At 67.0% G+C, this 109,769-nt stretch carries 115 protein-coding genes (2 of these 115 cut by a window edge); 46 read left to right on the forward strand and 69 right to left on the reverse strand.

What is annotated here, in order from left to right:
• From ACQY8B_RS16690 to orn, 4 genes are all read right to left on the reverse strand, one after another.
• Positions 1-139 carry the 5' end (the start) of a 3-hydroxybutyryl-CoA dehydrogenase gene (locus tag ACQY8B_RS16690; RefSeq protein WP_422087738.1) on the reverse strand. Its footprint begins 866 nt before the window's first position, so the window shows 139 of its 1,005 coding nt (coding positions 1-139); its start codon is at positions 137-139; its stop codon lies beyond the left edge, outside the window.
• On the reverse strand, positions 129-1,202 hold the full coding sequence (locus tag ACQY8B_RS16695; RefSeq protein WP_422087739.1) for an NAD/NADP octopine/nopaline dehydrogenase family protein: 1,074 nt from the start codon (positions 1,200-1,202) through the stop codon (positions 129-131). Before ACQY8B_RS16695 ends, ACQY8B_RS16690 begins: the two co-directional genes overlap by 11 nt.
• Positions 1,203-1,413: 211 nt before the next feature.
• Complete coding sequence (locus tag ACQY8B_RS16700) at positions 1,414-3,315, reverse strand: DEAD/DEAH box helicase (protein WP_422087740.1); 1,902 nt, start codon at positions 3,313-3,315, stop codon at positions 1,414-1,416.
• Positions 3,316-3,564: 249 nt separating this feature from the next.
• Positions 3,565-4,161, reverse strand: a complete 597-nt coding sequence (gene orn, locus ACQY8B_RS16705) for an oligoribonuclease (RefSeq protein ID WP_422087741.1) — start codon at positions 4,159-4,161, stop codon at positions 3,565-3,567.
• A 60-nt stretch (positions 4,162-4,221) separates the two neighbouring features.
• Between orn and ACQY8B_RS16710 the strand changes: the two genes are divergently transcribed.
• Genes ACQY8B_RS16710 through rsgA form a run of 3 tightly spaced genes read left to right on the forward strand, consistent with a single transcriptional unit; the run spans position 4,222 to position 6,843 of the window.
• Entirely contained in the window at positions 4,222-5,481 is a 1,260-nt protein-coding gene (locus ACQY8B_RS16710) for a M48 family metallopeptidase (protein ID WP_422087742.1), read from the forward strand.
• 30 nt (positions 5,482-5,511) lie between these two features.
• Positions 5,512-5,871 carry a 4a-hydroxytetrahydrobiopterin dehydratase gene (locus ACQY8B_RS16715; protein ID WP_422087743.1) on the forward strand — a complete coding sequence of 120 codons (360 nt, stop codon included), beginning with the start codon at positions 5,512-5,514 and terminating at the stop codon, positions 5,869-5,871.
• Positions 5,872-5,883: 12 nt separating this feature from the next.
• Positions 5,884-6,843, forward strand: a complete 960-nt coding sequence (rsgA, locus tag ACQY8B_RS16720) for a ribosome small subunit-dependent GTPase A (protein ID WP_422087744.1) — start codon at positions 5,884-5,886, stop codon at positions 6,841-6,843.
• Positions 6,844-6,852: 9 nt separating this feature from the next.
• On the opposite strand, the gene ACQY8B_RS16725 is transcribed toward rsgA, so the two are convergent.
• The 8 genes from ACQY8B_RS16725 to rpsP all read right to left on the reverse strand — a co-directional run bounded on the left by ACQY8B_RS16725 (position 6,853) and on the right by rpsP (position 13,007).
• Positions 6,853-7,878: a hypothetical protein gene (locus tag ACQY8B_RS16725; RefSeq protein WP_422087745.1), complete on the reverse strand. Its 1,026-nt coding sequence runs from the start codon at positions 7,876-7,878 to the stop codon at positions 6,853-6,855.
• Between the two features lie 14 nt (positions 7,879-7,892).
• The gene (gene hisC / locus ACQY8B_RS16730; RefSeq protein WP_422087746.1) at positions 7,893-8,987 is read right to left on the reverse strand and encodes a histidinol-phosphate transaminase; all 1,095 of its coding nucleotides are present in this window, start codon (positions 8,985-8,987) and stop codon (positions 7,893-7,895) included.
• 18 nt (positions 8,988-9,005) lie between these two features.
• Complete coding sequence (locus ACQY8B_RS16735; RefSeq protein WP_422087747.1) at positions 9,006-10,007, reverse strand: CobD/CbiB family protein; 1,002 nt, start codon at positions 10,005-10,007, stop codon at positions 9,006-9,008.
• Positions 10,008-10,037: 30 nt separating this feature from the next.
• A complete protein-coding gene (locus ACQY8B_RS16740) occupies positions 10,038-10,757 on the reverse strand; it encodes a CoA pyrophosphatase (RefSeq protein WP_422087748.1) in 720 nt (239 codons plus the stop codon).
• Positions 10,758-10,919: 162 nt separating this feature from the next.
• Positions 10,920-11,300: a 50S ribosomal protein L19 gene (rplS, locus tag ACQY8B_RS16745; protein WP_422087749.1), complete on the reverse strand. Its 381-nt coding sequence runs from the start codon at positions 11,298-11,300 to the stop codon at positions 10,920-10,922.
• 109 nt (positions 11,301-11,409) lie between these two features.
• Positions 11,410-12,156 carry a tRNA (guanosine(37)-N1)-methyltransferase TrmD gene (trmD, locus tag ACQY8B_RS16750; protein ID WP_422087750.1) on the reverse strand — a complete coding sequence of 249 codons (747 nt, stop codon included), beginning with the start codon at positions 12,154-12,156 and terminating at the stop codon, positions 11,410-11,412.
• Positions 12,157-12,172: 16 nt separating this feature from the next.
• Positions 12,173-12,727 (reverse strand): ribosome maturation factor RimM, encoded by a 555-nt coding sequence (rimM, locus tag ACQY8B_RS16755; protein WP_422087751.1) that lies wholly within the window; start codon positions 12,725-12,727, stop codon positions 12,173-12,175.
• 16 nt (positions 12,728-12,743) lie between these two features.
• A complete protein-coding gene (rpsP, locus tag ACQY8B_RS16760; protein WP_007831311.1) occupies positions 12,744-13,007 on the reverse strand; it encodes a 30S ribosomal protein S16 in 264 nt (87 codons plus the stop codon).
• A 179-nt stretch (positions 13,008-13,186) separates the two neighbouring features.
• On the opposite strand from rpsP, the gene ACQY8B_RS16765 reads away from it, so the two are divergent.
• Both ACQY8B_RS16765 and ACQY8B_RS16770 read left to right on the forward strand, forming a co-directional pair.
• Positions 13,187-13,711: a GNAT family N-acetyltransferase gene (locus ACQY8B_RS16765; RefSeq protein WP_422087752.1), complete on the forward strand. Its 525-nt coding sequence runs from the start codon at positions 13,187-13,189 to the stop codon at positions 13,709-13,711.
• A 7-nt stretch (positions 13,712-13,718) separates the two neighbouring features.
• A complete protein-coding gene (locus ACQY8B_RS16770; protein ID WP_422087753.1) occupies positions 13,719-14,165 on the forward strand; it encodes a hypothetical protein in 447 nt (148 codons plus the stop codon).
• A gap of 19 nt (positions 14,166-14,184) precedes the next feature.
• Here ACQY8B_RS16770 and ACQY8B_RS16775 read toward each other — a convergent pair whose 3' ends face one another.
• The 6 genes from ACQY8B_RS16775 to hda form a co-directional block, all read right to left on the reverse strand.
• Complete coding sequence (locus tag ACQY8B_RS16775) at positions 14,185-15,195, reverse strand: inorganic phosphate transporter (protein WP_422087754.1); 1,011 nt, start codon at positions 15,193-15,195, stop codon at positions 14,185-14,187.
• 14 nt (positions 15,196-15,209) lie between these two features.
• Entirely contained in the window at positions 15,210-15,854 is a 645-nt protein-coding gene (locus tag ACQY8B_RS16780) for a DUF47 domain-containing protein (protein ID WP_012746613.1), read from the reverse strand.
• A 126-nt stretch (positions 15,855-15,980) separates the two neighbouring features.
• Positions 15,981-16,589 carry a trimeric intracellular cation channel family protein gene (locus ACQY8B_RS16785; protein ID WP_422087755.1) on the reverse strand — a complete coding sequence of 203 codons (609 nt, stop codon included), beginning with the start codon at positions 16,587-16,589 and terminating at the stop codon, positions 15,981-15,983.
• 6 nt (positions 16,590-16,595) lie between these two features.
• On the reverse strand, positions 16,596-17,246 hold the full coding sequence (gene folK, locus ACQY8B_RS16790; protein ID WP_422087756.1) for a 2-amino-4-hydroxy-6-hydroxymethyldihydropteridine diphosphokinase: 651 nt from the start codon (positions 17,244-17,246) through the stop codon (positions 16,596-16,598).
• Complete coding sequence (gene pcnB / locus ACQY8B_RS16795; protein WP_422087757.1) at positions 17,243-18,877, reverse strand: polynucleotide adenylyltransferase PcnB; 1,635 nt, start codon at positions 18,875-18,877, stop codon at positions 17,243-17,245. Before pcnB ends, folK begins: the two co-directional genes overlap by 4 nt.
• Positions 18,878-18,905: 28 nt before the next feature.
• On the reverse strand, positions 18,906-19,592 hold the full coding sequence (gene hda / locus ACQY8B_RS16800; RefSeq protein WP_285412070.1) for a DnaA regulatory inactivator Hda: 687 nt from the start codon (positions 19,590-19,592) through the stop codon (positions 18,906-18,908).
• 139 nt (positions 19,593-19,731) lie between these two features.
• Here hda and purM point away from each other — a divergent pair, with 139 nt between their 5' ends.
• The 5 genes from purM to ACQY8B_RS16825 all read left to right on the forward strand — a co-directional run bounded on the left by purM (position 19,732) and on the right by ACQY8B_RS16825 (position 24,187).
• A complete protein-coding gene (gene purM, locus ACQY8B_RS16805) occupies positions 19,732-20,772 on the forward strand; it encodes a phosphoribosylformylglycinamidine cyclo-ligase (protein WP_285412071.1) in 1,041 nt (346 codons plus the stop codon).
• A gap of 51 nt (positions 20,773-20,823) precedes the next feature.
• Entirely contained in the window at positions 20,824-21,915 is a 1,092-nt protein-coding gene (locus ACQY8B_RS16810; protein WP_422087758.1) for an AI-2E family transporter, read from the forward strand.
• Positions 21,916-22,038: 123 nt separating this feature from the next.
• On the forward strand, positions 22,039-22,599 hold the full coding sequence (locus ACQY8B_RS16815; RefSeq protein ID WP_422087759.1) for an isochorismatase family protein: 561 nt from the start codon (positions 22,039-22,041) through the stop codon (positions 22,597-22,599).
• Complete coding sequence (locus ACQY8B_RS16820; RefSeq protein ID WP_422087760.1) at positions 22,596-23,222, forward strand: DJ-1/PfpI family protein; 627 nt, start codon at positions 22,596-22,598, stop codon at positions 23,220-23,222. The genes ACQY8B_RS16815 and ACQY8B_RS16820 overlap by 4 nt, the downstream gene beginning before the upstream one ends.
• On the forward strand, positions 23,183-24,187 hold the full coding sequence (locus ACQY8B_RS16825; protein ID WP_422087761.1) for a GlxA family transcriptional regulator: 1,005 nt from the start codon (positions 23,183-23,185) through the stop codon (positions 24,185-24,187). The genes ACQY8B_RS16820 and ACQY8B_RS16825 overlap by 40 nt, the downstream gene beginning before the upstream one ends.
• 24 nt (positions 24,188-24,211) lie before the next feature.
• Here ACQY8B_RS16825 and ACQY8B_RS16830 read toward each other — a convergent pair whose 3' ends face one another.
• The 5 genes from ACQY8B_RS16830 to murJ all read right to left on the reverse strand — a co-directional run bounded on the left by ACQY8B_RS16830 (position 24,212) and on the right by murJ (position 29,119).
• Positions 24,212-25,504: an RNA polymerase sigma factor gene (locus ACQY8B_RS16830; protein WP_422087762.1), complete on the reverse strand. Its 1,293-nt coding sequence runs from the start codon at positions 25,502-25,504 to the stop codon at positions 24,212-24,214.
• 28 nt (positions 25,505-25,532) lie between these two features.
• Entirely contained in the window at positions 25,533-25,964 is a 432-nt protein-coding gene (locus tag ACQY8B_RS16835) for a YciI family protein (protein ID WP_422087763.1), read from the reverse strand.
• 246 nt (positions 25,965-26,210) lie between these two features.
• Positions 26,211-26,636 (reverse strand): bleomycin resistance protein, encoded by a 426-nt coding sequence (locus ACQY8B_RS16840; protein WP_422087764.1) that lies wholly within the window; start codon positions 26,634-26,636, stop codon positions 26,211-26,213.
• Position 26,637: 1 nt separating this feature from the next.
• Positions 26,638-27,489, reverse strand: a complete 852-nt coding sequence (locus ACQY8B_RS16845) for a SirB1 family protein (RefSeq protein ID WP_422087765.1) — start codon at positions 27,487-27,489, stop codon at positions 26,638-26,640.
• 76 nt (positions 27,490-27,565) lie between these two features.
• A complete protein-coding gene (gene murJ / locus ACQY8B_RS16850) occupies positions 27,566-29,119 on the reverse strand; it encodes a murein biosynthesis integral membrane protein MurJ (protein WP_422087766.1) in 1,554 nt (517 codons plus the stop codon).
• A 129-nt stretch (positions 29,120-29,248) separates the two neighbouring features.
• Between murJ and rpsT the strand changes: the two genes are divergently transcribed.
• Positions 29,249-29,563, forward strand: a complete 315-nt coding sequence (gene rpsT / locus ACQY8B_RS16855) for a 30S ribosomal protein S20 (protein WP_007831346.1) — start codon at positions 29,249-29,251, stop codon at positions 29,561-29,563.
• A 136-nt stretch (positions 29,564-29,699) separates the two neighbouring features.
• Here rpsT and ACQY8B_RS16860 read toward each other — a convergent pair whose 3' ends face one another.
• The gene (locus tag ACQY8B_RS16860; RefSeq protein ID WP_081270633.1) at positions 29,700-30,029 is read right to left on the reverse strand and encodes a DUF3579 domain-containing protein; all 330 of its coding nucleotides are present in this window, start codon (positions 30,027-30,029) and stop codon (positions 29,700-29,702) included.
• 160 nt (positions 30,030-30,189) lie between these two features.
• Here ACQY8B_RS16860 and ACQY8B_RS16865 point away from each other — a divergent pair, with 160 nt between their 5' ends.
• From ACQY8B_RS16865 to ACQY8B_RS16895, 7 genes are all read left to right on the forward strand, one after another.
• Positions 30,190-31,398 carry an aspartate aminotransferase family protein gene (locus tag ACQY8B_RS16865; protein ID WP_422087767.1) on the forward strand — a complete coding sequence of 403 codons (1,209 nt, stop codon included), beginning with the start codon at positions 30,190-30,192 and terminating at the stop codon, positions 31,396-31,398.
• Positions 31,395-32,360 (forward strand): ornithine carbamoyltransferase, encoded by a 966-nt coding sequence (gene argF / locus ACQY8B_RS16870; protein ID WP_422087768.1) that lies wholly within the window; start codon positions 31,395-31,397, stop codon positions 32,358-32,360. The genes ACQY8B_RS16865 and argF overlap by 4 nt, the downstream gene beginning before the upstream one ends.
• Positions 32,361-32,393: 33 nt before the next feature.
• Complete coding sequence (locus ACQY8B_RS16875) at positions 32,394-32,708, forward strand: YkgJ family cysteine cluster protein (protein ID WP_422087769.1); 315 nt, start codon at positions 32,394-32,396, stop codon at positions 32,706-32,708.
• Between the two features lie 78 nt (positions 32,709-32,786).
• Positions 32,787-33,437, forward strand: coding sequence for an arylformamidase (kynB, locus tag ACQY8B_RS16880; protein WP_422087770.1), 651 nt, complete (start codon positions 32,787-32,789; stop codon positions 33,435-33,437).
• Between the two features lie 10 nt (positions 33,438-33,447).
• The gene (gene kynU, locus ACQY8B_RS16885; protein WP_422087771.1) at positions 33,448-34,725 is read left to right on the forward strand and encodes a kynureninase; all 1,278 of its coding nucleotides are present in this window, start codon (positions 33,448-33,450) and stop codon (positions 34,723-34,725) included.
• On the forward strand, positions 34,722-35,582 hold the full coding sequence (gene kynA, locus ACQY8B_RS16890; protein WP_422087772.1) for a tryptophan 2,3-dioxygenase: 861 nt from the start codon (positions 34,722-34,724) through the stop codon (positions 35,580-35,582). Before kynU ends, kynA begins: the two co-directional genes overlap by 4 nt.
• A gap of 102 nt (positions 35,583-35,684) precedes the next feature.
• Positions 35,685-36,935 carry an SMI1/KNR4 family protein gene (locus ACQY8B_RS16895; RefSeq protein ID WP_422087773.1) on the forward strand — a complete coding sequence of 417 codons (1,251 nt, stop codon included), beginning with the start codon at positions 35,685-35,687 and terminating at the stop codon, positions 36,933-36,935.
• Positions 36,936-36,937: 2 nt separating this feature from the next.
• Here the strand turns inward: ACQY8B_RS16895 and ACQY8B_RS16900 are convergent, their stop codons facing one another.
• From ACQY8B_RS16900 to ACQY8B_RS16940, 9 genes are all read right to left on the reverse strand, one after another.
• The gene (locus ACQY8B_RS16900) at positions 36,938-38,122 is read right to left on the reverse strand and encodes an FAD-dependent monooxygenase (RefSeq protein WP_422087774.1); all 1,185 of its coding nucleotides are present in this window, start codon (positions 38,120-38,122) and stop codon (positions 36,938-36,940) included.
• A 5-nt stretch (positions 38,123-38,127) separates the two neighbouring features.
• Positions 38,128-38,415 (reverse strand): DUF6587 family protein, encoded by a 288-nt coding sequence (locus ACQY8B_RS16905; protein WP_422087775.1) that lies wholly within the window; start codon positions 38,413-38,415, stop codon positions 38,128-38,130.
• 129 nt (positions 38,416-38,544) lie between these two features.
• Entirely contained in the window at positions 38,545-40,440 is a 1,896-nt protein-coding gene (feoB, locus tag ACQY8B_RS16910; protein ID WP_422087776.1) for a ferrous iron transporter B, read from the reverse strand.
• Positions 40,433-40,732, reverse strand: a complete 300-nt coding sequence (locus ACQY8B_RS16915) for a FeoA family protein (RefSeq protein ID WP_422087777.1) — start codon at positions 40,730-40,732, stop codon at positions 40,433-40,435. Before ACQY8B_RS16915 ends, feoB begins: the two co-directional genes overlap by 8 nt.
• A gap of 147 nt (positions 40,733-40,879) precedes the next feature.
• On the reverse strand, positions 40,880-41,716 hold the full coding sequence (efeO, locus tag ACQY8B_RS16920) for an iron uptake system protein EfeO (RefSeq protein WP_422087778.1): 837 nt from the start codon (positions 41,714-41,716) through the stop codon (positions 40,880-40,882).
• A gap of 52 nt (positions 41,717-41,768) precedes the next feature.
• A complete protein-coding gene (gene efeB, locus ACQY8B_RS16925; RefSeq protein ID WP_422087779.1) occupies positions 41,769-43,094 on the reverse strand; it encodes an iron uptake transporter deferrochelatase/peroxidase subunit in 1,326 nt (441 codons plus the stop codon).
• A 19-nt stretch (positions 43,095-43,113) separates the two neighbouring features.
• The gene (gene efeO, locus ACQY8B_RS16930; RefSeq protein ID WP_422087780.1) at positions 43,114-44,304 is read right to left on the reverse strand and encodes an iron uptake system protein EfeO; all 1,191 of its coding nucleotides are present in this window, start codon (positions 44,302-44,304) and stop codon (positions 43,114-43,116) included.
• 8 nt (positions 44,305-44,312) lie between these two features.
• The gene (gene efeU / locus ACQY8B_RS16935) at positions 44,313-45,149 is read right to left on the reverse strand and encodes an iron uptake transporter permease EfeU (RefSeq protein ID WP_422087781.1); all 837 of its coding nucleotides are present in this window, start codon (positions 45,147-45,149) and stop codon (positions 44,313-44,315) included.
• A gap of 113 nt (positions 45,150-45,262) precedes the next feature.
• Positions 45,263-45,724, reverse strand: a complete 462-nt coding sequence (locus tag ACQY8B_RS16940; RefSeq protein WP_422087782.1) for a metallophosphoesterase family protein — start codon at positions 45,722-45,724, stop codon at positions 45,263-45,265.
• An 83-nt stretch (positions 45,725-45,807) separates the two neighbouring features.
• Here ACQY8B_RS16940 and ACQY8B_RS16945 point away from each other — a divergent pair, with 83 nt between their 5' ends.
• Positions 45,808-47,256: a C13 family peptidase gene (locus ACQY8B_RS16945; RefSeq protein WP_422087783.1), complete on the forward strand. Its 1,449-nt coding sequence runs from the start codon at positions 45,808-45,810 to the stop codon at positions 47,254-47,256.
• Positions 47,257-47,290: 34 nt separating this feature from the next.
• Here ACQY8B_RS16945 and ACQY8B_RS16950 read toward each other — a convergent pair whose 3' ends face one another.
• Together ACQY8B_RS16950 and ACQY8B_RS16955 are read right to left on the reverse strand one after the other, a co-directional pair.
• Positions 47,291-50,155, reverse strand: coding sequence for an aconitate hydratase (locus ACQY8B_RS16950; protein WP_422087784.1), 2,865 nt, complete (start codon positions 50,153-50,155; stop codon positions 47,291-47,293).
• A gap of 114 nt (positions 50,156-50,269) precedes the next feature.
• Positions 50,270-50,683 carry a hypothetical protein gene (locus ACQY8B_RS16955; protein ID WP_422087785.1) on the reverse strand — a complete coding sequence of 138 codons (414 nt, stop codon included), beginning with the start codon at positions 50,681-50,683 and terminating at the stop codon, positions 50,270-50,272.
• Between the two features lie 120 nt (positions 50,684-50,803).
• Between ACQY8B_RS16955 and ACQY8B_RS16960 the strand changes: the two genes are divergently transcribed.
• Positions 50,804-51,667, forward strand: a complete 864-nt coding sequence (locus tag ACQY8B_RS16960; protein ID WP_422087786.1) for a helix-turn-helix domain-containing protein — start codon at positions 50,804-50,806, stop codon at positions 51,665-51,667.
• On the opposite strand, the gene ACQY8B_RS16965 is transcribed toward ACQY8B_RS16960, so the two are convergent.
• From ACQY8B_RS16965 to ACQY8B_RS16995, 7 genes are all read right to left on the reverse strand, one after another.
• Positions 51,555-53,831 carry an acyl-CoA dehydrogenase gene (locus ACQY8B_RS16965; protein WP_422087787.1) on the reverse strand — a complete coding sequence of 759 codons (2,277 nt, stop codon included), beginning with the start codon at positions 53,829-53,831 and terminating at the stop codon, positions 51,555-51,557. The genes ACQY8B_RS16960 and ACQY8B_RS16965 overlap by 113 nt on opposite strands.
• 110 nt (positions 53,832-53,941) lie before the next feature.
• The gene (locus ACQY8B_RS16970; protein WP_422087788.1) at positions 53,942-54,541 is read right to left on the reverse strand and encodes a hypothetical protein; all 600 of its coding nucleotides are present in this window, start codon (positions 54,539-54,541) and stop codon (positions 53,942-53,944) included.
• A gap of 178 nt (positions 54,542-54,719) precedes the next feature.
• Positions 54,720-57,305 carry a bifunctional aconitate hydratase 2/2-methylisocitrate dehydratase gene (locus tag ACQY8B_RS16975; protein WP_422087789.1) on the reverse strand — a complete coding sequence of 862 codons (2,586 nt, stop codon included), beginning with the start codon at positions 57,303-57,305 and terminating at the stop codon, positions 54,720-54,722.
• Positions 57,306-57,385: 80 nt separating this feature from the next.
• Positions 57,386-57,958, reverse strand: coding sequence for a hypothetical protein (locus ACQY8B_RS16980; protein ID WP_422087790.1), 573 nt, complete (start codon positions 57,956-57,958; stop codon positions 57,386-57,388).
• Positions 57,959-57,992: 34 nt separating this feature from the next.
• Positions 57,993-58,991, reverse strand: coding sequence for an HpcH/HpaI aldolase/citrate lyase family protein (locus ACQY8B_RS16985; RefSeq protein WP_422087791.1), 999 nt, complete (start codon positions 58,989-58,991; stop codon positions 57,993-57,995).
• Positions 58,988-59,779, reverse strand: a complete 792-nt coding sequence (tam, locus tag ACQY8B_RS16990) for a trans-aconitate 2-methyltransferase (RefSeq protein WP_422087792.1) — start codon at positions 59,777-59,779, stop codon at positions 58,988-58,990. The genes ACQY8B_RS16985 and tam overlap by 4 nt, the downstream gene beginning before the upstream one ends.
• A 12-nt stretch (positions 59,780-59,791) precedes the next feature.
• Entirely contained in the window at positions 59,792-60,778 is a 987-nt protein-coding gene (locus ACQY8B_RS16995) for a malate dehydrogenase (protein ID WP_301506779.1), read from the reverse strand.
• Positions 60,779-60,961: 183 nt separating this feature from the next.
• Between ACQY8B_RS16995 and ACQY8B_RS17000 the strand changes: the two genes are divergently transcribed.
• The 18 genes from ACQY8B_RS17000 to accD all read left to right on the forward strand — a co-directional run bounded on the left by ACQY8B_RS17000 (position 60,962) and on the right by accD (position 80,284).
• Entirely contained in the window at positions 60,962-61,720 is a 759-nt protein-coding gene (locus ACQY8B_RS17000; protein WP_422087793.1) for a GntR family transcriptional regulator, read from the forward strand.
• A 226-nt stretch (positions 61,721-61,946) separates the two neighbouring features.
• Complete coding sequence (gene sdhC / locus ACQY8B_RS17005; RefSeq protein ID WP_081270659.1) at positions 61,947-62,393, forward strand: succinate dehydrogenase, cytochrome b556 subunit; 447 nt, start codon at positions 61,947-61,949, stop codon at positions 62,391-62,393.
• A 13-nt stretch (positions 62,394-62,406) separates the two neighbouring features.
• Positions 62,407-62,772: a succinate dehydrogenase, hydrophobic membrane anchor protein gene (gene sdhD / locus ACQY8B_RS17010; RefSeq protein WP_081270660.1), complete on the forward strand. Its 366-nt coding sequence runs from the start codon at positions 62,407-62,409 to the stop codon at positions 62,770-62,772.
• Between the two features lie 6 nt (positions 62,773-62,778).
• Entirely contained in the window at positions 62,779-64,587 is a 1,809-nt protein-coding gene (sdhA, locus tag ACQY8B_RS17015; RefSeq protein WP_422087794.1) for a succinate dehydrogenase flavoprotein subunit, read from the forward strand.
• A 16-nt stretch (positions 64,588-64,603) separates the two neighbouring features.
• Positions 64,604-65,305, forward strand: a complete 702-nt coding sequence (locus tag ACQY8B_RS17020) for a succinate dehydrogenase iron-sulfur subunit (protein ID WP_081270662.1) — start codon at positions 64,604-64,606, stop codon at positions 65,303-65,305.
• A 29-nt stretch (positions 65,306-65,334) separates the two neighbouring features.
• Entirely contained in the window at positions 65,335-65,649 is a 315-nt protein-coding gene (locus ACQY8B_RS17025; protein WP_081270663.1) for a succinate dehydrogenase assembly factor 2, read from the forward strand.
• 24 nt (positions 65,650-65,673) lie between these two features.
• The gene (gene gltA / locus ACQY8B_RS17030) at positions 65,674-66,984 is read left to right on the forward strand and encodes a citrate synthase (RefSeq protein WP_081270664.1); all 1,311 of its coding nucleotides are present in this window, start codon (positions 65,674-65,676) and stop codon (positions 66,982-66,984) included.
• A 177-nt stretch (positions 66,985-67,161) separates the two neighbouring features.
• Positions 67,162-68,106: a LysR substrate-binding domain-containing protein gene (locus ACQY8B_RS17035; RefSeq protein WP_422087795.1), complete on the forward strand. Its 945-nt coding sequence runs from the start codon at positions 67,162-67,164 to the stop codon at positions 68,104-68,106.
• Positions 68,107-68,167: 61 nt separating this feature from the next.
• The gene (gene leuC / locus ACQY8B_RS17040) at positions 68,168-69,589 is read left to right on the forward strand and encodes a 3-isopropylmalate dehydratase large subunit (protein ID WP_422087796.1); all 1,422 of its coding nucleotides are present in this window, start codon (positions 68,168-68,170) and stop codon (positions 69,587-69,589) included.
• Positions 69,590-69,613: 24 nt separating this feature from the next.
• The gene (gene leuD / locus ACQY8B_RS17045; RefSeq protein ID WP_081270667.1) at positions 69,614-70,270 is read left to right on the forward strand and encodes a 3-isopropylmalate dehydratase small subunit; all 657 of its coding nucleotides are present in this window, start codon (positions 69,614-69,616) and stop codon (positions 70,268-70,270) included.
• 36 nt (positions 70,271-70,306) lie between these two features.
• Positions 70,307-71,395: a 3-isopropylmalate dehydrogenase gene (leuB, locus tag ACQY8B_RS17050; protein ID WP_422087797.1), complete on the forward strand. Its 1,089-nt coding sequence runs from the start codon at positions 70,307-70,309 to the stop codon at positions 71,393-71,395.
• A gap of 90 nt (positions 71,396-71,485) precedes the next feature.
• Positions 71,486-72,655 carry an aspartate-semialdehyde dehydrogenase gene (gene asd / locus ACQY8B_RS17055; RefSeq protein WP_422087798.1) on the forward strand — a complete coding sequence of 390 codons (1,170 nt, stop codon included), beginning with the start codon at positions 71,486-71,488 and terminating at the stop codon, positions 72,653-72,655.
• 268 nt (positions 72,656-72,923) lie between these two features.
• Positions 72,924-75,662 (forward strand): FimV/HubP family polar landmark protein, encoded by a 2,739-nt coding sequence (locus ACQY8B_RS17060; RefSeq protein ID WP_422087799.1) that lies wholly within the window; start codon positions 72,924-72,926, stop codon positions 75,660-75,662.
• Between the two features lie 30 nt (positions 75,663-75,692).
• Entirely contained in the window at positions 75,693-76,505 is an 813-nt protein-coding gene (gene truA, locus ACQY8B_RS17065) for a tRNA pseudouridine(38-40) synthase TruA (protein WP_422087800.1), read from the forward strand.
• Entirely contained in the window at positions 76,502-77,206 is a 705-nt protein-coding gene (locus tag ACQY8B_RS17070; RefSeq protein ID WP_422087801.1) for a phosphoribosylanthranilate isomerase, read from the forward strand. Before truA ends, ACQY8B_RS17070 begins: the two co-directional genes overlap by 4 nt.
• Positions 77,207-77,254: 48 nt before the next feature.
• Positions 77,255-78,541, forward strand: a complete 1,287-nt coding sequence (gene trpB / locus ACQY8B_RS17075) for a tryptophan synthase subunit beta (protein ID WP_422087802.1) — start codon at positions 77,255-77,257, stop codon at positions 78,539-78,541.
• A complete protein-coding gene (trpA, locus tag ACQY8B_RS17080; protein WP_422087803.1) occupies positions 78,541-79,386 on the forward strand; it encodes a tryptophan synthase subunit alpha in 846 nt (281 codons plus the stop codon). The genes trpB and trpA overlap by 1 nt, the downstream gene beginning before the upstream one ends.
• A 25-nt stretch (positions 79,387-79,411) precedes the next feature.
• On the forward strand, positions 79,412-80,284 hold the full coding sequence (gene accD, locus ACQY8B_RS17085) for an acetyl-CoA carboxylase, carboxyltransferase subunit beta (RefSeq protein WP_422087804.1): 873 nt from the start codon (positions 79,412-79,414) through the stop codon (positions 80,282-80,284).
• A gap of 69 nt (positions 80,285-80,353) precedes the next feature.
• On the opposite strand, the gene ACQY8B_RS17090 is transcribed toward accD, so the two are convergent.
• Entirely contained in the window at positions 80,354-80,914 is a 561-nt protein-coding gene (locus ACQY8B_RS17090) for a YggT family protein (protein WP_422089061.1), read from the reverse strand.
• A 49-nt stretch (positions 80,915-80,963) separates the two neighbouring features.
• Between ACQY8B_RS17090 and ACQY8B_RS17095 the strand changes: the two genes are divergently transcribed.
• The 4 genes from ACQY8B_RS17095 to ACQY8B_RS17110 all read left to right on the forward strand — a co-directional run bounded on the left by ACQY8B_RS17095 (position 80,964) and on the right by ACQY8B_RS17110 (position 85,100).
• The gene (locus tag ACQY8B_RS17095) at positions 80,964-81,608 is read left to right on the forward strand and encodes an LON peptidase substrate-binding domain-containing protein (protein WP_422087805.1); all 645 of its coding nucleotides are present in this window, start codon (positions 80,964-80,966) and stop codon (positions 81,606-81,608) included.
• A 137-nt stretch (positions 81,609-81,745) separates the two neighbouring features.
• A complete protein-coding gene (lysS, locus tag ACQY8B_RS17100; RefSeq protein WP_422087806.1) occupies positions 81,746-83,293 on the forward strand; it encodes a lysine--tRNA ligase in 1,548 nt (515 codons plus the stop codon).
• Between the two features lie 2 nt (positions 83,294-83,295).
• On the forward strand, positions 83,296-84,570 hold the full coding sequence (locus tag ACQY8B_RS17105) for an Hsp70 family protein (protein WP_422089062.1): 1,275 nt from the start codon (positions 83,296-83,298) through the stop codon (positions 84,568-84,570).
• Positions 84,570-85,100: a YgjP-like metallopeptidase domain-containing protein gene (locus ACQY8B_RS17110; protein WP_422087807.1), complete on the forward strand. Its 531-nt coding sequence runs from the start codon at positions 84,570-84,572 to the stop codon at positions 85,098-85,100. Before ACQY8B_RS17105 ends, ACQY8B_RS17110 begins: the two co-directional genes overlap by 1 nt.
• A gap of 30 nt (positions 85,101-85,130) precedes the next feature.
• Here ACQY8B_RS17110 and nagZ read toward each other — a convergent pair whose 3' ends face one another.
• From nagZ to ACQY8B_RS17165, 11 genes are all read right to left on the reverse strand, one after another.
• Complete coding sequence (gene nagZ, locus ACQY8B_RS17115; protein ID WP_422087808.1) at positions 85,131-86,213, reverse strand: beta-N-acetylhexosaminidase; 1,083 nt, start codon at positions 86,211-86,213, stop codon at positions 85,131-85,133.
• A complete protein-coding gene (gene acpS / locus ACQY8B_RS17120; RefSeq protein WP_081271189.1) occupies positions 86,210-86,602 on the reverse strand; it encodes a holo-ACP synthase in 393 nt (130 codons plus the stop codon). The genes nagZ and acpS overlap by 4 nt, the downstream gene beginning before the upstream one ends.
• A 13-nt stretch (positions 86,603-86,615) precedes the next feature.
• A complete protein-coding gene (locus ACQY8B_RS17125) occupies positions 86,616-87,377 on the reverse strand; it encodes a pyridoxine 5'-phosphate synthase (RefSeq protein WP_422087809.1) in 762 nt (253 codons plus the stop codon).
• Positions 87,374-88,144: a DNA repair protein RecO gene (gene recO, locus ACQY8B_RS17130; protein WP_422087810.1), complete on the reverse strand. Its 771-nt coding sequence runs from the start codon at positions 88,142-88,144 to the stop codon at positions 87,374-87,376. The genes ACQY8B_RS17125 and recO overlap by 4 nt, the downstream gene beginning before the upstream one ends.
• A gap of 136 nt (positions 88,145-88,280) precedes the next feature.
• Positions 88,281-89,246: a GTPase Era gene (gene era, locus ACQY8B_RS17135; RefSeq protein WP_081271192.1), complete on the reverse strand. Its 966-nt coding sequence runs from the start codon at positions 89,244-89,246 to the stop codon at positions 88,281-88,283.
• Between the two features lie 7 nt (positions 89,247-89,253).
• Complete coding sequence (rnc, locus tag ACQY8B_RS17140; protein ID WP_081271193.1) at positions 89,254-89,940, reverse strand: ribonuclease III; 687 nt, start codon at positions 89,938-89,940, stop codon at positions 89,254-89,256.
• 17 nt (positions 89,941-89,957) lie between these two features.
• A complete protein-coding gene (locus ACQY8B_RS17145) occupies positions 89,958-90,326 on the reverse strand; it encodes a DUF4845 domain-containing protein (protein ID WP_422087811.1) in 369 nt (122 codons plus the stop codon).
• Positions 90,327-90,360: 34 nt separating this feature from the next.
• Complete coding sequence (gene lepB / locus ACQY8B_RS17150; protein WP_422087812.1) at positions 90,361-91,326, reverse strand: signal peptidase I; 966 nt, start codon at positions 91,324-91,326, stop codon at positions 90,361-90,363.
• Between the two features lie 7 nt (positions 91,327-91,333).
• On the reverse strand, positions 91,334-93,145 hold the full coding sequence (lepA, locus tag ACQY8B_RS17155; RefSeq protein WP_422087813.1) for a translation elongation factor 4: 1,812 nt from the start codon (positions 93,143-93,145) through the stop codon (positions 91,334-91,336).
• Between the two features lie 522 nt (positions 93,146-93,667).
• Positions 93,668-95,149, reverse strand: coding sequence for a DegQ family serine endoprotease (locus ACQY8B_RS17160; RefSeq protein WP_422087814.1), 1,482 nt, complete (start codon positions 95,147-95,149; stop codon positions 93,668-93,670).
• Positions 95,150-95,252: 103 nt separating this feature from the next.
• Positions 95,253-96,200 carry a MucB/RseB C-terminal domain-containing protein gene (locus tag ACQY8B_RS17165; protein WP_422087815.1) on the reverse strand — a complete coding sequence of 316 codons (948 nt, stop codon included), beginning with the start codon at positions 96,198-96,200 and terminating at the stop codon, positions 95,253-95,255.
• Here ACQY8B_RS17165 and ACQY8B_RS17170 point away from each other — a divergent pair.
• Positions 96,190-96,339: a hypothetical protein gene (locus ACQY8B_RS17170; protein ID WP_422087816.1), complete on the forward strand. Its 150-nt coding sequence runs from the start codon at positions 96,190-96,192 to the stop codon at positions 96,337-96,339. The two genes, ACQY8B_RS17165 and ACQY8B_RS17170, sit on opposite strands and share 11 nt — an antisense overlap.
• A gap of 35 nt (positions 96,340-96,374) precedes the next feature.
• Here ACQY8B_RS17170 and ACQY8B_RS17175 read toward each other — a convergent pair whose 3' ends face one another.
• The 11 genes from ACQY8B_RS17175 to ACQY8B_RS17225 all read right to left on the reverse strand — a co-directional run bounded on the left by ACQY8B_RS17175 (position 96,375) and on the right by ACQY8B_RS17225 (position 104,751).
• Positions 96,375-97,052 carry a sigma-E factor negative regulatory protein gene (locus ACQY8B_RS17175; protein WP_422087817.1) on the reverse strand — a complete coding sequence of 226 codons (678 nt, stop codon included), beginning with the start codon at positions 97,050-97,052 and terminating at the stop codon, positions 96,375-96,377.
• A gap of 17 nt (positions 97,053-97,069) precedes the next feature.
• Positions 97,070-97,744, reverse strand: a complete 675-nt coding sequence (gene rpoE, locus ACQY8B_RS17180; protein ID WP_081271200.1) for an RNA polymerase sigma factor RpoE — start codon at positions 97,742-97,744, stop codon at positions 97,070-97,072.
• Positions 97,745-97,754: 10 nt separating this feature from the next.
• Positions 97,755-98,237: a hypothetical protein gene (locus tag ACQY8B_RS17185; RefSeq protein ID WP_422087818.1), complete on the reverse strand. Its 483-nt coding sequence runs from the start codon at positions 98,235-98,237 to the stop codon at positions 97,755-97,757.
• 13 nt (positions 98,238-98,250) lie between these two features.
• Entirely contained in the window at positions 98,251-99,495 is a 1,245-nt protein-coding gene (gene fabF / locus ACQY8B_RS17190; protein ID WP_422087819.1) for a beta-ketoacyl-ACP synthase II, read from the reverse strand.
• Positions 99,496-99,594: 99 nt separating this feature from the next.
• Positions 99,595-99,834, reverse strand: coding sequence for an acyl carrier protein (acpP, locus tag ACQY8B_RS17195; protein ID WP_007830471.1), 240 nt, complete (start codon positions 99,832-99,834; stop codon positions 99,595-99,597).
• A gap of 99 nt (positions 99,835-99,933) precedes the next feature.
• Positions 99,934-100,677, reverse strand: a complete 744-nt coding sequence (gene fabG, locus ACQY8B_RS17200) for a 3-oxoacyl-ACP reductase FabG (RefSeq protein ID WP_106935307.1) — start codon at positions 100,675-100,677, stop codon at positions 99,934-99,936.
• 28 nt (positions 100,678-100,705) lie between these two features.
• A complete protein-coding gene (fabD, locus tag ACQY8B_RS17205) occupies positions 100,706-101,659 on the reverse strand; it encodes an ACP S-malonyltransferase (RefSeq protein ID WP_422087820.1) in 954 nt (317 codons plus the stop codon).
• 54 nt (positions 101,660-101,713) lie between these two features.
• Positions 101,714-102,694 carry a beta-ketoacyl-ACP synthase III gene (locus ACQY8B_RS17210; protein ID WP_422087821.1) on the reverse strand — a complete coding sequence of 327 codons (981 nt, stop codon included), beginning with the start codon at positions 102,692-102,694 and terminating at the stop codon, positions 101,714-101,716.
• A complete protein-coding gene (gene plsX / locus ACQY8B_RS17215) occupies positions 102,694-103,791 on the reverse strand; it encodes a phosphate acyltransferase PlsX (protein WP_422087822.1) in 1,098 nt (365 codons plus the stop codon). Before plsX ends, ACQY8B_RS17210 begins: the two co-directional genes overlap by 1 nt.
• A gap of 61 nt (positions 103,792-103,852) precedes the next feature.
• Entirely contained in the window at positions 103,853-104,035 is a 183-nt protein-coding gene (gene rpmF, locus ACQY8B_RS17220) for a 50S ribosomal protein L32 (RefSeq protein ID WP_007830466.1), read from the reverse strand.
• A 146-nt stretch (positions 104,036-104,181) separates the two neighbouring features.
• Positions 104,182-104,751 (reverse strand): YceD family protein, encoded by a 570-nt coding sequence (locus tag ACQY8B_RS17225; protein ID WP_422087823.1) that lies wholly within the window; start codon positions 104,749-104,751, stop codon positions 104,182-104,184.
• A gap of 82 nt (positions 104,752-104,833) precedes the next feature.
• On the opposite strand from ACQY8B_RS17225, the gene ACQY8B_RS17230 reads away from it, so the two are divergent.
• The 3 genes from ACQY8B_RS17230 to ACQY8B_RS17240 are packed head-to-tail and all read left to right on the forward strand — an operon-like array spanning position 104,834 to position 107,327.
• Positions 104,834-105,415 carry a Maf family nucleotide pyrophosphatase gene (locus ACQY8B_RS17230; protein ID WP_422087824.1) on the forward strand — a complete coding sequence of 194 codons (582 nt, stop codon included), beginning with the start codon at positions 104,834-104,836 and terminating at the stop codon, positions 105,413-105,415.
• Positions 105,412-106,173 carry an SAM-dependent methyltransferase gene (locus ACQY8B_RS17235; RefSeq protein ID WP_422087825.1) on the forward strand — a complete coding sequence of 254 codons (762 nt, stop codon included), beginning with the start codon at positions 105,412-105,414 and terminating at the stop codon, positions 106,171-106,173. The genes ACQY8B_RS17230 and ACQY8B_RS17235 overlap by 4 nt, the downstream gene beginning before the upstream one ends.
• 2 nt (positions 106,174-106,175) lie before the next feature.
• On the forward strand, positions 106,176-107,327 hold the full coding sequence (locus ACQY8B_RS17240; RefSeq protein WP_422087826.1) for an MFS transporter: 1,152 nt from the start codon (positions 106,176-106,178) through the stop codon (positions 107,325-107,327).
• 10 nt (positions 107,328-107,337) lie between these two features.
• Here ACQY8B_RS17240 and ACQY8B_RS17245 read toward each other — a convergent pair whose 3' ends face one another.
• The 4 genes in view from ACQY8B_RS17245 to ACQY8B_RS17260 are tightly spaced (at most 21 nt apart) and all read right to left on the reverse strand, a layout consistent with a single transcriptional unit that may run on beyond the window.
• Complete coding sequence (locus tag ACQY8B_RS17245; protein WP_237679208.1) at positions 107,338-108,354, reverse strand: S49 family peptidase; 1,017 nt, start codon at positions 108,352-108,354, stop codon at positions 107,338-107,340.
• Between the two features lies 1 nt (position 108,355).
• Positions 108,356-108,724, reverse strand: a complete 369-nt coding sequence (locus ACQY8B_RS17250; protein WP_422087827.1) for a Rieske (2Fe-2S) protein — start codon at positions 108,722-108,724, stop codon at positions 108,356-108,358.
• 21 nt (positions 108,725-108,745) lie between these two features.
• Entirely contained in the window at positions 108,746-109,417 is a 672-nt protein-coding gene (locus ACQY8B_RS17255; protein ID WP_081271213.1) for an HAD family hydrolase, read from the reverse strand.
• Positions 109,410-109,769, reverse strand: the end of a protein-coding gene (locus tag ACQY8B_RS17260) for an RluA family pseudouridine synthase (protein ID WP_422087828.1). It continues 741 nt past the right edge of the window; the window shows 360 of its 1,101 coding nt (coding positions 742-1,101); its start codon lies beyond the right edge, outside the window; its stop codon occupies positions 109,410-109,412. The genes ACQY8B_RS17255 and ACQY8B_RS17260 overlap by 8 nt, the downstream gene beginning before the upstream one ends.

Below are 109,769 nucleotides of genomic sequence, written 5' to 3' on the forward strand. Positions count from 1 at the left end.
GCCAGGCTTCGTCGCTGCGCTGGCGCAGGTCGATCAGCGAAATGCGGTGGCCGGCATAGGCGAACGCGATCGCGATGCCGCGCCCCATGCGGCCTGCGCCGACGGCGGCGAATCGGGGCGGCGCGGCGTCATTCGCCATCGTGCAGCCTCTGCTTGAGCTGCGTCGCGCTCAGGCCGGCAAGGCCCAGGCTCTCGAAAGTGCGCGGGCCTTTGCGCAAGTCACGGCCGAGGAAGCCGCCGACGATGGCCAGCAGCCCGTGCGCAATGGGCGCATCGACACCCGCATGGCGCGCCGCCGAGGCCAGGAAGGCCAGCCCAAGCTCCGTGTCTTCGGTGACGTAGCGGTGCGTGTGCAGGTCGATGTTCTCGCGCCAGTCGCCCGACTTGACCAGTTGCCTGTGCGCATCGCCGTACATCCAGCGGTCGTTGTTGTAGTGGTCGGCCAGCGGATAGTGCGGCGCGCCCTGCCCGAAGGCTTCGCGCACGGCGATGCGTTCCTGGTCGAGCCGGTCGGTCACGTCGCGCACCGCGCGCTGCGTGCCTTCGTTGTGGATGTCCCAGCGCTCGAAGTGCTGCAGCGGCGCGGCGTTCATCACCATCAGCGGGGGATGGATGACGGGGCCTGCATTCATGAGTGCGCCCGAGAGCGCATCGCCACAGCCATGCACCGACGGGTAGGCGCGGCGGATCACCTCGATGGCCTGCGCCTCCTTGCGGGCCGGATAGACGCCCGTGGGCAGCCGGATCGCGCGGATGGTGACGTTGACCTCGCGCTCGCCGTGCTTGCGCGCCAGGTAGGGCAAGGTGCCGGTCTCGGCCCAGGCGACGTCGGCATGGCTGCCGGCGTCTTTCACCGCTCGCGCCATCACGTAGCTGCCGAAGGTGCCCGGCGGCAGGAACACCACCTGGCCGTCGACCAGGTGCGAAGCCATCGCCAGCGCGATGTCGTGCTGGGCGATGGCGGGCGTGGGGATGACGATGAGTTCGGCGTTCTTCAGCGCCGCACCGATGTCGGCAGTGGCGAGCGTGATCGGCACTTCGCGCACGCCTTCGGCGTCTTTCAGCGTGATCGCTCCGGCGCGGACGACGGGTTCCAGCGCCGCGGCGTCGCGGCGCCACAGGCGCACCTCGTGGCCGGTTTCAGACAGGTCGGCGGCGGCCGCATAGGCGCCGTGACCACCCCCAAGAATCGCAATTTTCATGTCGAAAGTCGAAAAGCAGGTGTCGATGAACCGGCGGCCGCAGGACGGACCCGGGGAAGCAATGCGCTATTACATTACTTTTCATCGATTCAGGTGTCAATCAAATTCGACGACACCGGGCTGCTCGGAAACCCGAAATGAAAAAGCCCGCGTTCGTGAGAAGCGCGGGCTTTCTTGGAGAGTCGGCCATCAGGCCGCTCGGCAAGCGGGATCAGCGGGTGGGCTTGAACGCGCGCTTTTGCGCGTCGCGGGGGACGAACACCTTGCCCGGGCCGCCGTGGCCGGCGCCATTGCCGCGGGGCGCAAAGCCCTCGCGCGGCGCGAAACCTTCGCGGGGAGCGAAGTCGCCACGGCCACCGCCGTTGCCGCCGCGCGGGGCGCTGTCGCCCCAGCCCGGCTTGCGGCCATAACCGCCGCCGCCGTTGCCTTCGTCACGGCCGCCGCCGAAACCGGCGTTCTGGCCGCCGAAGCCGCCGGTACGCGGGCTCGGAGCGCGCGAACCGCGGTCGTTGAAGCCGCTGGCACCGGCGTAGTTGCTGTTGCCGCCGCCGAAGCCGCCGGCATTGCCACCGCGATGGCCGCCACCGCCGCCACCGAACTTGCGGTCGCGCGAATGGTTGTCACGGCCGCGGCCGCCGAAGTCGCCTTGCGGGCGGGATTGCGGCATGCGCTGCTGCGGCTCCATGCCCGGCACCACTTCCGCCTTGAACTGCTGGCGGCTGTATTGCTCGATGTCCATGATCTTGCGGCGATCGCGGAACTCGGCAAACGTGATGGCCAGGCCATCGCGGCCGGCACGGCCGGTACGGCCGATACGGTGGGTGTAGTCCTCGGCCTTCATCGGCAGGCCGAAGTTGAAGACGTGGGTGATGGTCGGCACGTCGATGCCGCGGGCGGCAACGTCGGTGGCCACCAGGATCTGGACCTGGCCTTGGCGCAGCGCCATCAGGCGGCGGTTGCGCAGGCCCTGGCTCAGGGCGCCATGCAGCGCCACGGCGCTGAAGCCGTCTTGCTGCAGATCGTTGGCGAGGCCGTCGCACTCGACCTGCGTGCTCGCGAACACGATGGCCTGGTTGATGCTGGTGTCGCGCAGCCAGTGGTCGAGCAGCTTGCGCTTGTGCTGGGCGTTGTCGGCCCAGAACAGCACCTGCTTGATGTTGGCGTGCTTTTCCTGCGGGCTGTCGATGGTCACGCGCTGCGGTTCGCGCATCACGCGGGTGGCCAGTTGCTGGATGCGCGGCGCGAAGGTGGCGCTGAACATCATGGTCTGCTGGCGCTCGATGGTGAGCTGGTTGACTTCCGCCAGGTCGTCGGCAAAGCCGAGGTCGAGCATGCGGTCGGCTTCGTCGACCACCAGGAACTTGACCTGATCGAGCTTGATCTGCATCGAGCGCTGCAGGTCGAGCAGGCGACCCGGCGTGGCGACGACGAGGTCGGCGTTCTGCAGGCGGGCGATCTGGAGCTGGTAGGGCATGCCGCCCACCACGTTGGCGATGCGCAGGCCGCGGCAGTGGCGAACCAGTTCGATGGCGTCATGCGCGACCTGCTGCGCGAGTTCGCGCGTCGGGCACAGGATGAGGGCGCCGGGGGTGGCGGCCTTGAAATGACGGGCGTTGGTCGGGTCCTTGCGCTTCGGCTTCTTCGGCACGGTTTCACCGCGGGCGGCGGCTTCGGCGGCCTGGCGCTGGAATTCGGCCTTGGCTTCGGCTTCGGCTTCGGCCTGGCGCTTGATCAGCGTGTGCAGCACGGGCAGCAGGAAGGCGGCGGTCTTGCCCGAGCCGGTCTGGCTGGACACCATCAGGTCGACGAAGCGCGCCGATTGGGCGGTACCGGCCTGCTCGCCCATGGCGATCGGGATGACCTTTTCCTGGACGGTGGTGGGCTGGGTGAAGCCCATGTCGGCCACGGCGGCGATCAGTTCGGGCGCGAGGCCCAGCTTGATGAAGCCGTTGGGCTTGGCGGGCTCTTCGGCCACGGCCGCTTCGGGAGCGGCGGCGTCGAGCGCCTCGAGGATGGGAGCCTCGGAAACGGTGTCCACGACAGCGGTGAACTCGTTGTTGGTAGCGGATTGCACAGGCGCGAAGTCGCCCTGCGCTTCAAAAGCGTCGGTCATGTATATCAATCTCAAACGCGAGCGCTGCCGTGGGCGGCGCCCCGTTGGTGGTTAAAAACATCAACCATCCAACGACATTCAGCTTCAGGCTTTCGCCTGGGGCTGCGGCCCTTTTTGATCAGCGGATGCGATCGGGCGCGGTGTGCAAGATAGGGAGATGCAAGAGACGCTGGCCGGGCTTGAAACACTTGGGCCCGATCAGCGAAGCCCGCAATTATGGCACGAATCCGGGTTTTTACCTAATCGAAATCAATCTGCCAAACGCAGGAAGGTTTCGCGGTAGTGCGCCAGCTCCTCGATGGACTCGTGCACGTCGGCCAGCGCGGTATGCGCCTGCTGCTTCTTGAAGCTGCTGTAGGCCGTGGGCTTCCAGCGCTTGGCCAGTTCCTTCAGCGTGCTGACGTCAAGGTTGCGGTAGTGGAAATACGCCTCGAGCTTGGGCATGTACTTGACCAGGAAGCGCCGGTCCTGGCCAATGGTGTTGCCGCACATGGGCGAGCCGCTGCGCGGGATGTACCTGGCGATGAACTCCAGCAGTTGCTGCTCGGCGGCGGCCTCGTCGAGCGTCGAGGCCTTGACCTTGTCGATCAGGCCGCTGCGGCCATGGGTGCCCTTGTTCCAGGCGTCCATGCCGTCGAGCACGGCGTCGCTCTGGTGAATGACGAGCACGGGGCCGTCGATGCGGGGCGTAAGGTCGGGGCCGGTGAGGACCACCGCGATTTCGAGCAGGCGCTCTTTCTCGGGGTCGAGGCCGCTCATTTCGCAGTCGAGCCAGACCAGGTTCTGGTCGCTTTTCTTGAGGGTGGGCACGGCGGCCGGGAGCGTCGGGTCAAGTGATTCGGGCATCGCAGGATTGTCGTCGAAGGTCTGCGCCCCAAGATAGCGAGGGCTAAACTCGCCGCTCCCATGTCCTATTCGCTCATCTTCACCATTGCTTTCGCGGTCGCGCTGGTTGCGGGGCTCCTCGTGAAGTTCTGGCTCGCCTCCCGGCAGGTGCGCCATGTGGCGCAGCATCGCGGCACCGTGCCGGCCGCTTTCGCGCAAACCATCACGCTCGCCGCCCACCAGAAGGCGGCCGACTACACCATCGCCAAGGCGCGCTTCGGCCTGATCGAAATGGCCTGGGGCACCGCCCTGCTGCTCGGCTGGACGCTGCTCGGCGGGCTCGACATGCTCAACAAGCTGCTGCTGGCCTGGATAGGCGGCGGCATGGTGCAGCAACTGGCGCTGCTGGCGGCATTCGCGGCCATCGGCGGGCTGCTGGAGCTGCCTTTCACGCTCTGGCAGACCTTTCGGCTCGAAGAGCGATTCGGCTTCAACAAGATGACCTGGAAGCTCTGGCTGGCGGACACGGTCAAGTCGACGCTGCTGGGCGCGGTGATCGGGCTGCCGATTGCGGCGCTCATTCTCTGGCTCATGGGCGCCGCGGGCCAGCTGTGGTGGCTCTGGGCCTGGGGTGCGTGGATGGGCTTCAACCTGCTGCTGATGCTGATCTACCCGACCTTCATCGCCCCGCTGTTCAACAAGTTCAAGCCGCTCGACGACCCCACGCTGAAGGCGCGTGTCACTGCCCTCATGAAGCGCTGCGGCTTTGCCGCGAAGGGCCTGTTCGTGATGGACGGCAGCACGCGCAGCGCGCACGCCAACGCCTACTTCACCGGCTTCGGCGCCAGCAAGCGCGTGGTGTTCTACGACACGCTGCTGCGCCAGCTCAACGCGAGCGAGGTCGAGGCCGTGCTCGCGCATGAGCTCGGCCACTTCAAGCACCGTCATATCGTGAAGCGCCTGATCGCCATGTTTGCGCTGAGCCTGGCCGGTTTTGCGCTGCTGGGCTGGGTGTCGACGCAGGTCTGGTTCTACACCGGCCTGGGCGTGCAGCCCAACATGGCGGCGCCAAACAGCGCCCTCGCGCTGCTGCTGTTCATGCTCGCCGTGCCGGTGTTCGGCTTCTTCGTGGCGCCGCTGCCAGCGCGCCTGTCGCGCAAGCACGAATTCGAGGCCGACGCCTACGCCGTGGCGCAGACCAGCGGTGCCGACCTGTCGGCCGCGCTGCTCAAGCTCTACCAGGACAACGCATCGACGCTCACGCCCGACCCGGTGTTCGTCAGCTTCTACTACTCGCACCCGCCGGCCTCGGAGCGCCTTGCGCGCATGACGGCCGCCTGATCCCTTCACCTCATTCAGAAGAAGCCTCCCATGAGCAGCATGTTCAAGCCCAAAGACTGGAAGAATCTTCCTCCCCGCAAGGCGCTGAGCGCCACCGAGATCGTCGCCGGCCTCGCGCGCCTGGACGGCTGGAAGCTCACCGGCGACGGCGCCGACGTCGCCATCGAGAAGACTTTCACCTTCTCCAACTACTTCGAGACCATCGCCTTCGTGAACGCGCTGGCCATGGTGGCGCATACGCAAGACCATCACCCCGACCTGTCGGTGCACTACAACCGCTGCGTGGTGCGCTTCAACACGCACGACGTGAGCGGACTGTCCGCCACGGACTTCGACTGCGCGCGCCAGGCGGACGCGCTGGTGGCCGCTCCGGCCGCCGCTGCCGCATGACGGTACCTGCCCTTGGCTAAGCCGGGCCGCCGCGCCGCGCCAGCAGCAGCCGCAACTGCTGCAAAGGCCCTCCAGGACGGCCTCGTCGTCGCCAGCCACGGGCGTCACTGCCTGGTCGAGACACCCACGGGCGAGCGGCTGATCTGCCATCCGCGCGGCAAGAAGAGCCAGGCCGTGGTTGGCGACCGCGTGCATTGGCAGGCCAGCGAAGACGAAGGCACGATCGAGCAGGTGCTGCCGCGCCGCAACCTGTTCTACCGGCAGGACGAAATCCGCACCAAGTCTTTCGCGGCCAACCTCGACCAGGTGCTGATCCTGATCGCGGCCGAGCCGGAGTTTTCCGAACATCAGCTGGCCCGCGCGCTGATCGCGGCAGAGGCCGAGCGCATCACGCCGATCATCGCGCTCAACAAGAGCGACCTGGTCGAGCCCTTCGAGCGCGCCTGGACCAAGCTGGCGCCCTACCGGCGCATGCACCACGGCGTACTGCCGCTGTCGCTGAAGGCCTCGGGCGAAGCCGACTACGCCTCGCTGATGAAGCTGCTGTCGGGCAAGTCGACACTGGTGCTCGGTCCATCGGGCTCGGGAAAGAGCACGCTGACCAACCTGCTGGTGCCGGGCGCGAGCGTGCTGACCCAGGAGATTTCTCAGGCGCTGAATTCGGGCAAGCACACGACCACCAGCACCACCTGGTACTGGATCGACGAAGCGCGCACCACGGGCCTGATCGACTCTCCGGGTTTTCAGGAATTCGGCCTGAACCACATCGCGCCGATGCAGCTCGCGGGGCTCATGCCCGACATTGCCGAGCACGCGAACGACTGCAAGTTCTACAACTGCACCCATCTGCACGAGCCGGGCTGCGGCGTGATCGCGAATGTCGCCTCGGCCGATGGGCAAGGCGCCATCAGCGCGAGCCGCTACAAGATCTATGGCGAACTCTTCGCCGAACTGAGCCAGAAGCGGTACTGAAACCGCCCCTCAGTTGACCCAGGTCCGGTACGAATTCCAGGTCGGGTCGAAAGCCAGGTCGAGCGTCACCGGCAGCTCCGAGTTCTCCTGGATGGATTGCGCATGCGCAATTGCCGCCTCGGGGTGCGCCACATGGAAGTTGATGGTGCGCACGCCCTCCTCCAGCACGACGTGCGTGCAGCAGCCGTCCTCGTGCGTCTGCAGCAGTGCCGTCAGTTGGTCGCCGAAGAGGCGCGCTTCTTCCAGCTCCTCGCCAGACTCAACCGGCACCGCGGCCGAGAGCCGGTGGCACAGGTCGGCGCGCCCCACCAGCGCGGCGGCGGAGTCGTTGCGCATGACGATCAGCTCGACCTCGCCGCCGTCCTCGGTGTCTCGGGTGGCGCTCAGTGCGGACCATGCATGTTCGCCCACCGGAAACAAGCCGGTGTGACCGAGTTCCTCGCGCCAGCAGCTGTCGAAAAGCGGCACGAAATCATCGAGCGGCACGCCGTCGAAAGAAGCCTGCTCGCCGGCCTCGACATAGTCGACCGGCCCGACCTTGATGGCCGTGTCGTACTCGCCCAGGATGTGGTCGAGCATGATCAGGCTCATGTGGCGGGCGTGGTCCTGCATGTCCATGGGGATGGGCTTGGCAAAGCCGATCTCCAGCGCCACGAGGCCCTTGTAGCGCTCGTGCTTCACCAGCACGTCCGCGCTCGATAGCTCGAAGTCGTCCATGCGGATGCTGAAGCCCCTGCCCATGCGCTGCCGGAAGGCCTCGACCTCCACCTGAGGCAGCGCGGGGGCGCTCTGCACCAGCACCATCACGTCGTCGAAGTCTTCCACCGATCCATGCGCCGTGACCACGAACGTGAACGCGGGCGAATCACCCGCCACCTCCACTGCAAGCTTCGGAAAGGAGGGCTCCAGCAGCCCGTTCAGGGCCTCCATCAGCTCACGGCCAGGCAATGCGCGCAGGCTCTCGAGCTGGCCGCTCACGGCTTGCCAGAAGCTGGCGCAGGCTGTTGAGCGCGGGTCGGTGTCGAGGGTCGGCATCGCCGGGGCTTCCTTCATGGCGCGGGAGTGTGGAGGATGTCTTGCAGATGTTGGACGAGCAGGCTGCACTGCTCGCGCGTGCCGATGCTGATGCGCAGGTATTGCGCGATCCGCTGCTGCCTGAAATGCCGCACCAGCACCGCGCGCTCGCGCAGCAGTGCGGCCAACTCGGCCGCATCGCGCTGCGGATGGCGCGCGAAGACGAAATTGGCCTGCGAAGGCAGCACTTCGAAGCCCAGGTCCTCGAGCTGCAGCGTGAGGCCTTCGCGGGTGTGGATGACCTTGTCGCATGCGGTCCGAAATGCGGCCTCGTCCTCGAGTGACGCCACCGCGCCGGCCAACGCGAGCCGGTCGATCGGGTACGAATTGAAGCTGTCCTTCACGCGCACCAGCCCGTCGATCAGATGCGACTGGCCGCATGCGAAGCCGACCCGCAGGCCGGCCAGCGAGCGCGACTTGGACAGCGTCTGCACCACAAGCAGGTTCGGATACTTGCCGACCAGCGACAGCGCGCTCTCGCCGCCGAAATCGACATAGGCCTCGTCGACAAGCACCACGCGGTCAGGGCACGCCTGCAGCAATTGCTCGATGCGCGAGAGCGGCAGGCCGATGCCCGTGGGCGCGTTCGGGTTGGCGATGACGATGCCGCCACAGCCCTTGCGGGCACGCGCCGCGAGCGCGTCGATGTCGATTCGCAAGCCCTCGTCGACCGGCTGCAGCTCGCAGGCGATGCCGTAGATCTGCGCATAGACCTTGTAGAAGCTGTAGCTCACGTCGGGCATCAACAACGGCTCGGCTTGCTGGAAGAACGCGAAGAAGGCATGAGCCAGCACCTCGTCGGAGCCGTTGCCCGCGAACACCTGGTCGACGCGCAAGCCGTGGCGCCTCGCAACGGCCTCGCGCAGCGCCAGCGAGGTCGGGTCGGGGTAGAGCTCCAGGCCGTTCGCCGCGGCACGCTGGGTGGCCTCGACGACGCCCTGCGAAGGTGGATACGGGTTCTCGTTGGTGTTGAGCTTGACGAGGTTCGCGATGCGCGGCTGCTCGCCGGGCACGTAGGGTTCGAGCGCGCCGATGCGCGGGCTCCAGAAAGCCGGTACTTGGGTGGTCATGAAGGGTTCCTCGCCGGCTCAGCCGAGCAGGCGCGCAAGCGTGAGCAGTGCCAGCAGCACCATCCACATCACGACCGAACGCCAGACCAGGCCGACGACGCTGCGCAGGTGGCCGGGCTCGGGCTCGCGCCCGGGCGTGCTGCCGCTGTCCGGCGCGCGGCCGTCGGCGATGGTGTCGCCGGCCTGGGCTCGCGACAGCGGGTCGAGCGTGGGAATGGGCCGCAGCGAGCCGCCACCGAGCCGCACGTTGACCGCGCCGGAGGTGGCGGCCAGGATCACGCCGTCGTTCTCGCTCGGAAAGCGCTGCGCATCGTTGCGCCAGCAATCGATCGCTTCCTCGAAGCTGCCGACGACCGCAAAGCCGAGCGCCGTGATGCGCGCGGGCAGCCAGTCGACCGCATGCCAGGCGCGGTCGGCCGCCTCTTGCACCGCGACGCTCGAAGGCTGCACCGCGGCGCCGTTCTTGTGGGCCCAGTAGCGCGACACGAACTCGCTCATGCGATAGAACACAGCACCGGCCGGCCCGAGCCCGATGGCCGCGATGATCGAAAACCACGCGAGCACGCCGAACACATGGCGGTGCGCGGCGATTACCGAATGCTCGATGACGTGGCGCACGATTTCGCTGCGCGGCAGGTCCGCCGCATCGACGCCCTGCCAGTGCGCGAGCAGCGAACGCGCGAGCGGCTCATCGCCCTCGTCGAGCGCGTCGCGGATGTCGGTGAAATGGTGGCTGAACTGCCGGAAGCCCAGCGTGACGTAGAGCACAGCAATGCTCCAGAGCACCGCAAACGGCAGGCCCAGCGTGAGCACCAGCAGCCAGTGCACGCCCAGCGCGATGAGCGTGGGCACGAACACCGCAAGCCCCCATGCGATCCATCCGTGATGCGGCTTGCCCGCGTCGAAGTTGCGGCTGGTCCAGCGGGTCCACGCCAGAACGCTGCCGTACACGGGGTTGTGCGGGCCCAGCGGCCGCACCTGCTCGATCAGCAGCGCGCACAGGATGGCAAAGAAGCTCATCCTTCGATGATAGCGATCCAGCCTGAAGGTTCAGGCCGCAAGAAAACGATAGAGATTGCGCAGCATGCCGGCCGTCGCGCCCCAGACGAAGCGCTCGCCGGGCCCGTCCTGGTAGGGCATCGAATACCACTCGCGCTTGCGGCCGTCGGTTGCGCTCACGGCGTGGCGGCGGTGGTTGGCCGGGTCCATCAGCCACGCAAGCGGGACTTCGAAGGCCTGCGCCACTTCGTAGGGGTTGATGGTGAGTTCGAAGTCGGGCTGCACCAGCGCGACCACGGGCGTGACGATGAACGAGGTCACGGTCGTGTAGGTCGGCAGGCTGCCGAGCACTTCGATGAATTGCGCGGAGAGACCTACCTCTTCCCAGGCCTCGCGCAACGCGGCGGCGGAGATGTTGGCGTCTTCCGGATCGACACGGCCGCCTGGAAACGCGACTTGTCCCGAATGGTTCGACAGGTGCGTGGTGCGCTCGGTGAGCAGCACGGTCGCTCCCTCGGGACGCTGCACGATCGGCACCAGTACGGCGGCCTGCGCGGGTGCGCGGTCGATCATTGTTGGCTCGCGGCGCAGCTCGGGCGTCCATTCCGGCGGGTTGACGAAACGCGCGCGCAGGGCCTGCGCCGTCAGTTGCCCGGCCGACACGGCGGGCAAGCCATCACTGCCATCCACGAAAGGCGCCTCGCGCGGATCGAACTGCAGCAGCGTGGGCGGCACCACGGCATTGACGGGTTCGAGGGGCGCGGATTGCATGGGGACGGCGATGTTGGTCAAGAGATGAAGTGGCGGGGAACCGGCTGGAGGGAGTAGAGCGTAAAAACGCGGTGCTGTCTTTCGGGCCGTGTCCCGTGCGGAGCACCAACGCAAAAAGCCGCCAGAGCGGCGGCTTTTCTTGCACGGCAGGAAGGCAGCTGATTAAGCGGCCGACGCAGCCGTCGACTTGCTCGGCAGCTTTTCCTTGATACGTGCCGAACGGCCGCTGCGGTCGCGCAGGTAGTACAGCTTGGCGCGGCGCACATCGCCACGGCGCTTGACTTCGATGCCGGCGATCAGCGGGCTGTAGGTCTGGAACGTACGCTCCACGCCTTCGCCGCTGGAGATCTTGCGCACGGTGAAGCCGCTGTTGAGGCCACGGTTGCGCTTGGCGATCACGACGCCTTCGTAAGCCTGCACGCGCTTGCGGGTGCCTTCGACGACGTTCACGCTGACGATGACCGTGTCACCGGGCATGAAATCGGGGATGGTCTTGCCGAGACGGGCAATTTCTTCCTGCTCGAGGGTCTGGATGAGGTTCATGATTTCCTGATATTCGATCGTGTCGGGCTACACAAAAGGCGCTTTGGCTTTCACGGAAGAACCGTGAGAAGACCGGGCGCGGCCGGGCAGAGGATCGGGGAGCCGACGATTATAGCTTTTTTTTCAGCACGGCCTCATCGGCCTTCCCAAGGCGGCCGGCGGCGCGGGCCGCCTCGATCAGTTCGGGGCGCCGCTCGGCCGTGATGGCGAGGCGCTGGTCGCGTCGCCAGCGCTCGATCTGCGCATGGTGGCCGGAAAGCAACGGTGCCGGCACGCCCTGCCCGTTCCATTGCTCGGGACGGGTGTAGTGGGGACAGTCGAGCAGGCCGTCGAGCGCGGGGTTGAAGCTGTCCTGCACATGGCTTGCTTCGTCGCCCAGCACGCCCGGCTGCAGGCGGGCCACGGCGTCGAGCAACGCCATCGCCGCGATCTCGCCGCCGGAGAGGACGAAATCGCCGAGGCTGACCTGGTGTGTGATGCGCGCGTCTATGAAGCGCTGGTCGATGCCCTCGTAGCGGCCACAGACCAGCACCGCGCCTTCGCTGGCGGACCAGCGCTCGACGGCTTCGTGCCGCAAGGCCTCGCCGATGGGCGAGAACAGCACCACAGGCGCCTGCACCCCGCGCGCAGCCAAGGCCGCGTCGAGGCAGGCAGCCAGCGGCTCGGCCATCATCACCATGCCAGGGCCGCCGCCGAACGGACGGTCGTCCACGCGCTTGTAGTTGCCCTGCGCATAGTCGCGCGGATTCCAGAGCACCACCTCGACCTGCTTCGATTCGTAGGCGCGGCGCGTCACGCCGCTGGCCAGGAAAGGCGCGAACAGCTCGGGAAACAGAGTGATGACGTCGAAGCGCATGCCGCGCGAGCGCCGATCAGAACTCGGGCTGCCAGTCGACCGTGATGAGCCGGCCGGGCAAGTCGACCTTGTCGACGAAGACGGAAACGAAGGGCACCATGCGCTCGACGGCCTTGCCGTCTTCCTCGGCGGCAAGCACCAGCGTGGTCTGCGGGCCGGTGGCGAGCAGTTCGCGCACCGTGCCAAGCACCACGCCTTCGCGGTTGACCACGGACAGGCCGATCAGGTCGACCCAGTAGTACTCGTCCTCGCCGGCGGTGGGAAAGCTGGAGCGCGGCACGAAAACTCGTGCGCCTCGCAGGGCTTCGGCTGCAGTGCGGTCGGGCACGTCCTCGGACGTGGCGACGATGCAGTCGGAATGTTCTTTGGCTTCGCGGATCGCAAGCCGGAAAGCGGTGCTCGCAGAGGCTCCGGGAGCCTGCAGGAACCAGCGCTTGGAAGAAAAAAGCGCCTCGGGCTGGGCGCTATGGGGAAGGACCTTGAACCAGCCCTTGATTCCCCATGCATCGGCGATGCGCCCTACTTCGATCGCATCCGCCGGCAATTCGGCGGCTTCGAGTGTGGGCAGCATCGCCGTGCGGGGCGGCTTAGGCCGCCGCCTTGGGAGCTGCCGCGGCAGCTTGCTTGATCAGGCGCAGAACGGTGGGCGAAGCTTGTGCGCCGACGCTCTTCCAGTACGCCAGGCGGTCCTGGGCAATACGGATGCTTTCTTCGTTTTCCTTGGCGGTCGGGTTGTAGAAGCCCAGGCGCTCGATGAAGCGGCCATCGCGGCGAACGCGCTTGTCCGACACGACGATGTTGAAGAACGGACGGCCTTTGGAGCCGCCGCGGGAGAGTCGAATGACGACCATGATTTATCCTTGGGTGGTCAGCAAGCCTTGTGGATTAAGAAAAGGCCTGCTCACAATGTTCTTCCAGCGTCGAGACACGCGACATGGCCACCCGGCCAGCGACACGCTGAAAAGCCCGCGATTATAGCCCGACACGCGTTTTCCCCGAATTTCGGCCTCGCGCCATCCGTTTTTCTCCCATGCCCCTGACCATCCGCCCCAGCCGCGACGAAGACGTCGCAGCCATCACGGCCATCTACGCCCATCACGTGCTGCACGGCACCGGCACCTTCGAGACGGAGCCTCCCTCCCCTGCCGACATGGCCTCTCGTCGCGCCGACGTACTGGGCAAGAACCTGCCGTACCTGGTCGCGGAAGAAAACGGCGAAGTGTTGGGTTTTGCCTACTGCAACTGGTTCAAGCCACGCCCGGCCTACCGTTTTTCGGCCGAAGACTCGATCTACATGTCCGAGTCAGCACGCGGCAAGGGTCTGGGCGCCAAGCTGCTCGCCGCGCTGTCCCAGGCTGCCGAGGCGGCCGGCGTGCGCAAGCTGATTGCGGTGATCGGCGACTCGGCCAACGCGGGCTCCATCGGCGTACACCGCGGCCAGGGCTTCACGCACGTGGGCGTGCTGAAGGACTGCGGCTGGAAGTTCGGCGAATGGCGCGATGTCGTACTGATGGAAAAAGTGCTCGGCGAAGGCAGCACCACCCGACCCGAGTAAAACCCGCATGAAAAACAAGACCACCGCCGCCTGGCTCACCTTCCTCGGCGGCCCGCTCGGCCTGCACCGCTTCTACCTGCGCGGCATGGGCGACTGGCTCGGCTGGCTGCTGCCCATTCCCACGGCGCTGGGCATCTACGGCATCGAGCGTGTGCGCATGTACGGCGTGGACGATGGCGTCAGCTGGGCACTCATTCCGCTGCTGGGCTTCACCATCGCCGGCTGCGCGCTGACGGCCATCGTCTACGGCCTCATGACGCCGGAAAAGTGGAATGCCCGCTTCAACTCGAGCGCCGCAGCCGACGCAGCGCCCGGCCGCACGAACTGGTTCACCATCGGCGCGGTGGTGCTGTCGCTTTTCTTCGGCAGCACGATCCTGATGGCGAGCATCGTTTTCAGTTTCCAGCGTTACTTCGAGCACCAGGTCGAAGAGGGGCGAAAGATTTCGCAGTGACTGCAGTAACGGCAGCCGCTCAGAACAGCTGCATGCTGACCCAGTAGGCAATCGCCGCCACGAAGGCCGACGCCGGGATCGTGAAGATCCACGCCCACACGATGTTCCCTGCCACGCCCCAGCGCACCGCGCTCGCGCGCTGCGTGGAGCCCACGCCGACGATGGCACCGGTGATGGTGTGCGTGGTCGACACCGGAATGCCCAGCGCGGTGGCCAGGAACAGGGTCAGCGCCCCGCCGGTCTCGGCGCAGAAGCCGCCCACGGGCTTGAGCTTGGTGATCTTCTGGCCCATCGTCTTCACGATGCGCCAGCCGCCGAACATGGTGCCCAGCGCGATGGCGGCGTAGCAGCTCACGATGGTCCAGGTCGGCGGATTAGCGTCGCCGGCATTGGCGTAGCCGGTGGCGATCAGCAGCATCCAGATGATGCCGATGGTCTTCTGCGCGTCGTTGCCGCCGTGGCCCAGGCTGTAGGCACCGGCAGACACAAGCTGCAGCCGGCGGAACCAGCGGTCCACGCGCGACGGCGTGGCGCGCCGGAAGCCCCAGGCCACCACGACCATCATCATCGAACCGAGCAGGAAGCCCAGCAGCGGCGACACGAAGATGAAGGCCACCGTCTTCCAGATGCCCGAGGCCACCAGGCCGCCGGTGCCCGTCTTGGCGATCACGGCGCCCACGATGCCGCCGATCAGCGCATGCGACGAGCTGCTCGGAATGCCGTAGTACCAGGTGACGAGGTTCCAGCTGATGGCCCCCACGAGCGCACCGAACACCACGTGCACGTCGACGACGCCCGGCTGGGCGATGCCCTTGCCCACCGTGGCCGCCACGCTCAGGTGGAAGACGAAGATCGCGATCAGGTTGAAGAACGCCGCGAACACCACGGCCTGCCCCGGCTTGAGCACCCCGGTGGAAACCACCGTCGCAATCGAATTGGCGGCGTCGTGGAACCCGTTCATGAAGTCGAACAGGATCGCGAGCGCGACCAGCACTATCACCACCCAGAGGGCGACCTGAACCGTTGCCATCGGTCGCTACCCGCTCAGGAGTTCTCGAGGACGATGCCCTCGATCACGTTGGCCACGTCCTCGCACTTGTCGGTGATCGTCTCCAGCAGTTCGTAGATCGCCTTGAGCTTGATGACCTCGCGCACGTCCGGCTCCTCGCGAAACAGCTTGCTCATGGCGCTGCGCATGACGCGGTCGGCGTCCGACTCGAGGCGGTCGATTTCCTCGCAGGTCTTGAGCGTCGCCTCGGCCACGGCCGGGTCGGCGATCTTGCCGAGGAACTTGACGGCGTCCTTCAGGCGGTCGCAGCACTTCACGCTCAGGGCCGTGAGGCGCACGATCTCGTCGGTCATGTGGCGCACGTCGTACAGCGCCATGGTCTCGGCCGAGTCCTGGATCAGGTCGGCCACGTCGTCCATCGTGTTGATGAGCTTGTGGATCTGCTCGCGGTCGATGGGCGTGATGAAGGTCTTGTGGATCAGCCGGTTGACGTCGTGCGTCACGCGGTCGGCGGCGCGCTCGGCGTTGTCGACGTCGCGGTTGTACTGCTCGCGCAGGTGCACGTCGCTGTAGTTGGCGACCAGTTGCTCGAACGCCCTGGCCGCCTCCACGATGCGCTCGGCGTGCTGGTTGAACATCTCGAAGAAATTGCCCTCGCGGGGCAGCAGCTTGCCGAACATGGAAACTCCTGGGGTGCGCCAATCACAATTTCATGACGCCTTCATGAAAAAACCGGCGAAGTTTAACGGGCGCGCGAGTCCAATCCGGCCCGACAGGCTTTTCGAGGCCGACGGAACGCCGGAAATTCAGGTCGGCAAGCGCAGCACCGGCAGGTGCCAGCCGCCATAAATGCCGCCCATGCGGAGCGCCACGATCAGCAGCACGCCTGCATGAAAGGCCCAGCGGCGCGGCGTGCCGGCGGCCTGCAGCAGCAGGTAGGCCGCAATGCCCGCGATGGCGGCCGAGCCGTAGATGCCGCTGCTCAGCAGCAGCGGAATGCGGGCGGTGAACACGTCGCGCAGCAGGCCGCCGGCCGCGCCGGTCATGGTGCCGACAAGTATCACGATGACGGCCGGCAGGCGCCTTTCCTCGGCCACCTGCGCGCCGGTGATGGCAAACAGGCCGAGCCCCAGTGCGTCGGCAACGGCCAGCGAATGCTCGTGCAGGGGCATCCAGTGCACCCAGGCGATGGTGAACACCGCCGCGGCCAGGATCACGTAGACATGGCGGGTGTCGCGGATCCAGAACACCGGATGCCGGTCGAGCAGCAGGTCGCGCAGCGTGCCGCCGCCCACCGCGGTGACAGAAGCGATCACCACCACGCCCAGCCAGTCGAGGCCCGCGTGGCCGGCCGCCAATGCCCCACTGACCGCGAAAACCGCCACGCCGGCGAGATCGAGGACGTAGAGCAGCACGGCCGTCTAGACGATGCGCTTGACCACCTGGCCCGTGACGCGCGCCAGCGCCGCGCGCGGCACCTTGTCGGGCGCGATTTCGGCAAGCGGCTTCAGCACGAAGGCGCGTTCCCGCATGCGGGGATGCGGCAGGGTCAGGGTCGGCGTGTCGATCACCGAATTGCCGTGCATCAGCAAGTCGAGATCGAGCGTGCGCGGCGCATTGGGAAAGGGCCGCTCGCGGCCGGCCTGCGTCTCAAGGCGCTGCAATGCCACCAGGAGCTGCTCGGCATCCAGGCCGGTGCGCACGGCCACCACGGCATTGATGAAATCAGGGCCTTCGGCGTCCACCGGCTCGCTGCGATAGAGCGACGAACGGGCCGTCACCTGGGTTCGCTGCAGCGCGCCGATCGCGGCCATGGCCGCCTTCACTGCCGCTTCGGCATCGCCGAGGTTGGCGCCGATGGCGACGAAGGCCTGCACGGTCGGGTAGTCCTCGCGCGGACCGCGGGGGCTGCGCGAGGGGGCACGGCTGGGTGCGCGGCGTGCGGGCGGGCCGCTCCTGGCACCGGCTGCCGGCGGCTTGCCCGCGGCGCGCGCCGGCGCGGCCTTTGGCTTGCCTGCCTTGGCCGCAGGGCTTTTTTTCTTGCCGTCCTTCGGCTGGTCGGACGCGCTCATTCGGCTGCGGCGCTGCCGCCACCCTCGCCACCGCCCGCGGGACGCGGCTTGCGGCGGCGCCGGCGCTTGCGCGGCGCCGCGGCTTCGCCATCGGGCGGAACGGCGCCGGCCTCGACTTCGACCTCGTCGTCCGGCTCCGCATCCTGGCCGCGGCTCTGGTTCTGGGCCGGGTTCTGGCGAGGCGCGGGCTCGTTGCGCAGCTTGGCTGGCGCGGCGGTGTCGCGCACCCGCACGCGCTGGCGCACCTTCTGTTCTTCGCGCACCTGCTCCAGCAGGTCTTGCCGGCGCACGTCGTCGGCGATGCTGAATTCCTGCCACCACTCGGCAATCGCCTCGCTGACCTCGCCCACGTCGGCGCGCAGGCGCATGAAGTCGAAGGCCGCGCGAAAACGCGCCTGCTCGACCAGGCTGTAGGGCGTGGAGCCGGTGCGCTTGTCGAAGCGCGGCTGCATCATCCAGATCTCGCGCATGTCGGCGGCCAGCTTGCCGCGGCCCGACACGTCGCCGATGCGGGCGTTGAACACGTCGTCGATGGCGTCCTGCAGAGCCGGGAACGGCGCCTGCGGGCGCTGGCCGCGCTGGCCTTCCTGGCGCTGGGCCCAGCCGTCGCGCACGTCGGCCCACAGCACGCAGGCCAGCAGGAAGCTGGGCGCCACGGGCTTGCCTTCGCCCACGCGGCGGTCGGTGTCCTGCAGGGCGGCCTTCACGAAAGGCTGGTCGGCACGCTCGACCACCACGTCGAGCAGCGGATAGATGCCCCTGGCCAGCCCCAGCTTTTTCAGCTGCTCGACCGTGGCAATTGCATGGCCGGTCTGCAACAACTTGAGCATTTCGTCGAACAGGCGACTCTGCGGCACGTCGGCCAGCAGCTTGCTCGACTCGACCAGCGGGGCCGCGGTCTTGGCTTCCATCTTGAAGCCCAGGGCAGCAAGCTTGGCCGAGAAGCGGATGGCGCGAATGATGCGCACCGGGTCTTCGCGGTAGCGCGTGGCCGGGTCGCCGATCATGCGCAGCGTGAGCTTCTGGGCGTCCTTGATGCCGTTGTGATAGTCGACCACGACCTGGTTGGCCGGGTCGTAGTACATGGCGTTGACGGTGAAGTCGCGGCGCGCAGCGTCTTCTTCCTGCGGGCCCCAGACGTTGTCGCGCAGCACCCGGCCGCTGGCGTCCACCGCGTGCTTCATGCTCGCGAGTTCGCCCTTGCTGGTGCGCTCGTTGCCCGACACCTGCTCGGCGGCGGCGTTGTCCATGTAGGCGCGGAAGGTCGATACCTCGATCACCTCGTGCTCGCGCCCCCGGCCGTACACCACGTGCACGATGCGAAAGCGCCGCCCGATGATGAAGGCGCGGCGAAACAGCGACTTGACCTGCTCGGGCGTGGCGTTGGTGGCCACGTCGAAGTCCTTGGGGCGCAGTCCCAGCAGCAGGTCGCGCACCGCGCCGCCCACCACGTAGGCCTCGTAGCCGGCCTGCTGCAGCGTGGTGACCACGTTTTTCGCGCGTTCGTCGACCAGGGCCGGATCGATCTTGTGAACCTCTGCCGGCACCTCCTGGCGCTTGCCGAAGCGGCTCTTGCCCTGTGCGCCGCCGGCGGTCTTGCCGAGCAGCTTGTCGATGAATTTCTTGATCATTTGTTGGTTGAAAGCCTAGTTCGCTCTTTTATTCGTTCTCGAGCATGGAGCGGATCAGCGGAATGGTGATCGCGCGTTGCGTCTGCAGGGCATAGCCGTCGAGCTGCGAGAGCAGCTCCATCAGGCTGCCGAGGTCGCGGCTGAAGCGGTGCAGCATGTAGTCGAGCACGTCGTCGGACAGCATCACGCCGCGCGCATCGGCCGCCTGGCGCAGCACCGCGCGGCGTTCGCTTTCGCTCAGCACCTGCAGGTGGAACACATGGCCCCAGCCGAGGCGGGTGCGCAGGTCTTCGCGCAGCGGCAGGTCGGCCGGCGGCAAGGCGCCGGCGGCAACCACGCCGCGCTGCAGGGTCTGGGCGTTGACGAACCAGTTGAAGGCCGCGTGCTGCTGCACCGCGGTGTAGAGGTGGACGTCGTCGAGCAGGACGGCGCCCCAGCGCTCGTCGAACTCGGGCGGCTCCAGCAGGCCGGCATGCAGCCAGCCCACGCTGGCGCCCTGCTCGCGCAGTGCGACACGCACCGATTCGAGCAGGTGGGTCTTGCCGCTGCCGCCGTCGCCCCACAGATAGGTCGGCACCGGCGAGTGCAGCGCGGGGCCGCCGGCGCCGCCCACCCACACTTGCAGGTGCCGAAGCGCCGCCTCGTTGGGGCCGGCAAAAAAGGCGTCGAAGCTGGGGCCCGTCGCAATGCCGATATCGAGCGCGAGCTGTTTCATCCCGGGAAGGTTCATGGAGGGGGCCGCGAGGGCCCTTAAAATCGTGAGGAATTCTATCGGCCCGGCCAACATGGTTACCGGGGCCGCCTTCCGCTCCTACTCCTCGCATCCTTTCGCGTCCTTCCGACCTCGACCATCCATGACCTCCTCCACGCCCACCCCGCTCAGCTACAAGGACGCAGGTGTCGACATCGATGCCGGCGATGCACTGGTCGACCGCATCAAGCCCCTGGCCAAAAAGACCATGCGCGAAGGCGTGCTGGCCGGCATCGGCGGCTTCGGCGCCCTGTTCGAGGTGCCCAAGCGCTACAAGGAACCGGTGCTGGTCAGCGGCACCGACGGCGTGGGCACCAAGCTCAAGCTGGCCTTCGAATGGAACATGCACGACACGGTCGGCATCGACCTGGTGGCCATGAGCGTCAACGACGTGCTGGTGCAAGGCGCCGAACCGCTCTTTTTCCTCGACTATTTCGCCTGCGGCAAGCTCGACGTGGACACGGCCGCTGCCGTGGTCGGCGGCATCGCCCGCGGCTGCGAACTGTCGGGTTGCGCCCTCATCGGCGGCGAAACTGCTGAAATGCCCGGCATGTACCCGGCCGGCGAATACGACCTGGCGGGCTTCGCGGTCGGCGCGGTCGAAAAATCGAAGATCCTCACGGGCCAGAACGTCAAGCCCGGCGACGTGGTGCTGGGCCTGGCCTCGGCCGGCGTGCATTCCAACGGTTTCAGCCTTGTGCGCAAGGTGATCGAGCGCGCCGGCGCCGATCTGCCCGCAACCCTCGACGGCAAGCCCTTCCGCGAAGCCGTGATGGAGCCCACCCACCTCTACGTGAAGCCGGTGCTCGAAGCGCTGGGCAAGCACCCGATCAAGGCGCTGGCCCACATCACCGGCGGCGGCCTGCTGGAAAACATCCCGCGCGTGCTGCCCGAAGGCACGGCTGCCCACCTCAAGAAGGGCAGCTGGCCGCAGACCGAGCTGTTCGCCTGGCTGCAGAAGGTGGCCGGCATCGACGACATCGAGATGAACCGCACCTTCAACAACGGCATCGGCATGGTCGTGGTCATCGACGCGGCCGAAGCCGCCGCCTGTGCCGCCACCCTGCGCGCCGCCGGCGAGACGGTGCATGAAATCGGCGTGATCGCCCCGCGCGGCGAAGGCGCCCCGGTGGTCGTCGGCTGACCGCCGGCTGCTCCGTCCGATTCCCTGAGCAGAGCACGCGACACCCACCGGATGGCCAAGAAGCCGCAACCCATCACCCCCGCCGTTGCGACGGCCCCCATCCAACGCCCCCCGGCCTCGCGCGGGGTGACGATCGCGAGCTACCTGCTGATGCTCGCTGCGCTCCTGCTGGTGATGTGGGAGCACCTGCTGCCCGGATTGCTGTGCGTGTGCATCGGCTTCCTGGCCACGCGCTGGTTCGCTCGGGTGCTCACCGGCGGCCTGCAGCGCATTCCGCCGCTAGGCAGGCGCCCTGAACGGGCCGGCGGCTGGGCCAACGTGCTGGCGGTGATCCTGGTGCTGGTGGGGCCGATCGCGCTGCTCACGCTGCTGCTGTCGCAGGCCCGCGAATACATCGTCGACGCGCCCGACCAGTACCGCGAGCTGCTCGACTACACGGCGCGCACGGTGCTCGAACTGCGCTCCAAGCTGCCCGGCGAAATCGCGGCCTACCTGCCCGAGGGCGCGGCCGAAATCCAGCGCGTGATCGCCAACTACCTGCGCGCGCAGGCCGGTTCGCTGGCCATGGCAGGCCGCGCCTGGCTGCACGGGCTCCTCTTTTCCTATGTGGGGCTGATCGTGGGAGCACTGGCGGCCGTGGCACATGCGCCGCTGCGCCGCCTGCCGCTGGCCGACCAGCTGCACCAGCGCGTGCAGACCTTCGGCGAGGCCTTCGGCCAGATCGTCGCGGCCCAGTTCTGGATCGCCGCCTTCAACACGCTGCTCACGGCCATCTTCCTGCTGTTCATCATGCCGATGTGGGGCGCGCACCTGCCCTACACGCCGGCGCTCATCACCCTCACCTTTCTCGCGGGGCTGGTGCCGATCGTGGGCAACCTGGTGTGCAACTCGGTCATCACGCTGGTGGGGCTGTCGGTGTCGCCGGTCACGGCGGCGGCCTGCCTGATCTTCCTGATCGTGATCCACAAGGCCGAGTACGTCATCAACGCCAAGGTGGTCGGCGCACGCACGCAGATGAGCGTGTGGGAACTGCTGGCCGTGATGTTCGTGGCCGAGGCAGTGTTCGGCCCGGCCGGGCTGGTGGCGGCGCCGCTGTACTACGCGTACCTGAAGAAAGAGCTGCAGGCGGCTGCGCTGGTCTGACCGGCCGGCCGGACAGCGATGTCCGGATCTGATCGATTCTGGTCCGGCACCGAGCGGCCCTTCGACCGGCCGCGAGAAAGAATCGGGGGCATCATCCACTCCGCACCCTTGCGAGCCTCCGCCATGAAAACCTGTCTGATTGTGATCGACGCACAGGAGTCGTTCCGCCATCGCCCCTACTGGAACGAAAGCCTGGCCGCCGCCTATCTGGGCGCCCAGAACGCCCTGATCGAGGGCTGCACCGCCGCCGGCCTGTCGGTCGTGCGGGTCTTCCACACCGACGGGCCGTCGGATGCGAGCAACCCCTTCGCGGTCGAATCGAGCCATGTGCGTTCTATCACCGGGCTGGCGCACTTCGAAGCCGCCGCCACCTTCACCAAGCACCGCCACAGCGCGCTGGTCAACAGCGGGCTCGACGTGTGGCTCACGCAGAACGGCATCGGCCGGCTGATCGTGAGCGGCATCCGCACCGAGCAGTGCTGCGAAACCACCACCCGCCACGCCTCCGACCTGGGCTGGCAGGTCGACTACGTGACCGACGCTACCCTCACCTTCGACATGGTGCAGCCCGACGGCAAGCCGCTGTCGGCCGCCGACATCAAGGCCCGAACCGCCACCGTGCTGCACGGGCGCTTCGCCGCCGTCTGCACCGTGGCGCAGGCGCTGGAACGAGCCGTGGCATGAGCAGCCTGCGTGTAGTGATCCTGGCCTTCGACGGCGTGGAAGCGCTCGATTTCGCAGGCCCCTTCGAGGTGTTCACCACCGCAAGCCGCGTCAGCCAGCGGATGCGCCCCGGCACGGCTGCGCCCTTCGAGGTGGTCTCGGCCGCCGTGGACCAGCCGGTGCAGGCGCGCGCCGGCCTGCAACTGCTGGCCAGCCACACGCTGGCGGACAGCCCGCAAGCCGACGTACTGGTCGTCCCCGGCGGCGTGGTCGATGCGCCGCTGGCGAGCCCCGACACCCTGGGGTGGATCGCCCGCAACGCGACCGGCGCGCAGGTGGTCGCTTCGGTCTGTACCGGCGCCTTCCTGCTCGCGGCAAGCGGCGTGGTCACCAGCAACGCCGTCACCACGCACTGGGAAGACATCGCCGACCTGCGCGCGCAGTTCCCCGCGCTCGACGTGCGCGAAGACGTGCGCTGGGTCGACACCGGCCGCATCGTCAGTTCGGCCGGCATCAGCGCAGGCATCGACATGAGCCTGCACCTCGTGGAGCGGCTGGCCGGCCGCGAACTGGCCGAGCGCACCGCGCGCCAGATGGACTACGCATGGACCCGCAACCCCGCCAGCACCGGCCCATCCGCGTAGTCTTCGTCCTCCTGCCCGGCAGCCTCGTGCTCGACTGGGCCGGCCCGGCCGAGGCGCTGCGCATCGCCAACCAGCGGCTGCGCGCCCTGGGCCAGCCGGAGCGCTTCGCCATCGAGTTCGCGAGCCCCCGGCCGACCGCGATGGGCTCGGTCGGCGTCGCGCTTTCCGGGCTCGCGCCGCTGCCTGCGCAGTGGGACGGCCCTGGCTGGGTCGTGCTGGTCGGGCTGCCCGGCGACACCATCGCCGTCGACACCCCGGAGGCGCAAGACCTGCTGCACTGGCTGCGCGGCCAGCGCTTCGAGCGCGGCGGCCTGGAACTGGTGACGATCTGCGCCGGCGCAGTGCTGGCGGCGCATGCCGGCGCGCTCGCGGGCCGGCGCGCGACCACGCACCACCATCACCTCGGTGAACTGCGCACGGTGGAGCCGCGCTGCGACGTGGTCGCCAACCGGGTTTTCGTGATCGACCCGCCGGTCTACAGCAGCGCGGGCGTGACGACCGGCATCGACCTCGTGCTGCACCGCATCGGCGAACTCTGCGGCGAGGCGCTGGCGGCGCAGGTCGCCCAGACCATGGTGGTGGCGCTGCGGCGCGGCCCGCAAGACCCGGAGCTGTCGCCCTTCCTGGCCTATCGCAACCATCTGCATGCCGCGCTGCACCGCGTGCAGGACGCGGTCAGCGAACAGCCGCAGGCCGACTGGAGCGTGCCGCGCATGGCCGAGGTGGCGCACACCTCGGCGCGGCATCTCACGCGGCTGTTCATGGAGCATGCGGGCGTCGCGCCGCTGGCCTACCTGCGCAGGCTGCGGCTGGCGGCGGCGCAGCTCGCGCTGGCCTCGGGTGCAAGCGTCACGCGGGCGGCGGAGCAGTCGGGGTTCGGCTCCGACACGCAATTGCGCCGTGCGTGGCACCAGTTCGGGTTGCCGGGTTCGCCCTCGGAGGCCGGCCAGGCTTTCAAGACCTGACCGGCTGCGCTCGGCGCCAGGCGTTCACTCGGCCATGCAGGCCCGCGCACGCGCCAGCAGCAACGCACGTTCGCGCGTGTTGCGCGTGAGCGTGGCGGCGCGGTCGAACTCCCTGCGCGCCTCGTCGTGGCGGCCGAGCTTGAACAGCAGGTCGCCGCGCACCGTCGGCAGCAGGTGGTAGCCCTTGAGCGCGGGTTCGTCCATGAGTGCGTCGACCACCTCCAGCCCCGCCGCCGGTCCGAAGGCCATCGACAGCGCGACCGCCCGGTTGAGCTCAACGATGGGCGACGGCGCAAGCTCGGCCAGTGCGTCATAGAGCGCGGCAATGCGCGCCCAGTCGGTTTCATCGGCGGTGCGCGCACGGCCATGGCAGGCGGCAATGGCGGCCTGCAGGGCATAGGGGCCGAGCGCGCCGCCCAGCGACTCGGCGCGTGCGAGCGCGGCCAGGCCGCGGCGGATCAGCATGTGGTCCCAGCGCGCGCGGTTCTGCTTGAGCAGCAACACGGGCTCGCCCGAGGCGCCCACGCGCGCGGCGGTGCGCGAGGCCTGGATTTCCATCAGCGCGACGAGGCCGTGCACCTCCGCCTCCCTGGGCACCAACTCGGCCAGGATGCGGCCGAGGCGCAAGGCTTCGTCGCACAGCGCGGGGCGCATCCAGTCGTCCCCGGCGGTGGCCGAATAGCCTTCGTTGAAGATCAGGTAGATCACTTCGAGCACCGAAGCGAGCCGGCCTTCCAGCTCGCGGCGGCGCGGCACCTCGAAGGGCACGCGCGCCTCGGCCAGCGTGCGCTTGGCGCGAACGATGCGCTGCGCCACGGTGGCTTCGGGCACGAGAAACGCGCGGGCGATCTCGTCGGTCGTGAGGCCGCCCATGAGACGCAGCGTGAGCGCCACGCGCGCCTCGGTCGACAGCACCGGGTGGCAGGCGGTGAACACCAGCCGCAGCAGGTCGTCGCCGATGTCGTCGACCAGCGCCGCATCGACCGCGTCGGTGAAGTCGGCCTGCGCCATTTCGTGTTGCGCATCGAGTTCGCGGCCGATCTCGCCGGCCTTGTGCTCTGCCAGTTGCAGGTGGCGCAGGCGGTCGAGCGCGCGGCGCTTGGCCACGGCGGTGAGCCAGGCGGCGGGGTTGTCGGGCACGCCTTCGCCGGGCCACTGCTCGAGGGCCGAGACCAGCGCGTCCTGCGCCAGTTCCTCGGCCAGCCCCACGTCGCGCACCATGCGCGCGACGGTGGCGATGATCTTCGCGGACTCCATGCGCCACACCGCCTCGACGGTGCGGCGGATGGCGTCTTCGCGGCCCTCTTCTGCGGTCACGGCGACTCCCGCGATACGCCGGGAGGCGTCAGCCGCCGGTCTTGCCGCGGGCCTCGGTCTCGGCGCGCAGGCGGTCTTCCTGGGCGAGCAGCTCGGGCGTCATCGAATCGCCGAAGTCGGCGGCCTCGAACACCTGGCGGATCTCGATCTCGCCTTCCTGGAAGGGGCTGCGCTTGATCCACTCGATGGCTTCTTCCTTCGACTTGACCTGGAACAGCCAGAAGCCGGCCAGCAGTTCCTTGGTCTCGGCGAAGGGGCCGTCGATGACGGTGCGCTTGGTCGGGCCTTCGCAGCGCACGCGGGCGCCCTTGGAACTGGGGTGCAGGCCCTCGCCGGCCAACAGCACGCCGGCCTTGACCAGTTCTTCGTTGAACTTGCCCATGGCGGTGAGGATTTCGGTGCTGGGCATCACGCCGGCTTCGGAATCTGCATTGGCCTTGACCAGAATCATGAATCGCATGTCTTTTCTCCTGAAGTTGATGAGGCTGGGAGCTGCTGGAAACTGCCTGCTCCTGTTCACACGTCGGACGGGCGAAAGTCGGATCGACACGATCGCATCGATCTATTTGTAAATTCGTGTATCAATTCTGAGTCTGGCGCGACCAAGGCCAGAAGCACCGCGGAACCGGCTTCGCCGGGCCGCAGGTGCTGCCCCCTGCAAGGGGGTTGGCGCAGCGACACGAAGTGCGCGAAGCCTGGGGGTGGGTCATAAATAGCCGCAAAAGCGCAACACGTGCCCGTCGGGTTCCCGGATCGCGAATTCGCGCAGGCCCCAGGGCTGGGACACCGGCGGTTCGACAACCGTCACGCCGCGCTTCACGTAGGCTGCATGCAGGCCGTCGATGTCCTTGCCCACGTGGATCACGATTTCGCCGCGCCAGGGCACGGCTCCGCGGGTGTTGCACTGCCACAGCCGCAGGTAGACCGGGTCGCCGTAGCTGCGGTCGCCCTTCTTCACGCGGGCATAGCTGGGCGGCTCACCGGCGATGAAATCGAGCTCGAAGCCCAGCACGTCGCGAAACCAGCGCGCGGCCCGCGACACGTCCGACACCGGCAGCACCGGCTGCACGCCGTGGAACTCATGCAGGGTGCCCAGGTCGGGCGCCGGACTCACACCGGCCTTGGTGTCCATTTCAGTTGGCCATGCGGCGCAAGGCGGCGACGCGCTCGGCGATCGCGTCGATGTCCAGGGCGTCTTCGGCCTTTGCCAGGTAGGTCTCGAGGTCGCGCACGGCCTGCGTGGTGTTGCCCTGCTCCGCATGCGCGATGCCGCGGTCGCGGTATTCGCCCCAGGCGCCGGGCAGCAAGGCGATCAGCCGGTCCTGCACGGCGATGACGCGCAGCCAGTCTTCCTGCGCGTGGTGCACTTCCTTCAGGTTGCGCAGCATGCGGGCGATGATCTCGCGCGAACTGGCCGGCTGCAGGTACAGGCCCAGCGGCACGTCGAAGTCGCCCACCAGGCCGTTGCTGCGCTTGTAGGGCTCCAGCCGCTCGCCAAGTTCTTCGCGCGAGAGCGACTTGCCGGTGAACGGATCGATCACCACCTGACCTTTGGGCAGCGTCACCTTGAGCATGAAGTGGCCCGGAAAACCGATGCCCCGCGCCTGCAGTTCCAGGCCCTGCGCCAGTTCCATCCACAGCACCGCCAGCGAAATGGGAATGCCGCGGCGGGTGCGCAGCACGGCGTTCAGGTAGCTGTTGTCGGGGTCGTAGTAGTCGTTGAGGTTGCCGCCGAAGTTCAGGTCGTTGAAGAAGAACTGGTTCAGCGCGCGCAGCCTGGCCAGCGGGGCCGCGTCGGCGGGCAGGCGGCGCCTGAGGCGGGCAAGGAGCTGATCGACATCGCCCAGCACCTGCTGCACGTCGAGATCGGGGTACTCGTCCTGCGCCAGGCTGGCGGCGGCTTCGAGCAGCGGAAAGTGATCGTCGCTGCGGACCAGCGATTCGAAATATTCCAGCGCGGTGGGAACCTGAAAGCTGAACGTCATGTGTCTTTGTAGAGGAGCCCGCCGGGGGCGTCAAGGCGTGGCGTCAGGGTATTGCAGCCGCCCTCGGAGAGCGCTTTCAGCGGCGCAGGAAACTGCGCAAGCGAACGCCCACCGCCGCCAGAACGCCGAAGTACAGCACCATGGAAGCGGCGATCAGCGCGGCCAGCAGGCCGATGCGCAACAGGCGCTGCTCGCGCAGGCCGATCCAGTCGAAATGGGCCGAGCCCCACACCAGCAGCGCCGCCAGCACCAGCGTGCCGGCCAGCACCTGCAAAGCGAACTTGCCCCAGCCGGGCTCGGGCTTGTAGCTGCCGCGGCGGATCAGGCCGGCCAGCAGCCAGGCCGAATTGACCAGTGCCCCGATGGCGATGGTCAGCGTGAGCGCCGCGTGCTGCAGCACCGGCACCAGGAAGACATTGAGTACCTGCGTCAGCACCAGCACGCCCACGGCGATGAGCATCGGCGTGCGCGTGTCCTGCTTGGCGTAGTAGCCGGGCGCCAGCACCTTGACGGCCACGATGCCGATCAGACCCACGCCGTAGCCCGTCAGCGCGAGGGCGGTGCGCCGCACGGCGTCGTCGGGATAAGCGCCATTATGGAACAGGACGGCCACCAGCGGCTGCGCGAAGAGCAGCAGTGCGACGGCGCACGGCGCGGAGAGCAGCACCACGAGGCGCAGGCCCCAGTCGAGCAGCGACGAATAGCGCGCATCGTCCTTGGCGGCCCGGGCGCCGGCCAGTTGAGGCATCAGCACGACGCCGAGGGCTACGCCGAGCATGGCGGTCGGGAATTCCATCAGGCGGTCGGCGTTGGTCACCCAGGTCACGCTGCCCACCGCGAGGTGCGAGGCAATCTGCGTGTTGATGAGCAGCGATATCTGCGCCACGCTCACGCCCAGCAGCGCAGGCAGCATCAGCCTGAGCACCTTGCGCGTGTTCGGGTCGGTCCACGCGGTGCGCAGCGCCCGAAGGCTCACGCCGATGCGCGGCAGCAACCCGAGCCTGCGCAGCGCCGGGATCTGCAGGCCCAACTGCAGCGCGCCCCCCACCAGCACGCCCACGCATTGCGCGTAGATGGGCTCAATGCCATACCTGCGAAAAAGCGGTGCGCCGATCACGATCGACAGGATCAGCGCGATGTTCAAAAGCACCGGCGAAGCCGCCGGCACCGCGAACTTGCGCCAGGTATTGAGAATGCCCCCCGCCAGCGCCACCAGCGACATGAAGCCGATGTACGGAAACATCCAGCGCGTCATGACCACGGCCGAGTCGAAGCCCGGCAACCCGCTCGCCATGGCCCAGACCATCAGGGGCGCACCGACCACGCCGGCCACGCAGACAATCACCAGCGTCCAGGTCAGCAGCGTGGCGACATGGTCGATCAGTTGCCGCGCTCCTTCCTGGCCGTCTTCGGTCTTGCGCGCGGCCAGCACGGGCACGAAAGCCTGGCTGAAGGCGCCTTCGCCGAACACGCGGCGAAACAGGTTGGGAATGCGGAAGGCGACGTTGAAGGCGTCGGTCAGCGCGCTGACGCCGAAAACCGAGGCGAAAAGCACGTCGCGCACAAGGCCCGTGATCCGCGAAGCGAGAGTCAGCAGGGAGACGGTGGAGGCGGATTTGAGCAGGGACACGGGGGCCGAGTGTAGGCCCCGCCGGCCGCCGGAACGGGCGGATTCGGGCGCGAATTGGGCGAAAGGGCCAACCCGGCCTATAATGGAGGGCTTTGCTGCATCATCCTCAGACACCTAAGGAACTAAATCATGGCATCCGCCAAGCCCAAGAAAAAGAACCCGCGCCTCGCCTCCGGCCGTAAGCGCGTCCGCCAGGACACCAAGCTCAACGCTGCGAACACCTCGCTGCGCTCCAAATACCGTACCGCTGTCAAGAACGTCGAAAAGGCTGTCCTGGCTGGCGACAAGACCAAGGCAAGCGAACTCTTCGCGAAGGCCCAGAGCATCGTCGACACCGTCGCCGACAAGGGCATCTTCCACAAGAACAAGGCAGCCCGCGACAAGAGCCGCCTGTCGGCCAAGGTCAAGGCCCTCGCCCTGGCGCCTGAAAAGGCCGCCGCCTGACACCTGTCAGGCAAGCCCGGACCGGAATTCTCCGGTCCGCCGTTTGATCGGGGTGCGCTGCAGCAAAGTGTAAAAAACCGCCTTCGGGCGGTTTTTTCATGCCTGCTCGGCTCGCAAAAAGAAAAAGACCTGTCTGTCAGGCCTTCTTGGGGGGGATGGGTGTGTCGGGCACCAGGCAGGCCTCGGCTACCTGCAGGTCGTTGTCTTTCGCGAAGTTCACGCAGAAGTCCCAGGCCATGGGCTCGGCATCGCGCAGCGCGCGGTTCACGACCACGCACTTCACGCCGTTGATGGTCGTCGGCACGCACCAGGGGGAGTAGCTCAGGTAGCTGCCGGGAAAGGCGCCGCCGGGGCGGAAGGAGCTCATCACGCCGGCAAGGCGCTCGGCCCAATCGCTCGGGCGAAAGGTCCGTCCATCCTTGGTGATGCCCTGGATGAAGATTTCTTTGGCTGTGGGGGAAATCATCGTTGAATGAGGCGCCCGAGCAGGTGCTGCGGTGCAACACGAGATTCTATCTGCGCCACTTTTTGCATCCTGAACATGGGGCATTGCTGTAATGCGGAATCCTCAACGAAGGCGTCAAACCGCACGCCTAGAATCCGCGTTCCCTATCTGGAGAACCCGAATGAGCGCTACCGCCCAGCCCAACTCGCCCCACGTCATGAACACCTACGGTCGCCTGCCGATCGCACTGTCGCACGGCCAGGGCTGCCGAGTCTGGGACACCGCGGGCAAGGCCTACATCGACGGCCTCGGCGGCATTGCCGTCAACACCTTGGGACACAACCACCCCGAACTGGTGCCCGCGCTGCAGGACCAGCTGACCAAGCTGATCCACAGCTCCAACTACTACCACGTGCCCGGCCAGGAACAGCTCGCCACCAAGCTGACCGAACTGTCGGGCCTCACCAACGTCTTCTTCTGCTCCACCGGCCTCGAAGCCAACGAAGCCGCCCTGAAGCTGGCCCGCAAGTACGGCCACGACAAGGGCATCGAGCGCCCCGAGATCGTCGTCTACGAAGCCGCCTTCCACGGCCGCAGCATCGCCACCCTGTCGGCCACCGGCAATCCCAAGGTGCAGGCCGGCTTCGGCCCGCTGGTCGAGGGCTTCATCCGCGTGCCGCTGAACGACATCGAGGCGCTGAAGAAGGCCACCGAAGGCAACCCGAACGTGGTCGCCGTGTTCTTCGAAACCATCCAGGGCGAAGGCGGCATCCACCCGATGCGCGTCGAATATCTCAAGCAGGTGCGCGCACTGTGCGACGAGCGCGACTGGCTCATGATGATCGACGAAGTGCAGTGCGGCATGGGCCGCACCGGCAAGTGGTTCGCCCACCAGTGGGCGGGCATCAAGCCCGACGTGATGCCGCTGGCCAAGGGCCTGGGCTCGGGCGTGCCGATCGGCGCCGTGGTGGCCGGCCCCAAGGCCGCCAGCATCTTCGGCCCCGGCAACCACGGCACCACCTTCGGCGGCAACCCGCTGGCCATGCGCGCCGGTGTCGAGACCATCCGCATCATGGAAGAGCACAAGCTGCTCGAGAACGCCGCCACCGTGGGCGCCCACCTGAAGGCCGCGCTGGAGCGCGAAATCGGCGGCCTGCCGGGCGTGAAGGAAGTGCGCGGCCAGGGCCTGATGCTGGGCATCGAGCTCGACCGGCCCTGCGGCGTGATCCTGAACCGCGCCTGCGACGCCGGCCTGCTGCTGAGCGTGACGGCCGACAAGGTGATCCGCCTCGTGCCGCCGCTCATCCTGACCATCGCCGAGGCCGACGAGATCGTCGCCATCCTCGCGCCCATCGTCAAAGCCTTCCTGTCGGAGCCTGCACCCCAATGACGACCGCCACCGCGAACACCAACATCCGGCACTACCTGCAGTTCGCCGACTTCACGGCCGACGAATACACCTACCTCTTCGACCGCATGGCGGTCATCAAGAAGAAGTTCAAGACCTACGAGAAGCACCAGCCGCTGGTCGACCGCACGCTGGCCATGATCTTCGAGAAGGCCAGCACGCGCACCCGCGTGAGCTTCGAGGCCGGCATGTACCAGCTCGGCGGCAGCGTGGTCCACCTGACCACCGGCGACAGCCAGCTGGGCCGTGCCGAGCCCATCGAGGACAGCGCCAAGGTCATCAGCCGCATGGTCGACATCGTGATGATCCGCACCTACGAGCAGACCAAGATCGACGCCTTCGCGGCGCACTCGCGCGTGCCGGTCATCAACGGCCTGACGAACGAGTTCCACCCCTGCCAGATCCTGGCGGACATCTTCACGTACATCGAGCATCGCGGTTCACGCGGCGCCGGAGGCGACGCACTTTCCTGCCTGAAGGGCAAGACCGTGGCGTGGGTGGGCGACGGCAACAACATGGCCAACACCTGGCTGCAGGCGGCCGAGATCCTGGGCTTCACGGTGCACGTGAGCACGCCCAGCGGCTACGAGGTCGACCAGTCGATCGCCGGCATCCGCTCGGGCGACAGCTACAAGGTCTTCAAGGACCCGATGGAAGCCTGCCGCGGCGCCGACCTCGTCACCACCGACGTCTGGACCAGCATGGGCTACGAAGCCGAGAACGAGGCACGCCGCAAGGCCTTCGCCGACTGGTGCGTCGACGAGGACATGATGCGCGCCGCCCAGCCCGACGCCCTCTTCATGCACTGCCTGCCCGCCCACCGCGGCGAGGAAGTGCAGGCCGAGGTCATCGACGGACCGCAGTCGGTGGTGTGGGACGAGGCAGAGAACCGCCTTCACGCCCAGAAGGCGCTGATGGAGTTCCTGCTTCTGGGCAGGCTCTGACCATTCCCTGAAGCATAAGCAAGGCGCAGCCGCATGTCCGATTGCCAGAAATGCGGCGCCTGCTGCGCCAGCTACCGAGTCGACTTCAGCGTGCATGAACTCGACGACAACGGCGGCAAGGTGCCGTCCGGCCTTGCGGTCGAGGTGAATGACAGCCTCTGCCGCATGCGAGGCACCGATCACACACCCATGCGCTGCGCCGCCCTCACCGGCAAGATCGGCCAGTCCGTGAGCTGCGGCATCTACGAATGGCGGCCCAATCCCTGCCATGAACTGCAATCGGGCAGCGACGCCTGCGAGCGTGCGCGGGCCCGGCATGGGCTGCCGGCGCTGTCGTCGCCGCACTGAACCTTCGCTTCAACTCGTCACGCAGTGTGTTGGAAATAACCGACACCACGACCCCTCGCCCGGCGCTAACTTCGCGCCATGGCTCCATCACATCAGCATCGCATCTGGGACATTTCGCCGCCCGTGCATGAGGGCGCGCCGGTCTTTCCCGGCGACACGCCCTACCAGCAGCGCTGGGCCGCGACCATCTCGCCCGGCTGCCCGGTGAACGTCAGCGAGATCAAGCTCTCGCCCCACGTCGGCGCGCACGCCGACGCCCCGCTGCACTACGACCCCGAGGGCCAGACCATCGGCGACGTCGACCTCACGCCCTTCCTCGGCCCCTGCCGCGTGATCCATGCGATCGACAAGGGCCCGCTGATCGAGTGGGAGCACATCGCCCACGCCATCGACAGCCACCTGCCCCAGCGCGTGCTGGTGCGCACCTACGACAGCATGCCGGTCGGCCACTGGGACCCGCAGCTCGCGGCCTATGCGCCCGCCACCGTCGAGCGCCTCGCGGCCATGGGCGTGAAGCTCATCGGCATCGACACCGCCAGCATCGACCCGGCCGACAGCAAGACGCTGGAGAGCCACCAACGCATCCGCCGCCTCGACCTGCGCGTGCTCGAGAACCTCGTGCTCGACGACGTGCCCGAAGGCGACTACGAACTCATCGCGCTGCCGCTGAAGCTGGTCAGCGCCGATGCCTCCCCCGTTCGCGCCGTGCTGCGCGAACTTCCTCGCTGAAACCTCCACCATGACGACCCTTGCAGACTGCCGCGCGCTCGACGCGCAAGACCCGCTGCGCGCCCTGCGCGACCAATTCATCGTGCCCGAGGGCGTGCTCTACCTCGACGGCAACTCGCTCGGCGTGATGCCGAAGGCCGCACCGGCGCGCATCGCCGAAGTCGTGACCAAGGAATGGGGCGAAGGCCTCATCCGCTCCTGGAACACCGCGAGCTGGTTCGACCTGCCGCAGCGCCTGGGCGACAAGGTGGCCCGCCTGATCGGCGCCGCGCCCGGCGAAGTGGTGTGCACCGACAGCACCTCGGTCAATCTCTACAAGGTGCTGTTCGCCGCCTTGTCCCAGCAGAAGGACAGCGGACGCAAGCTGGTGGTGAGCGAGCGCAGCAACTTCCCGACCGACCTCTACATTGCCGAGTCGCTGTGCCGCGAGCGCGGCTTCACGCTCAAGCTGATCGACGCGAGCGAACTGCCCGGCGTGCTGACCGACGACGTGGCCGTGCTGATGCTCACGCACGTCAACTACCGCACCGGCGCCATGCACGACATGAAGGCCATCACCGCCGCCGCACATGCCGTGGGCGCGCTCACGGTATGGGACCTCGCGCACAGCGCGGGCGCCGTGCCGGTTGCGCTGAACGACAGCAACGCCGACTACGCCATCGGCTGCGGCTACAAGTATCTGAACGGCGGCCCCGGCGCGCCGGCGTTCGCATGGGTGAACACGAAGCACGCAGGGCAGTTCGAGCAGCCGCTGTCCGGCTGGTGGGGCCATGCGGCGCCCTTCGAGTTCACGCCGCACTACCGCCCTGCCCCAGGTGTCGGCCGCTATCTCTGCGGCACGCAGCCGATCATCGCGCTGGCCGGGCTCGAATGCGGGATCGACACCGTGCTCGCGGCCGAACCCTTCAACCGCGACCAAGGCGCGATGGCGGCGCTGCGCACCAAGTCGCTCGCGCTTACGGACATGTTCATCGCGCTGGTCGAAGAGCGCTGCGCCGGACAAGGCCTCTCGCTGGTCACGCCGCGCGATCACGCACAACGTGGCTCGCAGGTGTGCCTGAGCCGCGAAGAAGGTGCCTACGCCATCGTGCAGGCGCTGATCGCGCGCGGCGTGATCGGCGACTACCGCGCCGGCGACTCTCAGATGCCCGACATCCTGCGCTTCGGCTTCACGCCGCTGTACATCGGCTTCGAGGACGTGTGGAACTCGGTCGAGCATCTGGTGCAGGTGCTCGAGACCGGCGATTGGCGACGCGCTGAATTCAACCGCAAGAACGCAGTGACATGACCGCCGACAACAGCTCCTCGAAAAGCCCCGAGAACATCGTTCACGAAGAGAAGGCGCAGCTGGACTTCAGCAAGTCCATGAGCTACGGCGACTACCTGCACCTCGACGAGATACTCAACGCGCAGCATCCGCTCTCGCCCGCGCACGACGAGATGCTGTTCATCGTGCAGCACCAGACCGGCGAGCTCTGGATGAAGCTCATGCTGCACGAGCTGCGCGCCGCCACCGCCTGCATCGCCGAAGAAAAACTGGCGGACGCCTTCAAGATGCTGGCCCGCGTGAGCCGCATCATGGAACAGCTGGTGAGCGCCTGGACCGTGCTGTCGACCATGACGCCGCCCGAGTACACGGCGATGCGCCCATACCTTGCCAATTCCAGCGGCTTCCAGAGCGCGCAGTACCGCTGCATCGAGTTCGCGCTGGGCAACAAGAACGCCGCCATGCTCAAGCCGCACGCGCACCGCGCCGACCTGCTCGCGCAGGTAGAGGCGGCCTACCGCGCGCCTTCGCTGTACGACGAGTCGCTGCGCCTGCTCGCGCGCCACGGCCTGCCCGTGCCCGCCGACCGGCTGGAGCGCGACTGGACGCAGCCCTATGAATCGAGCGACGGTGTCGAAGCGGCATGGCTCACCGTCTACCGCAACCCGCACGACCACTGGGACCTGTACCAGCTCGGCGAGAAGCTCACCGACCTGGAAGACGCCTTCCGCCTCTGGCGCTTCCGCCATGTGACGACGGTCGAGCGCGTCATCGGCTTCAAGCGCGGCACCGGCGGCACCGGCGGCGTGAGCTATCTGCGCAAGATGCTCGACGTGGTGCTGTTCCCCGAGATCTGGAAGCTGCGCACCGACCTGTAGAACTCAGCCTCGCCGTGCAAACGCCCTCATGAGGCTGGGGTGGTCCGGATTGTTCCTTCGGCGCAAAGCGCTACAGTTTTGGAAACAACGAAGGCCACCGCCATGCACGACATCCGGTTCACACCCGAAGAGCTTTCCACCCTGCGCGAACACGGCGTCGTGCTGTTCGCGAACCGCGTGATCTTCGACGCGCAGCCGCCGATGCCCCAGGCACAGATTGCCGCCGTGCAGTCGCTGTGCGCGGGCCCGATTCCCGGCGGGCTGCTGGCGCTGTGGGAAGTCACCGCGGGCGGGCGGCTCGACTACGACCTGTCGCTCGAGATGAACGGCAACCTCGAAGGCATCAGCTGGACCGAGCTGTTCTGGAACGGCAGCGACGGCTATCACGACCTGCAGGGCTGGATCGACCACGAACTGGAACTGGCCGGGGAAGCCGCGCAAGAAAGCGGCGAACCGTGGAGCGGCAAGCTCACGCACCTGCCCTTCGGCGGCTTCGAGTACACCGACCGCATCTACGCGGTGGTCGAGCCGGGCGCCGAGCACGGGCAGATCGTTGCCTGGAAGAAAGGCCTGCCGCCGGCCTGGACGCACGCGCTGCACGAAGACAGCGTGAACACCATCGCCTCCGACCTGATGGGCGCCTTCGCTGCGGTGCACCTGGACGAAGACCCGCTGGCCCCCACGAGCGACTATTTCGCGGGGCAGACACTGCTCGAATATCTCGACGACCGGCACGAGGAACACGGGCTCGATCTCGACCTGATGGACAAGCTGATCGCCTTCTATTCGCGCGCCGTGGTCGACTGGCGCACGCCGCTGGCCGAAGGCACCCTGCGCCACAAGCCCTCGCTCGCACGCGTGGCGCTGCGCCACGCGATCGCGACGGACGACGCCGATATGGTCGCCCAGCTTGCCGCAGCGGGCGTGGGCTTCGAAGGGCCGCTGCAAGGCAGCGCGCTCGCGGTCGATGTCGCGGTGGGGAATGACGCCTTCGCCGCCGCGGCGGCGCTGGTGCGTGCCGGTGCGCCGGTGGCTGCGGATGCGCTGGGCAGCATCGACGGGCAGATCGCGCCCGAGCTCACGGCCGCGCTGCTGGCCAACGGCGCGGAGCCCAACGTGGCGGCCATCGTCAAGTGCGCGGCCTGTGGCGCGCCCGCGAGCGCGCACCTGATCGCGGAAGCCTGCGAGCAGGCAGGCATCGACGTGGCGCCGGCCTTCGTCGCGGACCGCGATGCGATGCTGCTGGAGCTGGAGACCACGCTTGCGCAGATGCAGGACGGCAAGCTCGGCCACTACCTGGGGCAGGAAGGAATCGCCGAGCGCATCGAGCACCTGCAGGCGTTCAGGCTCTAGTTCTACCCGCCGTAGAGCCAGGGCTGGTCGAGCAGCTTGGCGCCCAGCAGGCGCATTGCCATGTCGCGGCCCAGCCGCACCGCGCCGGTCGCGTGGAAGATCTCGCCGTTGCGGCGCGCCCTGGCCTGCACTTGCGCATTGCGCGCCCAGCGCGCCTCGGCATAGCGCGCGAAGGCGGCGGGCACGGCTGCCGCGTTGCCCTCGCCCAGCGCATCGGCCAGCGCCAGCGCGTCTTCGATGGCCATGCCCGCGCCCTGCGCAAGGTACGGAACCATCGGGTGCGCGGCGTCGCCGACCAGCGCGACGCGCTCGTGGGCCATGTCGGCTGCGGAGGTCATGGGCGCGCGGTCGCCGAGCGACCATGCGCGCCAGGCGGGCATGGCGTCGAGCAGCGACTGCAGAGCGCCGCAACTGCGGCCCATGGCCTGCCTGAGCGCGGCGATGCTGCTGGACTGGTCCCAGTCGCGCGCATCACCCGCCGGCGCGGATTCGGCGATCACGACCACGTTGAGCCAGTCGCCGCCGCGCACCGGATACGCCACCGCATGCAGGCGCGGGCCGAGCCACACGTCGACCTGCCGGCGGCGCAGGGCAGCAGGCAGCTTCGCCTGCTCGATCAGCGCGCGCCACGCCGTGTGGCCGGTGACACGGGGCGATTGCGCTGCCGATGCGGTGTCGAGCTGGCGCCTCACCAGGCTCCAGAGACCATCGGCGCCGACGATCGCCTCGCCTTCCCAGGCGCGTGCGTCGGTGCTCGACATGCAGACGAGGTCGTCGCTGGTTTCGACCTGCGTGATGCGTGCGGCGGTGACGAGGTTGCCGATGCCGCGCGCACGCACGGCGTCGAGCAGCAGGCCGTGCAGGTCGGCACGATGGACGCAGAAGTAAGGGGCGCCGTAGCGCTGCTGCATGGCGTCGCCGAGCGGCATGCGGGCCAGGTCGGAGCCGCTGTCGGCGCTGTGGACCACGAGCGCATCGGGCCGCGCCGCGATGGCCGCGAGCCCCGGCCCCAGGTCCAACTGCTGAAGGCGCCGCGTGGCGTTGGGGCCGAGCTGCACGCCGGCGCCGATTTCGCCGAAGACGGCGGCCTGCTCGAAAACGTCGGCCCGGTGCCGATGCCGGGAAAGCGCCAGCGCGGTGGCCAGCCCCCCGATGCCGCCCCCGGCGACGAGGATGTGCGCGGGCATCGGTCTCAGCGGCTTTGCGTGGACGGGCGGGTGGTGGCCTGGTCGGCTTCCGTGGGTTTGAGGGGTGTCTTGGGAGCGCAGCTTCCGCAGCTGTCGCACGAGCCGCAGCCCGATGTCTTGGCCAGCGAGGCGGCCAGTTCCTTGGCGCGCTCTTCGTCGACCCAGCCTGCGCGGTGCGTGCCGGCCGCGAGCTTCTGCGCGGCACCACGCCGCCAGCCTGCGGGCATCCAGCGCCAGACCGCGTAGAACGCGGCGGCGGCGACGATGAATCCGACGATCAGTTGTTGCGTCATATCTCGAATACTCCAATCCCCAAGCCTACTCCAGGAATACCGCGGAACCGGCTTTGCCGGGCCGCAGGTATTGCCCCCTGCAAGGGGGTTGGCGGCCACACGCAGTGGGCAAGCCTGGGGGTTTGTTTTTTACCCTGCTCCGAGTGCCACCGCAACGCGGTAGGTGATGAAACAGGCCATATAGGCAAGCGCGAAGAGGTACCCGGCCATGATCCAGACGTACTTCCACGAGCCGGTCTCGCGCTTCACAGCCGCCAGCGTCGAAATGCACTGCGGCGCGAACACGTACCAGACAAGCAGCGACAGCGCCGTTGCCAGCGACCAGCTGCCGGCGATCAGCGGCTCCAGCTGGCCCGCCACGTCGTCGCCGGTGGCCGACAGCGCGTACACCGTGCCCAGCGCGCCCACGGCCACTTCGCGCGCGGCCATGCCGGGCACCAGCGCGATCGAGATCTGCCAGTTGAAGCCGATGGGCGCGAAGATGTGCTCCAGACCGCGGCCGATCATGCCGGCCAGGCTGTACTGGATGGCCGGGCCGGTCGCGCCTTCGGGCGGCGACGGGAAGGTCGACAGGAACCACAGCAGGATCGTGAGCGTGAGGATGATCGTGCCCACGCGCTGCAGGAAGATCCATGCGCGCTCGTACAGGCCCAGCGCCAGGTTGCGCGGGTTGGGCCAGCGGTAGGCGGGCAGCTCCATCATCAGCGGCGAATGCGCGGTGTTGTCGCGGAAACGCTTCATCACCCAGGCCACGGCCATGGCCGAGACGATGCCGAACACATACAGCGCGAACAGCACCACGCCCTGCAGGTTGAACACCCCGCCCACCGTGCGCGCCGGAATGAAGGCCGCGATGAGCAGCGCATACACCGGCAGCCGCGCCGAACAGGTCATGAGCGGCGCGATCATGATGGTGGTGATGCGGTCGCGCCAGTTGCTGATGGTGCGCGTGGCCATCACGCCCGGAATGGCGCAGGCAAAGCTCGACAGCAGCGGAATGAACGAGCGGCCCGACAGGCCCACGGTGCCCATCACGCGGTCGAGCAGGAAGGCCGCGCGCGGCAGGTAGCCGGAGTCTTCCAGAGCGAGGATGAACAGGAAAAGAATCAGGATCTGCGGCAGGAAGACGACGACGCCGCCCACGCCCGCGATGACGCCGTCGACCAGCAGGCTCTGCAGCATGCCCTCGCCCATGTGCGCCTTGATGAGGCCGCCGAGCGCCTCGGTGCCGGCCTTGATGGCGTCCATCGGCACATTGGCCCAGCTGAAAACCGCCTGGAACATCAGGAACATGGTGACGGCCAGCACCAGCATGCCCCACACGGGATGCAGCACCAGGCGGTCGATACGGTCGCTGGTGGCGAGGCTGCCGACCGGCTCTTTCACCGTGAGGCCGAGGATGCGGCGTACCTCGCGCTGCGTGGCCAGCACGTCGTCCAGGCCGGGGGCCTGCCAGGGCTGCGGCGCGGCGGCGGCCACGGGGGTGTCGAGCGCTTCGAGCAGGCCCTGCGCGCCGCCGGTATGCACGCCGACGGTCTCGATGACCGGCACGCCCAGCTCGCGCGAGAGCGCCGCCTTGTCGACCACGATGCCCTGCTTCCGGGCCATGTCGGTCATGTTGAGCGCCACCACCATCGGCAGGCCGAGCCTCCTGGCTTCGAGCACCAGCCGCAGGTTCAGCCGCAGGTTGGTGGCGTCGGTAACGCACACCAGCAGATCGGGCAGGGCTTCCTTGCTCTGGCCGGTGACGATGTCGCGGGTGACGGCCTCGTCGGCGCTCAGCGCGTTCAGGCTGTAGGCGCCCGGCAGGTCGAGCACGAACACGCGCCGGCCCGAGGGCGTGCGCAGCGTGCCTTCCTTGCGCTCGACGGTCACGCCGGCGTAGTTGGCCACCTTCTGGCGGCTGCCGGTAAGCAGGTTGAACAGCGCGGTCTTGCCGCAATTGGGATTGCCCAGCAAGGCGATGCGGCCCGGCTGCGCGGTGGGCGCAAAGCCGCCGGGACCCTGGATGACGGCCTCAACCATGGTTGGCAGCCCCCGGCGTGACGTGAATGAGCGCGGCCTCGTGGCGGCGCAGCGCGAAGGTGGTGTGGCCCAGGCGAACCGCCAGCGGCTCGCGCCCGGGAATGCCGCTGGCCACGATGCGCACCGCTTCGCCCGGCACGAAGCCGATTTCGGTCAGGCGCAGCACGAGTTCGCGGTCATCGGCGCTCTCGGGGCGCGCCACGTCGAGCACGGTGGCCCACTGGTTGTTCGGAAGCTGGTCGAGGTGCAGGACGGCGGATGCCGGCGCTGCGCCGTTGTCTTTGGTGTGCACGGTGAGAGTGCGCCCTGAATATCGGCGCGCCAAGTAAGCAATACCCGAATGCTAGCAATTCTCACTCGCGAAAACCTGACCACCGTCAAAAATGGGGGGCTGCAGGGCCGGAAACACCGCGAAACTGGCCCTGCCGGGGGCACGCGCCTAGTTCAGGCCCAGCATGCCGCGCAGCTTGGAAAGGTCTTCGGCCAGCGTGTTCACGCGGCCTGCCAGCAGCTTGCGGTCACGCTCGGCGAGCTTCGAATAGGTCTCGAAGCCGCCATCGGCCGTCCTGTACTTGGCCAGCGTGTCGAACACCACCTTGAAATTGGCGTCGGTCTTGTCCGAGAAGGCCTTGTTTTCCTTCACGACCAGCGGGCGCAGCAGTTCGACGATCTTGAAAGCGCCCTCGAAATTCGACTGGAAGTCCCACAGGTCGGTGTGGCTGTAGCGGTTTTCCTCGCCGGAGATCTTGGTCGCGGCGACTTCTTCCATCAGCACCGCGGCGCCGCCCACCACCTTCTCGGGCGGGAAGGTCAGCGCGACCAGGCGCTTCTGCAGTTCGAGCACGTCGGCCAGCAGCTTGTCGGCCACCGGGTTGAGCTCCTTGGTGCTCTTCTGCACCCACAGGCCGTATTCGATGCGGTGGAAGCCGCCGAAGGCCGGGTCTTTCTCGGCCTTTTCGTGGTCGTCTGCGCGCGAGTCGATCGCCTTGTCGAGGTCGTTGAACAGCTCGGCCACCGGCTCGATGCGCTCGTAGCTGGTGCGCGTGGGCGCATACAGCTTCTTCGCCTTCTCGATGTCGCCGGCCTTCACCGCGGCGGTGAAGGCGCGCGTGTCCGCGGCCAGCTTGCGCACGTTCTCGGCGACGTAGATCTTGTAGTCGGAGATCGGTCCGACCAGCTCGAGCGGCGACACGGCGGCCTGTGCGCCAAGGGCACAGAGCCCGGCGAAGCCTGCGACGAAAGTGGCGAGGAAGTGGCGGCGGAACTGCACGGTCATGGATCTCCTTGTTCTGGGCAGTGATGAAAAAACTTGTGCGCCCGATGCCGCCTCAGGCGGCCATCAGGCTGCGCCCCAGCCAGTCGCGCTCGTCCCGCACGCCCGGCAGCGTGAAGAAGAAGCCGCCGCCGATGGGCTTGATGTATTCCTCGAGCGGCTCGCCGTCCAGGCGCTTCTGCACCGCGATGAAGCCGTTCTCCAGATTGGCCTGGTAGCAGATGAACAGCAGGCCCATCTCGAGCTGGCCGGACTTGGTCACGCCGTTCGAATAGTTGAAGGGCCGGCGCAGCATCAGGTTCTTGTCCGAGGCCCTGGTGCGCGGGTTCGCCAGGCGGATGTGCGCGTCCATCGGCGTGGCCTTGCCTTCGGGGTCCTTGGTGAAGTCGGGCACGTCGTGCTCGGTCTTGCCGCCGTCCAGCGGCGCGCCGGTGGGCTTCAGGCGGCCCATGATGGCCTCCTGCTCCTGCAGCGGCGTGCGGTCCCAGCGCTCCACGAAGTTGCGGATGATGCGCACCGCCTGGTAGCTGCCGCCCACCGTCCAGGCCGGCTCGTCACCGCCGGGCTGCACCCACACGATGTTGTCCATGAGCTTGTCGTCGGCCGAGTCGGGGTTGGCGGAGCCGTCCCTGAAGCCGAGGAAATTGCGCGCGCTCTCGGCCGGCTTGCCGGGCACCGCCGGAATCGGCGGCACGGTGCCTTCCTGCTTCCAGTGCAGCACCAGCAGGTCGGGCGTGTTCTTGATGATGTCGCGCAGCGCGTGGATGTTGGTGTCGGGCGTGTTGGCGCAGAACTGGATCGACAGGTCGCCGTGGCACAGCGCGGCGTCGAGCGCGTCGTTCGGGTGTCGCTGCATCTGGTTCAGCCGCAGGGGCTTTTTCTTCTCGAGGCCGAAGCGCTCGTCGAACAGCGAAGTGCCGACCGACACCGTCACGGTCAGCCCGTCGGGCTGCACCACCGGCCCGAGGATGCCGGAGCCCGCGGGCGGCAGCTTGGGATCGGGGTCGGTCTGCGGGCCGCCCTGCGTGAGGAAGGCGATGCGCTCGGTGAGCGTGCGGAACAGCCGCTCCAGGTCGGTGCGGTTCTCGGCCAGCACGTAGAACGAGGCGATCATGCCGGCCGCCGGGCGCGGCGTGACGATGCCGGCCTGATGCTTGCCGCGGAAGGGCACACGGTCTTGCGTGTGGGTGCTCTGCGGCGCGTCGGTCACTTGCGCGCCGCTTTCCGGCGAATTGGGCGGGCCCGAAGGCGCGGCGCCGGCACGGGCCGAGGCGGCCAGCCCTGCAAAGGCGACACCGGCTGCACCAAGCATGCGGCGGCGGTGCGGGGATTCGGGACGTCCCTCGGGCGGGACGACTTCGTTGATCTTCGACTTTTCCATGGGGATACTTGCTCTCGCGTCATTCCAGGCCGAGCGCGGCGTTGACCTTGCCGAGTTCCTCGGCCAGCGCGCGCACGGGTTCGGCCAGTGCCTTTCTTTGCGCTTCGTCGAGCGGCGCAGGCTTGAAGCCCTCGCCCTCGCGGTACGGGGCCAGCGCGGCGTCGAAGGCCGCGAAGCGTTCGTCCACGCTCTTCTGCAGCGCGGGCGCCGCCTTCACCAGCAGCGGCTGCAGCAGTTCGGAAATCTTCTTCGTGCCTTCGTAGGTGCCTTGCAGGTTGGCGACTTCGGCGTGGCCGTAGTGGTCTTCGCCGCCGGCCGGCAGGTTGTCGGCCATGCGGCGCAGCAGCTTCGAGGCCGAGCCCGCGAGCCGCTCCGGAGGCATGTCGAGGCCGCGCAGGCGCTCCTTGAGGGTGCCGATGTCGCCCTTCAGCTTGTCGACCACGGGCGCGAGGCCCTTCACGTCGTCCTGGCTGTACAGCGCGTACTCGATGCGATGGAAGCCGGTGAAGCCGGGGTCGGCCTCGCGCTTCTCGAAGTAGTCGGCGCGCGCGTTGATGCGGGTGTCGAGGTCGGCGAACAGCTCGGCCATCGGCTCGATGCGCTTGTAGGCCTGGTGCGCCGGCGTGTAGAGCACCCTCGCCTGCTGCAGGTTGCCGGCCTTGATCGCATCGGACAGCGCACCCACCGCGTCTTCGAGCGAGCGAGCCTCCAGCCGCAGGAAGGTCTGGTATTCAGCCAGCGCGCCCACGTAGTTGACCAGCGACGGCCGCGCCGCTTCGGCATCGGACGCTGCCGAAGGCGTGACGCGCAGCTTGCCGCGCGGGTTGCTCAGCAGGCCGCAGGTGATGGCGAACTCGCCCGGCTGCAGCTTGACCGTCATGGTCTGCGAGAAGCCGGGCGCGATGTTCTCGCGCTCTTCCACCACCATCACGCCATCGAGAATTTCCCACTCGAGCGCGCGGTTCGACTTGTTGACGATGGTGAAGGTGGTGCGCCCCGCGGGCACGGTGATCTCGTTGGGATCGCAGGCGTTGCCCTGGATCGTGACGGTGACGGCGTTGTCGGCCGTCCTGGGCGGCGCCTTGCGGGCCTCGTTCGAGGCATACCAGAAGGCCGCGAGGCCGGCGACGACCAGCAGCGCCGAGCCGGCCACCGCCGCGCGCATCAGGTTCGAGGTGGAGGGCTTGTTGTCGGAGGGAGAAGAAGACATTGCGGGTTTCAGCGGGCGGCGGCCGCGCGTGGCGCCGGCGCGGGCGCCGGACGCAGGAAGAAGAACAGGGCGACGGCCAGGAAGGCCAGGTAGACGATGACCTCGCCCACCACGGGCGCGGCCTGATAGCCCAGCAGGCCCGAAAGCACGGCGCCCACGGGGCTGTCCATCGGCAGCTTGTCGCTCATGTCGAACACCACCGTCTGCAGGTGGTTCCACACGCCGCCTTCATGCAGCTTGCGCAGCACGCCGGCCAGCAGGCCCGCGGCCACCATCAGGATGAACAGGCCGGTGAAGCGGAAGAAGCGGCGCAGGTCGAGCCGCACGCCGCCAGAGTAGAGCCCCCAGCCGACCAACACCGACACCGCGATGCCGGCCAGCGCGCCCACGGGTGCCTCCCAGCCGCTGCTCTGCTGGAACACGGCCAGCAGGAAGAACACCGACTCCAGCCCTTCCCGCGCCACCGCGAGAAACACCATGCCGATCAGCGCCCAGCCCTGGCCGTCGGCGCCCCTGGCGAGCGCGCTGTCGATGGAGGCCTGCAGCTCGCCCTTTATCGAGCGCGCCGCCTTGCGCATCCAGAACACCATCGACGTCAGCATGACCACCGCGATGAGCCCGACCACGCCTTCGAACAGCTCCTGCTGCTTCTGCGGAAACTCCGCGGCGAGCAATTGCAGGCCCGCGCCCGCGAACAGCGAAAGCGCGGCGGCCAGCAGCACGCCGACCCACACCGCGGGCATCAACGCGCCGCGTCCGCTTTGCTTGAGGTAACTGGCAACGATGCCGACAATCAGCGCGGCTTCGATGCCTTCGCGCAGCATGATGAGAAAGGGAATGAGCATCGGCTTCTGGATTCAGGGCGTAGAAAGCCCCGGAGCCAATGAGCATACCCCATCAAATAAGATCCATTCTCATTTGATGGCTTTGATTACCGAATGGCAATGAAAGCCATGTGTCAGGCGCTGACTTCGTGGATGCGAGCCGTGACCGCACCGCCGTCGATCCGCAATTCGGCCACGGCGATGGGCAGCTTGAAGCGGCGCGGCCCCGCACTGCCGGGGTTGACGTACAGCACGCCGCCGCGCTCCTCGATCTTCGGCTTGTGCGAATGGCCCGAGACGACCACGCGCACGCCGGCAGCGGCCGGGTCGATGTCGAGCTGCGAAAGATCGTGGATCGCATAGAGATGCACGCCGCCGAACGCGACGAGTTCGGTTTCCGCGATGCCGTCGGCCCAGGCTTCCCGGTCGTTGTTGCCGCGCACCACCGTCAGCGGTGCCAGCTCGCGCAGCGCATCGAGGATGCCCGGATTGCCGATGTCGCCGCCATGCACGATGGCATCGCTGCCCTTCAGGAACGCGAGCGCCTGCGGCCTCAGCAGGCCGTGCGTGTCGGAGACAAGACCGATGCGAAGCATGGGAAGAAGAAAGTTATGGAGGCAAACCCGGGGTGGCCGCAAGACCCGCGAAAAGCGCGGCACGCAAAGGCATCATCGGCGCCATGCCCGAAGACATCATCGCATCGCCGACCCCTTCCGAAAACGCAGGAGAACCCCTTGCGGCCACGCCGCAGCCGCGCGTGGGCCTGCTGCGATGGATCGCCGGCGGCCTGCGTGCCTCCGTGCTGCTCGAGCCGCGCGTCGATGCGCGGCCCGCGCCCTGGCAATTGCTGTTGCTCGTGCTGCTGCCCGAACTCGCATGGACCGGCCTGGCGCGCCTGGAGATAGACGGCCCCGCGCGGCTCTACGCCACCGTCAACCTCAACACGCTCTGGTCGCTCGGCGTGCTCGCGTGGCTGGGCTGGTTCGCGCTGTCTGGCCGGGCGGGCAACAACGGGCTGGCGCGCTGGTTCGTGCTGGCCACCTGGGCGATGCTTCCGGCCAACCTGATGCTCAGCCTGCTGGCCCTGGGCTATACGCGCGGCTGGCTGCCGGCAAAGCTTGCCACCTCTCCCGGCTACTGGATCGTTTTCGGCCTGGGTTGCGCGTGGATCGTGCTGGCGCTCGCGCGCTTCACCGCACGCGAAGCCGGTGCGCGCTGGCGGCTCGCGATCTTCGTACCCGCATTCGTGGCCATGCTCGCGCTGACCTTCTGGCAGTCGCTATACACGCAGGAGCGCGTCTGGCAGGCCGACGCCAGTGCATCGGCCGAGCCCGAGCGTCCGCGCATGCGCCTGACGCAGGAGCTCTTCGAGGAACAGCAGGCGCTGTGGGACCAAACGGTCGATAGCCTTGCCGCCGGCACGCCGGGGCAGGCCGATGTCTACGGCCTCGTGTTCGCGCCCTACGCGTCGGAAGACGTGTTCCTGCGCGAAAGCCGCATGGTCGCCGCACTGCTGGAAGAGCGCTTCGACGCCAAGGGCCGCGTGATCCACCTCATGAACCATGCGACCACCGCCGAAACGCTGCCCTGGGCCACGCCGCTGAACCTGGAGCGCGCCATCGCCGCGCTGGCCGAGCGCATGGACCGGGAGAACGACGTGCTGGTGATCTACCTCACCTCGCACGGCGCGCGCGACCACAAGCTGGCAGCCGCGCACTGGCCGCTGTCCGTGCCCTGGCTCACGCCGGAAGAACTGCGCGAGGCGCTCGACAAGGCCGGCATCCGCCACAGGGTGGTCGCGGTCTCGGCCTGCTATTCGGGAGGGTGGATCGAGCCGCTGGCCAACGACGACACGCTGGTGATGACCGCCGCCGACGCCACCCACACCTCGTACGGATGCGGCCGGCTGTCCGAGCTGACCTTCTTCGGCCGTGCGATGTTCAACGAGGAGCTGCGCAAGACCCGCTCCTTCGAGACCGCCTTCGCGGCGGCAGCGCCGTTGATCAAGCAGCGCGAGATCGATGCCGGCAAGGAAGACGGCTTCTCGAACCCGCAGATCAGCGTCGGCGAAAAGATCCGCCCCGTGCTCGACCGCCTCGCGCAGCGCCTCGACGGCATCGCGAAGTAGCAGGCGGGCGCCCCCTGCAAGGGGGCCCCGGGGGTTATTCCAGAAGCTGCCGCAGCACGAACGGCAGGATGCCGCCGTGCTTGTAGTAGTCGACCTCGATCGGCGTGTCGATGCGCAGGCGCACCGTCACCTCCTGGTGCGTGCCGTCGGGGCGGTGCACCACCAGCTTCACGTCCATCTGCGGCTTCAGTTCGCTGCCGATCACCACGTCGATCTTCTCGTCGCCCGTGAGGCCCAGCGTCTGCCATGAATCGGCGCCGCGGAACTGCAGCGGCAGCACGCCCATGCCGACCAGGTTGGCGCGGTGGATGCGCTCGAAGCTGCGCGCCACCACGGCCTTGATGCCCAGCAGCTGCGTGCCCTTGGCGGCCCAGTCGCGCGACGAGCCGGTGCCGTACTCTTCGCCGCCGAACACCACGGTGGGTACGCCCTGCTCCATGTACTTCATGGCGGCGTCGTAGATGAACATTTTCTCGTTGCCGGGCTGGAACCGCGTGACGCCGCCCTCTTCCTGCGTGCCGTTGGCGTCCGGCGGAATCATGAGGTTCTTGATGCGCACGTTGGCGAAAGTGCCGCGCATCATCACGTCATGGTTGCCGCGGCGCGAGCCGTAGCTGTTGAAGTCGGCCTTGGCCACGCCGTTCGCCTTCAGCCAGATGCCCGCGGGCGAGCTTTCCTTGATGGAGCCGGCCGGCGAGATGTGGTCGGTGGTGATCGAGTCGCCGAAGAGCGCCATGATGCGCGCGCCCTTGAAGCCCGCGTCCGACGCGTGCGGCTTCATCTTGAAGCCCTCGAAGAACGGCGGCTCGGCAATGTAGGTGGACTTGGGCCAGTCGTAGACCTGGCCGTTGGTGCCCTTGATGCTCGTCCAGAACTTGCCCGGATCGGTCTTCACCTTCTCGTAGTTCGCGCGGAACGACTTGGCGTTCATGGCATAGCGCAGGTTGTCGTCGATTTCCTTCGGCGTGGGCCAGATATCGCCCAGGTACACGTCCTTGCCGCCCTTGCCCTTGCCCACGGGCTGGGTCATCAGGTCGGTCATGACGTTGCCCGCGATGGCAAAGGCCACCACCAGCGGCGGCGAGGCCAGGAAGTTGGCCTTGAGGTTCGGATGGATGCGCGCCTCGAAGTTGCGGTTGCCCGACAGCACGGCCGCGCCGATCAGGTCGTTCCTGGTGATGGCTTCGTTGATCTCGGGCGTCAGGTCGCCGGCGTTGCCGATGCAGGTGGTGCAGCCGTATCCGGCAAGGTAGAAGCCCAGCTTCTCGAGGTACGGCAGCAGGCCGGCCTTCTCGAGGTATTCGGTCACGATGCGCGAGCCCGGGGCCAGCGAGGTCTTGATGTGCGGCTTGACGGTGAGGCCGGCTTCCACCGCCTTCTTGGCCAGCAGGCCGGCGGCCAGCATCACGCTCGGGTTGGAGGTGTTCGTGCACGAGGTGATGGCGGCGATCAGCACGTCGCCGTTGCCGATGGTCACTTCGCCCTTGGGCGCCGAAGGCGCGGTGGCGCTCACGTGCGCAGCCGCCTTGGTGGAGCGGTTGGCCACCATCTCGACCACGTCGAGCGGCGCGCCGGCGGGCGGCGGCGCGGCTTCGTCATCGCTGCCCTTGCCGGCAGCCACCAGCGGATAGCGCACCTTGAGCTTGTCCGCCGGCTGGTTGAAGCCGTTGGCGTCGTTGGGCTTGCTGTACAGCTCCGAGAACTTGGTGGCCAGGTGGCCGAGGTCGATGCGGTCCTGGGGGCGCTTCGGGCCGGCCAGGCTGGGCGACACGGTGCCGAGGTCCAGGCGCACCACCTTGGTGTAGTCGATGTCGCCGGGGGCGGGCATGCCGAACAGGCCCTGCGCCTTGTAGTAGGCCTCGAAGCGCTCGACCTCTTCCTTGGTGCGGCCGGTGCCTTCGAAGTAGGCCACGGTCATTTCGTCGACCGGGAAGAAGCCCATGGTCGCGCCGTATTCGGGCGCCATGTTGCCGATGGTCGCGCGGTCGGGCACGGCGATGGACGCGGCGCCGGGGCCGAAGAACTCGACGAACTTGCCCACCACCTTCTCGGCACGCAGGATGGCGGTGACGTAAAGCACCAGGTCGGTGGCCGTGACGCCTTCGCGCAGCTTGCCGGTGAGCTCGAAGCCCACCACGTCGGGCGTCAGCATGTAGACCGGCTGGCCCAGCATGGCCGCCTCGGCCTCGATGCCGCCCACGCCCCAGCCGACCACGCCGATGCCGTTGATCATGGTGGTGTGGCTGTCGGTGCCGACCAGCGAGTCGGGGTAGTAGGTGGGCTTGTCGCCGTTGTCGTACGGGCTCTTGTAGACGCCGCGCGCAAAGTATTCGAGGTTCACCTGGTGCACGATGCCGAAGCCCGGCGGCACCACGCGGAAGGTGTCGAAGGCCTGCATGCCCCACTTCATGAACTGGTAGCGCTCGTTGTTGCGCTGGAATTCCAGCTTCATGTTCAGGTCGAGCGCCTTGGGCGTGCCGTAGTAGTCGACCATCACCGAGTGGTCGACCACCAGGTCGACGGGCACCAGCGGCTCGATGGTCTTGGGCGACTTGCCCAGCTTGGCGGCCACGCTGCGCATGGCGGCCAGGTCGGCCAGCAGCGGCACGCCGGTGAAGTCCTGCAGCACCACGCGGGTGACGACGAAGGGAATTTCGTCGGTGCGCTCGGCGTTGGGCGCCCAGTGGGCCAGCTCTTCGACGTGCTTGGCCGAAACCTTCTGGCCATCGCAGTTGCGCAGCACCGATTCGAGCACGATGCGAATGGAAACCGGCAGCCTGTCGACGGTCGGGTATTGCTTGGCCAGCTCCTTCAGGGACCAGTACTTGCCGGACTTGCCAGATGCTGTCTTGAAGGTCTTGAGGGTGGACGCAAAGGCATGCGCCGGTGCTTTGGCCATAGAGGGACTCCTGTTGGTTCGTGGAAGCCTCTCAAAGATAGCAGGGATCAATGTCAGTGGCTGTAGTCGGGGGACTAGGCTCACCCCCATTTTTCCGAATGAGCAGCCGGTCTTTCAGGCCATGGCCATTCGCGCACCGCCACGCGTGCGGCGCAGGCCGGTCCATTGCAGCTCGGCCAGCACGACCACGCAGGCCGCCTGCGCCAGCACCCACGCCATGCCCAGCGCGCTGACCGCGAACACGCCGCTCACCAGCAGCGCGACGCAGGCCACGGCCCAGCCGAAATTGCCCACGACGACAAGACCGATCAGCCCGCGCGGCGGCGTGGGGCGGCTGGCCATGAAGGCTGCCATTGCCGCATAGGCCAGCAGGAAGACGCCCGTGCCCATGAGCAGCGGCGCCGGCAGGCCGGTCAGCCGCGCCAGCGCGTCGGCGAACGCCACCTGCAGCGCGCCGGTCGCGGCGCATGAGGCGGCATCGGCCCACATCACGTTGGGCAGGAAACGGGGGGATGCGAAGACGGACATGCGGTTCTCCTTGGTGTAGTACCGGGGTGGTACGGCGCCAATGATTCCGGCGACACCGCATCGCGTCGATGACCTCCGAGGTCATGGCGCGGCGCCGCCACCGCGCCAGAATGCGGCTCCATGAACACCATCCGCTCCCATTCGTCCAAGGCCGACCGCCCCGGCGCTCGCGACCCGTTCGGCGTCCACCTGCGGCACTGGCGCACCCACCGCCGCCTGAGCCAGCTCGACCTGGCGCAGGAGGCCGAGGTCTCGACGCGCCACCTGAGCTACGTGGAAACCGGCCGCGCCGCGCCCAGCCGCGAAATGGTGCTGCGGCTGGCCGAACGGCTGGAAGTGCCGCTGCGCGAGCGCAATGCGCTGCTGGTGGCTGCGGGCTTCGCGCCGATGTACCGGCAGCGCTCGCTCGACGACCCGGCGATGGCCTCCGCGCGCCGCGCCATCGACCTGGTGCTGAAGGGGCACGAGCCATTTCCCGCACTGGCCGTGGACCGCCACTGGAACCTGGTCGCACACAACGCGCTGGTGCCGCTGCTGATGGAAGGCGCCGCGCCCGAACTGCTGAAGCCGCCCATCAACGTGCTGCGCCTGAGCCTGCACCCCGACGGCGTGGCCCCGCGCATCGCCAACCTCGCGCAGTGGCGCACCCACCTCCTCGAGCGGCTTCAGCAGCAGATCGCCGCCACCGGAGACGCGGTGCTGCAGTCGCTGCACGACGAACTCGCGGCCTACCCCGCGCCCGCCGTGAGCCACGACGCCCCCGTGCTCGACACCGCGCTGTCGGCGGTGGCGGTGCCCTTCCAGGTCGTCATGCCGAGCGGCGTGCTGAGCTTCATCAGCACCATCACGATCTTCGGCACGCCGGTCGACGTCACATTGCAGGAACTCGCGGTGGAATCGTTCTTTCCGGCCGATGAGCAGACAGCTGCGGCGCTGGTTGCATTGGCGGCGCAGCTGGCGCAGTCGACGCCGCAGGCGGATTGAGATCGGCCCTGCCGTCCGCGCCGCGCGGCGGGCCTTCGAAGTCGTCCACCTGGATGACCTTGTCGGCCGCCTTCAGGTAGGCCAGCGCCAGTTCGGGATCGGGCGCCGAGCTGGCCGCATCTTCCAGTGAATTCGTGCGGCGCAGCGCCTTGTTGAGCGCGGCGGTGGTGTCTCCGAGCTGCACCGAGAGTTCCATCGCATACATCAGGTCGCGCAGGCCGCCGGGCGCGGGCTCGCTGAGGTCCGGTGCGAGGCGCTCCACGATGCGAGGGTTCTTGCGCAGCAGATCTGACAGCGCAATGAGCTGTACATCGCGCAACGGCGCCAGGTGCGCGGTGCGGCGCAACACCAGCGCGCCGATCACGCGCCGGCCGGAGGTCGGCAGGTTGGCGTACAGGTCGCGCAGTATCTTGCCGGCCTCGTCGAGCTGCAGCCGGATTGCGGCCTGCGCGAACGGCAGCAGCTCGGGTGCCCCGTCGACGCGGTAGCGCCAGATGCACGCGCTGGCCAGGTACAGGTGCGCGAGCACGTCGCCGAGCCTTGCCGACAGCAGTTCCATGCGCTTGAGCTTGCCGCCGAGCATGCCCATCGCGAGGTCGGCGGTGAGCGCGTACTTGGCGCTCATGCGCGCGACCAGCCGTGCCTCCGGCAACAGCTCTTCAGGCGGCTTGCCCAGCACCGGCGCGCCGAACAGGCTGTGCCACAGGTTGACGGCCACGTGCCTGCCATGCGCCATCAGCGCCTTGCCGAGGGCGGTTTCGTCGCCCGCCTGCACGGCAGCCATTTCGTCGAGCACGTGCGGGTGGCAGCGCACCGCGCCCTGCCCGAAGACGATGAGCGCGCGCGTGAGGATGTTCGCGCCCTCCACCGTGATCGCGATCGGCGCCTGCCGGTAGGCCACGCCGAGCAGGTTGGAAGGGCCAGAAATGATGCCCTTGCCGCCCAGGATGTCCATGCCGTGATTCACCGCGCGCCGCCCCGCCTCGGTCAGTTGCACCTTGAGGATGGCGCTGGCCACGCTGGGCCGCTCGCCCTTGTCGAGCGCCGCCGCGGTATAGCGGCGTGCCGCGTCGGTCGCATACAGCTCGGCCGACATCTGCGCCACCAGCCCCGCCACTGCATGGAACTTGCCGACCGGCATGCCGAACTGCTCGCGGATCTGGCCGTAGCCGTTGCTCACGTACAGCGCGGTCTGCTGCATCGCCGAGCCCAGCGCAGGCAGCGAGATGGCGCGGCCCGCGGCCAGGCACTCCATCAGCATGCGCCAGCCCTGGCCGACCTGCTTCTCGCCGCCGATGATCCAGTCCATCGGCACGAACACCTGCCGCCCGTGGATGGGGCCGTTCATGAAGGCGCTGTCCATCGGCCGGTGACGCCGGCCGATCTCCATGCCCTCGTGCGGCACGGGAATCAGCGCGCATGTGATGCCGAGGTCGCGCTGGCCGTCGGGCCGGCTTTCGTCCACGGCATGGAAGGCCAGACCGACCACGGTGGCCACCGGCGCGAGCGTGATGTAGCGCTTGTCGAAATCGACCAGGAAGCCGCGCGTCATGCGGCCGTCGAACTCGCGCTCGACCACCACGCCGCGATCGGGAATCGACGCCGCGTCCGACCCCGCGTAGGGCGAAGTCAGGCCGAAGCACGGCAGCTCGCGGCCATCCGCGAGGCGCGGCAGGTAGTGGTCTTTCTGTGCGTCGGTACCGTAGCGCAGCAGCAGTTCGGCCGGGCCGAGCGAGTTGGGCACCATGACCGTGACGGCCGTGGCGGTGTTGACGGTGGCAATGCGCGTCACCACGGTGGCGTGCGCGAAGTGGCTGAAGCCGAGGCCGCCGAACTCCTCGGGAATGATCATCCCGAAGAAGCGCATCTCGCGAAGAAAGCGCCACACATCGGGCGGCAGGTCGCGCGCCTGATCGATGGCGTGGTCGTCCAGCATGTGGCACAGCGTGCGCACCTCGTTGTCGAGAAAAGCCTGCTCGCGTTCGGTGAGCCGGTTCGGCCCCATGGCCGAGAGCGCGTCGAAATCAGGTCGCCCCGCGAACAACTGGCCCTCGAATCCGACCGTGCCGGCCTCGAGCGCGGCCCGCTCGGTGTCGCCGAGCGGTGGCAGCGCCTTCGAGAATGGCTTCATGGCCCATCGGCCGATCAGTGTCGCCAGCGGCATGGTGCGTCTCCTTCCGCGACGAACGTGCGCGGATTGACACCATTTTTCAGGCCTGTAGACGGCCGCGCGGGACGGCGGAGGGCGAAGCCGTGTGTCGGAGACGGTCGCGCCTAGCGCTTCCTGGCGACGGCCGCGGGGTCTTTCCAGCCGTACTCCACATAGCGCCGGATCACCAGGCAGCCCGGCGGCGAATCGATCAATGACACCGACGAGGCGGGCTCACTGTCGTCGGTGTAGACCGCGTAGATGGGCAGCAACTGCGTCACCTTGTAGCCTGCCAGCTCCTGCTGCGCGACGCTCGCGCAGGTGAAAGGTGCGACCGAGATGCGCTCGGCCGACATGGTGCAGCCGCCGGTGTCGTCGGGCACGGCGGTGATCGAGGCGGCTACGCCGGCATTCGGGTACTGGATGCCGATCAGCGAGAACATCGGTCCCGCATCGGGGCGCTTTCGGTCCCAGTCGAGCAGCACGTCGTGGCCGCGGCTGCCCTGCACCGCGAGTGTGGAAAGCCGCGTGATGGCGCTCAGGCAACGCCCGACGCCCACGCTGGCGGCTGCACGTGCAAGTGTGTCTTGCTGCAAGGGGAGTGCCTGGGGTGCCGGCGCGCCTTGCGCGATCGCCGCGCCAGCGGTGGCCCATGCGGCCAGAGCGGGCAGCAGGTGCCGGATGCCCTGCCCCGCGTGAGTGAAGATTGAAATGCCGATGCGCATCGCGCCGAGTGTCGAGCAAAAAGAAAGGCGCTCTCGCCGATGACGCGGACGGCAGTGGCGAGGTTGCCCGCTTTGGTGGCTTATTTCCGCTTTCAGCCGTTGCACCCATGAATGGAGCGCGCAAGAAAAAGCCCCGGCTGGCGGGGCTTCTTCAATGGTGCGGGCCAAGCCGCGGAGATCAGGCCGTGACCGAGTCCGCCACGCCCTTGTAGTCTTCGATCTTGTCGAAGTTCAGGTACTGGTAGATCTGCGCACTGGAGGCGTCGAGCACGCCCGTGGCGGCCATGTACTCCTCGCGCGTCGGGATGCGGCCCAGGCGCGAGCAGATGGCGGCCAGCTCGGCCGAGCCGAGGTACACGTTCGTGTTCTTGCCCAGGCGGTTCGGGAAGTTGCGCGTGCTGGTCGACATGACCGTCGCGCCTTCGCGCACCTGTGCCTGGTTGCCCATGCACAGCGAGCAGCCCGGCATTTCGGTGCGGGCACCGGCATTGCCGAACACGCCGTAGTGGCCTTCTTCGGTGAGCTGCTGCGCGTCCATCTTGGTCGGCGGAGCGATCCACAGCTTGACCGGGATGTCGCGCTTGCCTTCGAGCAGCTTCGACGCCGCGCGGAAGTGGCCGATGTTGGTCATGCACGAACCGATGAACACTTCGTCGATCGCGGCGCCGGCCACGTCGCTCAGCGTCTTCACGTCGTCCGGGTCGTTCGGGCAGGCCACGATGGGCTCGTGGATCTCGGCCAGGTCGATCTCGATGACGGCGGCGTAGTCGGCATCGTCGTCGCCCTTGAGCAGTTGCGGGTTCGCAAGCCAGGCTTCCTGCGCGGCGATGCGGCGCTGCAGCGTGCGGGCATCGGCGTAGCCTTCGGCAATCATCCACTTCATCAGCGTGATGTTGCTGTTGATGTACTCGATGATCGGGTCCTTGTTCAGGTGCACCGTGCAGCCGGCGGCCGAACGCTCGGCCGAAGCGTCGCTCAGCTCGAAAGCCTGTTCCACCTTCAGGTCGGGCAGGCCCTCGATTTCGAGGATGCGGCCCGAAAAGATGTTCTTCTTGCCTTGCTTGGCCACGGTCAGCAGGCCCGCCTTGATGGCGTACAGCGGAATCGCATTGACCAGGTCACGCAGCGTGACGCCCGGCTGCATCTTGCCCTTGAAGCGCACGAGCACCGATTCAGGCATGTCCAGCGGCATCACGCCGGTGGCGGCCGCAAAAGCCACGAGGCCGGAGCCCGCGGGGAAGCTGATGCCGATGGGGAAACGGGTGTGGCTGTCGCCGCCGGTGCCCACGGTGTCGGGCGTCAGCAGCCGGTTGAGCCAGCTGTGGATCACGCCGTCGCCCGGACGCAGCGACACGCCGCCGCGGTTGGCCATGAACTCGGGGAGTTCGTGGTGCATCTTGACGTCGACCTTCTTGGGGTACGCCGCCGTGTGGCAGAACGACTGCATGACGAGGTCGGCCGAGAAGCCCAGGCAGGCCAGGTCCTTCAGTTCGTCGCGCGTCATCGGGCCGGTGGTGTCCTGCGAGCCGACCGAGGTCATCTTGGGTTCGCAATACGTGCCTGGGCGAACGCCCTGGCCTTCCGGCAGGCCGCAGGCGCGGCCGACCATCTTCTGTGCGAGCGAGAAGCCCTTCTTGGTGTCGACCGGGCTTTGCGGCAGGCGGAACAGCGTGGAAACGGGCAGGCCCAGCGCTTCGCGCGCCTTGGCCGTCAGGCCGCGGCCGATGATCAGCGGAATGCGGCCGCCGGCGCGCACTTCGTCGAACAGCACGTCGCTCTTGACCTGGAATTCGGCGATGACCTTGCCGTCCTTCAGCGCCTTGCCTTCATAGGGACGCAGTTCGACCACGTCGCCCATGTTCATCTGCGTGACGTCGAGTTCGATAGGCAGCGCGCCCGAGTCTTCCATCGTGTTGTAGAAGATGGGAGCGATCTTGCCGCCGAGGCAGACGCCGCCGAAGCGCTTGTTGGGCACGAAGGGAATGTCTTCGCCGGTGAACCAGAGCACCGAGTTGGTGGCGCTCTTGCGCGACGAACCCGTGCCGACCACGTCGCCGGCATACGCCACGAGGTGGCCGCGCGCGCGCAGGTCCTCGATGAACTTCACCGGGCCGCGCTTGCCGTCTTCTTCGGGAACGATGCCGGGGCGTGCGTTCTTGTGCATCGCCAGGGCGTGCATCGGGATGTCGGGACGGGTCGTCGCATCGGGTGCGGGCGACAGGTCGTCGGTGTTGATTTCGCCAGCCACCTTGAAGATGCTGACAGTGATGCTTTCGGGCACTTCGGGGCGGCTGGTGAACCACTCGGCATCGGCCCAGCTCTGCAGCACGCCCTTGGCGTGGGCGTTTCCCTTGTCGGCCTTTTCCTTGACGTCGTGGAACTGGTCGAACATCAGCAGGGTTTTCTTGAGGCCCTCTGCAGCCACGGCGCCGACTTCGGCGTCGTCGAGCAGGTCGATCATGGGGCTGATGTTGTAGCCGCCGAGCATGGTGCCGAGCAGTTCGGTCGCGCGGGCGCGCGAAATGAACTCGCTCTTCTCGGTGCCGTGCGCCACGGCCGCGAGGTAGCTCGCCTTGACCTTGGCCGCGTCGTCGACGCCGGCGGGCACGCGATAGGTGAGCAGGTCCAGCAGGAAAGCGCCGTCCTTTGCGTTCGCGCTCTTGAGGAGCTCGATCGCTTCAGAGGTCTGCTTCGCGCTCAGGGGCAGCGGCGGGATACCGAGCGCGGCGCGTTCGGCAACATGATCAACGTAGGCTTGCAACATCTTCTTTTCTCCGGAAACTGGTCTTGCAGGAATACGGTGCGGCCTAGCAAGAGCCGCACCGCATCCGGCGTTCGGTACGCTTACTTCTTTTCGCCGTCGGCGCCGTCGAACAGCGCCTTCGGTGGGTTCTTCTTCATTTCTGCGGCGAAGGCGACCTGGGCTTCGGTCTGGCATTCGTCGGCAAGGCGCAGGCCGGCCTTCTGGTTCATCAGCATCGACTTGTTGCCGAGCTGGAGCCACATGGCGCCGGCACGCGGGTCTTCGAGGCGGATGGCGCCGGTGCGGCTTTCGACCGGGTGCATGCGGTACTTCGCGCCCTTGGTGCTGACGGTGAAGAAGCCGGGCTTCTTGTCGTCGGGCGTGACGGTCACGTCGGCGCCGAGTTCGCACTGGGCCTTGCCGACGGACACGCGCTGGGCCACGGCCAGGTCGGCCTCGGAGAGCGTCACGTCGGTGTCGGTGTTGATGGGAGTGACTTCCTCGACGGCCTTGGCGGCCTTGCGGGTGACCTGGTGCTTCTTGGCGGGGGCCTTTGCCGTGCTGGAGGAAGCTGCCTTGGCGGCGGGCTTTGCTGCCGGCTTGGCAGCGTCCTGGGCCATTGCGACCAGGGGCAGAGCCAGTGCGACAGCTGCAATCAGGGCAATTTTCTTCATGTGTGGGTTTCCTTGAGGCTGGGTTCGGGTGGTTTCAGGAGGCCGCGAGCGCAAACCAGGCTTTCGCCTCGGGGGGCAACGCGCGCCCTGTTGCGTGGGCACGTGTCAGAACCTGCCAGAAATGGCGGTAGCTCGCGCGGTCGTGCAATGTGCCATCAATTTGTGTCGGAGCCCAATTTGCGGCTGCCGCCTTTACAAGGATTTTTGTGGCAATTTGAATCTGTGCCTCGTCGGGCGCGAAAGCCTCGAGGATGGGCCGGATCTGGTTCGGGTGGATGCTCCACATGCGCGTGTAGCCGAATTCGGTGGCCGCCTTGCGGGCTGCGGTGCGCATGGCATCGGTATTGTTGAACTCGGTGACCACGCAGTGCGACGGCACCTTGCCGCAGGCATGCGCGGCCGATGCGATGGCCAGCTTGGCCCGCACCACCAGCGGATGGCTGAACTGCCCCGCCGCGCCCATGCCGTCGGCGGGAATGGCGCCGGCGTGGGCCGAGACGAAGTCCATCAGGCCGAAGCTCAGCGACTGCACGCGCGGATGCGCGGCGATCTCGAAGGCGTTGTGCACGGCCAGCGGCGACTCGATCAGCACGTGCAGCGGCAACGCGCCGGCGTCGGCAGCCTCGAGCGCGGAAACAGCCTGCAACACATCGGTCACCGATTCGACCTTGGGCACCATCAGATGGCTCAGGCGATGGCCGGCGCGTCCGGCGATGGTGACCACGTCGCCGGCAAAGGCCGGATGGTCGACCGGATGCACGCGCACGCCGACACGCATGCCGGGCCTGGCGGCCAGCGCGAGCTCGGTGACGAGCGCGGCATGCTCCGCTTCGCCGCCCACGGGCGCGCCGTCCTCGCAATCGAGGGTCACGTCGAACACGCAGGCGCCGAACTCCTCGGCCATCTCGGCCTGGAGCGCGAGGCTCTTCTTCATGCGTGCCTCGACGCCGCTGTAGTGGTCGCACACGGGCAGCGTCACCGCGCCGGCCTGCGCGCCGAGCAGCACTTGCGCGGGGTGGACGGTGTTCGTCATGCGTTGCCGCCCTTCTGGGCGACGAAGAACATGCGCGGAAACGCGAGCAGCCGCTTGCCGTCGGCGCGGGGCGGATAAGCCTCGTTCACGCGGCGTTCGTATTCGGCCAGGTAGCTGGCCTGCAGTGCCGGCTCGAGGCGATCGACGAAAGGCTTCAGCCCCGTGCCTCGTACCCATTCGACGATGGATGCGGCATCGGCCATGCGGTGCTGGTAGATGGTGTGCCAGACATCGACGTGCGCGGCGCGCGGCGCCAGCAGGTCGTAGTAGCCGCCGAGGTCGAGCAGCCGGGTGCGCAGCCTGTCGGCGTCGCCGATGGGCTCGGCCCACGGCGCTTCGGCGGCCACGGCGCGCATGAGCCGGTGCGTGGGCTCCTGGCGGTTGTCGGGCATCTGGACGGCGAGCACGCCGCCCGGGGCCAGCGCGTCGAACAGGCGCGGGATCAGCTTTTCGTGATCGGGCACCCACTGCAGGGACGCGTTGGCATAAATGAGGTCGGGCGCTTCTTCCTGAGAACGCGGCGCCCAGGTCGCGATGTCGCTCAACTCGAAGCGCGCCTGCGGCAGGCGCTCGCGCGCGCTGGCCAGCATGGCTTCGGAGTTGTCGGTCCCGATGACTTGCGCCTTCGGGAACCGGTGAACCAGCAGCTCGGTGGAATTGCCCGGGCCGCAGCCGAGGTCGACCACGCGGGCCGCCTCCGCCAGCGGCACCCGCGCCAGGAGTTCCTGTGCGGGCCGGGTGCGCTCGTCCTCGTAGCGACGGTAGAGCGCTGGGTTCCAGTCGAGCATGCTGCGGATGGCTTACAGCAGGTGGGCAACGCCGGCGCGTTCGCCTTCGAGCTCTTCCAGCGTCTTGTTGATGCGTTCCTGGCTGAATGCGTCGATCTCGAGGCCTTCGACCAGCTTGTATTCGCCGTTTTCGCAGGTGACGGGGAAGCCGAACATCACGTCCTTCGGAATGCCGTACTGGCCGTCCGACGGGATGCCCATGGTGACCCACTTGCCGTTGGTGCCCAGGGCCCAGTCGCGCATGTGGTCGATTGCGGCGTTGGCGGCCGAGGCAGCCGACGACAGGCCGCGTGCTTCGATGATGGCCGCGCCGCGCTTGCCGACGGTCGGCAGGAACACGTTGGCGTTCCATTCCTGGTCGTTGATCATCTTGGCGACGCTTTCGCCGTTGATGGTGGCGAAGCGGTAGTCGGCGTACATCGTGGGCGAGTGGTTGCCCCACACGGTGAGCTTTTCGATGTCGGCCACGGCCTTGCCGGTCTTGGCGGCGATCTGGCTGGCGGCGCGGTTGTGGTCCAGGCGCAGCATGGCGGTGAAGTTCTTGCGCGGCAGGTCAGGTGCGCTCTTCATGGCGATGTAGGCGTTGGTGTTGGCCGGGTTGCCGACCACCAGCACCTTGACGTTGCGGCTGGCGACGGCGTTGAGGGCCTTGCCTTGTGCCGTGAAGATGGCACCGTTGACGGCCAGCAGTTCGGCACGTTCCATGCCGGGGCCGCGGGGGCGCGAACCGACCAGCAGTGCGTAGTCGGCGTCCTTGAAGGCGGTCATCGGGTCGCCGTGGGCTTCCATGCCGGCCAGCAGCGGGAACGCGCAGTCGTCGAGTTCCATCATCACGCCCTTGAGCGCCTTCTGGGCCTTCTCGTCGGGGATTTCGAGCAGTTGCAGGATGACCGGCTGGTCCTTGCCGAGCATTTCGCCGGATGCAATGCGGAACAACAGGGCGTAACCGATTTGGCCGGCGGCACCGGTGACGGCAACGCGGACGGGTTTTTTGCTCATGGGAAGACTCCAGAAGGTGATGAAACGGTGTCGGCGCTCTCGTGGGGCGCCAGGGTTCTGCGGGGTGAAATACCCTCCCGCAGCGCGAGACCGGCCGCATTTTAAGCCGATTCAATAAGCCCCGTCTTATGTCTTATATAAGATATCCTCGGGGGCGCCGCCACGGCGCACCCCACCGCTGCCATGAACACGCCCACAACACTCGACGAGCCCGCGACGCCGTCCTTCAGTCCGCTCTACCAGCAGATCAAGACCCTGATCCTGCAGAGCCTGCAGGCGGGCGAGTGGAAGCCGGGCGAACCCATCCCCAGCGAGATGGACCTGGCCGTGCGCTATCGGGTGAGCCAGGGCACGGTGCGCAAGGCCATCGACGAACTGTCGGCCGAAAACCTGGTGGTTCGCCGCCAGGGCAAGGGCACCTTCGTCGCCACGCATGCAGAGCAGCATGTGCAGTACCGTTTCCTCAAGCTCGTGCCCGATGCCGGCGACCCCAGCAGCGAAGGCCCCGCCGTGCGCACCATCGTCGACTGCAAGCGCCTGCGCGCGTCGGCCGACGTGGCCCGCGCGCTCGGCCTGCGCACCGGAGACGCCGTGCTGCAGGTGCGCCGCGTGCTGGCCTATGCCGGCGTGCCGACCATCCTCGAAGACCTCTGGCTGCCCGGCACGCCCTTCAAGGGCCTTACGGCCGAGCGGCTGCGCGCGTGGCCGGGGCCGATGTACGCGCTGTTCGAAACCGAGTTCGGCGTGCGCATGGTGCGGGCCGAAGAAAAAATCCGCGCCGTGCTGCCCGATGCCGAGCAGGCCGCGCTCCTCGACGTCACGCAGCAGATGCCCCTGCTGAGCGTGGAACGCGTGGCGCACACCTACCATGACATGCCCATGGAATTGCGCCGCGGGCTCTATCGCACCGACACGCACCACTACAGGAACCAGCTGGGCTGACCCCGATGCAGACAAAGGCCGAATCACGGCGCGCCAGCGTGCGCGCGCAACATGCACTACGTGCTACGAAGTCAATAGCATCCGACTGCAATGGTGCGCTGACTAATGCGCGTCCGCTGCCCGATGGTGCATTGCAATAGAATTTTGCGTTGTTTGCACTTCCGCATAAGAAACAAAAGCGTTCGCTCTCAGAACAAGTCATCCAAGCCACGAAAGCCCTCCCCCCATGACAGAGCTTGCAAATCCTCCCCGGCCACCGCGCCGCGAATTCCGGAACATCAATGCCTTCACCGATCTGACGACCTACCGGCTTCCGCCGGCGGGCATCGTTTCGATCCTGCACCGCGTGAGCGGCGTGCTCATGTTCCTGCTGCTGCCGTTCATCATCTGGATGTTCGACACTTCGCTGTCATCCGACTATTCGTTCGCTAAATTCAAGGGCGCCTTCAACGTCGGCATCGGCTTCGCTCCGGGTTGGTTCTTCAAGCTCGTCGCGCTCGCGCTCATCTGGGCCTACCTGCACCACTTCATCGCCGGCCTGCGCCACCTCTGGATGGACGTGAGCCACTCCGCGGTGACCAAGGAATTCGGCCACACCTCCGCCCTCTTCACGCTGGGCGCGAGCATCATCCTCACGCTGGTGCTGGGCGCCAAGCTGTTCGGCCTGTACTGAGAAGGAGCCAACCATGTCTGTGAACTACGGCTCCAAGCGCATCGTCGTCGGCGCGCACTACGGTCTTCGCGACTGGCTCAGCCAGCGCATCACGGGCGGCCTGATGGCGCTCTTCACGATCGTGCTGCTCGCACAACTGATCTTCACCCGCGGCCCCATCGGCTACGACCTCTGGGCCGGCATCTTCGCGGCGCAGTGGATGAAGGTGCTGACGTTCTCCGTGATCGTCGCCCTGCTCTACCACGTGTGGGTCGGCATGCGCGACGTCTGGATGGACTACGTCCAGCCCGTCGCCATCCGTCTCGTGCTGCAAATTTTCACCATCGTCTGGCTTGTCGGTTGTGCGGGTTGGGCCATTCAAGTGCTTTGGAAGATCTGACCCACCATGACCTACACAAAAGAAAAAATCACCAAGCGCAAGTTCGACGTCGTGATCGTCGGTGCCGGCGGCTCCGGCATGCGCGCCTCGCTGCAACTCGCACGTGCCGGCCTCAACGTGGCCGTGCTCTCCAAGGTGTTCCCGACCCGTTCGCACACCGTCGCCGCTCAAGGTGGCGTGGGCGCATCGCTCGGCAACATGAGCGAGGACAACTGGCACTACCACTTCTACGACACGATCAAGGGCTCCGACTGGCTCGGCGACCAGGACGCGATCGAGTTCATGTGCCGCGAGGCACCGAAGGTCGTGTACGAGCTCGAACACTTCGGCATGCCCTTCGACCGCAACCCCGACGGCACCATCTACCAGCGTCCGTTCGGCGGCCACACCGCCAACTACGGCGAGAAGCCCGTGCAGCGCGCCTGCGCCGCGGCCGACCGCACAGGCCACGCGATGCTGCACACGCTTTATCAGAAGAACGTCGAAGCCCGCACCCAGTTCTTCGTCGAATGGATGGCGCTCGACCTCATCCGTGACGAAGAAGGCGACGTGGTCGGCGTGACCGCCCTCGAAATGGAAACCGGCGACCTGCACATCCTGCAGGCCAAGACTGTGCTGCTGGCCACCGGCGGCGCGGGCCGCATCTTCCAGGCCTCTACCAACGCCTTCATCAACACCGGCGACGGCCTCGGCATGGCTGCCCGCTCAGGCATTCCGCTGCAGGACATGGAGTTCTGGCAGTTCCACCCGACCGGCGTGGCCGGCGCGGGCGTGCTGCTGACCGAAGGCTGCCGCGGCGAAGGCGCGATCCTGCTGAACAGCAACGGCGAACGCTTCATGGAGCGCTATGCGCCCACGCTGAAGGACCTGGCGCCGCGCGACTTCGTCTCGCGCTCCATGGACCAGGAAATCAAGGAAGGCCGAGGCTGCGGTCCCAACAAGGACTACGTGCTGCTCAAGCTCGACCACCTGGGCGCCGACACCATCCACAAGCGCCTGCCCTCGGTGTATGAAATCGGCGTCAACTTCGCCAACGTCGACATCACGAAGGAGCCGATCCCCGTCGTGCCGACCATCCACTACCAGATGGGCGGCATCCCGACCAACATCCACGGCCAGGTCGTCATCCAGAAGGGCGAAGACAACAGCGCCGTCGTGAATGGCCTCTACGCGGTGGGCGAATGCTCCTGCGTGAGCGTGCACGGCGCCAACCGCCTGGGCACGAACTCGCTGCTCGACCTGCTGGTGTTCGGCCGCGCGGCCGGCAACCACATCGTCGAGTTCAACGACAAGCTCAAGGAACACAAGCCCCTGCCCAACGATGCGGCCGACCGCACGCTGGAGCGCCTGAACCGCCTCGAGTCGACCACCACCGGCGAATATGCCCAGGACGTGGCCGGCGAGATCCGCGCCGTCATGCAGCAGCATGCCGCCGTGTTCCGCAAGCAGGCCTCGATGGACGAAGGCGTGACCAAGATCGCCGCCGTGCGCGAGCGCGTCAAGGCCATTGGCCTGAAGGACAAGTCGAAGGTGTTCAACACCGCCCGCATCGAAGCGCTGGAAGTCGACAACCTGATCGAAGTGGCGCAGGCCACCATGGTTTCCGCAGCAGCCCGCAAGGAATGCCGCGGCGCGCACACGGTGGAAGACTACGAACGCCCGGCGGACGATCCTGTCGCACCGCTCGGCCGCGACGACGCCAACTGGATGAAGCACACGCTCTGGTACAGCGAAGACAACCGCCTGTCGTACAAGCCGGTCAAGCTTCAGCCCCTGACGGTCGCCTCGGTGCCCCCGAAGGTCCGGACATTCTAAAAATTAGGAACATACGATGAAGCGCACATTCCAGATCTATCGCTACGACCCGGACAAGGACGCCAAGCCCTACATGCAGACCGTCGAGATCGAACTCGACGGCCATGAGCGCATGCTGCTCGACGCCCTGATGAAGCTCAAGGCGCAGGACCCGACGCTGTCGTTCCGCCGTTCGTGCCGCGAAGGCGTCTGCGGCTCCGACGCGATGAACATCAACGGCAAGAACGGTCTGGCCTGCCTGACCAACATGAACACGCTCAAGGGCACCGTCGTGCTCAAGCCGCTGCCGGGCCTGCCCGTCATCCGCGACCTGATCGTGGACATGACGCAGTTCTTCAAGCAGTACAACTCGATCAAGCCGTACCTGCAGAACGACAGCGTGCCGCCCGAGAAGGAACGCCTGCAGTCCCCCGAAGAGCGCGAAGAGCTCAACGGCCTGTATGAGTGCATCCTGTGCGCGAGCTGCTCGACGAGCTGCCCGAGCTTCTGGTGGAACCCCGACAAGTTCGTGGGCCCGGCCGGCCTGCTGCAGGCCTACCGCTTCATCGCCGACAGCCGCGACGAAGCCACCGCCGAGCGCCTGGACAACCTGGAAGACCCGTACCGCCTGTTCCGCTGCCACACGATCATGAACTGCGTGGACGTGTGCCCGAAGAGCCTGAACCCGACCAAGGCCATCGGCAAGATCAAGGAATTGATGGTGCGCCGCGCCATCTGATCCCTGATCCATTGCCAAGAGACGCCACCATGCAACCCGCCGCCGACCTCGACCAGCCGCTCAGCGAACGTGCGCTGAGCAAGCTGAAATGGCGCTGCCGGCGCGGACTGCTCGAGAACGACCTGTTCATCGCCCGCTTCTTCGAGCGACACGAATCCCGCATGACCGTGGGTCAAGCGGGAGCGATGGAGACACTGATGGACCTGTCGGACAACGATCTCCTCGACCTCCTTCTGTGCAGAAAGGAGCCCGAGCCCGAATGGGCCGGGGCCGAGGTGGTCGCATTGCTGCAGCTGATGCGCACTGACGGTGCGCAGCGGCCCGCAATTTCTCCTTCGTCCTGAATCCACCTCTGAAAGTAAACCGAAATGAAAGCATCCGATACCAAGGCCACGCTGTCGTTCAGCAACGGCGGCGACAGCGTCGACCTGCCGATCTACAAGGGCACCGTGGGCCCCGACGTGATCGACATCCGCAAGCTGTACGCACAGACCGGCATGTTCACGTACGACCCGGGCTTCATGTCGACCGCCGCCTGCCAGTCGGCCATCACGTACATCGACGGCGACAAGGGCGAACTGCTGTATCGCGGCTACCCCATCGAGCAACTCGCCACCAACTGCGACTTCCTCGAGACCTGCCACCTGCTGCTGTACGGTGAACTGCCGGACCAGGCCAAGAAGGAAAACTTCACCAAGGTCGTGACGAACCACACCATGGTGAACGAGCAGATGCAGTTCTTCCTGCGCGGCTTCCGCCGTGATGCCCACCCGATGGCCATCATGACCGGCCTCGTGGGCGCCCTGTCGGCCTTCTATCACGACAGCACGGACATCAACAATCCCGAGCACCGCGAGATCGCCGCGATCCGCCTGATCGCGAAGATGCCCACGCTCGTGGCCATGGCCTACAAGTACACGATCGGCCAGCCGTACATGTACCCGAAGAACGACCTGAGCTACGCCGGCAACTTCCTGCACATGATGTTTGCAACGCCGTGCGAAGAGTACAAGGTGAACCCGGTGCTCGAGCGCGCGCTCGACCGCATCTTCATCCTGCACGCAGACCACGAGCAGAACGCCTCGACCTCGACGGTGCGCCTGTGCGGCTCGTCGGGCACGAACCCCTTCGCGGCCATCGCGGCCGGCGTGGCCTGCCTCTGGGGCCCGGCCCACGGCGGCGCCAACGAAGCAGCACTCAACATGCTGTACGACATCCAGAAGGAAGGCGGCGTCGAGAAGATCGGCGAGTTCATCAAGAAGGTCAAGGACAAGAACTCGAACGTCAAGCTCATGGGCTTCGGCCACCGCGTGTACAAGAACTACGACCCGCGCGCCAAGCTGATGCAGGAAACCTGCAACGAAGTGCTGACCGAGCTGGGCCTGGAACAAGACCCGCTGTTCAAGCTGGCCAAGGAACTGGAAAAGATCGCCCTGGAAGACGAATACTTCGTGTCGCGCAAGCTGTACCCGAACGTCGACTTCTACTCGGGCATCGTGCAGCGCGCCATCGGCATCCCGGTGCCGCTGTTCACCGCGATCTTCGCGCTGGCCCGCACGGTCGGCTGGATCGCCCAGCTGAACGAAATGATCGGCGACCCCGAGTACAAGATCGGCCGCCCGCGCCAGCTGTTCGAAGGCTCGCCGAAGCGTGACGTGAAGCCGATCTCGGCTCGCTGATCGAGCGCTGCTCCCTCTTGAGAAAGCTGCCTGCGGGCAGCTTTTTTCGTTTGGAGGCCGAATGCCGGCCGGCGCTCTTCGCCGACGGGCATTGAGGTCATCGCATATCACGATGGCTTCAAGAGAAAAACAAGAAGAAAATAGCCAACTCATCGCCAGACGCGATGCCCAAGCCCCATGAGCACGTCAGAACGCAACTTCGCCCGCCGCATCGACCTCACGTCGTTGCAGTTATTCGTGGCCGTGTGCGAACTGGGCAGCATCGGCCGCGCGTCGGAGCGCGAGTTCATCGCGGCGTCGGCCATCAGCAAGCGGCTGTCCGACCTCGAAGCCACGCTGGGCACCACCCTGCTCTACCGCCATGCGCGCGGCGTAGACCTCACGCCGGCGGGCGAAAGCCTGCTGCACCATGCGCGCTCGGTGCTCTACAGCCTCGAGAAGATGCAGGGCGAGCTCAGCGAATACGCAGACGGCGTGCGCGGCCATGTGCGGGTGCATGCCAACATCTCGGCCATCGTGCAGTTCCTGCCTGAAGACCTGGGCGTGTTCACGCGGGCGCACGAGGCCATCAAGATCGACCTCGAGGAGCACCTGAGCAGCGAGGTGATCCGCGCAGTGCAGGAAGGCGCGGCCGACCTCGGCGTGTGCCACGTGGCCGGCGGCGCGGGCGAGCTGCAGAGCCTTTCCTATAGGCACGACCGCCTGGCGCTCATCGTGCCCACCGGCCACGTGCTGGCCGCGCAGGGCGCCATCGACTTCATCGACTCGCTCGACTTCGACCACGTCGGCCTGCACACCAACAGCTCGATCTACGTCGCCATGCACGAGGCGGCGCTGAATGCCGGGCGCAGCATCAAGCTGCGCATCCACGTGACCGGCCTCGACGCCATGTGCCGGATGATCGAGAACGGCCTGGGCATCGGCGTGATGCCGCAGCGCGCCTTCGAGCTCATGCAGAACGGCATCGGACGCGGCCTGGTGAGCGTCGCCCTGAACGACGCCTGGGCGGCGCGCGAGATCCGCCTCGTGGCACGCGATTTCTCCACCCTGCCGGTGGCAGCGCGCTCGCTGGTGAACCACCTGCACGCCGCCGCGGATGCGACAGAACAACTCGCGGCCTGAACCCACATTGCAGCCGCACACACAGACAATCCATTTCCCCACGAAAGACAAAGAGACCGACATGGCACGCACGCTCTACGACAAGATCTGGGACGAACACGTCGTCCACACCGAGGAAGACGGCACCGCGATCCTCTACATCGACCGCCACCTGGTGCATGAAGTCACCAGCCCGCAGGCTTTCGAAGGCCTGCGCGAAGCCGGCCGCAAGCTGTGGCGCATCAGCTCGGTCGTGGCCACGGCCGACCACAACACGCCGACCACCGGCTGGGAGCGCGGCTACGAAGGCATTGCCGACCCGACCAGCAAGGAACAGGTCACCACGCTGGACCACAACATCGCCGAGTTCGGCGCGGCCGCGTTCTTCCCGTTCCTGAGCAAGCGCCAGGGCATCGTGCACGTGATCGGCCCCGAATCGGGCGCAACGCTGCCGGGCATGACGGTGGTCTGCGGCGACTCGCACACCTCCACGCACGGGGCGTTCGGCGCGCTGGCGCACGGCATCGGCACCAGCGAGGTCGAGCACGTCATGGCTACGCAGACGCTGCTGGGCAAGAAGGCGAAGAACATGCTCGTGAAGGTCGAAGGCAAGCTGCCGCTCGGCTGCACGGCCAAGGACATCGTGCTGGCCATCATCGGCAAGATCGGCACGGCCGGCGGCACGGGCTACACCATCGAGTTCGCCGGCTCGGCCATTCGCGACCTGAGCATGGAAGGCCGCATGACGGTCTGCAACATGGCCATCGAGGCCGGCGCGCGCGCCGGGCTGGTGGCCGTGGACGAAAAAACCATCAGCTACGTCAAAGGCCGCCCGCTCGCGCCCACCGGCGTGGAATGGGAGCAGGCCGTGAGCTACTGGCGCACGCTGCAGTCCGATCCCGGCGCGAAGTTCGACGCCGTGGTCGAGCTCGACGCCACGCAGATCCAGCCGCAAGTGACCTGGGGCACCTCGCCCGAGATGGTGGTCGAGATCAACGGCCGCGTGCCCGATCCCGACAAGGAAAAGGACGCGAGCAAGCGCGGCGCCATCGAGCGCGCGCTGGTCTACATGGGCCTGGAGCCCAACAAGGCCATGAACGACATCTTCATCGACAAGGTGTTCATCGGCTCGTGCACCAACAGCCGCATCGAAGACATGCGCGAAGCCGCCGCCGTGGTGAAGAAGCTGGGCCAGAAGGTCGCGAAGAACGTGAAGCTGGCGATGGTCGTGCCCGGCTCGGGCGTGGTGAAGGAACAGGCCGAGCGCGAAGGCCTCGACCTGATCTTCAAGGCCGCGGGCTTCGAATGGCGCGAGCCCGGCTGCTCGATGTGCCTGGCCATGAACGCCGACCGCCTGGAACCCGGCGAGCGCTGCGCATCGACCAGCAACCGCAACTTCGAAGGCCGCCAGGGCGCCGGCGGCCGCACCCACCTCGTGAGCCCGGCCATGGCCGCCGCCGCCGCCGTGCACGGCCACTTCGTCGACGTGCGCACTTTTGCCTGATCTGGCCTGACCTGGAGACATCACATGCAGAAATTCACCGTGCACAAGGGCCTCGTGGCACCGATGGACCGCGAGAACGTCGACACCGACGCCATCATTCCCAAGCAGTTCCTCAAGTCGATCAAGAAGACCGGCTTCGGCGTGAACCTGTTCGACGAATGGCGCTACCTCGACCCGGGCCTGCCCGGCCAGGATCCGGCCAGCCGCAAGCCGAACCCCGACTTCGTGCTGAACCAGCCGCGCTACGCAGGCGCCTCGGTGCTGCTGGCGCGCAAGAACTTCGGCTGCGGCTCGTCGCGCGAACATGCGCCGTGGGCGCTCGACCAGTACGGCTTCCGCGCGATCATCGCGCCGAGCTACGCCGACATCTTCTTCAACAACAGCTTCAAGAACGGCCTGCTGCCGATCGTGCTGTCCGAAGCGCAAGTGGGCCAGCTGTTCGACGAGACCTTCGCCTTCCCCGGCTACACGCTGACCATCGACCTGGAGCGCCAGGTGGTGGTGAAGCCCGACGGACAGGAGTTCGCCTTCGACGTGCAGGCCTTCCGCAAGTACTGCCTGATCAACGGGCTGGACGACATCGGCCTCACGCTGCGCCACAAGGACAAGATCAAGGCCTTCGAGGCCGAGCGCCTGGCGCAGAAGCCGTGGCTCGCGCATACGATGCTGGCCAACGCCTGAACGCGTTCCGTTTCTTCTCTTCTACAAACGACAAAAATGAAAATCGCAGTTCTCCCGGGTGACGGCATCGGCACCGAAATCGTGGCCGAAGCGGTCAAGGTGCTCAACGTCCTCGACCTGAAGTTCGAGATGGAATCGGCGCTGGTCGGCGGCGCGGCCTACGAGGCGCACGGCCATCCGCTGCCCGAATCGACGCTCAAGCTGGCCAAGGAATCCGATGCTGTGCTGTTCGGCGCCGTCGGCGACTGGAAGTACGACAAGCTCGACCGCCCGCTGCGCCCCGAGCAGGCCATCCTGGGGCTGCGCAAGAACCTGGGCCTGTTCGCGAACTTCCGCCCCGCCATCTGCTACGAGCAGCTGGTGGACGCATCGAGTCTGAAGCCCGAGCTGATCGCGGGCCTGGACATCCTGATCATCCGCGAGCTGACCGGTGACATCTACTTCGGCCAGCCGCGCGGCCGCCGCACCGCCGTCGACGGCCACTTCCCGGGTGCCGAGGAAGCATTCGACACGATGCGCTACTCGCGCCCCGAGATCGAGCGCATCGCGCGCGTGGCCTTCGAGGCGGCACGCAAGCGCAGCAAGCGCGTGACCAGCGTCGACAAGAACAACGTGCTGGAAACCTCGCAGCTGTGGAAAGACGTGATGCTCGACATCGCGAAGGAATATCCGGATGTCGAACTCGACCACATGCTGGTCGACAACGCGGCCATGCAGCTCGTGAAGGCGCCCAAGAAGTTCGACGTGGTGGTCACCGGCAACATGTTCGGCGACATCCTCTCGGACGAGGCCGCAATGCTCACCGGCTCCATCGGCATGCTGCCCTCGGCGTCGCTCAACTCGAGCAACCAGGGCCTGTACGAACCCAGCCACGGCAGCGCCCCAGACATTGCCGGCAAAGGGGTTGCCAATCCTTTGGCTACAATACTGTCCGCTGCCATGATGCTCCGCTTCTCACTCAACCAAGCCGAGGCTGCCGACCGTATCGAGTCGGCGGTCAAGGACGTGCTGGCCTCCGGCCTGCGCACGGGTGACATCTGGTCAGAAGGTACGAAGCGCGTCGGCACCCGCGAGATGGGCGACGCGGTCGTTGCAGCAATCACCAAAAAGACGATTACCGGCTAACCGCAGCCCGCTTCGTCACGCCCCTCCCCGGCTCGACGAGTCGGGGGCAAAAAAAGACAACTTTTTCTTTTTTCATAAGGGCAAACTGAAATGGCGAACGCATCTCAACCTCTGGTCGGCCTCGTTGGCTGGCGCGGCATGGTCGGCTCGGTCCTGATGGACCGCATGCAGGCCGAAGGCGACTTCGGTCTCATCGAGCCGATCTTCTTCTCGACCTCCAACGCCGGCGGCAAGGCCCCGGCCATGGCCAAGAACGAGACCGCGCTGAAGGATGCGAACGACATCGAAGCACTGAAGAAGTGCGACATCGTCATCACCTGCCAGGGCGGCGACTACACCAGCGAGGTGTTCCCCAAGCTGCGCGCCGCAGGCTGGAACGGCCACTGGATCGATGCGGCCTCCACCCTGCGCATGAAGGACGACGCCATCATCGTGCTCGACCCGGTGAACCTGCCGGTCATCGAGAACGCACTGGCCAAGGGCGGCAAGAACTGGATTGGCGGCAATTGCACCGTGAGCTGCATGCTCATGGGCGTGGGCGCCCTCTACAAGGCCGGCCTGGTCGAGTGGATGACCAGCATGACCTACCAGGCAGCCTCGGGTGGCGGCGCGCAGCACATGCGCGAACTGCTGACCCAGTTCGGCACGCTCAACGCCGAAGTGCGCGCACTGCTGGACGACCCGAAGTCGGCCATCCTCGAAATCGACCGCAAGGTGCTGCACAAGCAGCAGAACCTCAGCGCCGCCGAGACGGCCAACTTCGGCGCGCCGCTGGGCGGCTCGCTGATCCCCTGGATCGACAAGGACTTGGGCCTGGGCAAGAGTCAGGACGACGCCGAATGGGGCATGTCCAAGGAAGAATGGAAGGGCGGCGCCGAGACCAACAAGATCCTGGGCCAGGGCGCGGGCTTCGGCACCGCCGCCACGCCGGTCGACGGTTTCTGCGTGCGCATCGGCGCCATGCGCTGCCATAGCCAGGCGCTGACCTTCAAGCTCAAGAAGAACGTCCCGCTGGCCGACATCGAAGCGATGATCGCCGCCGACAACCCGTGGGCGAAGGTCGTGCCTAACACGCGCGAAGCGACGGTCAAGGATCTCACGCCGGTGGCAGTGACGGGGACCATGAACATTCCGGTCGGCCGCATCCGCAAGCTGGCGATGGGTCCGGAATACGTCGGCGCCTTCACCATCGGCGACCAATTGCTGTGGGGTGCGGCAGAACCGCTGCGCCGCATGCTGCGCATCCTGCTCGAAGCCTGATGCGGGGTGCTCAGGGCCTTTTGAAACACAAATTGTTGCCGAAAGGCGACATAAGGTGTGATCGTAAGTATGCGCGCACTGGGTAGAACGGGCGCATTGCCTTGTCAGTGCCTGGTGATGGTGCTAACGTCCTCTTACAAATTCTGGGCCTGAGCCGCCCCCTATCAGCATGACAAGACATCTGTTGCCTGCGGCCAGTCCATCGGCCGCTCGCCCGCCTCTGCCATCGAACGGTTGGCGCCTTTCCATTCTGGGCGCGGCGGCCGCCATGGCTCTGGGCCTCGCCAGCACCGACGCCAGCGCATTCGCGCTGGGCCAGCTGAAGGTCCAATCGGCGCTGGGCGAGCCGTTGCGCGCCGAGATCGACGTGACCGAGATAGCCGCCAACGAGGCTGACGGCCTGAAGATCAACATCGCCACGGCCGAGGCTTTCAAGAACGCCGGCGTGCCGTACAACCCGGCACTCAGCGATGTCAGGGCGACCCTGCAGCGTCGTGCTGGCGGCCAGTACGTGGTGCGCCTGAGCGGCAACCGCCCTCTCAACGACCCGTTCATCGACCTGCTGCTGGAAGCCAACGGCTCGTCGGGCCGGATCGTGCGCGACTACACCGTGCTGCTCGACCCGCCGACCACACGGCAGGCGGCAGCAGCGAGCGTGCCGGCAACCCCGATTGCCCCGCAGATCACGACACCCGTCGAGCGCCCGGCCGCGCGCGCGCGCCGCGAGCGTGCGCCGGTGGCCGCCGCACCTTCGGCTCCGGTCGCTGCGGCGCCCGCGCCGGCAGCCGCCGCTTCGGCTCCTGCAGCTGCCAGCGCACCCGCCCGTGCCGGCGGCGGCAGCAGCGGCGAACAGGTCACGGTGCAGCGCGGTGATACCGCCAGCAAGATCGCCGGCGCCTACAAGCCGGCCGACGTGTCGCTCGACCAGATGCTGGTGGCCCTGCTGGCCGCCAACCCCAATGCTTTCATCGGCGGCAACGTCAACCGCATGCGCGCGGGCGCCGTGCTCGACCTGCCGACCGCAGCCGAAGCAGCAGCCACCCCGGCCGCCGAGGCGCGCCGCACGGTCACGGCCCAAAGCCGCGACTTCGGCTCCTACCGCCAGCGCCTGGCCGAGAACGCGCCGACGTCGAACGTCGCGGCCGCCAGCCGCAATGCCTCGGGCAAGCTGCAGGCCAACGTCGAAGACCGCAACGCCGCGGCCAGCGCCCCCGACAAGCTCACCATCTCGCAGGGCAGCGCCTCCACCCGTGCCGCCGATGAAAAGGTCGCACAGGCCCGCCAGGCGCAGGACGCCAGCAACCGCGTCGCCGAGCTGTCGAAGAACATCGACGACCTGAACAAGCTCAAGAGCGGTACCGGCGCAGCCGCACCGGCAGCCGCACCCGCCACGCCGGGCATTCCTGTTCCGGCTCCGTCCACCGCAGCCACGACGGCACCCGCGAGCCCCGCACCGGCACCGGCTGCTGCGCCTGCACCAGCGCCAGCGGCCCCAGCCGCCGCCGCACCTGCGGTGGCAGCACCGGCAGCTGCAACGCCAGCCGCCGCCCCTGCGGCAGCCCCCGCCGCGCCCACCCCCGAAGCAACGGCTGCAGCCGCCGCGCCCGCAGCAGCAACAGCCACGACGCCTGCGGCAACACCCGCAGCCGATGCCGCCACCACGCCTCCTGCCGCTCCCGCAGGCGACGCCGCGGCAGCCGCCGCGCCGAAGCCGGCCCCAAAGAAAGTGGTGGCACCGCCCCCACCCCCACCGGAGCCCACCTTCTTCGAAGAACTGCTGGACAACCCGCTGATGCTGGCCGGCGCTGCGCTGATCGCGCTGCTGGTCGGCTTCCTGCTGTACCGCGTGCTGGGCCGCCGCCGCGAGGAAATGAGCGAAAGCGTGTTCCTCGAGAGCCGCATTCCCAAGGACTCGTTCTTCGGCGCCAGCGGCGGCGAATCGGTCGATACCAAGAACCGCGGCGACTCCACCGTGTCGTCGCTGTCGTACTCGCCGAGCCAGCTCGACGCAGGCGATGTCGACCCCGTGGCCGAAGCCGACGTCTACCTCGCCTACGGCCGCGACCTGCAGGCCGAGGAAATCCTGCGCGAAGCGCTGCGCCTGAACCCCGACCGCACGGCAATCCACCTCAAGCTGCTCGAAATCCATGCCAAGCGCCGCGACGTGCGGGCCTATGAAAGCCTTGCCACCGAAGTCCACAAACTGACCGGCGGCCTGGGCTCCGAATGGACGCGCGTGGTCGACATGGGCAAGGACCTCGATCCGGGCAACCCGCTGTACGAATCCGGCGCCAGCCGCAGCGGCGGTGGTGCCAGCGCCGCCGAGACGGCCGCCTTCGCGGGCGCCCTCGCCGCAGCCGCCAAGCCGGTGGCATCGCCTCCCGCTGCGCCGCCGGCGGCTGCCGCTCCGCCTGCTTTCGTTCCGTCGGTGGCACCACTGGACTTCGACCTCGACCTGACCACCCCGCCGCCGCCTGCACCAGCTCCAGCCCCGGCCCCGAGCCATGCGCCGGTCGGCGCCAGCCTGCCGAAGTCGGTCTACGCCCCCGCACCGACGACCGCGCGCCCCGCTGCCCCGCTGTCGAACGGCCACGCCGCGACGCCCGTCGATCTCGAGAACGACTTCGACACCGCGCCCGGTGCCCTGACCGCCCTGACGCCCGACACGCGCCCGTCCTCGCTGAGCCTGAGCGACACGGAGCACAACACCCGTCCCGCCATGCTGCGCAACACGCTGCCGGCGGACTCGGGCTTCATCGAGTTCGACATGAGCGCGCTGGCAGGCTTGCCCGCTCGCACCGCCGAAACGCCCGTGGCACGCCCCTCTGTCGCCACGCACGACGACGAAGGCGATGACAGCCCCCACGCCGTCAAGCTGTCCCTCGCTCGCGAACTGCAAGCCATCGGCGACGTCGAAGGCGCCCGCTCGCTGGTAGAGGAAGTCGAAGCCGAAAGCGCTGGCGACCTCAAGTCGCAAGCCCGCCAACTGCTCGCGGAACTGCGCTGAGCGGTTGTCGTTGTTCCCCTTCCTGAATTCGTGAGGCTGGCGCTCGGCATTCGCTACAACGGCCAGGCGTACGAGGGCTGGCAAAGCCAGCGCTCGGGCCGCACGGTGCAGGACAAGCTCGAGGCGGCCCTCTCCAAGTTCGCGGCCCAGCCCATAGGCACGCTGTGCGCGGGCCGCACCGACGCCGGCGTGCACGCGCTCATGCAGGTAGTGCATTTCGACACCACCGTCGAGCGCGAACCCTTCTCCTGGATGCGCGGCCCCAACCGCTTCCTGCCCGACGACATCGCCGTGCAGTGGGCCCAGCCGGTGCCCGACGAGTTCCACTGCCGCGCCAGCGCCCTGGCGCGCCGCTATCTCTACGTGCTTTCTCAATCGCCAGTGCGGCCCAGCCTGGATGCGGGCCGGGTCGGCTGGTCGATGCATGCGCTCGACGGCGACGCGATGCGCGCAGCCGCCGCACTGCTCGTTGGCCGGCACGATTTCAGCTCGTTCCGCGCCTCGGCCTGCCAGGCCCGCTCGCCGGTCAAAGACCTGCGGCGCATCGAAATCACCCGCGTCGGCGACGGCGAGCGCTGCCGCTGGCATTTCGAGTTCGAGGCCGACGCCTTCCTGCACCACATGATCCGCAACCTGATGGGCTGCCTGGTGCGCATCGGCCGGGGCGACGAGCGTGTCGAATGGATCTCTCAGGTACTGGAGGCGCGCAGCCGCAAGGTCGCGGCGCCCACCTTCTCGGCGGACGGCCTTTATTTCCTGGGCCCGTTGTACGACGCGAAGTGGGGGCTGCCGCCCGAGGCAACGCTGCAGGCCGGTGGGGCTCCGTATGATGGTCCGCCATGACTTCCCCGAGCGCCCCCACCCGTACCCGCATCAAGATCTGCGGCCTGACCCGTGAGGCCGACGTGGACGCGGCGGTCGAAGCCGGCGCCGACGCCATCGGCTTCGTGCTCTACCAAAAGAGCCCCCGCGCGGTAACCCTCGAGCGCGCCGCGGAGTTGGCCTCGCGGCTGCCGCCTTTCGTCACGCCGGTGCTGCTGTTCGTGAACGAAGACGCCTCCGCAGTCATGGCGTCGCTCGCCCGCGTGCGGGGCGCCATCGCCCAATTCCACGGCGAGGAAACGTCCGGACAGTGCGAGGAATCGACCGGCCCGGAGCGCTTTCGTTACATGCGCGCGGCCCGCATTCCGATGGGGGCTGCCGGAGCCGGCTTCGACCTCGTAAAATACGCGTCCGATTACTCCCACGCCCAGGCCATCCTGCTCGACGCCCATGTCGAAGGTTATGGCGGTGGCGGCAAGGCATTCGATTGGTCACTTCTTCCACCCGCCGTCGACGCTCACCTCGTCTTGAGTGGTGGGCTCACACCTGCAAACGTGAGCGATGGCATTCGCATCCTGCGGACGCGCTGCAAGACGCTGTCCGTTGATGTGAGCTCGGGCGTCGAAATCGACGGTCCCGGGAACAAGGGCCTCAAGGACGCCGGAAAGATCCGGCAGTTCGTCACAGCCGTCAGGGCCGCAGACGCGTCCTTCTCAAGTTAGCCGCCGCAGCCGATCGTTCGTCGGGCTGCGGCCCACCGATCGAGAACCATGCAAAGCCAATTCCAGGATTACCAGCAACCCGATGCCACCGGCCACTTCGGCAACTACGGCGGCACCTTCGCGAGCGAAACGCTCACCCACGCGATCAACGAACTGCGCGACGCCTACGCCCGGTTCAAGGACGACCCGGCCTTTCTGGCCGAATTCCACTACGAGCTGAAGCACTTCGTCGGCCGCCCCTCGCCGATCTACCACGCCGCGCGCACCAGCCGCGAAATGGGCGGCGCGCAGATCTACCTGAAGCGCGAAGACCTCAACCACACCGGCGCGCACAAGATCAACAACGTGATCGGCCAGGCGATGCTCGCCCGGCGCATGAGCAAGCCCCGCGTCATCGCCGAGACCGGCGCGGGCCAGCACGGCGTGGCCACCGCCACCATCTGCGCGCGCTACGGCCTCGAATGCGTGGTCTACATGGGCAGCCAGGACGTGAAGCGCCAGAGCCCGAACGTCTACCGCATGAACCTGCTCGGCGCGACCGTGGTGCCCGTCGAATCCGGCAGCAAGACACTGAAGGACGCGCTCAACGAGGCGATGCGCGACTGGGTCACGAATGTGGAAAACACCTTCTACATCATCGGCACCGTCGCCGGCCCGCACCCCTACCCGACCATGGTGCGCGACTTCCAGAGCGTGATCGGCACGGAATGCATCGCGCAGATGCCGGCCATGCTGGCCGCCGACGGCATCACCGGCGAGGCCGAGGGCAGGCAGCCCGACGTGGTCGTCGCCTGCGTGGGCGGCGGCAGCAACGCGATGGGCATCTTCCATCCCTACATCCCGTTCGCGGGCACGCGCCTGATCGGCGTGGAGGCGGCGGGTGAAGGGCTCGACAGCGGCAAGCACTCGGCCTCCATCCTGCGCGGCAGCCCCGGCGTGCTGCACGGCAACCGCACCTACCTGCTGCAGAACGAAGACGGCCAGATCACCGAAACCCACAGCATCAGCGCTGGCCTCGACTACCCTGGCGTGGGCCCCGAGCACGCCTACCTGGCGGACATCGGCCGTGCCGAGTACGTCGGCGTCACCGACAAGGAGGCGCTCGACGCCTTCCACTACCTGTGCCGCACGGAAGGCATCATTCCCGCGCTCGAATCCAGCCACGCCGTGGCACATGCGATGAAGCTCGCCAAGACCATGCGTCCCGACCAATCCATCCTGGTGAACCTCTCGGGCCGCGGCGACAAGGACATCGGCACCGTGGCCGACCTGTCGGGCGTCGACTTCTACGACCGCCCTTCGATGCGCGGCCTGAGCGTAAAGGGAGGCAAGTGATGAGCCGTATTGCAGCAACCTTCGCCGCGCTGAAGAAAGACGGCCGCCGCGCCCTCGTGCCGTACGTCACGGCAGGCTTTCCCTTTGCCGACATCACGCCCGAGCTGATGCACGGCATGGTCGAGGCCGGCGCCGACGTGATCGAACTCGGCGTGCCCTTCTCCGACCCGATGGCCGACGGCCCCGTGATCCAGAAGGCCGGCGAGGCCGCGCTGGCGCTGGGCGTCGGCATGAAGCAGGTGCTGGCCATCGTGGCCGCCTTCCGCCAGAAGGACGCGACCACGCCCGTGGTGCTGATGGGCTATGCGAACCCGGTCGAGCGCTACGACCTGGTGCACGGCAAGAAGGCCTTCATCCGCGACGCCGCCGCGGCCGGCGTGGACGGCCTGCTGGTCGTCGACTACCCGCCCGAGGAATGCGAAGCCTTTGCCGCCGACCTCCAGGCCGCCGGCATCGACCTGATCTTCCTGCTCGCCCCCACCAGCACCGACGAGCGCATGGCCCAGGTCGCCCGAATCGCCAGCGGCTACGTCTACTACGTGTCGCTCAAGGGCGTGACGGGCGCCGGCCACCTCGACGCCGAAGCGGTCGGCCAGATGATTCCGCGCATCCGCCAGCACGTGGGCATTCCGGTCGGCGTGGGCTTCGGCATCCGCGACGCGCGCACGGCGCAGGCGGTCGGATCGGCCGCCGACGCGGTCATCATCGGCACCAAGATCATTCAACTCATCGAAGACCAGCCCCGCGACAAGGTCGTGCCGGCCGTACGTGAATTCCTCGCGGGCATCCGCGAGGCGCTCGACGCGCTGCCCGCCGCGACGGCCAAGAACGCGGCTGGTCGATAATCACCGCCAACACAAGGAGCCCCTTATGAGCTGGCTTGAAAAACTGCTACCCGCCAAGATCGCGCAAACCGACCCGTCCGAGCGCCGCCAGGTGCCCGAGGGCCTGTGGATCAAATGCCCCGCCTGCGAGACCGTTCTGTACAAGACCGACCTCGAGCACAACCAGAACGTCTGCCCCAGCTGCAGCCACCACCACCGCATCGGCGCCCGCGCGCGCCTGGACGCGTTCCTCGACGCCGAGGGCCGCTACGAGGTCGGCCAGGAAGTGCTGCCGGTCGATGCCCTGAAGTTCAAGGACAGCCGCAAGTACCCCGAGCGCCTGAAGGAAGCCCTAGAAAACACCGGCGAGACCGACGCGCTGGTCGTCCTGGGCGGTTCGGTTCACAGCATCAGCGTGGTCGTGGCCTGCTTCGAGTTCGAGTTCATGGGCGGCTCCATGGGCAGCGTGGTGGGCGAGCGCTTCGTGCGCGGCGTCGAGACCGCCATCGAGCAGAAGGTGCCCTTCATCTGCTTCACCGCCACCGGCGGGGCGCGCATGCAGGAAGGCCTGCTCTCGCTGATGCAGATGGCCAAGACCAACGCCGCGCTCACCCGCCTGGCGAAAAAGGGCCTGCCCTACATCAGCGTGCTGACCGACCCGACCATGGGTGGCGTGTCGGCAGGCTTCGCCTTCGTGGGCGACGTGGTGATCGCCGAGCCCAAGGCGCTGATCGGCTTTGCTGGCCCGCGCGTGATCGAATCGACCGTGCGCGTGACGCTGCCGGAAGGCTTCCAGCGCGCCGAGTTCCTGCAGACCAAGGGGGCCATCGACTTCATCAGCGACCGCCGCGAACTGCGCAAGACCATTGCCAACACGCTCGCGATGCTGCTGCGCCAGCCGGCCGACGCTGTCAGCTGACAGACAGGCGCCGACAAGAAAAAAGGGCCCGGGTGCAATGCACCCGGGCCCTTTTTTCGTTGGGCTCGTTCAGAACGTCATTTGGTAGGCGAACACCAGCAGGTTGCTCAGCACGATCGCCACCACCTGCAGCACCACGATGGCCGCCAGCGGCGACAGGTCGATGCCGCCGATCAGCGGGATGAAGCGCCGGAACGGCCGCACCAGCGGCTCGGCCAGGCGGGAGATGAGGTCGAGCAGCATCGGCGACGCACCCGGAATCCACGACAGCACGGCATAGACCACCAGCAGCGCCGTCAGCCCGGAGACCGCCAGCTGCATCAGCCCCACCAGCGACACCAGCGGCAAGGTCGCGATCCGCCCGAGGTTGCCGATCAGCAGCCAGAGCAGCAGGAACTTCACCAGCACCAGCAGCCACGCCGCGATCAGGCTCGCCAGGTCCCAACGCTTCACTGGCGGCACGATGCGCCGCAGCGGCAGCACGATCCAGTCGGTGATGGCGAAGATGAAGCGGCCGAGCGGGTTGCCGAAAGGCACGCGGTGGTACTGCATGTACAGGCGCAGCAGGCAGGCGCCGCCGAGCAGGCCGACGATCACGTCGAGAAGGAACGAGGGAATCTGATAGAGCATGGGGCGCAGCCGTGAGCGGAATGCGATGATAGCCACGCAAGGCTCTTCGATGACGACACAACCCCTTTTGCATTCACTGCCATTGTTCCCGCTCGGCACGGTTCTCTTTCCGGGCGGCCTGCTTCCGCTGCGCATCTTCGAGGTCCGGTATCTCGACATGATCGGCAAGTGCCGCAAGGCCGATGCGCCCTTCGGCGTGGTGAGCCTCACCAGCGGCAGCGAAGTGCGCAAGGCCGGCGCCGACACCGAGAGCTTCGCCGGCATCGGCACGCTGGCCATGATCCGCGAGTTCGAGTCGCCGCAAAGCGGCCTGCTGCAGATCGAATGCATCGGCACGCAGCGCTTTCGCGTGCGCCGCACCGAACTGCAGAAGCACGGGCTGTGGGTGGCAGAGGTAGAGGCGGTGAACGACGACGTCGCGCTCGAGATTCCGGACGACCTCGAGCACACCGCCACCGCGCTGCGGCGCCTGCTCGACACGCTGGAAGAACGGCGCCGCGCGCAAGGCGAATCGGTGCGGCTGCCTATCAGCGCACCCTACCGGCTCGACGACTGCGGCTGGGTGGCCAACCGCTGGTGCGAGCTGGTGCCGATGCAGCTCGAGCTGCGGCAGCGGCTGATGGAGCTCGACAGCCCGCTGATGCGCCTGGAGCTGGTGAGCGATCTGCTGGCGCGCACGGGCATCACTGAATAGACACCGCATTTGGCAGCTACTTTTTTTGTAGCGCTTTGTGCAGGATTGACGGGCATTCAGGGGCGGTCTCCGTTCAAACCCGATGGGCTAAAATGCCAGCCCCGCGCACGCTCCCGGTTGCGCGCCATCCGCCCCCCATGTCCGATCAAAAGACCCCTACGCCTCCCACGCCCGCCGTCGACGAAAACCAGCTCATCGCCGAACGCCGCGAAAAACTCAAGCTGCTGCGCACCGCGCAGGTCGAGGGCAAAGGCGTTGCGTTCCCGAACGACTTCAAGCCCGGCCACCGCGCCGCGGCACTCGTCGAGGCACATGGCGCCACCGAAGCCGAAGCCCTCGAGGCGCAAGCCGTTGCCGTGAGCGTAGCGGGCCGGATGATGCTCAAGCGCATCATGGGCAAGGCCAGCTTCGCAACTCTGCAGGACGCCACCAGCCGCATCCAGCTCTACGTCACGCGCGACGCGGTGGGCGAAGAGGCTTATGCCGAATTCAAGCGCTGGGACTTGGGCGACATCGTCGGCGCCGAAGGCACGCTGATGAAGACCAAGACCGGCGAGCTGTCGGTCAAGGTCACGCAGCTGCGCCTGCTCACCAAGAGCCTGCGCCCGCTGCCCGACAAGTTCCACGGCATGGCCGACCAGGAGCAGAAGTACCGCCAGCGCTATGTCGACCTGATCACCGACGAGTCGGCGCGCGTGCGCTTCACCGCGCGCAGCAAGGCCGTGAGCGCGCTGCGCGAGTTCATGGTGGCCAACGACTTCCTCGAGGTCGAGACGCCCATGCTGCACCCCATTCCGGGCGGTGCGAACGCCAAGCCGTTCAAGACGCACCACAACGCGCTCGACCAGGAAATGTTCCTGCGCATCGCGCCCGAGCTGTACCTCAAGCGCCTGATCGTCGGCGGCTTCGAGCGTGTGTTCGAAATCAACCGGAGCTACCGCAACGAGGGCATCTCGGTGCGGCACAACCCCGAGTTCACGATGATGGAGTTCTACGCGGCCTACTGGAACTACCGCGACCTGATGGACTTCACCGAGACGCTGATCCGCACCATCGCCGACAAGGCCGTGGGCACGCAGCAGCTCACCTACCAGGGCAAGCCGGTCGACCTGACCCAGCCCTTCGAGCGCCTGACGATCCGCGAGGCCATCCTGAAGCACACCGATGCCGAAGGCGTGGCCCAGGGCGTGGACGACACCGCCTGGCTCATCGCCGCCCTGCGCAAGATCGGCCTGAGCGAAGAAAAGGACAAGCTCTCGCAGCGCAGCCTGGCCAGCCTGCAGGTGATGTACTTCGAGGAAACCGTCGAAGAGAAGCTCTGGCAGCCGACCTTCATCATGGAGCACCCGACCGAGATCTCGCCGCTGGCCCGCGCCAACGACGAGCGCCCCGAAGTCACCGAGCGCTTCGAGCTCTACATCACCGGCCGCGAGTTCGGCAACGGCTTCAGCGAGCTGAACGACGCCGAGGACCAGGCCGCACGCTTCAACGCGCAGGTCGCGGCCAAGGACGGCGGCGACGACGAAGCCATGTACTACGACCACGACTTCGTGCGCGCGCTCGAATACGGCATGCCGCCCACCGGCGGCTGCGGCATCGGCATCGACCGGCTGATGATGCTGCTGACCGATTCGCCGAGCATCCGCGACGTGATCCTGTTCCCCGCCCTGCGCAGGGAATCTTGAGCGTGTCGTCACCGTCGTCGCTGCCGACGATCGGCATCGACTTCGGCACCTCCAACTCCGCCGTGGCCTGCCGGGTCGACGGCGTCGCCCGCCTGCTGCCCATCGAAGGCGCGGCCACCACGCTGCCGACCGCGATCTTCTTCAACTCGGAAGACCGCACGACCCACTTCGGCCGCGATGCCATCGCGCAGTACCTCTCGGGCACCGAAGGCCGCCTGATGCGTTCGCTCAAGAGTCTGCTCGGCAGTGCGCTGATGCAGGAGAAGACGGCCATCTACGACGGCCTCGTGAGCTTCGAGGACATCATCGCGCGCTTCCTGCGCGAGCTGGCCGTGCGTGCCAGCCGCGAGCTGGGCCAGCTGCCCGAGCGCGTGGTGATCGGGCGGCCCGTGCACTTCGTGGACGACGACCCGAAGCGCGACGAGCGCGCCGAGGAAAGCCTGCGCGTCGCGGCGCGCGCCGCGGGCTTCCGCGAAATCGCCTTCCAGCTCGAGCCGATCGCCGCGGCTTTCGACTACGAGCAGCGCATCAGCAAAGAATCGATCGTGCTCATCGTCGACATCGGCGGCGGCACCTCGGACTTCACTGTGGTGCGCGTGGGCCCCGACCGCGCGGCGCGCGAGGACCGCGGCGACGACGTGCTGGCCACCAGCGGCGTGCACATCGGCGGCACCGACTTCGACCAGCGCCTGAACCTCGAACGCGTGATGCCGCATTTCGGCTTTCGCCACCATGGCCCGCAGGGGCGCGAGGTGCCGAGCAAGGTGTTCTTCGAGCTGTCGTCCTGGCACCTGATCAACTGGCTCTACGCCGCCAAGGCAGTGCGCCAGGCCAAGGAGCTGCGCACAAGCTACAGCGACACGCGGCTGCACGACCGGCTCATGAACGTGCTGGAAGAACGGCACGGCCACCGCATCGCCAGCGCCGTGGAAGCGGCCAAGATCGATGCCTCGGTGACCGACGCGGAAACCGCCATCGACCTCGATTGCGCCGAGCGCGGGCTGGTGGCTTCGCTGTCTCCCGCCGACATGGCGCAGCAGCTGGCCGGCCCGCTCGAGAACGTGATCGCCTGCGCCCACGCCTGCGTCAAGCGCGCGGGCCTTCGCAGCGGCGACCTCGACGCGATCTACCTCACCGGCGGCTCGTCGGCCCTGCGCCCGTTCCAGCATGCGCTGCGCAAGAGCTTCGCGGGCGTGAACCTGGTCGAAGGCGACCTGTTCGGCGGCGTCGCCACCGGCCTGGCCTGCGTGGCGCGCACCGGACGCGCGGCACGCTGATGAAATACCTGGCGGGCTATCCGGCACCCTTGCTGGACCAGGTCCGCCAGCTGATGGCCGAAGACAGGCTCGCCGGGCTGCTGCTCAAGCGCTACCCCGAAGGCTCGCACGACATCCAGACCGACCGCGCGCTGTACGCCTACGTGAGCGAGCTCAAGAGCGACTTCATGCGCAAGGCCGAACCGCTGTCCAAGGTGATGTTCGACAGCAAGCTGCACGTGATCCGCAACGCGCTGGGCACGCACACCACCGTCTCGCGCGTGCAGGGCGGCAAGCTCAAGGCCAAGCGGGAGATCCGCGTGGCCAGCCTGTTCAAGGACGTGCCGCTTCCCTGGCTGCGCATGATCGTCGTGCACGAACTCGCCCACATGAAGGAGCGCGACCACGACAAGGCCTTCTATTCGCTGTGCATGCACATGGAGCCGGAGTACCAGCAGCTCGAATTCGACCTGCGGCTGTACCTGACCCATCTGGAAACGGGTGGGGAACGGCTCTGGCGCCCCTCGGGCGCAGACGACACGCCTACCTGAAGAAAAGCCTGGTACTGCCGCTCCAGCCGCTCAGATCGCGGCGAGCAGGCGCCGCGCGTCGCGGTACGTGCGCGATGCGGAAAGCGCGTCCCAGTCGGGCGCGGCCTCTTGCGGCAACAGTGCGAGCCTGCGCGCCTCGCTGTCGGCGTCGGGCTGCCAGCGCCCGCTGCGCGAGGCCGCCTCGAAGCCGTCGAGGAATTGGTCGAGCACGCGTCCGTCGCCGATGCTCTGGTTGCACAGCAGGGCCACGTCGCAACCCGCCGCCAGCGCCGCCAGCGCGGCGTCGGTGTAGCTCAGCAGTTCGCCGTCGATATAGCGCCCTGCTTCCATGCTCAGGTCGTCGCTGAAGACCGCGCCGTCGAAGGCGAAGCGCTGGCGCAGCACCGCCTTGAGCCACTTCGACGAAAACCCCGCCGGCCGCTTGTCGACCTTGGGGTAGATCACGTGCGCCGGCATCACTGCGGTGAGCGTGCCGGCCAGCCAGTCGTAAGGCCGCGCGTCGTCGGACAAGATGTCCTTGAGGCTGCGCTTGTCGACCGGGATCTCGACGTGCGAATCGGCGGTGACGAAGCCGTGCCCCGGAAAATGCTTGCCGCAGTTGCGCATGCCCTTTTGCAGCATGCCGTGCATGACGCTCTTGGCCAGCAGCGCCACCACGCGCGGGTCGCGGTGGAAGCTGCGGTCGCCGATGACGCCGCTGCCGCCGTGGTCCAGGTCGAGTACCGGCGCGAAGCTGAAATCGACGCCGCAGGCGCGCAGCTCGGCCGCGAGCACCTGGCCGGCGGCCGTCGCGGCCTGCGTGGCGCGCATGGCGTCGCGCATCCACAGTTCGCCCAAGGCGCGCATCGACGGCAGGCGCGTGAAGCCGTCGGTGCGAAAGCGCTGCACGCGGCCGCCTTCGTGGTCGACGCAGATCAACAGGTCGGGGCGGATCGCCTTGATCTCGGCATTGAGCGCGGTCATCTGCGCCCGGTCCTGCCAGTTGCGGGCGAAATGGATCACGCCGCCGACCAGCGGATTGGCAAGGCGCCGGCGGTCGGCCGCATTGAGTTCGGTCGCGGCCACATCGATGATCAGCGGCGCATGGGGGCGAGCAGCAAGCTCGGGGGTCATACCTTCTCCACCACCACGAAGCTCGCGGCGTATTCGTTTTCGTCGGTTACGGTCACGTGGGCCGTGAGCCCTTGCGCCTCGAACCAGTCCTTCAGGCCGCCGTGCAGCACGATGACGGGCTTGCCGCTGGGCAGGTTGGCGATCTCGCACAAGCGCCAGCTCATGGGCATGCGCATGCCCATGCCGATCGCCTTGCTGAAAGCTTCCTTGGCGGAAAAGCGGGTCGCGAGGTAGCTGATGCCGCGCTTGGGCCAGCGCGCGCTGCGGGCCTTCCAGACCGCGAACTCGGCGTCGCTCAACACCTTGCGGGCGAAGCGCTCGCCCTGGCGCTCGAAAGTCGCGGTGATGCGACGCAGGTCGCAGATGTCGGTGCCAATGCCGTAGATCATTCGGCGCCGGCGCTCACTGCTGCGCCTCGCTGATGCATCGCAGGTAGTCGCGGGTGGTGGCGGCATAGCCGAGTTCGAGGGCGTCGGCCACGAAGGCATGGCCGATCGACACCTCTTGCACGCCAGGCACCGCGCGCAGGAATGCAGTCAGGTTGTCGCGGCTCAGGTCGTGGCCGGCGTTGATGCCCAGGCCGGCGGCATGGGCCGCGCGCGCCGTGTCGGCATAGCGCTGGAGCACGGCCTGCTCGTCGGGCTTGCCGCGCGAGGCGGCATAGCCTTCGGTGTAGAGCTCGACGCGGTCGGCGCCCACGGCCTTGACGGCGGCCATCATCTCGGGAATCGGGTCCATGAACAGGCTGACGCGCACGTCCAGCGCCTTGGCCTCGGCGATCAGCGGACGCAGGCGCTCGGCATCGTCGGGGAAAGTCCAGCCGTGGTCGCTGGTCGACTGGGTTTCGCTGTCGGGCACGAAGGTGGCCTGGTGCGGCTTCAGCGTGCGCACGAAGTCCATCAGGTTCTGGAACGGGTTGCCTTCGATGTTGAACTCGATGGCGGGCCAGTCCCTGGCGAGCAACTCGGACAGGTCGCTCACGTCGTGCGCGCGGATGTGGCGGGCATCGGGGCGGGGGTGCACGGTGATGCCCTGAGCGCCGGCGGCCAGGCAGACCTGCGCGGCCTTGACCACGCTCGGGATGCCCAGGTGGCGTGTGTTGCGGACCAGGGCCACCTTGTTGAGGTTGACGGACAGCGAGGTGACGTTGCCTGAGGTGCTCATAGTGCTTGCAGATCTCTCATCATTTGCCGCGTGCGCAGCGTGGACACGCCGCAATGGTAGTTGAGCAAGGCGCGCAGCTGGTTCCGCAAAGCGCTGTTGCTGCCGGCGTTCATGGTGGCCACTTCGCGCAGCGTGGCGGTGAACGGGGCGCGGTCGTCGAGCACCGACTGCAAGGCCTGCCAGTCGGCGCCGGCCAGCGCGGCCTCCTTGCCGTCCGCCTGGCGCAGGCCGGCTTCGGGCACGAGGCTGTAGCGGGTATCGGACACGAGCGGCTCCAGCGTCAGGGTCTGGACCTCGAGCGACGGCAGCAGCCCCACTCCGCGCAGCAGCAGCAGTTCGAAGGCGCGCAACGCGGCGGCATGGGTGGCCGCCTGGGCGCCGGCGTGGTCGCCCGCCAGCACCTGCACCACGCCGGCATAGGCGTCGAACAGCGCTTCATGGGCGTCGTCGCGCGCCAGCAGGCGCAGCAGCAGTTCGTTGACGTAGTAGCCCGACAGCAACGCCTCGCCGGTCGGCATGACGTGGCCGCCCATCCACTCGGCGCCCTTGAGCGTGCGGATCTCGGCGTCGCCACCGTAATTGAGCTGCAGCGGCTGCAGCGGCAGCAGCACCGGCCGGAAGTTGGAACTCGGCCGCTTCGCCCCCTTGGCCACCAGCGCGATGCGCCCGTGGTGCCGGGTGAAGACCTCGAGGATCAGGCTCGACTCGCTCCAGTCGTAGCGGTGGAGCACATAAGCCGGTTCGTGCGAAACGCGGTGGGTGGCCATGTCAGTGCGCTATGGAGCATCGAGGCTTGAGGCCGGCAAACGCCGTGGATCCGGCTTTGCCGGGCCACTGGCGTTGCCCCCTGCAAGGGGGTTGGCGGCTACGCGAAGCGAGCCAGCCTGGGGGTTTGCCTGTTTGTTATTCGTAGCCGAACGAACGGACTCGGGCTTCGTCGTCGGCCCAGCCCGACCGCACCTTGACCCACAGTTCGAGGAACACCTTGGCATCGGCCAGCTTCTCGAGTTCGACACGGGTTTCCATGCCGATGCGCTTGATGCGCTCGCCCTTGTCGCCGATCACCATGGCCTTGTGGCCGTCGCGCTCGACCACGATGGTGGCGGCAATGCGCAGCAGGCGCTTCTGGCCCTTCTTCTGGGGCGGCTCTTCCTCGAACTTGTCGATGATGACGGTCGAGGTGTAGGGCAGCTCGTCGCCGGTCAGGCGGAACAGTTTTTCGCGCACCAGTTCGCCCGCGAGGAATTTCTCGCTGCGGTCGGTGAGCTCGTCCTCGTCGTAGAACCAGGGCTGCTCGGGCAGGTACTTCTTGCAGATGTCGAACAGGCGCTCGACGTCCTTGGCGTTCTTGGCCGACATCGGCACGAACTCTGCAAAGCTGTGCTTCTCCTGCATGGTCTGCAGCCAGGGTGCGATGTCGCCGCGGCGGTGCACGTTGTCGAGCTTGTTGGCCAGCAGCACCGTCGGAATGCCCTTGCCGAGCAGCTTGAGCACGCGCTCGTCGGCCGGCGTGAAGCTGCCCGCCTCGACCACGAAAAGAATCAGGTCCACGTCGCCGACCGCGCCCTGCACGGTCTTGTTGAGCGATTTGTTCAGCGCGTTGGCATGCAGGGTCTGGAAGCCCGGCGTGTCGACGAACACGAACTGCGTGGCGCCCAGCGTGCGCATGCCGGTGATGCGGTGGCGCGTGGTCTGCGCCTTGCGCGAGGTGATGCTGATCTTCTGGCCGACCAGCGCATTGAGCAGCGTCGACTTGCCCACGTTGGGCTTGCCGACGATGGCGATGAGGCCGCAGTGCTGCGGCCCGGTTGCAGGCGCATCGCCTGCGGTGTCTTCGGGTCCCGCTACGGGATTGATAGCATCGTTCATTCTGATTTCACGCGGCGCCGCGTGCCTTGAGCCGGATCAACATGGCGGCCGCGGCAGCCTGCTCGCCGGCGCGGCGCGAGCCGCCGATGCCGCGTTCGCGAAGGCCCAACTCGGGCACCTCGCACTCGACATCGAAAGTCTGCTTGTGCGCCGCGCCCAGTGTGGCGGCCACGCGGTACACCGGCAGCTTCATTTTGTGACCCTGCAGCCATTCCTGCAATTCGGTCTTCGGATCTTTCGCCGCGGCTTCCATGCGCGGGTTGATCTCGACCGCCTCGTAGAGCCGGTGCACCAGTGCCTGGGCGGCCGCGAAACCGGCGTCGAGATAGACCGCGCCGATCAACGCCTCGAGCGCATCGGCCAGGATCGACGGGCGGTTGGGGCCGCCGGAACGGGCCTCGCCTTCGCCGAGCTTCAGCAGCGGCGACAGCGCCAGACCCACCGCCAGGCGGTGCAGGGTGTCCTGCTTGACGAGGTTGGCACGCACGCGCGACAGGTCGCCTTCGGGCAGCGCCGAAAGACGGATGTAAAGCAGGTGGGAAACCGCGAGATTCAGCACCGAATCGCCGAGAAACTCCAGGCGCTCGTTGTGGTCGGCCGAGAAACTGCGGTGCGTGAGCGCGAGCTGGAGCAGCCGCGGATCGGAGAAGGTGTGCTGGAGACGCGCCTGCAGCGCGACAAGGCTGCCGTCCACCTTTTTAAGCGCCGCGTTCAGCGGGTCTCGCCTTTGTATTTGAGCGTCAGGTAGGCCGGGCCGAACAGGGGAATCTCGCGCTCGTAGGCATACGAGACCACCACCTTGTCGCCGACCTTCTTGATGTCCAGGTCCTTGCCGCTGACCGACTTGAAGTCGTCGATGGCCTGCGCGCGGTCGAAGATGGCACGCACTTCGGGCACGGTCGTGCCTTCCTTGGCCTTGTTGGCGGCCTTGTCGATCGCCTGCCACTCGATCAGCGTCGGAATGACCTGCGCAACGACCACGCCCACGCACGCGAGCACGACCGCTACGAACACCAGGCCGATGAACGAAATGCCGCGCTGTTGCGACGCCCTGCTGGCGACAGACCGATGTGTTCTCATGCCCTCTTACCCCTCGAACGATGCCGATGACGGCTTATTGAAACGGACCGATGCGTCCCAGGTCGCCGAAATTCATCCAGACGAAGAACGCCCGGCCGACGATGTTCTGGTCGGGGACGAAGCCCCAGAAACGCGAATCCGCCGAATTATCGCGGTTGTCGCCCATCATGAAATACTGGCCGGCGGGCACCTTGCAGACCACGCCTTCGACCGAATAGCGGCAGTTTTCGCGGCCCGGGAAGTCGCTGGCACCCGGCACGAAGTTGGGCGCGGCATCGTCGTTGAGGATCTTGTGCTGCTTGCCGGCGAGGTTCTCGGTGTACTGCTTGAGCAGGCGCATCGATTCGCCGTCGAGGTAGTCGGCGTCCGGCTCCTTGGACACCGGCTGGCCGTTGATCATGAGCTTCTTGTTCAGGTAGGACACCTCGTCGCCCGGGATGCCGACCACGCGCTTGATGTAGTCCATGCTGGGCTTGGGCGGGTAGCGGAACACCACCACGTCGCCGCGCGCCAGCGGCGTGCCATCGGTGATCTTGGTGTTGATCACCGGCAGGCGCAGGCCGTAGGTGAACTTGTTGACCAGGATCAGGTCGCCGGTCAGCAGGGTGGGCATCATCGAGCCCGAGGGAATCTTGAAGGGCTCGTACAGGAACGAGCGCAGCAGGAACACCACCAGGATCACCGGGAAGAGCCCTGCGGTCCAGTCGAGCCACCAGGGCTGCATCAGCAGGCGTTCGCTCGCCTTGGCGTCGGCGGTGTCGACCTGCTTGATGCCTTGGCCGGCCAGCCGCTCGTTGCGCTCGGCCAGCGAGGCCTCGAGCTTCGCTGCCGCCTGCTCGCGCCGCGGCAGGAAATAGAAGCGCTCGGCCAGCCAGTAGAGGCCGGTGACCACCGTCGCCAGGAACAGCAGCAGCGCGAAGTTGCCTTCGATCGCGCCGAAATACCAGGCACCGACATAGCCGGCGAAAAGCGCGAGTACCAGGGAGGTGATGAATGCCATTTTTTGATCAGTCTTCGACTTGCAGAATCGCGAGGAAGGCCTCTTGCGGGACCTCGACGGAGCCGATCTGCTTCATTCTTTTCTTGCCGGCCTTCTGCTTCTCGAGCAGCTTCTTCTTGCGGGAGATGTCGCCGCCGTAGCACTTGGCCAGCACGTTCTTGCGAAGGGCCTTGATTGTCTCACGCGCAATGATGGTGACCCCGATGGCCGCCTGGATCGCCACGTCGTACATCTGGCGCGAAATGATCTCGCGCATCTTCGACACCACCGCCCGGCCGCGGTACTGCGACTGGCTGCGGTGCACGATGATGGACAGCGCGTCGACCTTGTCGCCGTTCAGCAGGATGTCGACCTTCACCACGTCGGACGCGCGGTACTCCTTGAACTCGTAGTCCATGGAGGCGTAGCCGCGGCTCACCGACTTCAGCTTGTCGAAGAAGTCGAGCACGATCTCGCCGAGCGGCATCTCGTAGGTCAGCATGACCTGGCGGCCGTGGTAGGCCATGTTCATCTGCACGCCGCGCTTCTGGTTGGCCAGCGTCATGACGGAGCCGACGTATTCCTGAGGCATGTAGAGGTGCACGGTGACGATCGGTTCGCGGATCTCCGCCATGCGGCCGACGTCGGGCATCTTGGACGGGTTCTCGACCATGATCACCTCGCCGTCGTTCTTGACCACCTGGTAGACCACGCTGGGTGCGGTCGTGATCAGGTCCTGGTCGAACTCGCGCTCCAGGCGCTCCTGCACGATTTCCATGTGCAGCAGGCCGAGGAAGCCGCAGCGGAAGCCGAAGCCCAGCGCCTGGCTCACTTCGGGCTCGTAGCGCAGCGACGAATCGTTGAGCTTGAGCTTCTCGAGCGCGTCGCGCAGCGAGTCGTACTCGCTCGCTTCGGTGGGGTACAGACCCGCGAACACCTGCGGCTGGATTTCCTTGAAGCCGGGCAGAGCCTCGGTTGCCGTGGCCGCCGCACCGCCGGTGCCCGGCTTGATGAGCGTGACCGTGTCGCCGACCTTGGCGGCCTGCAGTTCCTTGATGCCCGCGATGATGTAGCCCACCTCGCCTGCCTCGAGCGAAGCGCGCGGCTCGTTGGCCGGCGTGAACACGCCGACGCTGTCGGCGTTGTACATCGCGCCCGACGCCATCATCTTGATGCGCTCGCCCTTCGCGAGCCGGCCGTCGACCACGCGCACCAGCATGACGACGCCGACGTACGGGTCGAACCAGCTGTCGACGATCATCGCGCGCAGCGGACCGTCGGGGTTGCCGCGCGGCGCGGGCATGCGTGCGACGATGGCTTCGAGAATGTCGTCGATGCCGACACCGGTCTTGGCGGAACAAGGAATCGCGTCGGTCGCGTCGATGCCGATCACGTCTTCGATCTCGGTGCGCGCGTTCTCGAGGTCCGCGTTGGGCAAGTCGATCTTGTTGAGCACCGGCACCACTTCGACACCGAGGTCGAGTGCGGTGTAGCAGTTGGCCACCGTCTGCGCTTCGACGCCTTGCGATGCATCGACGACGAGCAGTGCGCCTTCGCATGCGGACAGCGAGCGACTCACTTCATACGAGAAGTCGACGTGGCCCGGCGTATCGATGAGATTGAGGTTGTAGACCTGTCCATCGCGTGCCTTGTAGTGCAGCGCTGCGGTCTGTGCCTTGATGGTTATCCCACGCTCTTTCTCGATGTCCATCGAGTCGAGCACCTGCGCTTCCATCTCGCGTTCCGCGAGGCCGCCGCAGCGCTGGATCAAACGGTCTGCGAGCGTCGACTTGCCATGGTCGATGTGCGCAATGATCGAAAAATTTCTGATGTGATTCATCAACGGGAACGCTTAAGTACTTGAATTGGCTCGTGCGCAGAGGGCGACAGGCAAGAAAAAAGGGCGCGTCTTCTGGAGACGCGCCCTGAACCAACAAGCAATGGCAACTGCAGTAGTTGGAACTTCATTGTAGGCAAAAAGGGAAGCACGTACATCCGGGAACAGGCTCCAAAGGGGTCGTTGCAGGTCCACAACATCAAAGATATAAACAGGTTATCAACAGGATCGGTGGAGCAGTTACTGAACAACTTGTGGGCGATCTGTGGAGCACCGGTGGACTGCTGTCTGACATCTCGCATCGTGAAGGTCAGCGCACTCCTTATGCGCTGACCGGCTGTCGAGGGTGCTCTATTCTACCGAAATCCGTCCTTAGCCCTTTTATAAGTTAGTAGGCGCAAACAAATTCGGAGGCTTTTGGCCTCGCAGATTTTTTTCGGGCGCGGCGCCAGAACGTCGTAAACACCTCAAAAAAACGGCCCCAAACCCGACTGCCGGGTGGGGCCACTTGACGCCAGCGTCAGATCAGCGTGCGGGGCGGATCAGGGCGTACTGCGCCCAGTCACCGCGGCGGAACAGCACGCTGAGCGCCTTGCTCTTGTCGGCCTTGCCAATGGCGGACTCGAATTCACGCGCATTCGAGATGTCCGAATTGCCCACGGCCAGGATGATGTCGCCCTCGCGCAGGCCCGCACGCGCAGCAGCGTCGCTGGCTGCATCGACCTTCACGCCGCCCTTCAGCTTGAGCTCTTTCTTCTGGGCGTCGGTGAGGTCGCTCACGGCCAGTCCGAGCGACTTGGCGGCCGCGGATACCGGCGGCTTGGCCGGCGTTTCGTCGCGGTCGGTTGCGCGCTTGCCGGGCTTGTCGGGTTCGATCTCGGCGATGGTCACGCTGAGGTCGCGCGACGCGCCGCGGCGGAACACCGTGAGCGTGCTCTTCGTACCGGGCTTGGTGTTGCCCACCAGGCGCGGCAGGTCGCTCGGCTTCTCGATGGCCTTGCCGTCGAACTTGGTGATGACGTCGCCCGGCTCCACGCCGGCCTTCTCGCCCGGCGATCCGGCTTCGACGCCGCGTACCAGCGCGCCTTGCGCCTTGCCAAGGCCGATGGCCTCGGCCACGTCCTTCGTCACCTGGTCGATCTGCACGCCGATACGGCCACGCGACACGCGGCCCGAGGTGCGCAGCTGGTCGCTCACGCGGATCGCCTCGTCGATCGGGATCGAGAACGAGATGCCCATGAAGCCGCCCGAACGCGAGTAGATCTGGCTGTTGATGCCGACCACTTCGCCGCGCATGTTGATCAGCGGGCCGCCCGAATTGCCGGGGTTGATGGCCACGTCGGTCTGGATGAACGGCAGGTATTCGCCGGTGTCGCGCTGCTTTGCGCTCACGATGCCGGCGGTGACGGTGTTTTCAAGGCCGAAGGGCGAGCCGATGGCCATGACCCATTCGCCGACGCGCAGCCTGGAGATGTCGCCCACCTTCACGGCGGGCAGGCCCGTGGCCTCGATCTTGACGACCGCGACGTCGGTGCGCTTGTCGGCGCCCACGATCTTGGCCTTGAACTCTCGCTTGTCGGGCAGCGTGACCAACACCTCGGAAGCGTCTTCCACCACGTGCGCATTGGTCATCACATAGCCGTCGGCCGTCAGGATGAAGCCGGAGCCGACACCGCGAGGACGCTCTTCTTCCTGCGGTTGCTGCGGCCGGTTCTGGCGCGGGCCCGAACGGGGCGCGCCCGGCAGCGGCTGGCCGAAGAAGCGGCGGAAGAACTCCTGCATCTCCTCGTCCATCTCTCCGTTGCCGGCGCGCGGCGTGACCTTCTCGATGGTGCGGATGTTGACGACGGAGGGGCCGACCTGGTCGACCAGATCGGTGAAATCGGGCAGCGTGCGCGTCTGCGCGTGTACGGGCTCAACCGGCAGGAAGGTGGCGCCAGCCGTGAGCGCAAGCGCGAAAGCCAAAACACCGGAACGAAGCTTGTGTCCCTCGACTTTGAAGATCATCGGTTTTCTTTCAAAAGAGCAGAGCGGCTAAAAAACAAGTGCTATGAGTCTGCTGCACAGGCTTGGTTCAGCGCAACCGGCCTTGCGCGGCAAATGCGTCGAATCAGCGCGTGCGTGCGAGGCTCTGGGCGAAGGCGTTGAGCGTCTGCTGCGGTACTTCGCCGACCGCCGTCAGCCACCAGTCGCTGGCGGGTTCCGGCAGGCGCCGGCGGATCGCATTGGTGGCGCCGATGGTCAGCACGCCGTCGCGGGGCGCGCGCGCGGCATCGTAGCGCTCGATGAAGAGCGACACCGAGGCCAGTCCGTCGGAGAAGGTCCACTGGACCGTGGTCGCGTCCTGCTGTTTCTGCTTGCCGCCGTTGTTGCTGCTGCCGCTGTCGCCGCTCGGGGGGCGACGGAAGAAGCTGCGGGGCTTGAAGCCGGCCACCGGCGTGCTGAGGGTCCAGCCTTCGTCCTGTGCGCTGGATCGCTCCAGCTCGAGCTTCTCGATGCGGTAGCCCGAGGTGTTGGCCATCATCTGTGCCAACGCCTGCGGCTTCACGGGCGCGTCGAGTTGCAGCTCGGAGAACGCCGACTGTTCCACCACGCGCGATTCGCTGTCGATGGTCTGCAGCTTCACCACAAGGCCGGATCGGCGCTCGCTCCAGACGCGGTAGCCGAAGCGCAGCGCGTCGTGCGGCACCAGTTGCACCACGTCGGCATCGAAGCCCGCCACGCGGTCCTTGCCGATCGCGCGCACGTCGTAGAACTCGCCGATCGAGGAATCGGGCTTGTCGGGCAGGTTGGGGAAGAGATCGAGGTTCTCCCGCTTCTCGACCTTGACGACCTTCGCCTCCGGCAGGAAGGTCATGACGTTGCGGTTGCGCCGGAAGGTCGAACGCGGCGGCCCCGAGAGGGCCTCGATGCGCTCGATCTGGTGCTCGCCATCGCGTACGTGCCAGATGCGCGCGCTCGAAAGGTCGCCGCCCGGCGCCGACACCACGAAGGTGCCCACGTAATTGCGCTGCCGGGCTCCCGCGTGCATGCGCTGCAGCCACTCTGTGACGCTCATTGCCGGCGGCTCGTCCGTCTGCGCCGCGGTTGCGTTCTTGGAATTCGCCGCGCCTGAACGAGGCTGCGCGGTGGAAACCTGCGCCAGGCAGAAAGCTGCAAACACGAGCATGCAGGCGCGCGCGGAGATCGGCATCTGAACGGTCATTAGGGGCGGGCGGCTAAGGGCGCGCGATCAGCGCGTTGGTCCCTCGAAAGTGGCATTGCGCAGGAAGCCCGAAGGCATTTGCGAAGCGCCGCCGGCTTGCTGGTGCGCTTCGAGCAGTTGGTCAAGCCGGGGGTCGCGCAGCATGACCTGCGGACTGCCGTTGCCGACAATCACGCGCGTGGGCGTCAGCGTGCCGCTGGCGGGCTGCTGCGGGCCGTTCAGGGCTGCGGAGGCCAGCACCGAGTTGACGGCCGGCTGCTGTTGTTGCTGGATCGACGCGAGTTGCGCGCCAGGCTGAGGAATGGCGGCGCCGTTGCCGACCAGCGTCCAGCCGATGGCGGCCACCGCCATCAGCGAGGCCGCGCCAGCCACCAGCTTCCAGCGGAACACCGGCTCGTTGGCCGCCTCGGCCCTGCGCTGCACCGGGAGTGCCACTGGAGCGGCGACCGGCGCCACCACCGGAGCAGGCACCACGGGCTCGGCAGCCAGGCGCTGCTGGAAGCGCGCCAGGAAGGCAGAGCTGTCGCTGCACGGCGAATGGGAGCCCGAACGCAGCACGTCGCCCACCACGTGGTAGGCCTGCCAAGTCGCGCGCGACTCGCTGTCGGCGCAGATGGCCTCGATCGCCTGCGCGAACGACTCGCCCTGCAAATGACCATCCGCAAGTGCGGACACCTGTTCCCGAACCGTCATCGTCTGATTCATTTCATTCACCTGCTTACTTACCAACGTTTGCCGGACTGGTTGTCCAGCAGCGGCTTGACCCTGGCCGAAATGGCCTCGCGCGCCCGGAAAATACGCGAACGCACCGTGCCGATAGGGCAATCCATGACCTCGGCGATCTCTTCGTAACTCATGCCCTCGATTTCGCGCAGCGTGACCGCCTGGCGCAACTCGGCTGGGAGTGCTTCCATGGCAGCTTCGACGGCACTGGCGATTTCGTTCGCCGCCAGTACCGATTCGGGGGTTTCGTCGGTGGTTGGTTCGTTTCCGGGACGGTAAGTTTCATCTTCGTCCTCAGAAGAAGACCTCAGGGCGGCTTCGGAAACGGTCGGGTCGCGCTTCATGTCCACCAGCGCCTTCTTGGCGGTGTTGACGGCGATCCGGTAGAGCCAGGTATAAAACTGCGCCTCTCCGCGGAACTGATGCAGCGCGCGGTAGGCCCGAATGAAGGTTTCCTGCGCGATGTCCTCGATCAGGTCGACATCGCGCACCATGCGCCCGATCAGGCGTTCGATGCGGCGCTGGTACTTGATGACCAGCAGCTCGAATGCCTTCTGGTCGCCCGCGACCGTGCGCTGGACCAGCTGGAAGTCGACCTCGCCCGGACGCGGCGCTTCCGCGGGCGCATCGGTCAGGCCGGAATCCGGCGGCACTGGCGGCGGAGAAGTGGTCATCGAGAAAGGTTCAGGGCGCGTCGGCAGGTGCCGTCGCACGCCACGAGTCGCCCGCCGGCTCCGCGGATGGGGGGCGCGAATATACCGCACGGCGCACGTCGCGCCAGCGCTCAGGCATGGCTCGCTGCTCGATCCAGATCCAACGCCGGGCGCGGCCTGGCTCGGCGAGCCGGAGCAGCATCAGCGACTGGAAATCGAGCGCCACCAGCACACGCGCGTTGCGCACGCCGCGCGCCGCATCGGCACTCGACAACGACCACTGGAGGCCATCGAAGTGCAGCACGCCCGCGCCGTCGCGCCGCAGGCCGAAGCCCGCCGCGACACCCGCGAACACAACACTGAGCACCAGCAACAACTGACGCCATCCGGCGCTATCGAACAGATAGCAGGACGCGCCCGCGCAGCAGGCGCCAAGGGCCCACAGGACAATGAGAATCCGGGTTGCGCCGCGCGAGCGCCCCACCGGGTAGTTCACCGACGGTGCGCTGTGCATGACAGAGCAATGCTCAAGCGCGCTTGAACACCAGCGTGCCGTTGGTGCCCCCGAAGCCGAAGTTGTTCTTGACCGCGACATCGATCTTCAGATCGCGCGCCTCGTTGGCGCAGTAGTCGAGATCGCACTCCGGATCCTGGTTGAAGATGTTGATGGTCGGCGGGCTCTTCTGCTCGTGCAGCGCCAGGACCGTGAACACCGATTCGATGCCGCCCGCGCCGCCCAGCAAGTGGCCGGTCATGGACTTGGTCGAATTGACGACGAGCTTCTTCGCGTGATCGCCGAAGGCCAGCTTGACCGCATTGGTCTCGTTGACGTCGCCGATCTGCGTCGAGGTGCCGTGTGCATTGAGGTATTGCACCTGGTCGGCATTGACGCCCGCATTGGACAGCGCCATGGCCATCGAACGGCGCGGGCCGTCGACGTCGGGTGCCGTCATGTGATACGCGTCGCCCGTCAGGCCGAAGCCGGCGACTTCCGCGTAGATCTTGGCGCCGCGCGCCTTGGCGTGTTCGTACTCCTCAAGCACCAGCACGCCGGCGCCCTCGCCCAGCACGAAACCGTCGCGGTCCTTGTCCCACGGACGCGAAGCCGTGGCGGGATCGTCGTTGCGGGTGCTCAGCGCGCGAGGCGCGGTGAAGCCGCCGATGCCGAGCGGGGAAATGGTCGACTCGGCGCCGCCGGCGATCATCACGTCGGCATCGCCGTACTCGATCATGCGGGCCGATGTGCCGATGGCATGCAGGCCGGTGGTACAGGCGGTCACGACGGCAATGTTCGGGCCCTTGAAGCCGTACTTGATCGACACGTGGCCGGAGATCATGTTGATGATCGAAGCCGGCACGAAGAATGGCGAGATGCGGCGCGGGCCGCGGCTCGCGTATTCGCCGTGCGTTTCTTCGATCATCGGCAGGCCGCCGATGCCGGAGCCGATGTTGCAGCCAATGCGCACGGCCTTTTCATAGGACAGCGCTTCGCCGGTCGGCAGTCCGCTGTCCTGCACCGCCTGCATGGCGGCGGCGAGACCCAGATGAATGAAGCGGTCCATGTGACGCGCTTCCTTCTCCGAGATGTATTGGGTGATGTCGAAACCCTTGACTTCACCGGCGAACTTGCAAGCGAAGGCGCTTGCATCGAACGCGGTGATGTTCGCAATGCCCGACTTCCCGGCCAACAAGTTGGCCCAGGATTCGGTTGCGGTGTTTCCGACAGGAGCGATGCAACCGAGCCCGGTCACGACGACGCGGCGTTTGGTCATGCCGGCAAACCTTTCTGGAAGCGCTGGACAGTTGCCTGTCGGCGCGTGCGGTTCAAGTAAAAGCCGCCGGCCGCAGTTGCAATCTTGTCAGCTGGCCGATCAGGCCTTTTGATTCTTGGTGGCGTAGTCGACGGCGTTTTGCACCGTGGTGATCTTCTCGGCATCTTCGTCGGGAATTTCGATGCCGAATTCGTCTTCGAGTGCCATCACGAGTTCGACCGTGTCGAGAGAGTCGGCGCCGAGGTCGGCCACGAAAGCCTTTTCATTCGTCACTTGGGACTCTTCCACGCCGAGTTGCTCGGCGATGATTTTCTTGACACGTGCTTCGATATCGCTCATTTGGTTCCCTCTGAGGGTTGTAGGTAATCGGTGGATTTTAGCCGGGCGCATTGTGGCATTTGCCGCGCATCCGGTACGGGAAAAACTTGCGCCTTGCGGCTACATGTGCATGCCGCCGTTGACGTGCAGCTCCTGCCCCGTGACGTAGGACGCCTGGGGCGATGCGAGGTAAGCCACTGCGTGCGCGATGTCGGCCGGCTTGCCCAGGTGGCCCAGCGGAATCTGCTGAAGCAGCGCCTGTTGCTGGGCTTCGGGCAGGCTGGCCGTCATGTCGGTTTCGATGAAACCGGGTGCGACGCAGTTGACGGTGATGTTGCGGCTGCCGAGTTCGCGGGCCAGCGCGCGGGTCATGCCCGCGACACCGGCCTTGGCGGCCGCGTAGTTGGCCTGGCCGGCATTGCCGGAGGCGCCGACCACGCTGGTGATGCTGATGATGCGGCCATAGCGCTGCTTCATCATCGGGCGGATAACGGCGCGCGAGAGCGAGAAGACGGCCTTGAGATTGGTGTCGAGCACCGCATCCCAGTCGCTGTCCTTCATGCGCATGGCGAGCGTGTCGCGCGTGATGCCGGCGTTGTTGACCAGCACATGGATCGCGCCGTAGGCCTTGACGATCTCGTCTACCAGGGCTTCTACCGCTGCGCCGTCGTTCACGTCGAGCGCACGGCCGCGGCCGTCGTAGGCGCTCAGGGCCGAAGTGATCTTGGCCGCGCCCTCGTCGGTGGTGCCGGTGCCCACGACCTTCAGTCCGCGCTGCGCCAGTTCCAGCGCGATGGCTGCGCCGATGCCGCGCGTCGCGCCGGTGACCAGGGCGACTTGCCCTTCGAATTTGGGAATGCTCATAAGAAAAAGTATCGGGGCCTTGCGCCGGTCAGCCGGCGAGCGATTGTCGGGTGTCCGCGAGCGTGGCCGGGTCGTACACCGACGCGGCTTCCAGATCGGGGGCGATGCGCTTCACCATGCCGGCCAGCACTTTGCCGGGACCGCACTCGATGATGGCGGCTACACCGCGCAGTTTCAAGGCCTGGACGCTCTCGACCCAGCGAACCGGACCCGCAGCCTGGCGCACCAGGGCGTCGCGAATGCGGTCGGCATCGGTTTCGATGGCGACGTCGATGTTGTTCAGCACCGGGATCTGCGGCGCAGCCAGCGTGATGGAGGACAGTTTCTCGCGCAGCGCCTCGGCGGCAGGCTTCATCAGGCTCGAATGGAACGGCGCCGACACCGGCAACAGCAATGCACGCTTGGCGCCGTTGGCCTTGAGCAGCTCGCAGGCCTTGTCGACAGCAGCCTTGCTGCCGGCGATCACTGTCTGCATCGGGTCGTTGAAATTCACCGCCTCTACGATTTCGGCGCTGCCTGCACCAAAGCTGGCAGTGGCTTCCGCGCAGCCCGCGACCACCTTGCCGGATTCCATGCCCAGAACAGCAGCCATCGCGCCGACGCCCACCGGCACAGCCTGTTGCATCGCTTGCGCGCGGAAGCGCACCAGCGGCGCGGCTTGCGCCAGCGTCAACACACCGGAAGCGACCAGCGCAGAATATTCGCCCAGCGAATGGCCAGCCACCACGGCTGGCGTTGCGCCGCCTTCAGCCAGCCAGGCGCGCCAGGCCGCGACTCCTGCCACCAGCATCACGGGCTGGGTGTTGGTCGTGAGCGCCAATTCTTCCTTGGGGCCGTTCTTGATCAGCGCGCCGATGTCTTCGCCGAGCGCTTCGGACGCTTCGCGCAGGGCTTCGACCACGGCCGGATGATCGCCCCAGCCGTCGAGCATGCCGACAGCCTGCGAGCCCTGGCCAGGGAAAACAAAAGCAAAGGATTTCATTGTTTATGCGTTGTCTCGGCATTGCCGCCGCCCTTCCCGGGACGGCGCAACACACTACAGATTCAATAGCACCGCGCCCCAGGTGAAGCCGCCGCCCACGCCTTCGAGCATGAGTGTTTCGCCCTTCTTCACCTTGCCGGAACGCACGGCTTCGTCGAGAGCCAGCGGGATCGACGCAGCGGACGTGTTGCCGTGCTCGTTCACAGTGACGATGAGCTTTTCGCGCGGAAGCTTCAGCTTCTTGGCCGTGCCTTCCATGATGCGGATGTTGGCCTGGTGCGGAATCAGCCAGTCGATGTCGGCATCGGTCTTGCCGGCCTTGGCCAGCGTGGCGCGCGCCGCCTCTTCGAGCACGCGAACCGCGAGCTTGAAGACGGCCTGGCCGTCCATGTGCAGCAGCGGCGTGCCCAGCACCTTGCCGCCGGACACGTGGCCCGGCACGCAAAGAATGCCCACGTGCTTGCCGTCCGCGTGCAGGTCGCTGGCCAGGATGCCAGGCTCTTCGCTCGCCTCGAGCACCACCGCGCCCGCGCCGTCGCCGAACAGCACACAGGTGGTGCGATCGTTGAAGTCGAGGATGCGGGAGAACACTTCGGCGCCCACCACCAGCGCGCAACGCGCGGAGCCGGTGCGAATCATGGCGTCGGCGACGGTCAGTGCGTAGACGAAGCCGCTGCAGACCGCCTGGACGTCGAACGCCGGGCAGCCGGCAATGCCGAGCTTGTGCTGGAGGATGGCGGCCGACGAAGGAAACACCATGTCGGGCGTCGAGGTCGCGACGATGATCAGGTCGATATCGCTGGCCTTGCGTCCGGCAGCTTCCAGGGCGTGCCTGGCGGCCTCGTAGCCAAGATCGCTGCTCGTGACTTCCGGCGCAGCGAAGTGGCGCGCGTGGATGCCAGTGCGCTCGATGATCCACTGATCGGAGGTTTCGATGCCGCGTGTCGCCAATTCCTTGGCGAGATCGTCATTGGTCACGCGGCGTGGGGGCAGATAGCTGCCGGTGCCGGTAATGCGTGAGTAAGGGGTCGTCATCAAACGTGAAGGGCCGTCGCGTCGACCGGCGCCGCCGGTTCCTGCCGCGCGAGCAAAGGCGCGGCGTGGGCGATGCGGGCCCGCACGCGATCGAGCAGGTTGTTGCGAGCGGCATCATAAGCGCGATCGAGCGCATGCCCGAAAGCCACTTCATCAGCCGAGCCATGGCTCTTGAAAACCAGGCCACGCAGGCCCAGCAAGGCCGCCCCATTGTAACGACGGTGATCCAGGCGGCTTTTGAAAGCTTTTAGAACTGGGTAGGCAACAATTGCAGCCAGTTTGGTGAAGAGGCTTCGCGAGAACTCGACGCGAATGAACTCACCGATCATCGATGCAACGCCTTCGCTGGCCTTCAACGCCACATTTCCGACAAAACCGTCACAGACGACGATGTCGGTCGTGCCTTTGAAGATATCGTTGCCTTCCACGTTGCCATAGAAATTCAGATCTTTGGAATTGGCAGCCGTACGCAGCAGTTGACTGGCTTTTTTGATCGTTTCGCTGCCCTTGATGGCTTCTTCGCCAATGTTGAGCAGGCCGACCGAGGGCGCCTCGTTGCCGGTCAGAGCCGAGACCAATGCCGAACCGAGCACGGCGAACTGAAGCAGGTCTTCGGCGTCGCAATCGACGTTCGCGCCAAGGTCAAGCACGGTCGTCGCCCCACCCTTGACGTTCGGGAGCTGCGGCGCAATGGCCGGGCGGTCGATGCCATCAAGGGTCTTGAGCAGATAGCGCGCAATGGCCATCAATGCGCCGGTGTTGCCGGCAGACACGGCAGCCTGGGCGGCACCATCCTTGACCTGCTGGATCGCAACGCGCATCGAAGAGTCCTTCTTCTTGCGCAGGGCAATTTCGATCGGATCGTCCATGCCCACAACCTCGCTGGCTGCGACGATGCGGGCACGTGGATGCGCGGCGAAACCCGCGAGTGCGGCCGGCGCGCCGACCAGCAGCAGCGAAGCTTCGCTGTGCCGCTCGAGAAACGCGCGGCAGGCCGCGAGCGTGACGCGCGGCCCATGGTCACCCCCCATGCAATCCACGGCGAGCGTGATTGCGGCGGGCGCAGCAGTGAATTCGGGAGAAGAAGGCGTAGCCATCAAAACAAAGGCCCGACGCTACGGCAGAAGTAGCTTCGGGCCTTGGCCTTGGGATGCGAGATCAGGCTTCGGACTTGTTCTTGAGCACCTGGCGGCCACGGTAGAAACCGTTGGGGCTGATGTGGTGGCGCAGGTGCGTTTCGCCGGTGGTCGGCTCCACGGCGATGCCGGGCACGACCAGCGCATTGTGGGAACGGTGCATGCCGCGCTTGGAAGGCGACTTCTTGTTTTGCTGGACGGCCATGATGGCTCCTGGACTGTTAGGTGAGTGATGGGATGCGGGCTCAAGCGGTGGCAATGAGAAAGAATGACTGGCATCCCTGTATCTGCATTGCTGCTCACGGCGGCGCGCGCGAAGCCCATGATTATAGCCCAGCCTGAGCAAAAGGGCTACTTGCCCTCTTCCGACCCGTCTTCCGGCTTGCGCGAACGCAACGCTCCGAGCACCGCGAACGGGTTCGGCTTGGCTTCTTCGGCGGCCTTGAAGTCGTCGTCGCTGGATGAAAGCTGGACGGGCGTGGGGCAGACGTCATGGACGGGCGTGACGGGAATGTCCATGAGCAGTTCGTCTTCGATCAGGGCATGGAGGTCGAAATCGCGGCTCACGACGAGCAGGTCTTCTTCCGATTCCTCGTCTTCCGCCTCGGCCGTGGCTTCGTCGGCCACGAAACGGAACCAGCGGTCGACCGTCAACAGGGTATCGACCGGCGACAGGCAGCGCTGGCAAACCAGCGGAACCGTGGCTTCGGCATCCAGGTGCAGCCAGGGAACGGCCTTGCCGTCGGCGCCGGGGCGCTCTTCCGCGCTGGCTTTCCAATCGACCGCCGCATCGGGCGCGGGCACCGCCAGTTCGGCGCTCAGGCGCAGGTAGTTGGGCACCGGGTCGGCGGCTTCCAGGGTCGCGGCGGCCGCGGCAAAGGCGGGCACATTGAGCCGTTCGGGGGCAAATTCTCTCTTCATCCGCGCCAGTCTAGCGCGCCCGACGATTCACCGGCATGGTGCATGCCTGAGGATTCCATGCGACTCACGCACAATCGTCCCCATGCAACGCCCTGTGATTCTTGCCTCGACCTCGCGCTACCGCCGCGAACTGCTCACCCGCCTGCGACTGCCTTTCGACGTGCAGTCCCCTGAAGTCGACGAAACGCCATTGCCCGGCGAAACGCCACATGCCCTGGCCGTCCGCCTGGCGCTCGAAAAAGCCGACGCCGTCGCCGCCCGCTTTCCCGAAGCCGTGGTCATCGGCTCCGACCAGGTGGCCGACCTCGGCGGCGAGGCGCTCGGCAAGCCCGGCGACCATGAGCGCGCCACGGCGCAGCTGCGCCGCATGCGCGGCCAGACGCTGATCTTCCAGACCGCGGTGGCCGTGGTCTGCAACGCCACCGGCTTCGTCCAGCGCGACATCGCCCCCGTGCGCGTGGTGTTCCGCGACCTCAGCGACGCCGCCATCGAACAATACCTGCTGGCCGAACAGCCCTACGACTGCGCCGGCAGCGCCAAGAGCGAAGGCCTTGGCATCGCGCTGCTGGACGCCATAGACAGCGACGACCCGACCGCGCTGGTCGGCCTGCCGCTGATCCGCACCTGCCGCATGCTGCGTGCCGCGGGAGTCGAACTCCTGTGACACACGGCAAGCTCTACCTCGTTCCCGCGCCGCTCGATTTCGGCTGCGACACCCAGGCACCGCTGCAGGACGCCCTGCCCCTGGGCACGTTGCAGGCTGCCGCCGGCATCACCCACTGGATCTGTGAGAACGCAAAGTCTGCACGCGCCTACCTGAAGCGCATCGACGCCGTCACGCCGCTGGCCGCACCGCTGCAGGCACAGGACATCCAGGAACTGCCGCGCGAAGTGCACAAGAAAGGCGACCACGCCGGGCAGTTCGACGCCCGCCCCCTGCTCGCCGCCGCACTGGAGGGCCACGACATCGGCCTGCTCAGCGAAGCCGGCATGCCGGCGGTGGCCGACCCCGGCTCCTCGGTGGCGCGCGCCGCGCACGACCTGGGTCTCACGGTGATTCCACTCACCGGCCCGGTCTCGCTGCTGCTCGCACTGGCGGCGAGCGGGCTCAACGGCCAGAATTTCGCCTTCGTCGGCTACCTGCCGCAGGACGCCGGCGAACGCCAGACTCGCATCCGCGAACTCGAGGCGCTTGCGCTCAAGTCGGGACAGACGCAGCTCTTCATCGAGACGCCCTATCGCAACGCCGCCTTGCTGCAAGCACTGATGCAGACGCTCCAGCACAACACCCGTCTTGCGGTGGCGCGCGGCCTCACGCTGGCCACGGCGCATGTGCGCAGCGAAACGGTGAAGTCCTGGCGCGCCAAGCCGCAACCCACGACAGACGAACGCCTGCCCGCCGTGTTCGCGATCGGGCGCTGACCATGGTGGCCATCACCGCCGCCACGCGCTGGGCATCGCGCGCGCAATTCTTTTCCGCTGGTTTCATCTTCGCGACCTGGGGCGTTCACGTGCCCACGGTCAAGGCGCACTACGGCATCGACGAGGCGCAACTCGGCCTCGCCATGCTCGCGGCCGGTGCCGGCGCGATGGTCGGCCTGACCAGCGCGGGCCGCTGGATCGGCCGCTACGGCCCGCGCCGCATCGCCGGCATCTGCGGCTGCATCTACGCGCTGTTGCTGGCCGGCCTGATCGCCATGCCCGGCTATGTGGCGCTGCTGGGCCTGCTGGCGGCCTTCGGCCTCGTGACCAGCGTGTTCGATGTCTCGATCAACACCGAGGCCGCGCAACTCGAACTGCACGGCGGCACGCCGTTGATGAGCGGCATGCACGGCATGTTCAGCCTGGGCGGCATGGCTGGCGCCGCGAGCGGCAGTGCGGCGCTCGCGGCCGGGCTCGGCGCGCAGGCGCATCTGCTGCTGATCGCCGCAGCGATGGTGCTGCTCGTTGCCGTGGCGTCTCGGCGAATGCTTCCCCGCCCCGCCACCAGCGGCGCGAGCGGAGCCGACCACGGCTTCCTGCTGCCGCGCGGCACGCTGGCGGTGCTGGGCGTGCTCGCCGCACTGGGCCTGATCGCCGAAGGCGCCATCTACGACTGGAGCGTGCTCTACATGCAGCAGGAGATCGGCAGCCCGCAGCAGCAGGCCGCCCTGGCCTACGCGAGCTTCTCGGCAGCGATGGCCGCGGCGCGCTTCGGCGGAGATGCCATGCGCGCCCGCTTCGCGCCGGCCACGCTGCTGCTGGGCAGCGGCCTGCTCGCCGCGGCGGCCATGACGCTGGTGCTCGTCACCGACATGCCTTGGCTGGCGCTGGTGGGCTTCGCCGGCGTGGGCGTCGGCTTCGCGAACGTGGTGCCGATCCTGTTCTCGGCTTCTGCGAAGGTGCCGGGCGTCGAGCCGGCGCGCGGCATTGCGTCGGTCTCGGCCGTGGCCTATCTGGGGTTCATGGCAGGCCCTGCGGTGATCGGCCTGCTGGCGCGGGCGACCTCGCTGACCGCCGCGCTCTATGTGGTGGTGGCCTTCGCCGTGGCGCTGGCGGCGTCCGCGCGCTACACCGCCAGCGGCGAAAGCAAATAGAAGCTCAGCGTCAGCGCAGTGCTGGCGCGGTGTGCATCAGGCGCACGGTGGTTTCGGCCATCGAGGCGCCGAACTTCTTGGCCAGCTTCTCGGCCACGTTGTCGCGCCGGGTGTAGTCGATCACCTCGTCGGCCTTGATCACTTCGCGCGCCACGTAGTCGACGTTGCCCAGCTGATCGGCCAGGCCGTATTCGACGGCTTGCTCGCCGCTCCAGAAAAGACCGCTGAACAGGCCTGGGGTGTCCAGCTTCAGGCGGTCGCCGCGGCCGGTCTTGACCACGTTGATGAACTGCGCGTGGATCTGGTTCAGCATGGTCTGCGCATGGGCGCGCTGCGCATCGCTCATGGGACTGAACGGGTCGAGGAAGCCCTTGTTCTCGCCGGCCGTCAGCAGGCGGCGCTCGACGCCGACCTTTTCCATCACGCCCGTGAAGCCGAAGCCGTCCATCAGCACGCCGATGCTGCCCACGATGCTGGCCTTGTCGACGTAGATCTTGTCTGTGGCGGCGGCAATGTAGTAGGCAGCCGACGCGCAGGTCTCTTCGACCACGGCGTAGATGGGCTTCTTGTACTTGGCCTTCAGGCGCTTGATCTCGTCGTTGATGATGCCGGCCTGCACCGGGCTGCCGCCAGGCGAGTTGATCAGCAGGATCACGCCCTTGGCGCCTTCGTCCTCGAAGGCGGTCTTCATGGCCGCGACCACGAATTCGGCGCTGGCGTCGCCGCCATTGGCGATCTCGCCCTTGATCTCGACGACCGCCGTGTGGGCCGTGGTCTTGGCCGTGCTCGGCGCGCTGCGCGACAGCGCCAGCCAGGCCAGGAAGATGAAGAAGGCCAGCCACGAGAGCCGCACGAAGGTCTTCCAGCGTCGCGTGGCCTTCTGCTCGTTCAGCGATGCGAAGGCGAGTTTCTCGAGGGTGGCGCGCTCCCATCCGGGGCGCTGCGTGGGATCTTTGGCCATGTTGCTGGGGGTGGCCGGCTCAAATGGCTCGAACCCGGCGGGTTCTGTTCTGTTCGGGTCGGTCATGTCAGAAAGTCAGGGGGTGGAGGTTCCAGTCAGTATGCCAGTGCACTACGCCGTCATGCTCGCTGAGTGCGATCTTCACGAGGCCGCCGCGGCACGGGCCGCCCGCGCATTCGCCGGTATCGGGCCTGTAGACGGCACCGTGCGTGGCGCACAGCAGCCACTGGCCGGTGTCGTCGAAAAAGCGGTCGGGCTGGAAGTCCATCTCCATCGCCACATGGCTGCACCGGTTGAGAAACGCATGCGGCTGCCCCTCGAAACGCACCGCGAACGCGCGGCAGGTTTCACCGCCATGAACAACGTCGAAAGGCACGGCGAGGCCGCCCTCGACCAGGTCCGAGGCATTGCAAAGCGGGATGCGTTCTTCACTCATGGAAGCACTCTGGTTTGTTGTTCAGGCGTTGCCCAGGAGCCACGCTTCGAGGTCGGCCACCGAGTGCGCGACGTGCAGCGGCTTGAATTCGTCGAAGCTGGCGGGCTCGTGGGCGCCATAGCTCACGCCCACGCTGGCGCAACCGGCGTTCTGCGCCAGCTGCAGGTCGTGCGTGGTGTCGCCGATCATCAGGGTGCGCTCGGGCGTGACGTCGAGTTCTTCCATCAGCTCCAGCAACATGCGCGGGTGCGGCTTGCCGAAGGTTTCGTCGGCGGTGCGCGAGGCTTCGAAGCGGTCGCGCAGGGCGACCGACTTCAGCGCCTCGTTCAGGCCGCGGCGCGACTTGCCGGTGGCCACGGCGAGCTTGTGGCCGCGCGCGCGCAGCGCATCGAGCATCTGCAGCACGCCGTCGAACAGCACCAGGTCGTCCTGGTGCTGCAGGTAGTGGTAGCGGTAGCGCGCCCCCAGCTCGGGGTATTTCTCCTTCGGCACGTCGGGCGCCGCGCGCGCCAGCGCCTCGGCCAGCCCCAGGCCGATGACCCAGGCGGCGTCGTTCTCGCTCGGCTTGGCGCCGCCGACGTCGATCACCGCCGCCTGGATGCAGCGCACGATCAGGCGCGTGGAGTCGTAGAGGGTGCCGTCCCAGTCGAAGGCGATCAGGTCGAAACGGGGAGGTCGGGAAGCGTCAGTCATGGGCCGTGGGAGTGGGGTGTTGGGCCATCGCCTCGAGGGCGGCGGGTGGCATCAGCGTATTCAGTTCGGGCGGCAGGCCAGCCTGCAGCGCCACGCGTTCTCCGCTGGCCGGATGGTTGAATTGCAGGCGCCAGGCATGCAGGAACATGCGCTTGAGGCCGAGTTTCTGGAGGGCGCGCTGGCGGTCGGATTCGCCGTACTTGTCGTCGCCGGCGATCGGATGGCCCGCTGACGCGAGGTGCACGCGGATCTGGTGGGTGCGCCCGGTCTTGATGGTCACGGCCAGCAATGACACCGGCGCGGCATCGCCCGGCAGCGTGAGCCGCGCCAGTACGCGCACCAGCGTCACGGC

The organism is Variovorax sp. (genome assembly GCF_965279555.1).
Classification (GTDB): Bacteria; Pseudomonadota; Gammaproteobacteria; order Burkholderiales; family Burkholderiaceae_C; genus Variovorax.

What these genes read in the sequence shown, in the direction of transcription:
- ACQY8B_RS16960 (WP_422087786.1), top strand. Translation starts at nt 50,804, where the DNA reads ATGAACACCATCCGCTCCCATTCGTCCAAGGCCGACCGCCCCGGCGCT.
- ACQY8B_RS16950 (WP_422087784.1), bottom strand. Translation starts at nt 50,155, where the DNA reads ATGGCCAAAGCACCGGCGCATGCCTTTGCGTCCACCCTCAAGACCTTC.
- rplS (WP_422087749.1), bottom strand. Translation starts at nt 11,300, where the DNA reads ATGAACCTCATCCAGACCCTCGAGCAGGAAGAAATTGCCCGTCTCGGC.
- ACQY8B_RS16895 (WP_422087773.1), top strand. Translation starts at nt 35,685, where the DNA reads ATGCACGACATCCGGTTCACACCCGAAGAGCTTTCCACCCTGCGCGAA.
- ACQY8B_RS16780 (WP_012746613.1), bottom strand. Translation starts at nt 15,854, where the DNA reads ATGTTCGGCAAGCTGCTGCCCCGCGAGGGCAATTTCTTCGAGATGTTC.
- kynA (WP_422087772.1), top strand. Translation starts at nt 34,722, where the DNA reads ATGACCGCCGACAACAGCTCCTCGAAAAGCCCCGAGAACATCGTTCAC.
- ACQY8B_RS17035 (WP_422087795.1), top strand. Translation starts at nt 67,162, where the DNA reads ATGAGCACGTCAGAACGCAACTTCGCCCGCCGCATCGACCTCACGTCG.
- ACQY8B_RS17160 (WP_422087814.1), bottom strand. Translation starts at nt 95,149, where the DNA reads ATGATCTTCAAAGTCGAGGGACACAAGCTTCGTTCCGGTGTTTTGGCT.
- ACQY8B_RS17090 (WP_422089061.1), bottom strand. Translation starts at nt 80,914, where the DNA reads ATGCTCTATCAGATTCCCTCGTTCCTTCTCGACGTGATCGTCGGCCTG.
- acpS (WP_081271189.1), bottom strand. Translation starts at nt 86,602, where the DNA reads ATGATCTACGGCATTGGCACCGACATCTGCGACCTGCGTCGCATCACC.
- kynB (WP_422087770.1), top strand. Translation starts at nt 32,787, where the DNA reads ATGGCTCCATCACATCAGCATCGCATCTGGGACATTTCGCCGCCCGTG.
- lepA (WP_422087813.1), bottom strand. Translation starts at nt 93,145, where the DNA reads ATGAATCACATCAGAAATTTTTCGATCATTGCGCACATCGACCATGGC.
- tam (WP_422087792.1), bottom strand. Translation starts at nt 59,779, where the DNA reads ATGCTCGACTGGAACCCAGCGCTCTACCGTCGCTACGAGGACGAGCGC.
- trmD (WP_422087750.1), bottom strand. Translation starts at nt 12,156, where the DNA reads ATGCGCTTCGACGTCATCACTCTGTTTCCCGAGCTGTTCGCGCCTTTC.
- gltA (WP_081270664.1), top strand. Translation starts at nt 65,674, where the DNA reads ATGAAAGCATCCGATACCAAGGCCACGCTGTCGTTCAGCAACGGCGGC.
- ACQY8B_RS17255 (WP_081271213.1), bottom strand. Translation starts at nt 109,417, where the DNA reads ATGACTGACGCTTCCCGACCTCCCCGTTTCGACCTGATCGCCTTCGAC.
- ACQY8B_RS17225 (WP_422087823.1), bottom strand. Translation starts at nt 104,751, where the DNA reads ATGAAGAGAGAATTTGCCCCCGAACGGCTCAATGTGCCCGCCTTTGCC.
- purM (WP_285412071.1), top strand. Translation starts at nt 19,732, where the DNA reads ATGACCTCCTCCACGCCCACCCCGCTCAGCTACAAGGACGCAGGTGTC.
- feoB (WP_422087776.1), bottom strand. Translation starts at nt 40,440, where the DNA reads ATGGTTGAGGCCGTCATCCAGGGTCCCGGCGGCTTTGCGCCCACCGCG.
- leuD (WP_081270667.1), top strand. Translation starts at nt 69,614, where the DNA reads ATGCAGAAATTCACCGTGCACAAGGGCCTCGTGGCACCGATGGACCGC.
- fabD (WP_422087820.1), bottom strand. Translation starts at nt 101,659, where the DNA reads ATGAAATCCTTTGCTTTTGTTTTCCCTGGCCAGGGCTCGCAGGCTGTC.
- folK (WP_422087756.1), bottom strand. Translation starts at nt 17,246, where the DNA reads ATGAGCGCGTCCGACCAGCCGAAGGACGGCAAGAAAAAAAGCCCTGCG.
- fabG (WP_106935307.1), bottom strand. Translation starts at nt 100,677, where the DNA reads ATGAGCATTCCCAAATTCGAAGGGCAAGTCGCCCTGGTCACCGGCGCG.
- ACQY8B_RS17165 (WP_422087815.1), bottom strand. Translation starts at nt 96,200, where the DNA reads ATGAGCGTCACAGAGTGGCTGCAGCGCATGCACGCGGGAGCCCGGCAG.
- ACQY8B_RS17125 (WP_422087809.1), bottom strand. Translation starts at nt 87,377, where the DNA reads ATGAGCACCTCAGGCAACGTCACCTCGCTGTCCGTCAACCTCAACAAG.
- ACQY8B_RS17185 (WP_422087818.1), bottom strand. Translation starts at nt 98,237, where the DNA reads ATGCACAGCGCACCGTCGGTGAACTACCCGGTGGGGCGCTCGCGCGGC.
- ACQY8B_RS16875 (WP_422087769.1), top strand. Translation starts at nt 32,394, where the DNA reads ATGTCCGATTGCCAGAAATGCGGCGCCTGCTGCGCCAGCTACCGAGTC.
- ACQY8B_RS16965 (WP_422087787.1), bottom strand. Translation starts at nt 53,831, where the DNA reads ATGCCGCTGGCGACACTGATCGGCCGATGGGCCATGAAGCCATTCTCG.
- sdhC (WP_081270659.1), top strand. Translation starts at nt 61,947, where the DNA reads ATGACAGAGCTTGCAAATCCTCCCCGGCCACCGCGCCGCGAATTCCGG.
- rpsP (WP_007831311.1), bottom strand. Translation starts at nt 13,007, where the DNA reads ATGGTCGTCATTCGACTCTCCCGCGGCGGCTCCAAAGGCCGTCCGTTC.
- efeU (WP_422087781.1), bottom strand. Translation starts at nt 45,149, where the DNA reads ATGCTCATTCCCTTTCTCATCATGCTGCGCGAAGGCATCGAAGCCGCG.
- ACQY8B_RS17245 (WP_237679208.1), bottom strand. Translation starts at nt 108,354, where the DNA reads ATGACCGACCCGAACAGAACAGAACCCGCCGGGTTCGAGCCATTTGAG.
- efeO (WP_422087780.1), bottom strand. Translation starts at nt 44,304, where the DNA reads ATGTCTTCTTCTCCCTCCGACAACAAGCCCTCCACCTCGAACCTGATG.
- ACQY8B_RS16815 (WP_422087759.1), top strand. Translation starts at nt 22,039, where the DNA reads ATGAAAACCTGTCTGATTGTGATCGACGCACAGGAGTCGTTCCGCCAT.
- hisC (WP_422087746.1), bottom strand. Translation starts at nt 8,987, where the DNA reads ATGACCACCCAAGTACCGGCTTTCTGGAGCCCGCGCATCGGCGCGCTC.
- sdhA (WP_422087794.1), top strand. Translation starts at nt 62,779, where the DNA reads ATGACCTACACAAAAGAAAAAATCACCAAGCGCAAGTTCGACGTCGTG.
- leuC (WP_422087796.1), top strand. Translation starts at nt 68,168, where the DNA reads ATGGCACGCACGCTCTACGACAAGATCTGGGACGAACACGTCGTCCAC.
- rimM (WP_422087751.1), bottom strand. Translation starts at nt 12,727, where the DNA reads ATGCTGCCCACACTCGAAGCCGCCGAATTGCCGGCGGATGCGATCGAA.
- ACQY8B_RS16835 (WP_422087763.1), bottom strand. Translation starts at nt 25,964, where the DNA reads ATGCGATTCATGATTCTGGTCAAGGCCAATGCAGATTCCGAAGCCGGC.
- ACQY8B_RS17175 (WP_422087817.1), bottom strand. Translation starts at nt 97,052, where the DNA reads ATGAATCAGACGATGACGGTTCGGGAACAGGTGTCCGCACTTGCGGAT.
- ACQY8B_RS16820 (WP_422087760.1), top strand. Translation starts at nt 22,596, where the DNA reads ATGAGCAGCCTGCGTGTAGTGATCCTGGCCTTCGACGGCGTGGAAGCG.
- ACQY8B_RS17025 (WP_081270663.1), top strand. Translation starts at nt 65,335, where the DNA reads ATGCAACCCGCCGCCGACCTCGACCAGCCGCTCAGCGAACGTGCGCTG.
- ACQY8B_RS16940 (WP_422087782.1), bottom strand. Translation starts at nt 45,724, where the DNA reads ATGCTTCGCATCGGTCTTGTCTCCGACACGCACGGCCTGCTGAGGCCG.
- orn (WP_422087741.1), bottom strand. Translation starts at nt 4,161, where the DNA reads ATGCCCGAATCACTTGACCCGACGCTCCCGGCCGCCGTGCCCACCCTC.
- ACQY8B_RS16845 (WP_422087765.1), bottom strand. Translation starts at nt 27,489, where the DNA reads ATGACGTTCAGCTTTCAGGTTCCCACCGCGCTGGAATATTTCGAATCG.
- argF (WP_422087768.1), top strand. Translation starts at nt 31,395, where the DNA reads ATGACGACCGCCACCGCGAACACCAACATCCGGCACTACCTGCAGTTC.
- ACQY8B_RS17110 (WP_422087807.1), top strand. Translation starts at nt 84,570, where the DNA reads ATGAAATACCTGGCGGGCTATCCGGCACCCTTGCTGGACCAGGTCCGC.
- ACQY8B_RS16865 (WP_422087767.1), top strand. Translation starts at nt 30,190, where the DNA reads ATGAGCGCTACCGCCCAGCCCAACTCGCCCCACGTCATGAACACCTAC.
- accD (WP_422087804.1), top strand. Translation starts at nt 79,412, where the DNA reads ATGAGCTGGCTTGAAAAACTGCTACCCGCCAAGATCGCGCAAACCGAC.
- ACQY8B_RS16905 (WP_422087775.1), bottom strand. Translation starts at nt 38,415, where the DNA reads ATGACGCAACAACTGATCGTCGGATTCATCGTCGCCGCCGCCGCGTTC.
- era (WP_081271192.1), bottom strand. Translation starts at nt 89,246, where the DNA reads ATGAACGATGCTATCAATCCCGTAGCGGGACCCGAAGACACCGCAGGC.
- ACQY8B_RS17240 (WP_422087826.1), top strand. Translation starts at nt 106,176, where the DNA reads ATGGTGGCCATCACCGCCGCCACGCGCTGGGCATCGCGCGCGCAATTC.
- ACQY8B_RS16695 (WP_422087739.1), bottom strand. Translation starts at nt 1,202, where the DNA reads ATGAAAATTGCGATTCTTGGGGGTGGTCACGGCGCCTATGCGGCCGCC.
- ACQY8B_RS16765 (WP_422087752.1), top strand. Translation starts at nt 13,187, where the DNA reads ATGCCCCTGACCATCCGCCCCAGCCGCGACGAAGACGTCGCAGCCATC.
- fabF (WP_422087819.1), bottom strand. Translation starts at nt 99,495, where the DNA reads ATGACCAAACGCCGCGTCGTCGTGACCGGGCTCGGTTGCATCGCTCCT.
- ACQY8B_RS16970 (WP_422087788.1), bottom strand. Translation starts at nt 54,541, where the DNA reads ATGCGCATCGGCATTTCAATCTTCACTCACGCGGGGCAGGGCATCCGG.
- ACQY8B_RS16985 (WP_422087791.1), bottom strand. Translation starts at nt 58,991, where the DNA reads ATGACGAACACCGTCCACCCCGCGCAAGTGCTGCTCGGCGCGCAGGCC.
- trpB (WP_422087802.1), top strand. Translation starts at nt 77,255, where the DNA reads ATGCAAAGCCAATTCCAGGATTACCAGCAACCCGATGCCACCGGCCAC.
- ACQY8B_RS16955 (WP_422087785.1), bottom strand. Translation starts at nt 50,683, where the DNA reads ATGTCCGTCTTCGCATCCCCCCGTTTCCTGCCCAACGTGATGTGGGCC.
- ACQY8B_RS17230 (WP_422087824.1), top strand. Translation starts at nt 104,834, where the DNA reads ATGCAACGCCCTGTGATTCTTGCCTCGACCTCGCGCTACCGCCGCGAA.
- acpP (WP_007830471.1), bottom strand. Translation starts at nt 99,834, where the DNA reads ATGAGCGATATCGAAGCACGTGTCAAGAAAATCATCGCCGAGCAACTC.
- ACQY8B_RS16740 (WP_422087748.1), bottom strand. Translation starts at nt 10,757, where the DNA reads ATGCAATCCGCGCCCCTCGAACCCGTCAATGCCGTGGTGCCGCCCACG.
- rpmF (WP_007830466.1), bottom strand. Translation starts at nt 104,035, where the DNA reads ATGGCCGTCCAGCAAAACAAGAAGTCGCCTTCCAAGCGCGGCATGCAC.
- kynU (WP_422087771.1), top strand. Translation starts at nt 33,448, where the DNA reads ATGACGACCCTTGCAGACTGCCGCGCGCTCGACGCGCAAGACCCGCTG.
- lysS (WP_422087806.1), top strand. Translation starts at nt 81,746, where the DNA reads ATGTCCGATCAAAAGACCCCTACGCCTCCCACGCCCGCCGTCGACGAA.
- plsX (WP_422087822.1), bottom strand. Translation starts at nt 103,791, where the DNA reads ATGGCTACGCCTTCTTCTCCCGAATTCACTGCTGCGCCCGCCGCAATC.
- ACQY8B_RS16725 (WP_422087745.1), bottom strand. Translation starts at nt 7,878, where the DNA reads ATGCCGACCCTCGACACCGACCCGCGCTCAACAGCCTGCGCCAGCTTC.
- ACQY8B_RS16710 (WP_422087742.1), top strand. Translation starts at nt 4,222, where the DNA reads ATGTCCTATTCGCTCATCTTCACCATTGCTTTCGCGGTCGCGCTGGTT.
- ACQY8B_RS16810 (WP_422087758.1), top strand. Translation starts at nt 20,824, where the DNA reads ATGGCCAAGAAGCCGCAACCCATCACCCCCGCCGTTGCGACGGCCCCC.
- ACQY8B_RS17210 (WP_422087821.1), bottom strand. Translation starts at nt 102,694, where the DNA reads ATGACGACCCCTTACTCACGCATTACCGGCACCGGCAGCTATCTGCCC.
- ACQY8B_RS16735 (WP_422087747.1), bottom strand. Translation starts at nt 10,007, where the DNA reads ATGAGCTTCTTTGCCATCCTGTGCGCGCTGCTGATCGAGCAGGTGCGG.
- sdhD (WP_081270660.1), top strand. Translation starts at nt 62,407, where the DNA reads ATGTCTGTGAACTACGGCTCCAAGCGCATCGTCGTCGGCGCGCACTAC.
- ACQY8B_RS17250 (WP_422087827.1), bottom strand. Translation starts at nt 108,724, where the DNA reads ATGAGTGAAGAACGCATCCCGCTTTGCAATGCCTCGGACCTGGTCGAG.
- ACQY8B_RS17070 (WP_422087801.1), top strand. Translation starts at nt 76,502, where the DNA reads ATGACTTCCCCGAGCGCCCCCACCCGTACCCGCATCAAGATCTGCGGC.
- ACQY8B_RS16975 (WP_422087789.1), bottom strand. Translation starts at nt 57,305, where the DNA reads ATGTTGCAAGCCTACGTTGATCATGTTGCCGAACGCGCCGCGCTCGGT.
- ACQY8B_RS17020 (WP_081270662.1), top strand. Translation starts at nt 64,604, where the DNA reads ATGAAGCGCACATTCCAGATCTATCGCTACGACCCGGACAAGGACGCC.
- ACQY8B_RS16700 (WP_422087740.1), bottom strand. Translation starts at nt 3,315, where the DNA reads ATGACCGACGCTTTTGAAGCGCAGGGCGACTTCGCGCCTGTGCAATCC.
- hda (WP_285412070.1), bottom strand. Translation starts at nt 19,592, where the DNA reads ATGAAACAGCTCGCGCTCGATATCGGCATTGCGACGGGCCCCAGCTTC.
- pcnB (WP_422087757.1), bottom strand. Translation starts at nt 18,877, where the DNA reads ATGATCAAGAAATTCATCGACAAGCTGCTCGGCAAGACCGCCGGCGGC.
- efeB (WP_422087779.1), bottom strand. Translation starts at nt 43,094, where the DNA reads ATGGAAAAGTCGAAGATCAACGAAGTCGTCCCGCCCGAGGGACGTCCC.
- trpA (WP_422087803.1), top strand. Translation starts at nt 78,541, where the DNA reads ATGAGCCGTATTGCAGCAACCTTCGCCGCGCTGAAGAAAGACGGCCGC.
- leuB (WP_422087797.1), top strand. Translation starts at nt 70,307, where the DNA reads ATGAAAATCGCAGTTCTCCCGGGTGACGGCATCGGCACCGAAATCGTG.
- recO (WP_422087810.1), bottom strand. Translation starts at nt 88,144, where the DNA reads ATGGCCACCCACCGCGTTTCGCACGAACCGGCTTATGTGCTCCACCGC.
- ACQY8B_RS16995 (WP_301506779.1), bottom strand. Translation starts at nt 60,778, where the DNA reads ATGAGCAAAAAACCCGTCCGCGTTGCCGTCACCGGTGCCGCCGGCCAA.
- ACQY8B_RS17145 (WP_422087811.1), bottom strand. Translation starts at nt 90,326, where the DNA reads ATGAGAACACATCGGTCTGTCGCCAGCAGGGCGTCGCAACAGCGCGGC.
- ACQY8B_RS16945 (WP_422087783.1), top strand. Translation starts at nt 45,808, where the DNA reads ATGCCCGAAGACATCATCGCATCGCCGACCCCTTCCGAAAACGCAGGA.
- ACQY8B_RS17060 (WP_422087799.1), top strand. Translation starts at nt 72,924, where the DNA reads ATGGCTCTGGGCCTCGCCAGCACCGACGCCAGCGCATTCGCGCTGGGC.
- ACQY8B_RS17000 (WP_422087793.1), top strand. Translation starts at nt 60,962, where the DNA reads ATGAACACGCCCACAACACTCGACGAGCCCGCGACGCCGTCCTTCAGT.
- ACQY8B_RS17095 (WP_422087805.1), top strand. Translation starts at nt 80,964, where the DNA reads ATGACGACACAACCCCTTTTGCATTCACTGCCATTGTTCCCGCTCGGC.
- ACQY8B_RS16715 (WP_422087743.1), top strand. Translation starts at nt 5,512, where the DNA reads ATGAGCAGCATGTTCAAGCCCAAAGACTGGAAGAATCTTCCTCCCCGC.
- ACQY8B_RS16860 (WP_081270633.1), bottom strand. Translation starts at nt 30,029, where the DNA reads ATGATTTCCCCCACAGCCAAAGAAATCTTCATCCAGGGCATCACCAAG.
- rpoE (WP_081271200.1), bottom strand. Translation starts at nt 97,744, where the DNA reads ATGACCACTTCTCCGCCGCCAGTGCCGCCGGATTCCGGCCTGACCGAT.
- nagZ (WP_422087808.1), bottom strand. Translation starts at nt 86,213, where the DNA reads ATGACCCCCGAGCTTGCTGCTCGCCCCCATGCGCCGCTGATCATCGAT.
- ACQY8B_RS16770 (WP_422087753.1), top strand. Translation starts at nt 13,719, where the DNA reads ATGAAAAACAAGACCACCGCCGCCTGGCTCACCTTCCTCGGCGGCCCG.
- asd (WP_422087798.1), top strand. Translation starts at nt 71,486, where the DNA reads ATGGCGAACGCATCTCAACCTCTGGTCGGCCTCGTTGGCTGGCGCGGC.
- ACQY8B_RS16840 (WP_422087764.1), bottom strand. Translation starts at nt 26,636, where the DNA reads ATGGACACCAAGGCCGGTGTGAGTCCGGCGCCCGACCTGGGCACCCTG.
- rpsT (WP_007831346.1), top strand. Translation starts at nt 29,249, where the DNA reads ATGGCATCCGCCAAGCCCAAGAAAAAGAACCCGCGCCTCGCCTCCGGC.
- ACQY8B_RS16825 (WP_422087761.1), top strand. Translation starts at nt 23,183, where the DNA reads ATGGACCCGCAACCCCGCCAGCACCGGCCCATCCGCGTAGTCTTCGTC.
- ACQY8B_RS16980 (WP_422087790.1), bottom strand. Translation starts at nt 57,958, where the DNA reads ATGAAGAAAATTGCCCTGATTGCAGCTGTCGCACTGGCTCTGCCCCTG.
- ACQY8B_RS16900 (WP_422087774.1), bottom strand. Translation starts at nt 38,122, where the DNA reads ATGCCCGCGCACATCCTCGTCGCCGGGGGCGGCATCGGGGGGCTGGCC.
- ACQY8B_RS16775 (WP_422087754.1), bottom strand. Translation starts at nt 15,195, where the DNA reads ATGGCAACGGTTCAGGTCGCCCTCTGGGTGGTGATAGTGCTGGTCGCG.
- efeO (WP_422087778.1), bottom strand. Translation starts at nt 41,716, where the DNA reads ATGACCGTGCAGTTCCGCCGCCACTTCCTCGCCACTTTCGTCGCAGGC.
- lepB (WP_422087812.1), bottom strand. Translation starts at nt 91,326, where the DNA reads ATGGCATTCATCACCTCCCTGGTACTCGCGCTTTTCGCCGGCTATGTC.